Annotated in this window: 99 protein-coding genes and 2 pseudogenes (2 of these 101 only partly in view); 43 read left to right on the forward strand and 58 right to left on the reverse strand. The window is 65.1% G+C overall.

All coding sequences use genetic code 11. The annotated features are described in order from the left end of the window. From AC5QPF_RS16025 to AC5QPF_RS16035, 3 genes are all read right to left on the reverse strand, one after another. A protein-coding gene (locus AC5QPF_RS16025; RefSeq protein WP_494958825.1) for a hypothetical protein crosses the window boundary here: on the reverse strand, positions 1-90 show its 5' portion. It extends 1,251 nt beyond the left edge of the window; only the first 90 of its 1,341 coding nucleotides appear in the window; its start codon is at positions 88-90; its stop codon lies off the left edge, out of view. A gap of 71 nt (positions 91-161) precedes the next feature. Further along, positions 162-6,350 (reverse strand): hypothetical protein, encoded by a 6,189-nt coding sequence (locus tag AC5QPF_RS16030; protein ID WP_494958826.1) that lies wholly within the window; start codon positions 6,348-6,350, stop codon positions 162-164. Positions 6,351-6,355: 5 nt separating this feature from the next. Beyond that, positions 6,356-13,591, reverse strand: coding sequence for a hypothetical protein (locus AC5QPF_RS16035; RefSeq protein ID WP_494958827.1), 7,236 nt, complete (start codon positions 13,589-13,591; stop codon positions 6,356-6,358). 184 nt (positions 13,592-13,775) lie between these two features. Here AC5QPF_RS16035 and AC5QPF_RS16040 point away from each other — a divergent pair, with 184 nt between their 5' ends. The 11 genes from AC5QPF_RS16040 to AC5QPF_RS16090 all read left to right on the forward strand — a co-directional run bounded on the left by AC5QPF_RS16040 (position 13,776) and on the right by AC5QPF_RS16090 (position 25,468). Next, positions 13,776-14,366: a DUF3238 domain-containing protein gene (locus tag AC5QPF_RS16040; RefSeq protein ID WP_494958828.1), complete on the forward strand. Its 591-nt coding sequence runs from the start codon at positions 13,776-13,778 to the stop codon at positions 14,364-14,366. A gap of 326 nt (positions 14,367-14,692) precedes the next feature. Continuing rightward, entirely contained in the window at positions 14,693-15,943 is a 1,251-nt protein-coding gene (locus tag AC5QPF_RS16045; RefSeq protein ID WP_494958829.1) for a glycosyltransferase family protein, read from the forward strand. Positions 15,944-15,984: 41 nt separating this feature from the next. Next, positions 15,985-16,746: a glycosyltransferase gene (locus AC5QPF_RS16050; RefSeq protein WP_494958830.1), complete on the forward strand. Its 762-nt coding sequence runs from the start codon at positions 15,985-15,987 to the stop codon at positions 16,744-16,746. After that, positions 16,743-17,714, forward strand: coding sequence for a hypothetical protein (locus AC5QPF_RS16055; RefSeq protein WP_494958831.1), 972 nt, complete (start codon positions 16,743-16,745; stop codon positions 17,712-17,714). The genes AC5QPF_RS16050 and AC5QPF_RS16055 overlap by 4 nt, the downstream gene beginning before the upstream one ends. 179 nt (positions 17,715-17,893) lie before the next feature. Then, the gene (locus AC5QPF_RS16060; RefSeq protein ID WP_494958832.1) at positions 17,894-19,510 is read left to right on the forward strand and encodes a glycosyltransferase family 39 protein; all 1,617 of its coding nucleotides are present in this window, start codon (positions 17,894-17,896) and stop codon (positions 19,508-19,510) included. Positions 19,511-19,648: 138 nt separating this feature from the next. Further along, positions 19,649-20,986, forward strand: a complete 1,338-nt coding sequence (locus tag AC5QPF_RS16065) for a nucleotide sugar dehydrogenase (RefSeq protein WP_494958833.1) — start codon at positions 19,649-19,651, stop codon at positions 20,984-20,986. Continuing rightward, positions 20,974-21,948: an NAD-dependent epimerase/dehydratase family protein gene (locus tag AC5QPF_RS16070; protein ID WP_494958834.1), complete on the forward strand. Its 975-nt coding sequence runs from the start codon at positions 20,974-20,976 to the stop codon at positions 21,946-21,948. Before AC5QPF_RS16065 ends, AC5QPF_RS16070 begins: the two co-directional genes overlap by 13 nt. Positions 21,949-21,981: 33 nt before the next feature. Further along, the gene (locus tag AC5QPF_RS16075) at positions 21,982-22,713 is read left to right on the forward strand and encodes a glycosyltransferase (protein WP_494958835.1); all 732 of its coding nucleotides are present in this window, start codon (positions 21,982-21,984) and stop codon (positions 22,711-22,713) included. After that, entirely contained in the window at positions 22,710-22,985 is a 276-nt protein-coding gene (locus AC5QPF_RS16080) for a lipid-A-disaccharide synthase N-terminal domain-containing protein (protein WP_494958836.1), read from the forward strand. Before AC5QPF_RS16075 ends, AC5QPF_RS16080 begins: the two co-directional genes overlap by 4 nt. Positions 22,986-22,988: 3 nt before the next feature. After that, positions 22,989-24,509 carry a glycosyltransferase family 39 protein gene (locus AC5QPF_RS16085; RefSeq protein ID WP_494958837.1) on the forward strand — a complete coding sequence of 507 codons (1,521 nt, stop codon included), beginning with the start codon at positions 22,989-22,991 and terminating at the stop codon, positions 24,507-24,509. Next, complete coding sequence (locus AC5QPF_RS16090) at positions 24,506-25,468, forward strand: SdiA-regulated domain-containing protein (RefSeq protein WP_494958838.1); 963 nt, start codon at positions 24,506-24,508, stop codon at positions 25,466-25,468. The genes AC5QPF_RS16085 and AC5QPF_RS16090 overlap by 4 nt, the downstream gene beginning before the upstream one ends. A 6-nt stretch (positions 25,469-25,474) precedes the next feature. Here the strand turns inward: AC5QPF_RS16090 and AC5QPF_RS16095 are convergent, their stop codons facing one another. The 6 genes from AC5QPF_RS16095 to AC5QPF_RS16120 all read right to left on the reverse strand — a co-directional run bounded on the left by AC5QPF_RS16095 (position 25,475) and on the right by AC5QPF_RS16120 (position 31,072). Continuing rightward, on the reverse strand, positions 25,475-27,172 hold the full coding sequence (locus AC5QPF_RS16095) for a phosphoethanolamine--lipid A transferase (protein ID WP_494958839.1): 1,698 nt from the start codon (positions 27,170-27,172) through the stop codon (positions 25,475-25,477). Between the two features lie 33 nt (positions 27,173-27,205). Then, a complete protein-coding gene (locus tag AC5QPF_RS16100; protein WP_494958840.1) occupies positions 27,206-27,514 on the reverse strand; it encodes a hypothetical protein in 309 nt (102 codons plus the stop codon). Between the two features lie 308 nt (positions 27,515-27,822). Further along, positions 27,823-29,175 (reverse strand): ATP-binding protein, encoded by a 1,353-nt coding sequence (locus AC5QPF_RS16105; RefSeq protein WP_494958841.1) that lies wholly within the window; start codon positions 29,173-29,175, stop codon positions 27,823-27,825. Beyond that, on the reverse strand, positions 29,151-29,816 hold the full coding sequence (locus AC5QPF_RS16110; RefSeq protein ID WP_494958842.1) for a response regulator: 666 nt from the start codon (positions 29,814-29,816) through the stop codon (positions 29,151-29,153). The genes AC5QPF_RS16105 and AC5QPF_RS16110 overlap by 25 nt, the downstream gene beginning before the upstream one ends. Positions 29,817-29,879: 63 nt before the next feature. Further along, the gene (locus tag AC5QPF_RS16115; protein WP_494958843.1) at positions 29,880-30,290 is read right to left on the reverse strand and encodes a hypothetical protein; all 411 of its coding nucleotides are present in this window, start codon (positions 30,288-30,290) and stop codon (positions 29,880-29,882) included. A gap of 5 nt (positions 30,291-30,295) precedes the next feature. Beyond that, positions 30,296-31,072 (reverse strand): COG4705 family protein, encoded by a 777-nt coding sequence (locus AC5QPF_RS16120; RefSeq protein WP_494958844.1) that lies wholly within the window; start codon positions 31,070-31,072, stop codon positions 30,296-30,298. Positions 31,073-31,267: 195 nt separating this feature from the next. On the opposite strand from AC5QPF_RS16120, the gene AC5QPF_RS16125 reads away from it, so the two are divergent. The 24 genes and pseudogenes from AC5QPF_RS16125 (at position 31,268) to hypE (ending at position 52,236) form a co-directional block, all read left to right on the forward strand. Further along, a complete protein-coding gene (locus tag AC5QPF_RS16125) occupies positions 31,268-31,936 on the forward strand; it encodes an ATP-binding cassette domain-containing protein (RefSeq protein WP_494958845.1) in 669 nt (222 codons plus the stop codon). Then, complete coding sequence (locus AC5QPF_RS16130) at positions 31,933-32,715, forward strand: ABC transporter permease (RefSeq protein ID WP_494958846.1); 783 nt, start codon at positions 31,933-31,935, stop codon at positions 32,713-32,715. Before AC5QPF_RS16125 ends, AC5QPF_RS16130 begins: the two co-directional genes overlap by 4 nt. A 96-nt stretch (positions 32,716-32,811) precedes the next feature. Then, complete coding sequence (locus AC5QPF_RS16135) at positions 32,812-33,036, forward strand: DUF4880 domain-containing protein (RefSeq protein ID WP_494958847.1); 225 nt, start codon at positions 32,812-32,814, stop codon at positions 33,034-33,036. A gap of 99 nt (positions 33,037-33,135) precedes the next feature. Continuing rightward, entirely contained in the window at positions 33,136-34,602 is a 1,467-nt protein-coding gene (locus tag AC5QPF_RS16140; protein WP_494958848.1) for a sigma 54-interacting transcriptional regulator, read from the forward strand. Continuing rightward, positions 34,599-35,603: an NADH-quinone oxidoreductase subunit B family protein gene (locus AC5QPF_RS16145; RefSeq protein ID WP_494958849.1), complete on the forward strand. Its 1,005-nt coding sequence runs from the start codon at positions 34,599-34,601 to the stop codon at positions 35,601-35,603. The genes AC5QPF_RS16140 and AC5QPF_RS16145 overlap by 4 nt, the downstream gene beginning before the upstream one ends. 10 nt (positions 35,604-35,613) lie before the next feature. After that, on the forward strand, positions 35,614-37,071 hold the full coding sequence (locus AC5QPF_RS16150; RefSeq protein WP_494958850.1) for a nickel-dependent hydrogenase large subunit: 1,458 nt from the start codon (positions 35,614-35,616) through the stop codon (positions 37,069-37,071). A gap of 12 nt (positions 37,072-37,083) precedes the next feature. Continuing rightward, positions 37,084-38,391 carry an ATP-binding protein gene (locus tag AC5QPF_RS16155; protein ID WP_494958851.1) on the forward strand — a complete coding sequence of 436 codons (1,308 nt, stop codon included), beginning with the start codon at positions 37,084-37,086 and terminating at the stop codon, positions 38,389-38,391. Positions 38,392-38,536: 145 nt separating this feature from the next. Then, positions 38,537-39,556, forward strand: coding sequence for a HoxN/HupN/NixA family nickel/cobalt transporter (locus tag AC5QPF_RS16160; RefSeq protein WP_494958852.1), 1,020 nt, complete (start codon positions 38,537-38,539; stop codon positions 39,554-39,556). A gap of 169 nt (positions 39,557-39,725) precedes the next feature. Next, entirely contained in the window at positions 39,726-40,859 is a 1,134-nt protein-coding gene (locus tag AC5QPF_RS16165) for a hydrogenase small subunit (protein WP_494958853.1), read from the forward strand. A gap of 23 nt (positions 40,860-40,882) precedes the next feature. Beyond that, positions 40,883-42,739, forward strand: coding sequence for a nickel-dependent hydrogenase large subunit (locus AC5QPF_RS16170; RefSeq protein WP_494958854.1), 1,857 nt, complete (start codon positions 40,883-40,885; stop codon positions 42,737-42,739). A 59-nt stretch (positions 42,740-42,798) separates the two neighbouring features. Next, positions 42,799-43,482 (forward strand): Ni/Fe-hydrogenase, b-type cytochrome subunit, encoded by a 684-nt coding sequence (cybH, locus tag AC5QPF_RS16175; protein ID WP_494958855.1) that lies wholly within the window; start codon positions 42,799-42,801, stop codon positions 43,480-43,482. After that, a complete protein-coding gene (locus AC5QPF_RS16180; protein WP_494958856.1) occupies positions 43,479-44,102 on the forward strand; it encodes a HyaD/HybD family hydrogenase maturation endopeptidase in 624 nt (207 codons plus the stop codon). Before cybH ends, AC5QPF_RS16180 begins: the two co-directional genes overlap by 4 nt. Before the next feature lie 13 nt (positions 44,103-44,115). After that, positions 44,116-44,430: a HypC/HybG/HupF family hydrogenase formation chaperone gene (locus AC5QPF_RS16185; RefSeq protein ID WP_494958857.1), complete on the forward strand. Its 315-nt coding sequence runs from the start codon at positions 44,116-44,118 to the stop codon at positions 44,428-44,430. Further along, complete coding sequence (locus tag AC5QPF_RS16190) at positions 44,427-44,879, forward strand: hydrogenase (RefSeq protein WP_494958858.1); 453 nt, start codon at positions 44,427-44,429, stop codon at positions 44,877-44,879. The genes AC5QPF_RS16185 and AC5QPF_RS16190 overlap by 4 nt, the downstream gene beginning before the upstream one ends. After that, entirely contained in the window at positions 44,876-45,745 is an 870-nt protein-coding gene (locus tag AC5QPF_RS16195; protein WP_494958859.1) for a hydrogenase expression/formation C-terminal domain-containing protein, read from the forward strand. Before AC5QPF_RS16190 ends, AC5QPF_RS16195 begins: the two co-directional genes overlap by 4 nt. Next, positions 45,742-45,954, forward strand: a complete 213-nt coding sequence (locus AC5QPF_RS16200) for a rubredoxin (protein WP_494958860.1) — start codon at positions 45,742-45,744, stop codon at positions 45,952-45,954. The genes AC5QPF_RS16195 and AC5QPF_RS16200 overlap by 4 nt, the downstream gene beginning before the upstream one ends. Beyond that, positions 45,947-46,426: a [NiFe]-hydrogenase assembly chaperone HybE gene (hybE, locus tag AC5QPF_RS16205; protein WP_494958861.1), complete on the forward strand. Its 480-nt coding sequence runs from the start codon at positions 45,947-45,949 to the stop codon at positions 46,424-46,426. The genes AC5QPF_RS16200 and hybE overlap by 8 nt, the downstream gene beginning before the upstream one ends. Then, positions 46,423-47,445, forward strand: a complete 1,023-nt coding sequence (locus AC5QPF_RS16210) for a nickel-dependent hydrogenase large subunit (protein ID WP_494958862.1) — start codon at positions 46,423-46,425, stop codon at positions 47,443-47,445. Before hybE ends, AC5QPF_RS16210 begins: the two co-directional genes overlap by 4 nt. Continuing rightward, a complete protein-coding gene (locus AC5QPF_RS16215) occupies positions 47,438-47,785 on the forward strand; it encodes a hydrogenase/urease maturation nickel metallochaperone HypA (protein WP_494958863.1) in 348 nt (115 codons plus the stop codon). The genes AC5QPF_RS16210 and AC5QPF_RS16215 overlap by 8 nt, the downstream gene beginning before the upstream one ends. A gap of 15 nt (positions 47,786-47,800) precedes the next feature. After that, a pseudogene (gene hypB / locus AC5QPF_RS16220) lies at positions 47,801-48,658 on the forward strand (hydrogenase nickel incorporation protein HypB); the annotation flags it as partial. A gap of 14 nt (positions 48,659-48,672) precedes the next feature. After that, a complete protein-coding gene (locus AC5QPF_RS16225; RefSeq protein WP_494958864.1) occupies positions 48,673-49,845 on the forward strand; it encodes a Kae1-like domain-containing protein in 1,173 nt (390 codons plus the stop codon). Continuing rightward, positions 49,836-50,063, forward strand: a complete 228-nt coding sequence (locus AC5QPF_RS16230) for a HypC/HybG/HupF family hydrogenase formation chaperone (RefSeq protein ID WP_494958865.1) — start codon at positions 49,836-49,838, stop codon at positions 50,061-50,063. Before AC5QPF_RS16225 ends, AC5QPF_RS16230 begins: the two co-directional genes overlap by 10 nt. Then, entirely contained in the window at positions 50,060-51,187 is a 1,128-nt protein-coding gene (gene hypD / locus AC5QPF_RS16235; protein ID WP_494958866.1) for a hydrogenase formation protein HypD, read from the forward strand. The genes AC5QPF_RS16230 and hypD overlap by 4 nt, the downstream gene beginning before the upstream one ends. Before the next feature lie 14 nt (positions 51,188-51,201). Beyond that, entirely contained in the window at positions 51,202-52,236 is a 1,035-nt protein-coding gene (gene hypE / locus AC5QPF_RS16240) for a hydrogenase expression/formation protein HypE (RefSeq protein WP_494964185.1), read from the forward strand. Positions 52,237-52,305: 69 nt separating this feature from the next. Here hypE and AC5QPF_RS16245 read toward each other — a convergent pair whose 3' ends face one another. From AC5QPF_RS16245 to AC5QPF_RS16255, 3 genes are all read right to left on the reverse strand, one after another. Next, on the reverse strand, positions 52,306-52,530 hold the full coding sequence (locus tag AC5QPF_RS16245) for a hypothetical protein (protein WP_494958867.1): 225 nt from the start codon (positions 52,528-52,530) through the stop codon (positions 52,306-52,308). A 127-nt stretch (positions 52,531-52,657) separates the two neighbouring features. Then, entirely contained in the window at positions 52,658-53,065 is a 408-nt protein-coding gene (gene dksA, locus AC5QPF_RS16250) for an RNA polymerase-binding protein DksA (protein WP_494958868.1), read from the reverse strand. A gap of 2 nt (positions 53,066-53,067) precedes the next feature. Next, positions 53,068-54,405, reverse strand: a complete 1,338-nt coding sequence (locus tag AC5QPF_RS16255) for a dihydroorotase (protein WP_494958869.1) — start codon at positions 54,403-54,405, stop codon at positions 53,068-53,070. A gap of 164 nt (positions 54,406-54,569) precedes the next feature. Here AC5QPF_RS16255 and AC5QPF_RS16260 point away from each other — a divergent pair, with 164 nt between their 5' ends. Continuing rightward, positions 54,570-56,357: an SbmA/BacA-like family transporter gene (locus AC5QPF_RS16260; protein ID WP_494964186.1), complete on the forward strand. Its 1,788-nt coding sequence runs from the start codon at positions 54,570-54,572 to the stop codon at positions 56,355-56,357. A gap of 30 nt (positions 56,358-56,387) precedes the next feature. Here AC5QPF_RS16260 and AC5QPF_RS16265 read toward each other — a convergent pair whose 3' ends face one another. From AC5QPF_RS16265 to AC5QPF_RS16355, 19 genes are all read right to left on the reverse strand, one after another. Continuing rightward, positions 56,388-57,005, reverse strand: coding sequence for a LysE family transporter (locus tag AC5QPF_RS16265; protein ID WP_494958870.1), 618 nt, complete (start codon positions 57,003-57,005; stop codon positions 56,388-56,390). Next, positions 57,002-57,643 (reverse strand): alanyl-tRNA editing protein, encoded by a 642-nt coding sequence (locus tag AC5QPF_RS16270; protein ID WP_494958871.1) that lies wholly within the window; start codon positions 57,641-57,643, stop codon positions 57,002-57,004. The genes AC5QPF_RS16265 and AC5QPF_RS16270 overlap by 4 nt, the downstream gene beginning before the upstream one ends. A 93-nt stretch (positions 57,644-57,736) precedes the next feature. Next, on the reverse strand, positions 57,737-58,543 hold the full coding sequence (locus AC5QPF_RS16275; RefSeq protein ID WP_494958872.1) for an AraC family ligand binding domain-containing protein: 807 nt from the start codon (positions 58,541-58,543) through the stop codon (positions 57,737-57,739). A 27-nt stretch (positions 58,544-58,570) separates the two neighbouring features. Continuing rightward, entirely contained in the window at positions 58,571-59,671 is a 1,101-nt protein-coding gene (locus AC5QPF_RS16280; RefSeq protein ID WP_494958873.1) for a P1 family peptidase, read from the reverse strand. A gap of 146 nt (positions 59,672-59,817) precedes the next feature. Next, a complete protein-coding gene (locus tag AC5QPF_RS16285; RefSeq protein WP_494958874.1) occupies positions 59,818-60,651 on the reverse strand; it encodes a LuxR C-terminal-related transcriptional regulator in 834 nt (277 codons plus the stop codon). A 53-nt stretch (positions 60,652-60,704) separates the two neighbouring features. After that, the gene (locus AC5QPF_RS16290) at positions 60,705-62,123 is read right to left on the reverse strand and encodes an aminotransferase (protein WP_494958875.1); all 1,419 of its coding nucleotides are present in this window, start codon (positions 62,121-62,123) and stop codon (positions 60,705-60,707) included. Positions 62,124-62,159: 36 nt separating this feature from the next. Further along, on the reverse strand, positions 62,160-63,263 hold the full coding sequence (locus AC5QPF_RS16295; RefSeq protein ID WP_494958876.1) for an extracellular solute-binding protein: 1,104 nt from the start codon (positions 63,261-63,263) through the stop codon (positions 62,160-62,162). 180 nt (positions 63,264-63,443) lie between these two features. Further along, positions 63,444-64,145 carry an NAD(P)H-dependent oxidoreductase gene (locus tag AC5QPF_RS16300; protein ID WP_494958877.1) on the reverse strand — a complete coding sequence of 234 codons (702 nt, stop codon included), beginning with the start codon at positions 64,143-64,145 and terminating at the stop codon, positions 63,444-63,446. Positions 64,146-64,160: 15 nt separating this feature from the next. Further along, complete coding sequence (locus tag AC5QPF_RS16305; protein WP_494958878.1) at positions 64,161-65,570, reverse strand: aldehyde dehydrogenase family protein; 1,410 nt, start codon at positions 65,568-65,570, stop codon at positions 64,161-64,163. Continuing rightward, positions 65,563-66,753 (reverse strand): aminotransferase class I/II-fold pyridoxal phosphate-dependent enzyme, encoded by a 1,191-nt coding sequence (locus AC5QPF_RS16310; RefSeq protein WP_494958879.1) that lies wholly within the window; start codon positions 66,751-66,753, stop codon positions 65,563-65,565. The genes AC5QPF_RS16305 and AC5QPF_RS16310 overlap by 8 nt, the downstream gene beginning before the upstream one ends. 14 nt (positions 66,754-66,767) lie before the next feature. Further along, positions 66,768-68,375, reverse strand: a complete 1,608-nt coding sequence (locus AC5QPF_RS16315) for a 5-guanidino-2-oxopentanoate decarboxylase (protein WP_494958880.1) — start codon at positions 68,373-68,375, stop codon at positions 66,768-66,770. Continuing rightward, on the reverse strand, positions 68,368-70,485 hold the full coding sequence (locus AC5QPF_RS16320) for an acetate--CoA ligase family protein (protein WP_494958881.1): 2,118 nt from the start codon (positions 70,483-70,485) through the stop codon (positions 68,368-68,370). Before AC5QPF_RS16320 ends, AC5QPF_RS16315 begins: the two co-directional genes overlap by 8 nt. 10 nt (positions 70,486-70,495) lie before the next feature. Next, positions 70,496-71,656: an acyl-CoA dehydrogenase family protein gene (locus AC5QPF_RS16325; RefSeq protein ID WP_494958882.1), complete on the reverse strand. Its 1,161-nt coding sequence runs from the start codon at positions 71,654-71,656 to the stop codon at positions 70,496-70,498. Between the two features lie 34 nt (positions 71,657-71,690). Further along, complete coding sequence (locus AC5QPF_RS16330) at positions 71,691-72,482, reverse strand: enoyl-CoA hydratase-related protein (RefSeq protein WP_494958883.1); 792 nt, start codon at positions 72,480-72,482, stop codon at positions 71,691-71,693. Positions 72,483-72,834: 352 nt separating this feature from the next. Continuing rightward, on the reverse strand, positions 72,835-74,247 hold the full coding sequence (locus AC5QPF_RS16335) for an amino acid permease (RefSeq protein WP_494958884.1): 1,413 nt from the start codon (positions 74,245-74,247) through the stop codon (positions 72,835-72,837). A 178-nt stretch (positions 74,248-74,425) separates the two neighbouring features. Continuing rightward, the gene (locus AC5QPF_RS16340) at positions 74,426-76,672 is read right to left on the reverse strand and encodes an ATP-binding protein (protein ID WP_494958885.1); all 2,247 of its coding nucleotides are present in this window, start codon (positions 76,670-76,672) and stop codon (positions 74,426-74,428) included. After that, on the reverse strand, positions 76,669-77,430 hold the full coding sequence (locus AC5QPF_RS16345; protein WP_494958886.1) for a transporter substrate-binding domain-containing protein: 762 nt from the start codon (positions 77,428-77,430) through the stop codon (positions 76,669-76,671). Before AC5QPF_RS16345 ends, AC5QPF_RS16340 begins: the two co-directional genes overlap by 4 nt. 16 nt (positions 77,431-77,446) lie before the next feature. After that, a complete protein-coding gene (locus AC5QPF_RS16350; protein WP_494958887.1) occupies positions 77,447-78,163 on the reverse strand; it encodes a response regulator in 717 nt (238 codons plus the stop codon). Between the two features lie 106 nt (positions 78,164-78,269). Beyond that, a complete protein-coding gene (locus AC5QPF_RS16355) occupies positions 78,270-78,911 on the reverse strand; it encodes a TetR family transcriptional regulator C-terminal domain-containing protein (protein ID WP_494958888.1) in 642 nt (213 codons plus the stop codon). Between the two features lie 106 nt (positions 78,912-79,017). Here AC5QPF_RS16355 and AC5QPF_RS16360 point away from each other — a divergent pair, with 106 nt between their 5' ends. Then, positions 79,018-79,764: an enoyl-CoA hydratase-related protein gene (locus AC5QPF_RS16360; protein ID WP_494958889.1), complete on the forward strand. Its 747-nt coding sequence runs from the start codon at positions 79,018-79,020 to the stop codon at positions 79,762-79,764. Here AC5QPF_RS16360 and AC5QPF_RS16365 read toward each other — a convergent pair whose 3' ends face one another. From AC5QPF_RS16365 to AC5QPF_RS16445, 17 genes and pseudogenes are all read right to left on the reverse strand, one after another. Next, positions 79,765-80,919, reverse strand: a complete 1,155-nt coding sequence (locus AC5QPF_RS16365) for a glutathionylspermidine synthase family protein (RefSeq protein ID WP_494958890.1) — start codon at positions 80,917-80,919, stop codon at positions 79,765-79,767. It abuts the gene before it with no gap. Positions 80,920-80,931: 12 nt separating this feature from the next. Next, positions 80,932-81,723: a DUF1190 domain-containing protein gene (locus tag AC5QPF_RS16370; protein WP_494958891.1), complete on the reverse strand. Its 792-nt coding sequence runs from the start codon at positions 81,721-81,723 to the stop codon at positions 80,932-80,934. A gap of 14 nt (positions 81,724-81,737) precedes the next feature. Then, on the reverse strand, positions 81,738-82,163 hold the full coding sequence (locus AC5QPF_RS16375) for a DUF350 domain-containing protein (protein ID WP_494958892.1): 426 nt from the start codon (positions 82,161-82,163) through the stop codon (positions 81,738-81,740). Positions 82,164-82,175: 12 nt separating this feature from the next. Beyond that, positions 82,176-82,835: a DUF2491 family protein gene (locus tag AC5QPF_RS16380; RefSeq protein ID WP_494958893.1), complete on the reverse strand. Its 660-nt coding sequence runs from the start codon at positions 82,833-82,835 to the stop codon at positions 82,176-82,178. A gap of 115 nt (positions 82,836-82,950) precedes the next feature. After that, a complete protein-coding gene (locus AC5QPF_RS16385) occupies positions 82,951-83,658 on the reverse strand; it encodes a PspA/IM30 family protein (RefSeq protein WP_494958894.1) in 708 nt (235 codons plus the stop codon). A gap of 148 nt (positions 83,659-83,806) precedes the next feature. Continuing rightward, positions 83,807-84,550 carry a DUF1190 domain-containing protein gene (locus AC5QPF_RS16390; protein ID WP_494958895.1) on the reverse strand — a complete coding sequence of 248 codons (744 nt, stop codon included), beginning with the start codon at positions 84,548-84,550 and terminating at the stop codon, positions 83,807-83,809. 15 nt (positions 84,551-84,565) lie between these two features. Further along, a pseudogene (locus AC5QPF_RS16395) lies at positions 84,566-84,691 on the reverse strand (DUF350 domain-containing protein); the annotation flags it as partial. A gap of 306 nt (positions 84,692-84,997) precedes the next feature. Next, a complete protein-coding gene (locus AC5QPF_RS16400; protein ID WP_494958896.1) occupies positions 84,998-86,368 on the reverse strand; it encodes a DUF1329 domain-containing protein in 1,371 nt (456 codons plus the stop codon). 201 nt (positions 86,369-86,569) lie between these two features. Further along, the gene (locus AC5QPF_RS16405) at positions 86,570-88,246 is read right to left on the reverse strand and encodes an AMP-binding protein (protein WP_494958897.1); all 1,677 of its coding nucleotides are present in this window, start codon (positions 88,244-88,246) and stop codon (positions 86,570-86,572) included. A 58-nt stretch (positions 88,247-88,304) separates the two neighbouring features. After that, positions 88,305-89,450 carry an acyl-CoA dehydrogenase family protein gene (locus AC5QPF_RS16410; RefSeq protein WP_494958898.1) on the reverse strand — a complete coding sequence of 382 codons (1,146 nt, stop codon included), beginning with the start codon at positions 89,448-89,450 and terminating at the stop codon, positions 88,305-88,307. After that, positions 89,447-90,652 carry an acyl-CoA dehydrogenase family protein gene (locus tag AC5QPF_RS16415; protein ID WP_494958899.1) on the reverse strand — a complete coding sequence of 402 codons (1,206 nt, stop codon included), beginning with the start codon at positions 90,650-90,652 and terminating at the stop codon, positions 89,447-89,449. Before AC5QPF_RS16415 ends, AC5QPF_RS16410 begins: the two co-directional genes overlap by 4 nt. Before the next feature lie 134 nt (positions 90,653-90,786). Continuing rightward, the gene (locus tag AC5QPF_RS16420) at positions 90,787-91,956 is read right to left on the reverse strand and encodes an acyl-CoA dehydrogenase family protein (protein ID WP_494958900.1); all 1,170 of its coding nucleotides are present in this window, start codon (positions 91,954-91,956) and stop codon (positions 90,787-90,789) included. A 10-nt stretch (positions 91,957-91,966) separates the two neighbouring features. Further along, on the reverse strand, positions 91,967-93,145 hold the full coding sequence (locus AC5QPF_RS16425; protein ID WP_494958901.1) for a thiolase C-terminal domain-containing protein: 1,179 nt from the start codon (positions 93,143-93,145) through the stop codon (positions 91,967-91,969). A 49-nt stretch (positions 93,146-93,194) separates the two neighbouring features. Continuing rightward, positions 93,195-93,614 carry a MaoC family dehydratase gene (locus AC5QPF_RS16430; protein WP_494958902.1) on the reverse strand — a complete coding sequence of 140 codons (420 nt, stop codon included), beginning with the start codon at positions 93,612-93,614 and terminating at the stop codon, positions 93,195-93,197. Beyond that, the gene (locus AC5QPF_RS16435; RefSeq protein WP_494958903.1) at positions 93,586-94,713 is read right to left on the reverse strand and encodes an acyl-CoA dehydrogenase family protein; all 1,128 of its coding nucleotides are present in this window, start codon (positions 94,711-94,713) and stop codon (positions 93,586-93,588) included. The genes AC5QPF_RS16430 and AC5QPF_RS16435 overlap by 29 nt, the downstream gene beginning before the upstream one ends. A gap of 6 nt (positions 94,714-94,719) precedes the next feature. Beyond that, entirely contained in the window at positions 94,720-95,694 is a 975-nt protein-coding gene (locus AC5QPF_RS16440; protein ID WP_494958904.1) for an OB-fold domain-containing protein, read from the reverse strand. 54 nt (positions 95,695-95,748) lie between these two features. Beyond that, entirely contained in the window at positions 95,749-96,525 is a 777-nt protein-coding gene (locus tag AC5QPF_RS16445) for an SDR family oxidoreductase (RefSeq protein ID WP_494964187.1), read from the reverse strand. A 130-nt stretch (positions 96,526-96,655) separates the two neighbouring features. On the opposite strand from AC5QPF_RS16445, the gene AC5QPF_RS16450 reads away from it, so the two are divergent. After that, a complete protein-coding gene (locus AC5QPF_RS16450) occupies positions 96,656-97,441 on the forward strand; it encodes an enoyl-CoA hydratase-related protein (RefSeq protein WP_494958905.1) in 786 nt (261 codons plus the stop codon). A gap of 407 nt (positions 97,442-97,848) precedes the next feature. Continuing rightward, positions 97,849-98,169 (forward strand): hypothetical protein, encoded by a 321-nt coding sequence (locus tag AC5QPF_RS16455; RefSeq protein WP_494958906.1) that lies wholly within the window; start codon positions 97,849-97,851, stop codon positions 98,167-98,169. A gap of 97 nt (positions 98,170-98,266) precedes the next feature. Here the strand turns inward: AC5QPF_RS16455 and AC5QPF_RS16460 are convergent, their stop codons facing one another. From AC5QPF_RS16460 to AC5QPF_RS16475, 4 genes are all read right to left on the reverse strand, one after another. Then, entirely contained in the window at positions 98,267-98,683 is a 417-nt protein-coding gene (locus tag AC5QPF_RS16460; protein WP_494958907.1) for a thioesterase, FlK family, read from the reverse strand. After that, entirely contained in the window at positions 98,680-99,420 is a 741-nt protein-coding gene (locus tag AC5QPF_RS16465; protein ID WP_494958908.1) for a methyltransferase domain-containing protein, read from the reverse strand. The genes AC5QPF_RS16460 and AC5QPF_RS16465 overlap by 4 nt, the downstream gene beginning before the upstream one ends. After that, on the reverse strand, positions 99,420-99,890 hold the full coding sequence (locus AC5QPF_RS16470) for a MarR family transcriptional regulator (RefSeq protein ID WP_494958909.1): 471 nt from the start codon (positions 99,888-99,890) through the stop codon (positions 99,420-99,422). Before AC5QPF_RS16470 ends, AC5QPF_RS16465 begins: the two co-directional genes overlap by 1 nt. Before the next feature lie 83 nt (positions 99,891-99,973). Further along, positions 99,974-101,200 (reverse strand): OprD family outer membrane porin, encoded by a 1,227-nt coding sequence (locus tag AC5QPF_RS16475; protein WP_494958910.1) that lies wholly within the window; start codon positions 101,198-101,200, stop codon positions 99,974-99,976. A 167-nt stretch (positions 101,201-101,367) separates the two neighbouring features. Between AC5QPF_RS16475 and AC5QPF_RS16480 the strand changes: the two genes are divergently transcribed. From AC5QPF_RS16480 to AC5QPF_RS16490, 3 genes are all read left to right on the forward strand, one after another. Beyond that, positions 101,368-102,279, forward strand: coding sequence for a LysR substrate-binding domain-containing protein (locus AC5QPF_RS16480; protein ID WP_494958911.1), 912 nt, complete (start codon positions 101,368-101,370; stop codon positions 102,277-102,279). Positions 102,280-102,379: 100 nt separating this feature from the next. Further along, positions 102,380-103,822: a Na+/H+ antiporter NhaC family protein gene (locus tag AC5QPF_RS16485; protein WP_494958912.1), complete on the forward strand. Its 1,443-nt coding sequence runs from the start codon at positions 102,380-102,382 to the stop codon at positions 103,820-103,822. 46 nt (positions 103,823-103,868) lie between these two features. Next, complete coding sequence (locus tag AC5QPF_RS16490; protein ID WP_494958913.1) at positions 103,869-105,632, forward strand: CocE/NonD family hydrolase; 1,764 nt, start codon at positions 103,869-103,871, stop codon at positions 105,630-105,632. A gap of 210 nt (positions 105,633-105,842) precedes the next feature. Here the strand turns inward: AC5QPF_RS16490 and AC5QPF_RS16495 are convergent, their stop codons facing one another. The 4 genes from AC5QPF_RS16495 to AC5QPF_RS16510 all read right to left on the reverse strand — a co-directional run bounded on the left by AC5QPF_RS16495 (position 105,843) and on the right by AC5QPF_RS16510 (position 110,938). Next, positions 105,843-106,619, reverse strand: a complete 777-nt coding sequence (locus AC5QPF_RS16495; protein ID WP_494958914.1) for an SDR family oxidoreductase — start codon at positions 106,617-106,619, stop codon at positions 105,843-105,845. Continuing rightward, positions 106,616-108,310 (reverse strand): FAD-binding protein, encoded by a 1,695-nt coding sequence (locus AC5QPF_RS16500; protein ID WP_494958915.1) that lies wholly within the window; start codon positions 108,308-108,310, stop codon positions 106,616-106,618. Before AC5QPF_RS16500 ends, AC5QPF_RS16495 begins: the two co-directional genes overlap by 4 nt. Continuing rightward, on the reverse strand, positions 108,307-110,019 hold the full coding sequence (locus AC5QPF_RS16505) for an FAD-binding protein (protein WP_494958916.1): 1,713 nt from the start codon (positions 110,017-110,019) through the stop codon (positions 108,307-108,309). Before AC5QPF_RS16505 ends, AC5QPF_RS16500 begins: the two co-directional genes overlap by 4 nt. Before the next feature lie 241 nt (positions 110,020-110,260). Beyond that, positions 110,261-110,938 (reverse strand): DUF3313 family protein, encoded by a 678-nt coding sequence (locus tag AC5QPF_RS16510; RefSeq protein WP_494958917.1) that lies wholly within the window; start codon positions 110,936-110,938, stop codon positions 110,261-110,263. Between the two features lie 204 nt (positions 110,939-111,142). Between AC5QPF_RS16510 and AC5QPF_RS16515 the strand changes: the two genes are divergently transcribed. Then, a complete protein-coding gene (locus tag AC5QPF_RS16515) occupies positions 111,143-113,833 on the forward strand; it encodes a hypothetical protein (RefSeq protein ID WP_494958918.1) in 2,691 nt (896 codons plus the stop codon). A 59-nt stretch (positions 113,834-113,892) separates the two neighbouring features. On the opposite strand, the gene AC5QPF_RS16520 is transcribed toward AC5QPF_RS16515, so the two are convergent. Together AC5QPF_RS16520 and AC5QPF_RS16525 are read right to left on the reverse strand one after the other, a co-directional pair. Further along, complete coding sequence (locus AC5QPF_RS16520) at positions 113,893-115,188, reverse strand: serine/threonine transporter (protein WP_494958919.1); 1,296 nt, start codon at positions 115,186-115,188, stop codon at positions 113,893-113,895. A 66-nt stretch (positions 115,189-115,254) separates the two neighbouring features. Next, on the reverse strand, positions 115,255-115,343 hold the final stretch of the coding sequence (locus tag AC5QPF_RS16525) for an L-serine ammonia-lyase (protein ID WP_494958920.1). 1,285 nt of this gene lie beyond the right edge of the window; only the last 89 of its 1,374 coding nucleotides appear in the window; its start codon lies off the right edge, out of view; the stop codon is at positions 115,255-115,257.

Consider the following 115,343-nt stretch of genomic DNA (forward strand, 5'->3'; position numbering starts at 1 on the left):
TTGCAAACTGTCCTCGCCCTTCGCGACTCCGGCGGCAAGCAGGTTCAGCGCCAGCAATGCTCCCAGCAGTCGCCACAACGTCTTGTTCATCGCATTCATCCTCCTTTCTCGATGGTCCAGGTGCCAGGTTGCCCGCAGTTGGCCTGTTCCTTTGCCTTGCCTCAACCCGTCACGGAAATCCCTGGCGACACCGAGATGATTCTTGCCTGGACTTCCTTCAGTTCCCTCAGCTCGTCCGCGTTTGCGGCGGTGTCGGACGATAACGGGTCGGTGCCGAAGAACCAGTCGAGGTCCAGCGTACTGTTGAAACCGTGGTGAACATGGTTTTTATCGTCGTACGAACTGGCGAGCATCGATACCTCCAGCCAGAGCTCCCGAGGATTGCCGTCCTTGAACGTCGCCGACTCCACCGTTATGGCCAGTCCCTTGATACCGGTGGTCGCGTCGGTGCCCCATGGAGCTCCCAGCCATTCGGCGGCAATTTCATCGCGCTGACCAAGGGCGTACACCTGTGACGGTTTCAACACCTCAGCCGCCCCCTGAGCATCGAGCTTCAGCCCCACGTCGAGCGTGGCGAGCTCTTTACCAACTGTAGGGTGCAGCACCAGTACGTTGCCCGAGCTTGCAGTTGTCGACTCGGGCCGCAGGTGCAAGCGCAACTCTGTCAGTTCGGTACGCGTCGTCGAGCTGGCGATCACGCGCAGGTTCAGTGACAGCAGTACCTTGTTTTCGGGCTTCGCGGGCACGACACCCGTTGCCACAAGGTCCAGGTAACCGTACTTGTAGTGGTCCGGTATCGCATCGGAGCCATGGCCAAGGATGATCGCCGGGGTTTCGAACTCGATCACCCGAACCCTGGTACTACCGATGTCAGGCACGGTGCCCTTCGCCACCGTGAGGCTCTTGGCACCGAGCATATGTAACGCAGTGGGGCGCTCCAGCGAGCGGCCCAGACCGGAACGCATCTCGCTGAACAACAGGGCGAGATGGCGTTGGGTGTGGGTCGGATATGGCTGCGCCGCTTGCGTGGGCCTGAGCCAGAGGGAATCGGCAGGTGCCGTGAGGGTAGCGAACTCCAGCGTTTCTTCGGTTTTTTTGGCATTTCCGGTTTTTTTCAGGCGAGCCTGCAAGGCTGCCACCGGCCAGGACTTCCCCGTTTCCAGCAGCTTTTCACCAGCGGCCATGACCGTGGCGAAGTTGCGGTTGGTGCGCGCCCAGTGCATCGCGGTGGTCTGGCTGACGCCGACGGCGCACGACCACAGGTCTTTCGCCTCCTTCGCCTCCAACGCCAGGTGATCCCAGCCAAAACCAGCAGGCAGGTTCCATTCGATGCTCGCCAGCAGCTTCGGTGCATTACCGGCGCCACGTTCCTCGTCCAGCTCCTCTGGCGGTACCAGGAAGACCGCGAGCACGGCACGCCTGTCGTTCACGGGGGTATGCAGCAAGGCGCACTGCCAGCCGGCAAGGTCCTTGACCAATGGCAGGCTCACCAGCTTCATCCTTTTACCCACGCTGACCGTCGGATCCAGTACGCGCCAATCCAGGGTCACCTCGCGGTGCTCCGAGGCGTCGAACTCCACCACCTTGATCAAACCGGCGTCCTGGCCAATGGTGAGCGTGGCCTGCGTTGCCGGAAACTGGATCCAGCAGTTGCCACTGAAGTCCGGGGAGCTTTGCTTCTTGATGGTGCTGACCAGCCAGTGCGGATGCAGGTAACGACGCAACCCGACGCTGAGGAAGTGCTCCTCAAGATCCAGTGTTTCCGGGGGAGAAGCGTCCTCCTTGCCGATCTTGAGGCTCACCGGGTCAAGCACCAGTGCGCTGTTGGGAAACGCCGGTGCCGCCACCGCGTCAGACTCGAAGGTCAGGCCGATCGGCCCCTCCACGGAGAGCAGCACGCCCTGCCCCGTGGCTTGGTCGAAGGGCTCGTAGGCAAGTCGCGGATCGCGGCCGATCTCTTTGCGTATATCCGCCGGGACCACCGATGCCTGGGCGTTTTCCTGGGTCGCGGGCAGTTCGTAACCGATACCGGAACGAATCTCGGCAATCACCCGATCGGCCAGGCCGCCGTAGTCGAACGGCCTCTCCTGCAGGATGGCCATCAGCGGCGGCGTGAGGCCCGCGCCCTCCTCCGGCGACTGGGTCAGGGGAATCAGCGCGCGCAGTTGCGGGCGGGTCAGTTCGATACGCGAGGCTTCGGCGAGCATGGCTACCCGCAGCCAGGACTTTTCCAGGGCGTCGGACCATGCCTGGCATTGCCCATCCGCGTCCCGCTCAAAGGCCGGGGTGTAGCGCGAATGCAGGGTGAAGCGATGACGGAAGACAGTGGCCGAGGGCTTTTCCCAGTGCGCGGTATGCAGCGTCGTGACAGCGGGGCCGGGAAGCAGGTTGACCGTCGAGGATTGGCCGTCCCGGTCACGTCCGGCAAAGGTCTGTTGCTCGAAGCGGGCCAGTTGGTCGTCAGCCTTGAGCTTGCGCGACGCGCAGCCGGGCGCTGTGAGGCTGGTGTCATCCGCCTTGGGATTGATCCAGGCGTAGATCGGCTTGCCGTCGAAGCGCCAGCGCTGGGTCAGCACGGTGACCGCGCCCAGTTGCCGCCAGCGCCATGCCTTGAGATCGGTGGCGTCGGTGTCGTCGGCCTTGAAGGTACCGCCGGCCTTGAGCGTATAGCTGCGTGCGCTGCCGACAGGCTCGTAGCTGATAAGGCCGAGGGCCAGGCTCGTCCATTCTTCGCGGCTGGCCAGCATTCCTTTTGCGTTGCCGGCTGGCACCGACAAGGGGCCTGGCATGCTTTCGACCAGCACCCGCGCCCCCTCGAACACCACAAGATCGCCATCCCTGCCAATGGACAGCGCCTCCAGGCGGCTGTCGATCACTGGCAATCCGACACTGAACAAAGTGGATCGCACTTGCGGCCTGGCCAACAATTGCACACAGGCACCGGCGGGCACCTGCAACAAGCTGTCGTTGAACAACAAGGCCAGGCCGGCATTCAGGTCGAAGCTGCTGACGCTTACGAGGTGTCGGCATTTCGGCTCCAGCAGCTTCAGGATTTCCTTGATGCGACCTTTGGCGAGCAGCTCGACCAGATTGCCGATGCTCTGGAGCATCTGGCCCAGCGATGGAATCGGAAGCTGGCGGACCTCCACGGGCTTGAGTTCGGCCTCCTGGCCTAGCAGCCTGGGATCCGCCAGCAACCCGTCCAGGACCACCACCTCCAGACGCAGGCTGCTCACGGCAGGATCAAGCAGCGCATCCAGCAACTTGCCAAGTTCCAGGTCGTGCGAGCGGTCGATGTTGGCGGCTTCGAGCAGGCATAGGAACGATTTGACCTGATCCTTGGTATTGTCCAAGCCATTGAACACTTCACCACGACGCGTCGGGTTGGCGATCCAGCGCACGAAATCGCTATAGGGCACCCGAGGGAAATTCACGCTCAGGCTCGTACCTTTGTCGAAGGGCGATCGCCAGCCGCCCTGGGCAACACCTGGAATGGACGCGCCTAGCAGCAGCAGGTTGTCGGCCTTCGGCCCCTGCCCTGCCGTCCGCTGCGCCGACGCGGCGGGATCGACTAAGCTGAGGCTAGCCGAAGCCGCAGCGTGCAGTTTCAGGCGCAGCCACAGCGAGTCGAGCCCTTTCGTTTTCGTGAAAGTGCCCTCATCTCTCGCGAATCCGACCTTGATTGCGTCGGCCTCCTGGCTAATCGAAACGCGTGTGCTGATCGATGTGCCGACGGCCAGTTCCTGTTTAAAGACGCACAACTGGGTTCCATACCACACCTCAATCTCCAGCTTGCCATCAACGGGCCCTGAATATCGAAGGTCCTCCAGGACGATGTCCCTGGAGACAGCGTCGTTACCCAGGTGCCATGCACCATTGCCATCCACCTGGCGGAACAGATCCAGCGGGAGCTTCGCGGCGCTGTGCAGGCCCAGCCGAGGATAGTCCGCCGACAATGGCTGCAGGCCAGGTGGCAGCAAGCCCAGGCGTTGGGTAGCGCCGCCGTCGCTGATGGTGGTACGCCCGATTGCCGTGCGGCGTGAATAAACCAGTTTCAGTGTGGGAGCACCATCGACCGAGATCGCCGCCTTCGGTACCCAGGGCTGGCTGCCTTGCAGGGCCGCCGGCAGACTGCCGCTACGCCCCACGACATGCGCGCAGATCTCATACCGCGCACCGTAGGCGAGTGTCGGCAAAGGCTGATAGCCGTCCTTCAGCGTACCCGGGTAGTCCGTGCCGAAGAACGCCTTGCCCAGGGGATCGGCGCCCGCGCCCGGCAGGCTTTGATCAAAAGCACTGCTGGCGAACGGCAACCCGTCATAGTGCAGGAACAAGGAGCGGCGGCCATCGTTGATGGTCGTGGGCAACGGTTGCACGGTGATTGCGTCTTCAAGCGCAGTAGGTGGTGGATTGGAAAGTGGGTGGAAGTCCGCAAGGTTGGCGTAGGCCCAGGGGCTGTAGGCCTTGTCATCGAAGGTTCGACGCAGAACCAGGGCCACCCCGGAGAACGCGGCGCTGAAAAGGTCCAGCTCCTCGTCGTCGGTCACTGGGTCGACGGTCAGCTGGATCGTCAACGGGCTGGGAGCGAGGTCTGGCAGGAAGCGGGAGGTCACTGGAACAAAGAGTTCACGCAGGACGTCTTCCTGCATGCGCTCGGCAGCCTTGGAAATTGCTATCTGAGCATCAGAGTCTTCGGCCATTTCGGCGGGGGCTTCGAGGTCGGCTGCGAAGAAATCCCGGATGGTCGGCAAGACAGGTACGCATCCAATCAGAGATCGAGCAGCTTCAGGCATCGCGTCGAGCGACTCAACGCCCAACCGGTATTTCCAGAAACCGAGCGTCTCGGTCGCCTCCTTCAACGACCGAGCATCCACTTTCAACTGGCGCAGTACCGTGTCACAAATCAGTTTGCCGACGGACTGACGGGCGGCATCGGCACCATTGAATCCTGTTCGCAGCAGGGCCTCAAAATCATCGAGGGCCAGGGCAAATGCCTGTCTGACATCGATCCGGCTGGCTTCATCCCTTCCCGCATTGACCGCGACATGAACTGTGTCGAGCGCCGCTTCTGGCAGCCGACGCAACAGTCGTAGCGCCGTCGCTTCGAAACCGTCTTCACTGAGTGACGCCTGCTGAAGTGAAACAAGCTCCGAACGGAACGTTTCGAGCGAAAGCTCCCCCAGGGTTTTCCAGCTTGCAAGAACCGGGTTGGCACTTGCCCGGAGCAATTTGTACAGCGGCGAATCCTGCCCGCCTGCGGGCCGGCAGATATCCAGCAGTATCTCGATGTAAGCCTTTTTGTCCGAATGGGCCAATGCGGACTGAATGCCATTGCGGATGGCATCACGCAGCAGGGAGCGAGGCAGCTCGGCAGACAGTCCGGCGTTATTCAAGCGTTCAATGAACAGATTCAGCACCGGGCCAAGCAAGGCGCCCTCTCGGGGGCTGCGCGCCGAATCACCAGCGTTGGGCATCATCAGCGACAGGACCAGGGTGTCCAGGCTGGTGGCCAGGGTCGATACGGCACGCCAGCCCTGGCGACGCAGCCGTTGCAAGAGCGAAGGTTCGTCCTTCCATTCGACCTCACTGACGGCGAACACCCCGGTGAACAGCGAACCGGCGCGTTGCTCGATCCTGGCCAGTGCCCGATACGATTCCTGCTCGCCATCGTTTTCCCCGAACTGGACGAAGCCTGATTGAGGATCGATCAGCATGTCGCCCCTCTCCGGGCGTCGGGCCCGGTTTGAGCGGCAGAGCTGCACCTTGTCTGATGTATAGGAAAACAGCACATCATCGGCATCGCTGACGTTATCGGTGTAGTCGACAGGAACAAGCTGGCCATCGATGAAGGGGAGGAACACGATGTCTTCCGGACCTTCGTAGTCCAGACGCAAGACATAGGCGAGTCCCAGGCTTTGCGGCACCGGGGCGACCCAACTGGCAGCGCCAACCAGCACGCCGCGAGCATCGAGAATCGCCGTGTTGTCGATGACCGTGCGCTCAACGCCAGACAAGGCCCAAAGACCGGCCGAGCGGCCATTCCTACTCGCCAGAGCGTGAGTCCCCAGCCAATCACCGAACTCATCGAGGAGCGAGGTGCTCACGACGGTGGGCTTGGGCGGAACAACATCCTGGACGAACAGCGGCGGCTGGCCGTCCTTTACGCTAAAGGCACGGAACTGCAACGCTCCGGTTTTCAGCAAGTCGAAGAAGTTCTTGTAGGCTTGCCTGGCTTCTACTTCTGTCGCCTCCTCGACCTGGAAAGCCAACCGCACCGAAAACCCCCGCTGCCCTTTGCCCTGGAACCCCTGGAGTTCTTCCTCGTTCATGCAGATGATGGTCCGCTTCATGCTCCCTACCTCCCCTGTCCTTCGATCAGCTTCCTGGCCTTTTCAAGGCTCTCGGACCGCACCTGGCTTTCGCTTTCGCTCGTAACTTCCTTGCGTCCCCCCGTCATCCGATAGCGCACCTGCCCCCCGGCGCTCACCGTGAAGAACCGCGAAATCCGAATGCTGACCCGGAAGCTTCCGGTGGCATCGATATCGCCGTTGTCCTGGTAACTCAGGCGCAAGGTCACCGACAGGTAGGCGCTGGCGATCCGCAGCACATCGACCACGCCGGTGATGACCACCACCATCGACACCGTCAGCCCGCCTCCCGGCCGGCCGATCAGCTTGCGGTAGGTCAGCGCGACGTTGAGCGAGATCGCCACCGTCCCCGACACCCCGCAGAACGAGAACCCCAGCGAACCCGAACCGCCCGCCGCCGCGTCCACCACCACCGCCAGTTCGTTGTTGAACGGCCGGTAGTTGAGGTCGACGGTGAGCCAGCCGCTGCCGCCGACGATAAACACCGAGAACAGGAACGGCAGGTTGGCACGGGCCAGGGCGAAGCTGTTGCTGATGAGGAAGTCGGGATAGGCCAGCAGACGGAAGGCGTTGCTGATCTGGATGTTCTGCACGCCGCTGGTGCCGAACATCATGCCCATGGGCGGCAGCGCGAACAGATGCTCGACCCCGATGGGGATGCCGTTGTCCTTGATGATCTTCAACCCGCCGATCTCGTCGCCGAAGATCGACTGGAAGGTGTTCTGGATGAACTGGAAGCTGGGGTTGAGACGGATCTTGCGCGGATCGAAGTCGACCTTGAGGCCGCTGTTGCGATCGAACCGCACGGCCACCTGGCTCAGGGTGACCATGGATGTTCCCGCAACCACCGCATCGAAGTCGGTCAGCAGCGTCGCCGTGCCGGTCTGCGCCACCTCGGCGCTGTCCTTCGACGCGTCCAGGCGCACCACCGCCGTGATCCTCGCGTTCATCAAGTCCAGGGTCACCGGCCCGACACTGAACAGCGAGCGACGCTCGGGCAATGGCAGGTCGACATCGACCTGGACCCAGGCCCGCAGGTTCTTCTTGTCGAACTCGTGGGTGACGCGGATCGCGTCCTTGGCGGCGGCTGGCAGCTTGTAGCCGGGCAGCAGCTTGCGCAGGTCGAGGCCGGCGAGGTTCTGCAGGATCTTGCCGATGTCCTGCTGCGACAGGTCGCCGGGAATCAGCCGGTCGGCGAGCCCGTTGATGTCCATGTCCAGGCCCAGCGCCTTGAGGTCGTCCCCCAGGCGACCGAACCAGGCCTGGATCGGCGCCATGTCCACCCGATCCTCGGCCCAGCCGAAGAAGTACGGCGAGGTCAGGCGCGAGAAGTCCAGGTTCGGCAGGTCCGGCGTGGAGCCGAAGGCGGCCATGGCCCGCAGGATATTGTTGGGGGCTGCCAGCAGGCCGCCTTCGCCGATGCGGCCGACGGCGTCGACCACGCGTTCGCCATAGCCTTCGACCAGGTTGCGGGTGGTGGCGAGGTCGTTGCAGAAATTGCGCACGTCCTGCTCGAAGGACTTCAGCTTCGGCAACAGTTCCTTGTAGCGCTGTGCGTCACCCAGCCAGGTGTCGAGTTCGGCGAGCACCTCCGTCTGGTACTTGTCCAGGCGGTCATTGAGCGGCTTCAGCATGGCCTCGGCGTTCCGCATCAATTCATTGCGCAATCCTCCGAGCCCGCCGGAAACGGCTCGGCAGGTTTTCCCGATCTCGTCGTTGAGTCCGCTCAGCAGCGTCGCGCCAGCGTCCAGCCCACTGATCAGCTCATCGGTGCACGCATTGATCAGGTCGATGACCGCTTGACGGCGTCTTTCCACGGCCTGCCCGGTGTCGAACACCACCGTTCCCACCCGCTCTACCGCCAGGCGCAGTGCCGGCAGGTTGCACAGGCTTTCCACCAACTGCTGGACCACCTTATCACCGGCCAGCATGCCCTCCACAGTCTTGACCTTGCCAAGGGTGTCATCGATCACTTCATCGAGCGCTTCATGCAGCGGTGTGCTCTGCTGCTCAAGCCATTTTTCGGCGGCATCCAGGGCCGCTCTGGCTTGTTCGAACAGGTAGCCAGCCCACAGCTCTGGCTGAGGGAGCACCTTGAGCAGCTTCTCGATCTCGTCTGTAACGGGCACCGACAGGGAAGCAAGCGACGCGTTGAATGCCTGGAGCAGTTCTTCCTCCAGGTCGGCGACTTCTGCCTTCAGATAAGCGCCCAACGCCTCGGTGTTTTCTTCCAGAGTGTCATGGGTGGTTTTCAGAAGAGCGGCCAGTTGGCCCAACTGTTCCAGCAGACGTTGGCCCGAAGCTGCGCCCTTGTCGAATTGCACCCTTGCCTTGATCAGGGCATCACCCATCGACTCCAGCGTGCTGCGTATCTTCTTGATTACTTCGCTGCGCTCAGGTTTGTCGATCTTCTTCAGAACGGCCTCGACCTTGCTCAGGTAATCCTGCACCGCAGCCTCGCAAGGCAACGCTTTGTCCATGCTTGCCAGAACCCGGTCCAGGAGTTGCAACTGCGTTGCCCCCTTCAACGCCTGTTCGATGGCCCAGGCAGCGACTGTACCGATACCCTGGGTCAGATCGTCGATCTCCACGGACAGACGCTGACGGGCACTGCGCACTTGCCCCGCTACGGCCTGACTAAGGCGTGCCAGGGCGTGTTCAATCTGTTGCTGCAGGTCTTGCACCCGACTGGCAGACCACGGTTTGGTGTGATCGACCAGCTTCTCCATGGCGTCCAGTTCGGCACGCGCCCGGGCAATCACGTCATGGGCCGCCGCGACCGCCCCGTCGGCCGTCAGGCGGGTGATTTCGATGCCCCGCCGCAACTTGCCCAGTTCTGCCGAAGTCGACTCGAACAGGGGCAACAGCAATTTGTGCAATTGGCTCGACAGGTAGGTCTTGAAATCGTCGGCCTGGCCGAATTGGGCTGGGAGCGGTGTCGACAGCGTACGGATCGTGTCCTGCCGCCAGGCATCCAGTTCTTGCACCATGGCCATGCGCCTGGCGACGATGGCACTACCAAGGTTCTTCTGCAGCGCCTCGCATGACGCAGGCAACGTCGCGATTCGCTTGTCGAAGTCGTCGAGCTGAGTCTCCAGCGGTTTTAGAAAGCTATTGCAGCTCTCTGCCAGCGCCTCGGCATGTCCCTGGATACCCGCGTCGGCGATGAGCTTCGACCTTTGCGCCTTACCCAATGCACCAAGGCGTGCCTTCACATCCGCAAGTTCATCTGCATTGACAGGCAGCGTGGTCGGCAGCGTGATGACACTCGCCAGACCGCTCGTCAACGCCTCCAGTGGCCCCGAAACCACGGTGCCCGTGCTGAGGAAACCATCGAACAATGGGGTCGGCCGCTCGGTCTTTACCAGGGCGGCAGGTAGCATATCCACCAGATTCAGTGCCGAATCGGCATCCAGCTTCTTCGGCGGATCCTGCCGCCCCGCACGCATGAAGGTCAGCGTTTCCAATCCCACGTACACCGGCTTGTCGGCCCTCCCGGCATTGACCCGTGTGCGTTGCGCCGCCGGCGCCAGACGCCAGGTGAACCGGGCGAAGCCTGGAGGCACCGTGGCAGTCGTCGCCGAGTCTTTCGTATGTTTGGGCGGTGGCAGGTCGGTGTAGTCGATGTCCCGTCGTACGCTCCAGGCATTGGTGTCGTCGGTCTGCTCCAGGCTGGTGTCGGCGAAGAAGTACAGGTTGTCGGGATCGAGGCATCCCTGGGCCACCAATGGGTCGTCGCCGTCGCCCTCGGCGGATGTGACGAAGGCAACGTCCGGCATCCCGTAGACCTGCGGCCGCTGCCGGGCGGCATGGCGGTTCCACAGGGGGATGCTCCAGCCCACGGTGCCGATGTCCTCCGCCCAGAAGCTGTCTACCGGGATGATCCGCTTGTTGAAGCGCAAGGCGCGCAGGAAGCAACTGGTATGCACCGGCGCCGTGGGCATGTCCGGGTAGTGCCGTTCCGGTTCGAGGATCTCGATGTATTCGCTGACCTTGCGCAGCACCGGGCGGCGGGTCCGGGTGCCCAGGCCGCCTTCCGGGGTGAACTGCGCCGACGGATTGACCGTGCGCTCGTACACCACCACATGCTTGGCGCGGTGCCAGAACGCTCCGATGCGGCCCAGTACCTCGACTTTCTGGCGCTGGACGAAGCCGCCGCGGGTCTCGCTGATGATCGATACCCGGTTGTTGTTGAACTTCACCGTCTGGTCGGCATCGCCGCCCAGCGGCGACAAGGCGATGTTCTCGATCGAACCGCCGCTGGCCCGCGGCTGGGCCAGGACCATGCGCAGCACGTTGGCCGACTCGATCGGCCACAAGGCGCCCCCGGACAGGCCCGCCGGGTGCAGGCGCGGGGACAGGCCGGGCACCTCCTGGGTTGGCAGTCCTGGTTCCTTGCCCTTCTCGACAGGCGCTTCCAGCGCCGCCACCGCCGGCCGGTGCAGCGCCGTGGAGCGCAAGGCGAAACGTGCACCATCACTGAAACGCACCGGGGCGAACTGCATCCGCTGCGAGGGATCGTCCGCCCACAATTCGAGGCGCTGCGGACGGGTCAGCATGGCCTGGTGCAGCTTGTTCCAGCGCTCTTCCTTGCGGTCCTCGTCCGGCGGCACGGGACGCCCGGTCAGCGCCTCGATTTCGGCGACGCGGGTGCGTCGGGCGGTACCTTGCTCCAGCTTCGGGGTCACGCCAAAGGACAGGCCATAGACGAACTCGCCACTGAGCGAGTCCAGCGCGCACCCCAGGCCCAGCTCGCCACGCTGGCGGAACAGATCGCCAGCGGCCCATTCCGGAAGCACGTAGTTGCGCTCGACATCGGAGGGCTGGACCCACAGGTGGGCGGCGGGCGTCAGGCGAAACTCGACGGCGCGGCGGTAGGACGGGTTGGTCTCCTGGTCCCAGTGCGTATCGATCGGGCGGACGAACCCCTCGGCCCGGTACTCTTTCTCGACGTCGGCGTCCTGCAATTCGAGCCGCCGCGGCTTGTCCATGCTTTCGCCAATCACCTGCGCTGGCAGCACATAGTGATACAGCCCGCTGGTTTGCTTGAACTTCCAGCCACGCTCGTCGCTGTCGTAGCTGGCGATGATTGCATCGGACTCGCTGCCGAGCATGTCCAGCGGGGTGGAGTAGAAACGCTGGAAGGTGAAGGGTTGCTCGCCGATCAGCAGGCTCTTCTGGGTATCCGCGCTGCTCTGGACGTCTTCCTCCAGCGTGGCCAGCAAGCGCCATTGACGATCGTCACGGACCTCCTCGGTGCACTTGAGCCAGTACTGGCCGGTGCCCCCTGTCGTCTCCGGCTCCTGGTACAGCAAGGGTTGCGCGCGACCAGTGCGGTCGCCGCGCAGGACGTCCACCGCCACGGGGGCTACACTGGTCACAGACAGATCCAGCCCCACCGTGATACCAAGCATCGCCGAGGTGCCGAGGACGCCTGGGTCACCCCGCAGGCGCAGATGAATCCATGCCGAATTGACGAAAACGGGGTTGCCGTGCGTCAGCTCCAGGCCGCCCAGTTGGGCGCTGACGGGTAACTTGCCGGCAGGTTTGTCGGTCTGGACCAGGCTCAGGCGTATGCCCTGGAGTACCTTTTGCTTATCTTCTGCCTGGTGGACCAGATAGCATCCCGCAGGCGTCGGCTGCCGATGCAGCGAGGGCCAGCTGACCTGCAAGGGGATGCGCGCCTGCTTCGCGGCCTGTACACGGTCATTGAAGATGCTCGTATCGTCAGGATTCGCCAGCATCGCCGACCAGGTCCACGCCTTGCCGTCGAGCTCCAGCCTGCCGGCGCAAAGCGATCCATTGCGCCGGCCCGCGAACAGCCCGAAATGTATTGCCGCACTGCCTGCCTCGGTTGCGACAGAGAAGCTGGGCAGACTCGACTGGGGCTGGTCCGGCGCCAGTTGGTGCAACGCCAAGCGTGCACTGTCCATGGAGGCACCGGCTGCCCGGACCAGTGTCAGCAGATCGGCACCCTTCCCGTTCGGGTCGAAGCTGGCGCCGGACTGCGCGAGTTTGTTGCCGGTGTAGGTGGTGATGCCGCCAATGGTGACCTGCAGCGAGGTAGCGTGCTGATCGCTCCAGACGTCGCTGACCACTCCGCTCAGCACCGCAGTGATATGCAACTGTTCGGCAAACGTGAGCCAGATGCCGTCCATGCCGGCCGCGCGCAATTGGATACTTTTGTTCGCTACCACGCGAATGTCCGACGAGTCGGCAGAGCCCGATGAGACGGTGGTAGCATTCAGGGCAAAGCGCTGTTCGATACGAAAGCCGGGGCCATCCTTCTCGCTGGAGGCAGCGAAGGTGACACTGGGCGCCGGCAACAGGATGTTCACCCGGTCGAGCAGAACCTCGAATGAATCCGGCTTGGCGGTTTGTGTGCGAAAACCCAGCGTCGGCAGCAGATCACCCAGAATCGACTCGCGCGTGGCCCAGAAACCTGCCGTGTCGAGCTTCACGCACCTGCCAGCGTTATCGCTCCAGGGGTACCGGGCGAAGCCGAAGCGGCCAACGGCCTTCATCGAAGGTGCCTGCAGCTTGCTGAAATCGATGTTGCCGGTCGAGCGGTCCTGTCGACCGAACACCATATTGTCCAGGGACAGGGGTTGTGCAGTTGCGGTGAACTGAGAGGTGGCGCGCCGCGCGGGATACAACGCCGAGAACGCGACAAACGCCCGCTTTGCCTTGAACTGCTCTGCATCCAGCGACGCCAGTAGCGGCAGCGCCAAATCGAAGCGAAGCAGTGTGTCCTGGTCCTGCCCCACCAGGACCCGGCTGGCGTATTGCCCTGCCCCGGCTTTCGGAAAATGCTCGCGAACCACAGGGACTCTCAAGTCCAGTTCCTGGTGGAAGCCTCCATTACTGTCCTTGCTCACCGCATACTGCTCGAACACCTGCACGCCTTCGAACGCCAGCACCACGCCTCGCTTGTCGAAGCGCCAGGTGAGGATCCTGTTGGCGGCGCCCGAAAGCTTCTTCCCGGCATCTTCCTGCTGGTCTGGCACGGTCGGGATCCCGGCCAGCGGATCGCTGAGCTCCAGCTGCGGACTCCATTCTTTCCTGGGCACCCAGCGCGCGCACCCCACCATTTCCTTCTTCGCTGCATCAAGCAGGTAATGGATCTCGACCACACCTTCGACGGTCCGCTCGGGCGTGGCCGACTTCAGCGGCGGCCATGCAAATTTACCGAAACAACGAAATGCCAGAAATCGGTCAGCCATCGTCCACCTCCCTGTGAGATCGGAAGTTGCAATTCATCGCCTTATCTGGATGCGCCAACCGACTGCCAAGAGCAGACGCTGCATTAATAGCAATATGCTAGTCGTCGTTTTCCCTTGTGCTACTCGAGCAAACTGTTTTTTTCTGGCTACCGTTGCTGAAGTACAACTTGAAAGGAACATCGCCATGGCCAACAACGTCTCTGTCAAACTAACCATCGGTATTCCCAGCGAAGCAGTCTATTACCTTACTTACACCTACAACGGCGGCACCAAGTGCAGCCCGAGTGCGACACTGGACCTCGACCAGACGGGCGCGGCGTCGTTGAAACTGCCCGCGCTGGCATGGGGCACCACCCGTGAATACGCCAACGCCGATGCCTCGGCCATCCCCGGCAAGCCGGACTGGTTCCGCGCCCTGCGCCCAGGCGCGCAACCCACCGGCACGGCCACCCTGGCGCGCACGACGGACAATCTCAACGTGGTGTGGACAGCCATGGAAGGTGCCAGCCATGCCATGAAATTCACCGTGGACGGCGGCAACCCGATGATGACCTTCGCCCCGCACATCGATGCCACGATCACCGTGGGCCTGCGCAAGGTCGCCGGTGGCATACAGTTCCGTGTCGATGGCATGCATGACGGTTTTCCCAACTACACCCTGCAGATCAATAACAAGACGGTCTACGAGTGGGATGCGGTAAAACAAGGCGAAGATCCATCCGCCCTGGCAGGGACCGGCGATCAGGATATAAAGATTTCCTGGACATCGCTGTAGACACCAACGTGTACGTGTTGACTTGTTTGTACAGGTTTGTACCTCGCAATAGTCGGGGTGCAAACTAATTTCGATTGGAACTTCAATTGCGGTTTTATTTCACTGCCGTGCAATTTCAACTCGCTACCTGTCCTTGAGTGCGCCCTCGCGACCATCAATCCGAAAAGGCCAGACAATCGCGGCCTGTTCAAGGCTTTGCCCACTCCCCTCCTGTTCTTTACTCACCCCTTACCAAAGGCTGACAGAGCGCTCTGTCCTGGACTGCTAACCTTGGCAAATTAATTACCTAGCTAAGTATCTAATTGCCATCACTGCTCCCTTACCTCATGACTACTGATAGATGCCATCCTTGGAAAACCCGGGCCCGCCAACTTGATGCCTACCGCTGGGCATTGCTGCGGGAAAAACATGGGCTGATCGGTTCGACCGTCCGGGTCGTGCGCGACACCTCCTTCGATCTCATGCTTGGCGTTGGCGCCCGTCTGCGGGCCCGCCGGGCCACTAGCAGTCCCGCCGAACGCATCCTGGTCCTGCATGGTTCACCAAGACTGCTCGCCCAGCGGCGCAAGACCGGGCTGGTCGATTCGCTTCGCCGTCTGGGGCATCAGGTCGTCGAAGCCGCTATCGAACCACTGGGTGTCGCGGTCCGCCGCAATTACCTCTACCGTCCTGCCGCCAGGGTACCCCTGCGCTACTACGCCCACGCCGCCTACGCCGAGTGGCTGGCCCGCCAGCACAATCCGGGACTGATCCTGAACGAACGGCATGGCAGCCTGGTCATCCCCTTCCTGCGCCTGGCGCTCAATGCCCAGGGCAAATCCCTGGCGCAGTTGTCCCATGCCACCTCGGTTGACCCTTCACGGCGCCTGAGCATGACCGACTACGACTACTACTTTCTCTTCGGCCAGAGTTCGTTGGAGGCCTTGCGTCGCCGGGCGCTACGCTTCGGCTCGACCCAGACGGTCCTCACCGGCTCCTATCTGGTCGACCAGCAGTACGCACTGCCCGCAGCGAAAAACGAACTGCGCATCCTGGTCCTGGGCGTCGGCCCGGACAAAGAAGCCCGCGCCGGCTATCAACGCACCTACGCCCTGATTCGCGAGTGGGCTGCCCGGCACCCGCAGGTGCCGGTCACCTTCAAGGCCCACCCGCGTAGCCATATGGCTTTTTGGCAAGAAGCCGCAGCCAGCCATCCGAACATTCATCTGGAGATGCCGGATGCCTCGTTGGCCAGTGCGCTGCAGCAGAGCTCGGTGGTGCTCAACATCATGTCGAATGCCGCTCTGGAGGCGACTCTGGCGAATCGTCCAGTGGTGTATGTCAATGCCAGCGACGATCCCGACATTCTCGAACAGGCACGCTTCTTCGGTGCCTGCGTCACCGATCCGGACATGCTGCAAGCGCGTCTCGACTGGCTGTCGCGCAACTACCAGGTGGCCGTGAACAACGCCCGGGCCTTCGCCGATTACCACCTGGCCCATGGTATTCAGGGCCAGAGCAAGACCGCTGAAGCCATCGACCGCCTCGTTCGTCACCAACCCCTGGCGGCCGTCGAGCTGGCGGGAACGATCGGCTGATTCGCACCTGCCTGGCAGCTTCGCCCCCATCGGAAATACTCATGATCGCGAAAAAAATCCACTATTGCTGGTTCGGCGGCAAGCCGATGCCATTGCTGGCCCGCCGCTGCCTGGCGTCCTGGGCCTGGCACCTGCCGGACTACGAACTGGTGCGCTGGGACGAGTCCAATGTCGATGTCTATGCGCACACGTTCACCGCCGCTGCACACAACGCCGGTCGCTACGCCTTCGTCGCCGACTACGTGCGCATGCAGGTGCTTGCTCGGGAGGGCGGGATCTACCTGGACACCGATGTCGAGGTGCTCGCCCCGTTCGACCACCTGCTCGACAACGATTTCTTCATTGGTCTGGAGTGGGACGACCGCGTCGGCACCTCGGTGATCGGTGCAACACCCGGTCACTGGCTGCCCAAGGCCATGCTCGCCTGGTACAACCGTGTGCGCTTCGATACCGCGCGCCTGCCTGAGCTGGTGAACGTCAATGAAGTCAGCCGTCTGCTCAGCGTCAAGGGTTTCGGCGCATCCCCCCAGGAGCAACTGATCGGCTGGGACCGTGTCTTTCCCGTCGGTGTGTTCGCCGACCCGCACCGCCAGGCGGCTGCCGGCGTGCATCCGGTCGCACGGCACCTCTATGCGGGAAGCTGGCGCAACCGCAACCACAAGGGCGTGCTCAGCCGAACCTGGCGCGCGCTGCGCAAGGCGCCTGGCAACGCCGGACACTGCGTACAACTGTGCCGCTACAGCGTCGCGCAGCAGTGGCGCCAGGCATGGGCCACCACCACAGACAAAGAGACAGGACAATGAAAGCAGTGTTTGCAGCGGGTAGCGCAAACGTCGGCGACGAGCTCAACGAATGGATCTGGCCGGCCCTGCTGGGGGATATCCAGCGGGACAAGGTCGCGATGCTCGGCATTGGCACCTTGCTCAACACGCATTTCTGCCGCCGCCTCGAGGACGCCGAGCAGATCATGGTCCTGGGCACCGGAGCCGGCTATGGCACGCCTCCCGTGCTCGACCGGCGCTGGCGCGTCCATGCCGTACGCGGCTTGCGTACGGCACGGGCGCTGGGGCTGGATGCGGACCGTGCGGTAGCGGATGCCGCCTATCTCTTGGCCAGCCTTGACTGGCGTGGCGCGGCCCAGACACATGGCGAAGTGGTGGTGGTACCGCACCATCGTTCCCTGCGGTACCTGGATTGGCAAGGCGTGTGCGAGCGGGCCGGTGTGCGTTTGCTGTCGCCGTTGCTGCCGGCGGCTGAGTTCATGCAGGCCCTGGCCGGCGCGCGGTTGGTGCTGAGCGAAGCCATGCATGGGGCGATCCTGGCGGATATCGTCCGGGTGCCTTGGCAAGGCTTTGGTTTCGGCGGCCAGTTCAACACCGAAAAATGGCTGGACTGGGCAGAAATGTTCGGCCTCGAGCTGGATCTCCGCCAGTTGCCGGGTTTCTACGACCCGGCCCGCTTCAGCGAAGGTCGGCCCCTGCGTTACCACCTGGGCAAGGTGATCAAGGTGCAGGCCTGCCGGCTCGGACTGGGTCGTCGCAAATGGCAGCGCATGACCCTGCCGTCGTTCCGGGTGGACAAAGCGCAGGCCAGGTTGACCCGGCAATTACAGGAAATGGCCACATTGCCAGGCATGCTCAGTGCAAACGTCATCCTGCAGCAGCGGGTCGCGCAGCTCTACGAGCGGGTCGATCAGTTGCGCGCTGAGCTGCAAGCAGGTGTAGGGCCTCGGTTGCTGGGTGATGGTGTGGCCTTCCTGCGGGCCCGTTAAGCCAGATCCGAGAAAACTTTTGTTAAACAGTTCCTTGGCATTTCATCGGAGATCGCGACAACACACTGGCGAGCACACCAACGCTGTCTACTCTCTGGCGCGCTGAAGCTATCCGGTCCTCATGGAGTCGAGGACCGCCCCCATTGCCCTGACCGAGTATTCACGCCAAGGAGGCATGTGTGCGCTTGCACCCATCTTCGGTTCTTCTGCTGCTCTGCTGGGCAGTCCTCAGTGCCGTCTCGATCTGGTCCCGCCCGCTGTTGCCGATCGATGAAACCCGCTATGCCAATGTCGCCTGGGAGATGTATTCCAGCGGCGACTGGCTGGTGCCTCGGGTGCATGGCGAACCCTACAGCCACAAGCCGCCCCTTCTGTTCTGGCTGATCAGCCTCGGTTGGACCCTGCTGGGTGAATACCCCTGGGTCGCCAGGCTGGTCGGTGCGCTCATCGTTCTTGCCGACCTGTTTCTCCTCGCGGCTGTCGCCCGCCGGCTCTGGCCCGACGATGCACGCACCGCAACCCTGGCGCCATGGGTGTTCTATTCGAGCCTGGCAGTGGCCCTGTTCAGCACCACGCTGATGTTCGACCTGCTGATGACAAGTGCGGTGCTGCTCGCCGTGCTGGGCCTGCTTGAAAGCCGCGAGCGCCGGCGCGGCTGGCTGCTTTTCGCCCTTGGCATGGGTCTTGGTCTGCTGGCCAAGGGGCCGGCGGTGTTTCTCTACCTGCTCCCGGTCGCCCTCGCCGCCCCTTGGTGGCGAGCCTCCAGGGCGGGCAACGGGTACGGATACCTGTTCGTGAGCCTGCTGCTGGGCGTCGCCCTGGCCCTGTGCTGGGCGATCCCCGCAGTGCTGCGTGGCGGCGAGACGTACCGCGACATGCTGCTTTGGGGCCAGACCGCCGGACGCATGACCAGCGCCTTCGCCCACGACAGGCCGTGGTGGTGGTACCTGCCGTTGCTGCCGCTGTTGCTGTTGCCCTGGACGCTGTGGCCGGCGCTCTGGCGGGCCCTATACGGCCTGTTGCGCCAGGCCGCAGGCGCGGAACGCTTCTGTCTGGTCTGGCTGGGGGCTGGTCTGCTGGGCTTTTCCCTGGTCAGCGGCAAGCAGGTGCATTACCTGCTGCCGCTGTTGCCCGCCTGGGCCCTGCTTGCGTCCCGGGCGATCGGCCAGTTGCCCGTGGCCCGTCCGGGGCGTGCCACGTGTGCATTGCTGGCACTGCCGTGGCTGCTGACAGGCCTGGTACTGGCCATCTGGCCGTTGCTTGGCGACAGGCCCCAGATCCCGGGATGGCTGCAACAACTTTCGCCATGGGCGGGCGGCGCGCTGGTGCTGCTGGTACTGATCTGGATCGTGCCGGTGCGCCGCTCATCCACGGCACTGGGGCTCGCGACCTTGCCACTGGCGTTCCTCATGCTGTTGCACATCGTCGTGCTCAGACCCATCGCGCCGGGCTTCGCCTTGCGCCCGCTGCATCACACACTCACCGAAGCCCAGCTCGATGGCCGGCCCGTCGCCCTGGCCGCGCATTTCCGCGACCAGTACCCCTTCTCCCTGCCCTTGGCACGACCTGTAACGTTGCTTGGTGAGGGCGAGGAAATCACTTGGGCACAACGCCATCCCGAAGGACTGGTGGTCATCAACCACAAACGCCTGGACAGCGCCCAGAAACAGGCCGCCCAGGGCTATCAGGCCATGCGCTCCGGCTACAGCGTGATCTGGTTGGCCAGTGCGTTGCAGGACCGCCCCGGACTGCTGCTGGGCGAGCTGCCCGTGGAGGCTTCGAGTGCCCCTGAATGAAAGCTCGGGCGTGCCGCAGACATGTAACAAACCTTAAACAAAACCGTGACATTTTCTCTGCTTGCTCACCACGGATCGGTGAACAAGCACGCCGTTCGCGGCTTCGACTATTTTCCGGTTCTGAGATGGAGCAAAGGGATGAAGGTGACGGTTTTCGGTACCGGCTACGTGGGACTGACCCAGGCGGCCTGCCTGGCCCAGATGGGACACTCGGTGTTGTGCATGGACGTCGACGCCGAACGGGTCGCCGCCTTGAACCAGGGGCATTGCCCCCTTTTCGAACCAGGACTGACCACATTACTGGAGCAGAATCTGGCGGCTGGGCGGCTGCAATTCACCACCGATGCGGCCCTGGCCAGCCACTACGCCAGGCTGCTGTTCATCGCCGTGGGTACGCCGCCACAGCCTGATGGCAGTGCCGACCTGAGTCAGGTCTTCGCCGTGGTCGACAGCATTCTCGAACACAGCGACGCGCCCAAGGTGATCGTCAACAAGTCCACCTCGCCGGTGGGTACGGTCGACCGGATCCGCGCACGGATCGCCCAGGCGGTGGCGAACGCCGACGACTATGGGGTGATCAGCAACCCGGAGTTCCTCAAGGAAGGCTCGGCGGTCGACGACTGCATGCGCCCTGAGCGCATCATCATCGGTGGCGCCAGCCCGGCCGAAGCGGATCTGCTGCGCGAGCTCTACCTGCCGTTCAGCCGCAACCGGGAAAAACTCATGGTCATGGACGCACGCAGTGCAGAACTGACCAAGTACGCCGCCAACTGCATGCTGGCGACGAAGATTTCCTTCATCAACGAGATCGCCAACCTCGCCGAACACCTTGGGGCCGATATCGAGATGGTTCGCCGCGGTATCGGCTCGGACCCGCGCATTGGCTACGACTTCATCTATGCCGGCTGCGGCTTTGGTGGCTCCTGCTTCCCCAAGGACCTGCAGGCACTGCGCAAGTCCGCCGAAGCCGAAGGCTTCGATGCACGCCTGCTGAGTGCGGTGGAGTCGGTGAACGACCAGCAGAAGCATCGCCTTTTCGGCAAGATCCAGCGGCACTACCCCACGGGGCTGCGTGGCAAGGTCTTCGCACTTTGGGGATTGTCATTCAAACCCAACACCAACGATATCCGCGAAGCCTCCAGCCGCGTGCTTCTCGAAGCGCTGTGGACGGCCGGAGCGCGGGTGCAGGCCCATGACCCCAAGGCCATGGAGGATATCCAGCGTCACTACGGCCAACGTGCCGACCTGCACCTGGTGCCGAGCAAGGAAGAAGCGTTGCAAGGCGCCGACGCGCTGATCATCGTCACCGAATGGCAGGACTACCGCGTGCTCAACCTTGACCAGGTACCGCGCTTGCTGGCGGACCGGGTGGTGTTCGATGGGCGCAACCTGTTCGAGCCCGAGCACATGGCCGCCGCCGGCCTGACGTACTACGGGATCGGCCGTGGCCAGGTGCAGCCGCCATGCCCGTGCTGATCACCGGCGCCGCCGGCTTCATCGGCTTCCACCTGGCTCGCCGCCTGTGTCAAGAAGGGATCGAGGTGGTCGGTATCGACAACCTCAATCCCTACTACAGCGTCGAACTCAAGCAGGCCCGCCTGCACCAGTTGCAGCAGTGGCCGAACTTTCGTTTCCAGCATCTGGATATCGCTGATGCCGACGCACTCCTGAGCCTGTTCGCCGCACACGATTTCAGCGAAGTGATCCACCTGGCGGCCCAGGCCGGGGTGCGTTATTCCCTGGAGAATCCTGGCGTCTACGGCCAGGCCAATCTGGTCGGTTTCCTCAACATCCTCGAGGCCTGCCGCCAGTGCCGCCCCGCCCACCTGATCTATGCTTCGAGCAGTTCGGTCTACGGCGCCAACGCCAAGCTGCCGTTCAGCATCGAGGATCCGGTCGAGCAGCCCGTTTCCTTATATGCCGCGAGCAAGCGCGCCAACGAGCTGATGGCCCACAGCTACGCGCACCTGTACCAGCTTCCGGTCACGGGGCTGCGCTTCTTCACCGTCTATGGCCCCTGGGGGCGTCCGGACATGGCGCTGTTCAAATTCACCCGGGCAATGCTCGAAGGCCAGCCTATCGAGGTTTACAACCACGGTCTGATGGGCCGCGACTTCACCTATATCGACGACATCGTCGAGAGCATCCACCGCCTGCGCGGCAAACCACCCCGGCTCGCCGAGGGGCAACCGCCCTGCCAACTGTTCAACATCGGCCGTGGCCAACCGGTGCGCCTGCTGCATTTCGTCGAGTGCCTTGAAGACGCCCTGGGCATTCAGGCGCAACGCCAGTACCTGCCTCTGCAGGCGGGCGATGTGCTGGAAACCTGGGCCGACATTTCTGCGTTGCAGCACTGGATCGACTACACGCCAAGTGTCTCGATCGAACAGGGTGTACGCCATTTCGTTGACTGGTACCGGGATTTCTACCGGGTCTGAACCAGCCACCACAACAAGAATCCAGGTAGGACCATGAACCACCCGATCGATGTTTCCGTACTGATCCCGGCCAAGAACGAGGCCGACAACCTGCCGTCGCTGCTCAGCGAAATCCGCGTCGCGCTGGCTGCAGAAAACTATGAAGTGCTGGTGGTCGACGACGGCAGCACCGACCAGACCCTGGCTGTGTTGCAACGCCTGCGCGCCGAAGGCTTCAGCCAGTTGCGCATCCTTCACCACGAACGCTCCCTGGGCCAGAGCACCTCGGTGTGGCATGCCGCTCAGGCTGCGCGCGGGCGCTGGCTGGCGACCCTGGACGGCGACGGGCAGAACGATCCGGCCGACATTCCCGGCATGCTCGAGCTGGTGCGCAATGCGCAAGGTATCCAACTGGTGGCCGGCCATCGCATCAATCGCCGCGACACCGCCAGCAAGCGCTGGGCCTCGCGCTTCGCCAACGGCCTGCGCAGCCGCCTGCTCAAGGACGCCACCCCGGACACCGGCTGCGGCCTGAAGCTGGTGGAACGCGCAGCCTTCCTGCACTTGCCCTACTTCGACCACATGCACCGCTTTATCCCGGCGCTGATCCTGCGCCACAACGGTCGCATGCTGGTCCACCCGGTCAACCATCGTCCACGCCATGCCGGTACCTCCAAGTACGGCAACCTCGACCGCGCCCTGGTTGGCATCCTCGACCTGTTCGGCGTCTGGTGGCTGATCCGCCGCACCCGTCTCGACACCCGCCCGCAGGAGCTCGAAGGATGACCCGGGAAACCTTCTGGTTGATCATCGGCTTTGCCGGACAAACCGTATTCACCGGGCGCTTCGTCCTGCAATGGCTGTACAGCGAATTCAAGCGCCGCAGCATCATTCCCGTCGGTTTCTGGTACCTGAGCATGCTCGGCAGCGCCTTGTTGCTGGCTTACGCCATCTACCGCGAGGATCCAGTGTTCATCATCGGCCAGTCCTTCGGCTTTCTCGTCTACCTGCGCAACCTGCAACTGATCTCCCGCAACAGCAAAGAACAGAAGGAATAGCCCGTGCCCCGTCTCGCAACCGCCGGGCGCGAATGCCTGGTCCTGGTCATCCTGGCCGTGTTGTTGATCGCTGCCGGACTCGGCTGGCGTCAGCCGATGAACGTCGATGAAGAGCGTTTTCTCGGGGTCGCCCTGGAGATGCTGCAGCGCGGCGACTGGTTCATCCCCCACCGCGCTGGCGAGATCTACGGCGACAAGCCGCCGCTGTTCATGTGGACCGTGGCGCTGTTCACGGTGATCACCGGGCTGCCCAAGGTCGCCCTGTACCTCCCCGGCCTGCTCTCGGCAGCCACCATCACCGCCGTGCTCTATGACTTGGGACGGCGCCTGTGGAACCGCCGTGTCGGGCGTATCGCCGCCCTGCTGTTCCTCGCCACTTACCAGACCTACAGCATCCTGCGCACCGGGCAGATCGACAGTTTTCTCTGCCTGTGGGTAGCGCTCGGCTTCTATGGGCTGATTCGCCACCTGCTACTGGGCCCCGCCTGGGGCTGGTTCTACTTCGGCTGCGTGAGCATGGGCCTGGGCATCATCAGCAAGGGCGTTGGCTTCGTCCCGGCGCTGATGCTACTGCCCTATGCCTGGGCCGTGCGGCACAAGTGGCGTGGTGTAGTGGCCATGCCGGGCCAGGGTTGGCGCTGGAGCCTCGGCCTGCTGGCGCTGCTGGCGGGCTGCGCGGTGTGGTTGTTGCCGCTGCTGGTGTCGGTGGCCCATGGTGGTGGCACGGCGGAACTGGCCTATCTCAAGGAAATCCTCCTGCGCCAGACCGCCGGCCGCTACGCCAATGCCTGGGACCACCGCGAACCGTTCTGGTACTTCTTTGTCGAGGTCATTCCCAAGTACTGGCTGCCGCTGATCCTGGCCCTGCCATGGTGGGTTCCGGCCTGGCGCCGGCAGTTACGCAAGCGTGACGGGCGAGTTCTGGTCCTGCTGGGCTGGGTCGCGCTGGTGCTGCTGTTCTTCTGCCTGAGCAGCGGCAAGCGCAAGCTCTACATCTATCCCGCCCTGCCCGGCCTGGTCCTGGCCATGGCGCCGCTGGTGCCATGGCTGCTCAAGCGCTGGTTCGGGCGTCGTCCGGCCTGGCGCAAGGTGTTCACCGGGGTCGCCGTGGTGTGGTTCGCCCTGTGGTTCGCCCGTGGTTTCATCGAAGCGCACAAAGACGGTCGCAACCCCCACGAAACCCTGATGGCCGAGGCCGCCCGGATGACCGGCGGCGCCGAACTGGTGCTGGTGGAATGGCGTGAAGGCCACTGGCTGTATGCGCGCCAGCCGATCGTGCATTTCGGCTTCCTCGATCGTTCGGTCGCCGATGAGGCGGCCGTCTGGCTGCGTCAGCACCCTCAGAGCTTCGCCCTGATCCCCGCCAGCGAAACCGGACGCTGCTTCGACGCCAGCAAGGCGCGCAAGCTGGGCGATACCTCGCGGGCCGAATGGTATGTGGTCGGTGCCGATGCCGACAACGGCCAGTGCCAGGCGACTGCACCGGAGCATGTCTATCGCTTTGCCTGGGAATCGCCGCTATGACCAGCCAGGCCCTTCACGCGCAGCGCGTACGGCCCTGGCAACGACCCCGACCCGGTTACCTGATCGTGACCCTGGCGCTGTTCGCCGGCCTGACCCTCCTGACCGTCCGCGCCCTGGGTGCGTTCTGGCCGCAGCAGGTCCAGGCCCATCTGGGCAACTACTGGAGCGGCGACACGGCCCCGGGCAAGAACATCTGGCTGCCCGCCTACCACGTGGTGATCGATGCCAAGGTGGTCGAGCCGACGCTGAAGAACCTCTCGGGCATCACCTACGATCACGACCGCGGCCGGCTGCTGGCGGTCACCAATGGCGAGCCCATGCAGGTGCTGGAACTGGACAGGAACGGTGATATCCAGGCTCGCTATCCGCTGGAGGGCTTCGAGGATGCCGAAGGTCTGGCCTATCTGGGCAACGGCCGCCTGGCGATCGCCGACGAGCAGAAGCAGCGCCTGGATATCATCACCCTACCCGCGCAACCTCGACCGATTCATGCCAGCGAGGCGCAGTGGATCACCCTTGAGATCAACCCTACCAAGCGCAACAAGGGCTTCGAAGGGGTGACCTACGACGCTGGCCATGACCGCCTGTTCGCCATCAAGGAGCGCGATCCCCGGCAGCTGTTCGAGGTATCCGGCATGCTCGCAGCGCTCGATGGCGGGCCCTTGCGTCTCACCGTCAGCGACCGTCGCGACTGGGTCAAACGCAGCGTGTTCGCCACCGACCTCTCCGACGGCCACTACGACCCGCGCACCGGACACTTGCTGGTGCTCAGCGACCAGTCGCGCAACATCACCGAGCTGGACAACGAAGGCCGCTTCGTCAGCATCCTGTCGCTGCGCGGCGGCTTCTCCGGCCTGGCCCGCACGGCGCCGCAGCCGGAGGGCATGACCATGGACGACGCAGGGAATCTCTACGTCGTCAGCGAGCCGAACCTGTTCTACCGCCTGCAGAAGCGCTGACGCCGGTCATTTCTCGGCGACCGGGCCGGTTGCCGGGTGCCCCTCTACCAGTTGCCCCGGCTGACAAGGCTGGAACATATCCAGTTGCTGGCGATACACCGCGGTCTGCACGTTCATGAGACCGAGCACCGAGTGGAACAGGTTATCGTGGGACAGCGTCGTACTGCTGCGCTGAGCCATGCAGTTCAACGAGATGCCGCGGCGCGCGGCCAGTTGCGGCGACATCCACAGCACCATCGGCACATGGGTCTGCTCCACCGGGGCCATCGCATACGGCAGGCCGTGCAGGTAAACACCCTTTTCCCCCAGCGACTCGCCGTGATCCGAGACATACAGCATGGCGCCGTCGAAGCGTGTGGCGTTGGTCTTGAGCAGGTCGATCACCTGCCCCAGGACGTGATCGGAATACAGCAGGGTGTTGTCGTAGGCATTGCGGATGGTCTGGTCTTCGCACTGATCGAGCTGGTTGTCGGCGCAGACCGGCTTGAAGCGCTCGAACTCAGCGGGATAGCGCTTGTAGTAGGACGGGCCGTGACTGCCTTTCATATGCAGAACCACCACAGTGTTGTCGCTGCGCTGGTCCAGGTAGTTCTGCAGGCCCGACAACAGGACTTCGTCGAAGCACTCGCCGGTGCTGCACAGCCGGGTATCGGCCAGGTGCGACACATCCTCGGTCGGAACCCGGTCGCAGGCGCCCTTGCAGCCCGAGTTGTTGTCGCGCCAGAGTACGCCGACACCGGCCCGCTGCAGTACATCGAGCAGGCCTTCGCGATGGTCGCCGTAGCTGCTTTTCCAGTTTTCCCGGCCGATGTCCTGGAACATGCAAGGCACGGAAACAGCCGTGGCGGTGCCGCAGGAACTGACCTGGCTGAAGTTCAGGACATTGCGCCGGGCCAGCTCGGGGTTGGTTTCCCGCTCGTAGCCGTTGAGGGAGAAGTTCATTGCCCGTGCCGTTTCCCCCACCACCAGAACCAGCAGCTTGTGCCGACCACCCTCGCCGGCGTCGACCCGCTGATGCGCGTCGGTGCCGACCTGGACGAAAGCTTCGGGTTTGTCGAAGGACTTCTTCGCATAGCTGTGGATCGCTCCCAGCACGTTCGACGGCGTGAGGATCAGGCGCACTTCGCGGTTGTTGCGCAGCAGTGAGGCATAGGACTGGTACTGCGTGGCAAGGATGATACCGACCATGGCGAACACCGCCACCAGACTCCCCACCCGCGACAAGGCCTGGCGGCGCCAGCGCGGCCGGGCCAGGCGCAGGCGGTAGAGCACCAGCACCGGCAGCACCGCGGTGCCCGCCACCCACAGCAGCATGCCGGGGCTGAGCAGATCCCGTGCTTCGGCAGGGTCGGTCTGGAGCGCGTTCATCAGCATCTCGGCATCGATGACGATGCCGTAGCGCGAGATGAAGTAGCTGGCGAACGACGCGACGACGATCAGCAGCGCCAGCACCGGCTTGAGCAGGCGCCCCCAGCACAGGGCCCAGAGAATGATGAAATGCCAGGCCAGGACGAACACCGGCAGGCTCAGCAGGAACAACGGATTGCCATTGTCGAAGCCATCGACAGCCCGCCAGACGGTGGACCAGAACACCGAGTTGACCACCAGAGTCATCCACAAGGCGACCAGAAGTATGACGCCAATCGGGTTGATCCCCTTTTTCTTCGCGGTTTCAGGTCGTACGGCGACCGCTTCCTTGTTCATCGATCCATTACTCCACAGCAGGTTGGCAATTTTCTAGTTATGTGAATGCAGCTTTCGGTCGCGCATGAAGGCGTTGAAACGCACGACCAGCAAGGTTCCCCAAGGGATGACCAGGCCGACGCCGAGCAGCGCGTACAACGGCACGCTGCCCTCGACCAGGCGAAACAGTTCCAGGACCGTGAAGATCAGCACCAGCGTCAGCCCGGCAGCGGCAAAGCCGCCCGACCTGGCAGCATGCCCACGGATCAGTTGCAGCGGCAGGTAACCCACCAGCCACAGCAAGACCCAGGTCACGATCGAGGCCATGAAGACAATGAGAAAGAACAAGCGATAGGCGAGCATGCCGGTGTCCTCCCGAGGCCAAACGCATATGGCCGCCGTTTTACGGGGGACGAGATGAAAAACCCGTTAAAAAAACATGCTGGAAGTATCGAGGTGACGCGGGGAAGGAAAATCGGGGGCACAGGCATGAGCAGACACTCCTTTGTCCGGGGCTCAGGCAGAAACTGGGTTGACTCTAGTTCAGGTCGGAGATCTCTGCTGAAGCAACTGGCCTCATCGCGGGCAACGCCCGCTCCCAGAAAGATCTGCGGCGAATGCGGACCTTGTGGGAGCGGGCGTTGCCCGCGATGAGGCCCTCGGCGACAACATCACACGACAGCCCAGCGCAGGCAGACCTGCCAGCCGCGCTTCGCCGTTTCATCGGTATACCCCGCCACAATCGTGCCCCCCGAACGCTGCACGATGGTCTGCACGATCGACAGCCCCAGCCCCGAGCCCTCCTCCTGATTGCCCGGGCTGCGATAGAACGGATCGAACACCCGCTCCCACTCCTGCGGATCGATCCCCGGACCATCGTCGCGCACGCACAGTTCGACGAACCTCTCCTGGCGCTGCAGTTGTACATCGACCTGTCCGCCGGCGGGTGCGTGACGAATAGCGTTCTCCAGCAGGTTCTTGAGAATCGCCCGCAACTCGATCTCGCGCAGCGCCAGTTGCATATCCTCGCCTTCGACGCCGATATCCAGCTGCTTGTGCTCGGCCAGCGGCATCAGGTCGGCCAGTACCTGACGGCACACCGCATGGGCCGATACCGTGCCTGCTTCCTGTTCGGCCAATTGCGCGCTGGCCAGAGCCAGCAACTGCTCGATCAGCTTGCGACTGCGACTGATGCCGCGGCGCACCTGGGCCACCTGGATCCGTGCTCGCTCGGGCAACGCCTCGGCCTCCAGCGCCTCGACCTGCAGGGACAATGCCGTCAACGGTGTGCGCAGTTCATGGGCGGCATCGGCGACGAAGCGCTTCTGACTGTCCAGGCTGCGCGCCACCCTTTGCAGCAGGCGGTTGATGGCGTGCACGAAGGGACGGATCTCCGAGGCCAGGGACTGAGCGTCCACCGGGCGCAGGTCCTGGTCGTCGCGGCTGTCCAGGCTGGCCGCGACACTGGCGACCGGACGCAGCAGCTTGCGGATCAGGTCCGCCACCACCAGCAGCAGGATCGGGAACAGGATGGCGAACGGCAACAAGGCACGCCAGGCGCTGTTGCGTGCGTCGCGGTTGCGCCGATGGATTTCCTGGGCGACGACGAAACGGTGTCCCGTCGCATCGCTCGCCACCAGCACGCGAAACGGCTCGTCGCCAACCTGCACGGTGGACAGCCCGGTACCGATATCGCCCGGGATCGGCAGCGGCAACTGGCTGTCATCGCCCTTCACTGCCTTGGCCCCGTCGGCGAGCCACTGGATGACGATACGGGTTTCCTCATCGTCCTCGCAGACACCATCGAGTTCGTCCGCGGCGGGATAGGTGAAGGTCATGTGTTGGCGGGCGATCAGCTCGGCAACCTGGCGCAGACCATTGTCCTGGAAATCCAGCGCTTCATCGTAGGCCGAACGGTAGGTGAACAGGCCGGTCATGACCGCCACCAGCAAAATAGCCAGGGACAGGGCCAGGGACAGGCGAAGTTGCAGCGAACCGTTCAATCGCCTTTTGAAACCATCCATCCCAGCCCCCTGACATTGCGGATCACATCCTTGCCCAGCTTGCGCCGCAGCGCGTGGATCAGAAACTCCACAGCATTGCTCTCGACTTCATTACCCCAGCCGTACAGACGGTCTTCCAGTTCACCCCGGGATAGAATCGCGCCCGGACGCAGGAGCAAGGCCTGCAACAGGGCGAACTCGCGGTTGGACAGTTGCACCGGTTCCTGGTCCAGGATTCGCGCGCATTTGCTCGCCGGGTCCAGGCTCAGGGTGCCGTTGCCCAGTTCCGGCGCCGCTCGGCCGCCCTTGCGTCGCATCACGGCGCGCATCCGCGCCAGCAGTTCGGCCATTTCGAAGGGCTTTTGCAGGAAATCGTCGGCGCCGCCATCGAGGCCGCGCAGACGATCGTCCAGGCCCGGGCGAGCGGTGATGATCAACAGGGGCACGGGGTTGTCCGCCGCCCGCAGGCGCTGGAGCAGTTGCAGGCCATCCTGTCCGGGCAGGCCGAGATCGAGCAAGACCTGGTCATAGTGCTGGCTGCGCAAGGCGTTTTCCGCGGTCAGGCCATTGTCCACCCGGTCCACGGCGTAGCCGGCGGCTTGCAGTGCCGACTGCACCGCTTCGGCGATCATCCCGTCGTCCTCGACCAGCAATATGCGCATGACACCTCCCCGGCGCGAAAGATGGGATGAACGATAGCCTGCCCGCTGTGGCGCCGGAAGCACTCAACCCTGCAAGGAATCGAAGATCTTCAGCAGATCGTCCATCGCTGCCTTGCATTCCGCCTGTTGCGGCTGCTTGGCCCGCAGGGCGTCGAGGGCGCGGTCGATACCCTTGTCCAGGCGGTGCCAGTCAGCTGCAGCGCGCGGTTTGATGCCGGCTTCGGCGTCGTCCCAGGTCTTCTCCAGGTCGCGGATGCGGGTCTTGGCTGCAGCCAGGTCCTGGGCGTCGACCTTGGCGGCGACGTCCTCGGTGATGGTGCGGAACGGCGCCAGGTTGCCCAGCTTGCTCGGCGCGTGCACGCCAGGTGCCGTTTGCGCGGAGTCGTTGCCCGGCGAGCAGCCTTGGGTGGCACCCAGGATCACAGCCAGGCCGGCCATGGCCAGGACCGCGGAAAGCGTACGTTTGCTCGACATGGGGATTACCTCGATTTCAGGGGGTGAATGGTTTTGCTCTGGGCGGTGCCGAACTGGGCGACCGCGACCAGGATGAAGATCACGCAGAGGAAGATCGCGCTGGTCCAGGTGGCGCCCATGCCCAGGCCACCGTATTCCGGAGATTGGGTCAGCAGGTCGCCGAGGGACGCGCCCAGTGGCCGGGTCAGGATGTAGGCCAGCCAGAACACCAGCACGGTATTGGCCCCGACCACCCAGGCCAGCAGGCAGATGGCGATCAAGGCGGCGAAGATCAGCGAACCGAGGCCAAAGCCGAGGCCCAAGGCTTCGGTGGCCAGGTCACCGCCGGCCGTGCCGAGGGCGAAGGTGCACAGCACCGTAGTCCAGTAGAACAACTCGCGGCGCGGGGTGACGATCTGGCGGATCGACAGGTTGTGTTCGACCGCGTACCAGACCGCGAAGTTGGCCGCCAGCAGTAATGAGAACGCCGCCGTACTGGCGTACAGGCTGATATCCAGCACATCGGTGAGGATGTCGGTGATCTGGGTGCCGAGAATGCTCACCAGCACCACGCTCAGCCAGTAGATCCAGGGCTGGCAGGAGCGATTGCGCAGTTGCAGGCTCAGCGCGCTGCCGAGCAGGACAGCCATCACCACGCTGGTGATGCCCAGGCCCCAGCCGACGTCGACGGCGAGAAAATCGGCGACGGTTTCGCCGACGGTGGTGGACAGGATCTTGATGATCCAGAAGGACAGGGTCACTTCCGGGACTTTGTTGAGCCAGACTCTACTGGGTGTGTTCATCGAATGCGTCTCCTCGGGGCCTGTTGCGCTTTCAGGAGGAGACGTTACTTAGCAAAACTTAGGTGAGCCTGAGGCCACGAGCGCGCTGCGCTACCGCAGCAGGCCTGCGCCAGACGAATGTTGGCGGTCGGAACTGGCCGCCGCCGCTACGCTCTGACAGACTGCCGGGCCTCGCAAACATGCCAAGGAGACGCCATGACGCCACTGCTGGAAGCCAGGGCCCTGACGCGGATAGACCCGGAGCGCCACACCTCTCTGATCGCCCCCACCGATTTCACCCTGATGGCCGGCGAACGCGTGGCAATCATCGGTGCCTCCGGTTCCGGCAAAAGCGTATTTCTCCGGGCCCTGGCCTTGCTCGACGCTCCCGGCAGCGGCAGCGTGATCTGGCAGCAGCAAAGCGTTTCCGCGCAGCGCGTCACCGAGTACCGCGCCAACGTCTGCTATCTCGCGCAACGCCCGGCGCTGATCGAAGGCACGGTGCTGGACAACCTGCGCCTGCCCTTCACCCTGGCCAGCCACCGCGCGCGCAAGTTCGACCGCGAGGCAGTGATGGCGCTGTTGCTCCAGGCCGGCAAGCCATTGGCCTTCCTCGACCGCTCGTCAGCCGACCTCTCCGGTGGCGAAGCGCAGATCGTCGCCCTGGTGCGGGTCCTGCAACTGGCGCCACAGGTGATCCTCTTCGACGAACCCACCGCCGCGCTGGACCCGCAGTCGGCGGCGGCGGTCGAGCAACTGGTGGCCGACTGGTTCGAGGCGGCGCCACACAGCCGGGCCTTCGCCTGGGTCACCCACGACCACGAGCAGGCCCGACGCCTGTGCACACGACAACTGACCATGCATCAGGGCCTCCTCCAGCCATGACCTACCAGAGCCTTTCCTATGCCGACCTGGCCATCGCCTCCGCGCTGATCCTGATCAACGGCGTGCTCTCGGTACTGCTCAAGCTGCAACTGGAGCGCCAACTGCTGCTGGCGGGCGTCCGCACCGTGGTGCAGTTGCTGGCCATCGGTTACGTGCTGGGCTGGGTCTTCCAGTTCGCCCACTGGTACGTGGTGCTGCCACTGATGTGCGGCATGACCCTGGTCGCCGGTATCTGCGCCAGTGGCCGACGCAAGGAGCGGCACCGTGGCCTGCTCACCGACAGCGTGGTCTCGGTCTGGCTGAGCTCCTGGCTGGTCACCGCCATCGGCCTGTTCGTGGTCCTGCGGGTGCGGCCCTGGCACGAACCGCAGTACGCGATTCCCATCCTCGGCATGATCCTGGGCAACACCCTGACCGCAGTGTCCCTTGGCATCGAGCGTATGGCCCGGGAGCTGAAGTCCCATCGCGGCGTGGTGGACATGATCCTCGGGCTCGGCGGCACGCGCTGGGAAGCCGCCCGCGGCGCCGCCGCGCAAGCGGTACGGGCCGGCATGATGCCGACCCTTAACCAGATGTCGGTGGTGGGCATCGTCAGTCTGCCGGGCATGATGACCGGACAGATCCTTGCCGGGCAAAGCCCGACGGAAGCGGTGCGCTATCAGATCGTGATCATGTTCCTGATCGCCGCGTCGTCGGCGCTGGGGACGGTGTGTGCGGTGTTGTTGACGTTCAATCGATTGTTTTCCAAGGGGCATCAGTTCCTGGCACACAGGCTCTGAGGAGGCGCAAGACTGCCAAATCCCTGATGAAATTTTGACGATTTTTTGCCATTCGCTTTCCTACCGTGGCGATTCCGACCCTGCAGGATGCCGCCGATGAAACCCTATTTCCCCTACCCCCTCAGCGATGAAATCCTCAAGCAGGCGGCCGAGTGGTGCCTGCGCCTGCAGGAAAGCGCCTGCACTGTGGCCGAGCGCGAGGCGTTCGTGCAGTGGGTACAGGCCGACCCACAGCATGCCTTCGAATATGCGCGGGTCCTGGAAACCTGGGAGCTGAGCAACGCGTTGCCCAAGGCACCAGTACCGGCAAAACCCGACTGAAACGCTTAATCTCGCGCCGTCCCTTCCGGTGTCACGCGGCGGATGTCATCATTCCGCCATCTCTGGCCTCGTGCCGCCTGACACCTGAAAACGACTGGCATGTCCTCTCACGAAAACCTTGATTCCAGCGTCCACGTCGTCCTGGTCGTCGACGATGAACTGCGCTCCCGCGAGGCCCTGTCGCGGGTCCTCGCCGACGAGTTCCAGGTGCTGCTGGCCGACTCCGCCGAGCAGGCCCGCGAACTGCTCGAACGCCATCCGGTCACGGTGATCCTCTGCGACCAGCGCATGCCCGGCATGCAGGGCATCGAATTCCTCAAGGAAGCCCGCGAACGCTGGCCGGACGTGGTACGCATCGTGCTTTCGGGCTACACCGACTCCGAAGACATCATCGCCGGCGTCAACCAAGCGGGCATCTACCAGTACCTGCTCAAGCCATGGCTGCCCGATCACCTGCTCAATACCGTGCGCAACGCCGCCGAGAGCCGGGCCCTGCACAGCCATATGCAACGCCTGGACGTCGAACTGCGCACCGCGACCCCGGTGCTGCGCCGACGCAGCCAGCAGACTCTGGACAAGGTCCGCGATGCCTTCGACTTCGCCCGTATCGTACGTGCCCCGGGCAGTCCGCTGGACGCCTTGTGCGAACTGGCCGCGCGGGTCGCGCGCTTCGATCTGTCAGTGTTGCTGCTGGGTGAGTCCGGCACCGGCAAGGAACTGCTCGCCAGAGCCATCCACTACGCCAGCCCGCGCGCCGGCAATGCGTTCGTCATGGAGAACTGCGCAGCGCTGCCGGACACCCTGCTGGAGTCAGAGCTGTTCGGGCACAAGCGCGGCGCTTTCACTGGCGCGCATCAGGACCATATCGGCCTGATCCAGCGCGCCCATGGCGGCACACTGTTTCTCGATGAGATCGGCGACACCTCGCCGGCCTTCCAGGTCAAGTTGCTGCGCGTCCTGCAGGAAGGTGAATTGAGGCCGGTTGGCGCGACCACACCGGTGCGGGTGGATGTGCGCATCGTCGCCGCTACCCATCGCGACCTGGAGGCCGAGGTCCAGGCCGGGCGCTTCCGCAGTGATCTGTACTACCGCCTGGCCGGAGTGTCCCTGGCCCTGCCGCCATTGCGCGAACGCAGCGGCGACCTGCTCGCCATCGCCGACAAGCTGCTCGCCGATGCCCGCCAGGAGCTCGACCTGCCCCACCTGAGTTTCGCCAGCGATGCCCTCGGCAGCCTGCTCGGCTACACCTGGCCGGGCAATATCCGTGAGCTGCGCAACGAGATCTACCGCGCCGCCGCGCTCTGCGACGGGCCACAAGTCAGTGCCCGCAGCTTTTCCCGCAAGGTCGTGCAAGGCCAGGCCCAAAGCGCCCTGGCCAGCTTGCCGGTGAGCGCCGGCCTGGCCGGCACCCTGCAGGAACAGCTCGATGCCATCGAAGCAAGCTTGCTCAAGGAAGCCTTGCTGCGCCACCGCTGGAACAAGACCCATGCCGCCCGCGAACTGGGCCTGTCGCGGGTCGGGCTGCGTCAGAAACTGCGACGCTTCGGCCTGGAGGAAACGCCATGAAGACCCCGTTCCGTGTGCTCTGGCTACAATCCGGCGGCTGTGGTGGGTGCAACATGTCGCTGCTGTGCGCTGACACCCAGGACTTTGCCGGACTCTGGCGCGGTGCCGGGATCGAATTGCTCTGGCATCCGTCGCTGTCCTTGGAAAGCGGCAGCGAGGTACTGGCGATTCTCGATGACTGCCTGAGCGGACGAACCCATCTGGATGCCCTGTGCATCGAAGGTTCGCTGCTGCGCGGGCCCAATGGCACCGGGCGTTTCCACATGCTGGCCGGCACCGGCGTGGCGATGATCGACTGGGTGCGGCGCCTCGCGGCGGTGGCCGACTACACCCTGGGTATCGGCACCTGTGCGGCCTATGGCGGTATCACCGCGGCCGGCAACAACCCCACCGACGCCTGCGGCCTGCAGTACGACGGCGAGCGCCGTGGCGGCCTGCTGGGCGGCGATTACCGCTCCGCCAAGGGCTTGCCGGTGATCAATGTCGCCGGTTGCCCGACCCACCCCGGCTGGGTCACCGACACCCTGATGGCCCTGGCCGCCGGACTGTTCGCCGAACAGGACCTGGATGCCCTGGGACGGCCGCGCTTCTACGCCGACCAACTGGTTCACCATGGCTGCACGCGCAACGAGTTCTACGAGTACAAGGCCAGTGCGGTGAAACCCTCGGACCTGGGCTGCATGATGGAAAACCTCGGCTGCAAGGGCACCCAGGCCCATGGCGACTGCAACAACCGGCTATGGAACGGCGAAGGGTCCTGCACTCGCGGCGGCTATGCCTGCATCAATTGCACCGCGCCAGGCTTCGAGGAGCCTGGCCATGGCTTCCACCTGACCCCCAAGCGTGCCGGGATCCCCATCGGCCTGCCCACGGACATGCCCAAGGCCTGGTTCGTCGCCCTCGCCGCGCTGTCGAAATCGGCGACGCCGGAGCGCGTCCGGCAGAACGCCACGGCGGACCACGCGCTGATCGCTCCTGCCATTCGCCCGACCCGTCGCTGAGGATTGCACCATGACCCGTCTGTTGGTCGGCCCGTTCAACCGGGTCGAAGGCGATCTTGAAGTTCAGCTGGACATCGCTGACGGCCAGGTGCGCAGCGCCCAGGTCAATGCCACCATGTACCGCGGTTTCGAACAGATCCTGCGTGACCACCCGCCACTCGACGCGCTGGTCTACGCACCACGGGTCTGCGGCATCTGCTCGGTGTCGCAGTCGGTGGCGGCAGCCCGCGCCCTGGCCGGACTGGCTGGCGTGCAAGCACCGCACAACGGGCTGGTGGCGACCAACCTGATGGCAGCGACGGAGAACCTCGCCGACCACCTCAGCCACTTCTATTTGTTCTTCATGCCCGACTTCGTTCGCCCGCTGTATGCCGGACGACCATGGTACGCGACCGCGGTGGCGCGCTTTACCCCGCACACCGGCAGCCAGCAGCGCCTGGCACTGGCTGCGCGCAAGCGCTGGCTGGACCTGATCGGCACCCTCGGCGGCAAGTGGCCACATACCGGCTCGGTCCACCCAGGCGGCTCGACCCGGGCTATCGATCCGGCCGAGCGCCTGCGCCTGCTGGCCCGGGTTCGCGAGTTCCGCCAGTTCCTCGAAGGCGAGCTGTTCGCCGCGCCGTTGGAGCGCATCGCCACCCTGGCCAGCGAGGACCAACTGTGGGCCTGGTACGCCGAAGCGCCAGAACAGGGCGACCTGCGCCATTTCCTGCGCATCGTGCAGGATACCGGCCTGGAACAGCTCGGCCAGGGGCCGGGCCTGTACCTGTCCTATGGCGCCTATGCGCAGGAAGACGGCACGCTGACGTTCGAACGAGGCCTTTGGGATGCCGGTGTGGGCCGCCTGCTGCCGCTGGAACTGGACAGCATCCGCGAAGATGCCAGCCACGCCTGGCTCGACGATCGGGACGGCCCGCTGCATCCGGACCAGGGCATCACCGAACCGGCCCCGGACAAGCCGGCCGCCTATACCTGGAACAAGGCACCTCGCCTGGGCGGCCGCGTGCTGGAAACCGGCGCCCTCGCCCGTCAACTGATCAATGGCCAGCCACTGCTGCGCGAGGCGGCTGCCCGCTGCGGTGGCAGTGTCTACACCCGCCTGCTGGCGCGCCTGGTGGAACTGACCCGGGTCGTGCCGCTGATGGAGGGCTGGCTGCTGTCCTTGCGTCCCGGCGAACCCTACTACACGGTTTGCGAGCTGCCTGACAGCGGCAGCGCAGTCGGCCTCACCGAAGCCGCCCGCGGCGCACTCGGTCACTGGCTGCGAGTCGAACAGGGCAGGATCGCCAGCTACCAGATCATCGCGCCAACCACCTGGAACTTCTCGCCACGGGATGCGCAAGGCGTTCCCGGTGCTCTGGAGCGAGCACTCGAAGGCGCGCCGGTGCAGCCCGGCGAACAGACTCCGGTGGCCGTGCAGCATATCGTCCGCTCGTTCGACCCCTGCATGGTCTGCACCGTGCACTGACGGAGACCCACCATGGCCCGCAAGCCCCCACCGCCCCACGTCGACGAGGACGCCTGGCTCGAAGTCATCGGCAAGATGGACGAAGTCTATTCCCAGCTGGTACAGGACGAGATCGAGCTGGAACAGAAGAACGCTGAACTGGAGCAATCACAGCAGTTCATCGCCAGTCTGCTCGGTTCGATGTCCGATATCCTCCTGGCCTGCGATCCCGAGGGCGTGATCGAGGAGTCCAACCACTCGCTGCGGGACATGGTCGGATGTGACGAGCAGCGCCTGCTGGGTAGCCCGGTGTATGCACTGCTGGCAGACGAGGCCAGTGCCGACACCCTGCGCAAGGTCCTGGGGGGACTGCGTCAGGCGACTGCGAGCGCCAACCTGGAGGTGAATTTCCTCGGGGCCGATGGCGCACCACTGCCGGTGGACCTGAGCTGTACGGTACGCAGCGGCGTGCACGGGCGCTGCCTCGGCCACGTGCTGGTCGGGCGGCCACTGGGGGAACTGAAGCACGCCTACCGCCAATTGCACGAGGCCCACGAAGCACTCAAGCGCACCCAGCAGCAACTGCTGCATGCCGAAAAGATGGCCGCACTGGGCCGGCTGGTGGCGGGCGTGGCCCACGAGTTGAACAACCCGATCAGCTTCGTCCTGGCCAATGCCCATGTGCTGGGAGGCTATGGTCAGCGCCTGCAGGGCTACCTGGAAGCAGTGCACGACGGGGTCCCGGTCGAGGAACGCGAGCTCCTGCGCAAGCAGTTGCGCATCGACCCGCTGATGGCCGACCTGCCCTCGCTGATCGACGGCACGCTGGAAGGCGCGCAACGCACCACCGACATCGTCAGCGCGCTGAAGCGCTTCTCGGCGGTCGATCGCGGGCAGCCGGGCGAGGTGTCGCTGAACGAACTGGTCGAACGCGCCATCCACTGGATTACCCGGGGTACCGCGCCCGACTTGCAGGTGCACTGGCAGCCGGGGGCGGATGCGCGGGTGCATGGCAACAGCGGGCAACTGCTGCAGGTGCTGATGAACCTGATGCAGAACGCCTACGACGCCGCTGCCGCCCCGCCACGGATCTGGATCGGGCTAGACATCGAGTCGGGCTGGGCCAGCCTGTCGCTGCGCGACAACGGACCGGGGATCGCCGAAGAGCACCTGGGGCAGATCTTCGAGCCATTCTTCAGCACCAAGCCGGTGGGCAAGGGTACCGGTCTGGGCCTGTCGATCAGCTACGGGATCGTCGAACGGGCCGGCGGCACACTGCAGGCCGGCAATCATGCCGAGGGTGGGGCGCTGTTCACATTGAGGTTGCCGGCACTGGATTGAGGGTTTCCAGTTTGCGGGAGCGGCTGTAAACCCGGTTTCCAGGCAGCCACGGTCGAACGCCTCCAGCCGGCTTTGTCTGTCTGGCACAGGCCTTGTATGACGAGGAGCCGAATACCTCATCTACCCCGCCTGCCCCGGAGCCCCCATGCCCCGCACGTCCCCCGTTACCACTCTGTTCATCGGCCTGATCACGGTCAACTGCCTGGCCTGGTTCTGGGCCCTGGTCGCCTTCCGCGATTACCCGTTGCTGCTCGGCACCGCCGTCCTGGCCTATAGCTTCGGCCTGCGCCATGCGGTGGATGCCGACCACATCGCAGCCATCGACAACGCCACCCGCAAGCTCATCCAGGAAGGCCAGCCCACTGCCAGCGTGGGCCTGTTCTTCTCCCTGGGCCATAGCAGCGTGGTGATCATCGCCTCGGCCCTGATCGCGCTCAGCGCCGCCAGCCTGCAAGACGAACTGGAAGCCTTCCACGGCATCGGTGCGGTGATCGGCACTTCGGTCTCGGCCGGTTTCCTCCTGCTGGTGGCGGTCATCAACCTGGTCATTCTGCGCTCGGTCTATCGCGCCTTCCGCCGCGTGCGCCAGGGCGAGCGCATCGGCCAGGCCGAGCTGCACGGCATGCTCGCCGGCAGCGGTCCCCTCGCCCGTCTGGCGCGCCCGCTGTTTCGCCTGGTGCGGCGCAGCTGGCACCTGTATCCGCTGGGCCTGCTGTTCGGCCTGGGCTTCGACACCGCCACCGAGATCGGCCTGCTCGGCATCGCCGCCAGCCAGGCGGTGCAGCACCTGCCCATGCTCTCGATCATGGTCTTCCCGGCCCTGTTCACCGCCGGCATGGCCCTGGTCGACAGCGCCGACAGCGTGCTGATGACCGGCGCCTACCGCTGGGCCGAAATACGTCCGGCACGCAAGCTCTACTACAACATGACCATCACCTCGGCCTCGATCCTCGTCGCCCTGCTGGTCGGTGGCATGGAAGCACTCAACCTGATCGCCGAGCATTTCGGCCTGGAAGGCGCCGTCTGGGCGATCGTCGCCGAGGTCAACGATAACTTCGGCCTGCTCGGTTACCTGATCGTCGGCCTGTTCGCCGCCACCTGGGCGCTGTCCTGGGCGGTCTATCGCTACAAGGGGTACGACCGGCTGGACCTGAACGCGTCCTGATCAGACGCTTTCCATCTGCGCCATGCAGATGGCAAACCCGCTTCCACCTGTGCCTCGCTCCGCGTGTCGACCACACCGGTCACTCGGGACAAAGTCCCGCAAACGCGGGGCCCGCGAGTCTAGACCAAGGGCGAACACCTGCCTGCGACCGAATGGCACAGGTCTTGTAATGAGCCTGCGGCCATTCAAAAGCAAGAAAGACCGCCTGGCCGAGGAAAACCAATTGATCGAAACCTTTTATGACGTGATGCGCCGCCAAGGCATCTCGCGGCGCAGCTTCGTCAAGTTCTGTTCGCTGACCGCCACCTCGCTGGGCCTGGGCCCGGCCTTCATGCCGCAAATCGCCTGGGCCATGGAGAACAAGCCACGCACCCCGGTGCTCTGGCTGCATGGCCTGGAATGCACCTGCTGCTCGGAGTCGTTCATCCGCTCGGCGCACCCGTTGGCCAAGGACGTGGTGCTGTCGATGATCTCGCTGGATTACGACGACACCCTGATGGCCTCCGCCGGTCACCAGGCCGAGGCCATCCTCGAAGAGGTGATGAGCAAGTACAAGGGCAACTACATCCTCGCCGTAGAGGGCAACCCGCCGCTGAACCAGGACGGCATGAGCTGCATCATCGGCGGCAAACCGTTCATCGAGCAGCTCAAGCGTGTGTCCCGCGATGCCAAGGCCATCATCTCCTGGGGCTCCTGCGCCAGCTGGGGATGCGTGCAGGCGGCCAAGCCCAACCCGACCCAGGCCGTGCCGATCCACAAGGTGATCACCGACAAGCCGATCATCAAGGTGCCCGGCTGTCCGCCGATCGCCGAGGTAATGACCGGGGTCATCACCTACATGCTGACCTTCGACCGCATCCCCGAACTGGATCGCCAGGGCCGGCCGAAAATGTTCTACAGCCAGCGCATCCACGACAAATGCTATCGCCGCCCACACTTCGACGCCGGCCAGTTCGTCGAGGCCTGGGACGACGATTCCGCGCGCAAGGGCTACTGCCTGTACAAGGTCGGCTGCAAAGGCCCGACCACCTACAACGCCTGCTCCACCGTGCGTTGGAACGGCGGCACCAGCTTCCCGATCCAGTCCGGTCACGGCTGCATCGGCTGTTCCGAGGAAGGTTTCTGGGACAAGGGCTCGTTCTACCAGCACCAGAGCGACATCAATGCCTTCGGCGTCGAGTCCACTGCCGACCGCATCGGCCTGGCCGCCGCCGGCACCGTGGGCGCGGCCATCGCCGCCCATGCCGCAGTGACCGCGCTCAAGCGCGCCGGCACCAAGCACACCTCCGCGCACGACGCCTGAACGCAGTACAGGGAACCTGATCCATGAGCAACTACTCCACCCAGGGCTTCGACCTGGACAACAGCGGCCGGCGCATCGTCGTCGACCCGGTGACCCGTATCGAAGGCCACATGCGCGTCGAGGTCAACCTCGACGCCAACAACGTGATCCGCAACGCGGTGTCCACCGGCACCATGTGGCGCGGCCTCGAAGTCATCCTCAAGGGGCGCGATCCGCGCGATGCCTGGGCCTTCGTCGAGCGCATCTGCGGCGTCTGCACCGGCTGCCACGCCCTGGCCTCGGTGCGCGCCGTGGAAGACGCGCTGGACATCCGTATCCCGCCCAACGCCCACCTGATCCGCGAGATGATGGCCAAGACCCTGCAGGTGCACGACCACGCCGTGCATTTCTACCACCTGCACGCGCTGGACTGGGTCGACGTGGTGTCGGCGCTCAAAGCCGACCCCAAGGCCACTTCGGCGCTGCAGCAGATGGTCTCGCCGGCTCACCCGAAATCCTCGCCGGGTTACTTCCGCGACGTGCAGAACCGCCTGAAGAAGTTCGTCGAGAGCGGCCAGCTTGGCCCGTTCATGAATGGCTACTGGGGCAACCCGGCCTACCAGTTGCCGCCGGAAGCCAACCTGATGGCGGTGACCCATTACCTGGAGGCCCTCGACCTGCAGAAAGAATGGGTGAAGATCCACACCATCTTCGGCGGCAAAAACCCGCACCCCAACTACCTGGTCGGCGGCGTACCCTGCGCGATCAACATCGACGGCGACCTGGCCGCCGGCGCGCCATTGAACATGGAGCGGCTGAATTTCGTCCGCGCGCGGATCGACGAGGCCCTGGAGTTCTGCCGCAACGTCTATGTACCCGACGTGCTGGCCATCGGCACCCTCTACAAGGACAAAGGCTGGCTGCACGGCGGCGGCCTGGCAGCGACCAACGTCATGGACTACGGCACCTACGCCAAGGTCAACTACGACGACAGCACCAACCAGCTCCCGGGCGGTGCCATCCTCGACGGCAACTGGAACGAGATCCACCCGGTGGACGTGCGCGATCCGCAACAGGTGCAGGAATTCGTCACCCACTCCTGGTACCAGTACCCGGACAACGACAAGGGCCTGCACCCTTGGGACGGCATCACCGACCCACACTACGAGCTGGGAGCCAGAACCAAGGGAACCCGCACCGCCATCGAGGAAGTCGACGAAAGCGCCAAGTACTCCTGGGTCAAGTCGCCGCGCTGGCGCGGCCACGCCATGGAGGTCGGCCCGCTGGCCCGCTACATCCTCGGCTATGCCCACGCCCTGCAAGGCAATCCGCATTGCCAGCGGGTCAAGCAACAGCTGGAGAGCTCGCTGCAGGCGGTCAACCATGACCTGCCCAAGGCCCTGGGCCTCAAGGTCACCGACTACAACGCCAGACAACTGTTGCCGAGCACCATCGGCCGCACCCTGACCCGCGCCCTCGAGGCCGAGTATTGCGCCGAGATGATGCTCGACGACTGGCACGAACTGATGGGCAACATCCGCAACGGCGACCGCGCCACCGCCAACGTCGACAAGTGGGACCCCAAGACCTGGCCCGCCGAGGCCAAGGGCGTGGGCAGCGTCGCCGCCCCACGGGGAGCCCTGGGCCACTGGATCCGCATCAAGGACGGGCGCATCGAGAACTACCAGTGCGTGGTGCCCAGCACCTGGAACGGCAGCCCCCGTGACAGCAAGGGCCAGATCGGCGCCTTCGAGGCGGCCCTGATGAACACCCCGGTGGCGGTCGCCGACCAGCCGGTGGAAATCCTCCGCACCCTGCACTCCTTCGACCCCTGCATGGCCTGCGCTACCCACGTGATGAGCGAGGATGGCGCCGAGCTGAGCACGGTCACCGTGCGTTGAACCGGCCCGTGGCCAATCGCCGGGCGCCCGCGCGCACCCGGCGCCTTCGAGGTGACGACATGTCCGAGCATCACGCCCCTGCCAGCGGGCACAGCGAATACGTCTACGAGGCACCCGTGCGCCTCTGGCACTGGATCAATGCCGCCTGCATCCTGGTGCTGGCGGTCACCGGCTACTTCATCGGCGAGCCGCCAGCGACCCAGCCGGGCGAGGCCAGCGCCAGCTTCCTGATGGGCTACATCCGCTTCGCCCATTTCGCCGCCGCCTACCTGTTCGCCATAGGTCTGGTCGGCCGCGCCTATTGGGCGCTGGTGGGCAACCACCACGCCCGCGAGCTGTTCTGGATTCCCTTGGCCAACAAGGCCTACTGGCGCGACTTCGGCGCCTGGCTGCGTTACTACCTGTTCATCGGCCCGGTGCCGGCGCCGGTGTTCGGGCACAACCCGCTGTCGCGTTTCGCCATGGTCTTCGTGTTCATGCTGACCTCGCTATTCATGCTGGTCAGCGGCTTCGCCCTGTACGGCGAGGGCGCGCAGATGGGCTCGTGGCAGGAGCGCCTGTTCGGCTGGGCCCTGCCCCTGCTGGGCCAGTCGAACAACGTTCACGTCCTCCACCGCTTGGGCATGTGGCTGATGATCGTGTTCATCATGCTTCACGTGTACGCCGCCCTGCGCGAGGAAATCTGCGGCCGCCTGAACCTGGTCGGCGGCATTCTCTCCGGCTACAAGAGCTTCAAGAAATGAACGAATCCCCACGTATCACCGTGCTCGGCATCGGCAACCTGCTGTGGGCCGACGAGGGTTTCGGCGTACGCTGCGTCGAAGCCCTGCAGCAGCGCTACGAGTTTGCCGACAACGTCACCCTGATCGACGGCGGCACCCAGGGCCTGTACCTGATCCAGCATGTGCAGCAGGCCGACTACCTGCTGATCTTCGACGCGGTCGACTACAACATGGCCCCCGGCACCCTCAAGTTCGTCGCTGACGACGAGGTGCCGCGCTTCCTCGGCGTGAAGAAGCTCAGCCTGCACCAGACCGGTTTCCAGGAAGTGCTGATGCTCGCCCAGCTCACCGGGCACTATCCGCGCAAGGTGCTGCTGATGGGCTGCCAGCCCGAGCGCATGGACGACTACGGCGGCAGCCTGCGGCCCTGCGTCAAGGATGCGCTGGAGCTGACCCTGGAGGCCGCTGTCGAGGTACTCGAGGACTGGGGTGCCGTACCGCGACCACGGACCACCGCACTGCACGAAGAGGAGGCGGTCACTCTGCTGCACCTCGACCTGCAGCGCTACGAAAGCGAACGCCCCAGCGAGGAAGACGCCTGCCGGCTCGGCGACGAGCGCATCCTCGCGCGGCGTCACTGAGATGTGCATCGGCTTGCCAGTCCAGGTACTGGCCCTCCGTCCTGGTGCAGCCCTGGGTATCGACCGCCATGGCCGCCAGCGCTGGATCGACACCGCGCTGGTCGGCGATTGCGCGGTCGGCGACTGGCTGCTGGCGTTCCTCGACGCCGCGCGGGAACACCTGAGCCCTGAACGCGCCGCAGAAATCGACGCCACCCTGTCCCTGCTCGATGCCGCCCTGATCGGCGACACGACCCTTGAGGCCGCCGCCTTCACATTGCCCTCGGCCATGAGCGCCGAGGACCTGGCCAGTCTGCTCGGCCAGTCCACTGCCAAGGAATCCCCATGAGCGAATCTTTTGCTTCACCGCCCCTCGTGCAGCGCCTGGTCGACCAATTCGCCGCCAGTTGGGTCGGTCTGGACAACATCGATGCCTGGCTCAGCCGGCCCGGCGAGGCCCTGCTGCTGCTTTGCGGCGACCCGGTACGTTATCCGGAGTCGCTCGACGTGGCGGTGGTCCTGCCCGAGCTGTGCCAGGTACTCGCCTTGCGCCACGGCTGTCGCCTGCGTATCGGCGTCGGCCGCCGCGCCGATGAAGAAGCCCTCGCCGAACGCTTCGCCCTGCGCCGCTGGCCAAGCATCATCTGGCTGCGCGACGGCGGATTTGTCACCCAGATCGACGGCATGCGTGACTGGGATGTCTACCTGCGCCTGGCAGAAGACGCTCTGCAGCAGAGCAATGCGCTGATCCCGCTACGCGACGAAACCCGTCATCCCGCCCCTGGAGGTTGCCAGTGAACGGTGCCCAGGGTTTCGACCCGCTGAACTACATCCCGGTGCTGGACATCGGTCCCGGCTCACAGCCCGAGGGCGATGCCAGCCTGGAATACATCGCCATGCCCCAAGGCATGGCCACCCACGTCCCCCCGCAGTTGCCAGAGCCGGAGGTGCTTGACGCCGCACCGGGGGCGCGCCAGGCACTGGAAGAAATCCTTGAGCGTCTGCGCGCTCGCCAGTCCGGCGATATACCGCCAATTCTCGACCTGCGCGCCTACAGCGACAGCGACCGGCAATTGCTCGACCAGATGCTCGGCGAAGGCGAGGTCAGCGCACGCATCGGCGGGCCGGCCGGGGTGCGGATCCAGGAGTCGATCTTTGCCGGTGTGTGGCGGGTGCTCGGTGCCGGTCGTGACCATGTCGAGGTGGCCGCCGCCCCCGCCCTGCTGAGTCACGCAGCACGCGTCGACACCTCGGAGCAGGCCTTCGCCAGCGACTTGCCCGTGCCGGACGGGGTGATGAACGCCCCGGCGATCCTCACCGAGCTGCAGGACCGCACGCGGAACTGGCGCCCGGGTACACCCGCCCATGTCATCAACCTGACCCTGTTGCCACTGTCCGAGCAGGACGTGCCCTTCCTCGACAGCCGACTGGGCGAAGGCGAAGTGTTGGTTCTGGCCCGTGGCTACGGCAATTGCCGGATCAGCAACACGCGGGTTGCCCACTGCTGGCGGGTACGCTATTTCAACTCTCAGGACGCGCTGATCCTCGACACCCTTGAAGTCACCGACCTGCCGGAAGTGGTCCTCGCCGCGCCGGAAGACCTCGCCGACTCCCTGGAGCGCTTCGCCGACATCATCCAGTGGTTCACGGAGGCCGGCCAATGAGCTTCGAAGGCAGCTACCTGGGTGACCGCAGCCGTCTGGCCGACGATGCCCGCCTGGAATGCAAGATCTGCTGGTGGATCTACGACCCGGCGCAGGGCGACAGCGTCTGGCAGATTCCGCCAGGCACGCCGTTCTCGCACCTGCCCGAGCACTGGTGCTGCCCGATCTGCGACGGTGCCGCCGAACAGTTCATGGTGATCGATGAGTGAGCCCAACCTGAAGGCTGTGGCCCTGGCCCGGCGCTTCCAGCAGATCGCCGAGACGCGCATGCGCGGCCTGCCCTTGCTGCATCCGGGACTGGCGGTGGAAACCGTGGGCTTTGCCTGGCAGAAGATCGAACCACACGCGCAGACAGGCGTGCTCGGCATCCTGGTGACGCCGTGGTGCATGAACCTGGTCTGGTTGCCGGACGAAGCCCAGCCGCGACCAGGCGATGGCAGTGTGCGCGAGTATCGGATCGGCGACGAACGCCTGGACTTCTGTAGTTTCGAGGATGAAGTGTTCGGCCATTACCAGAGCTGTTCACTGTTCTCCCCGATGTTCGATTTCGTCGACGCACAGGCGGCTCGGGAGACTGCGGTGCAGGTGCTGGCCTTGCTGCGCCGTCCGCCTGTCGAGGTACCGGCCAATCCGGGGCGGCGCAGTCTGCTTTTCGGGCGTCTGCTGGAGAACCGCTCATGAACGTGTCGGACCTGGCCGGGACCCTTCGCGTGCGGCCCGGCCAGCGGCCAGCGTTGCTGGGCGGACGCCCGCCGCTGGCCGCCAGACTGCTGCGCGGGCACCCGGCGCACGCCGCAGCGCAGCGCCTGCCCCTGCTCTACAGCCTGTGCGCGCGGGCGCACCGGGTCGCTGCGACGCTGGCCGTGCAAGCCGCCGTCCACGGCGCTGCCGAAGCGGATGCCCAGGCACGCCAGGCCCTGTTGGAGGAAAACCGGCGTGAACACCTGCGTGTGTTCCTGCTCGACTGGCCGCGCCTGCTCAGTGACAAACCGGCATCGCCGCCAGGACTGGACATGCCCCTGGACGCCTGGTTCGAGGGCTCGGCGCGGGACTGGCTCGGCCACTGGCACGCCGACCCGCACCAGGCGCTGGCGGACTGGAGCGGACGTGGCCGACATGCCCTCGCCCGCCTGCTGCATGAATGTCGCGAGCCGGCTGAAGCACTGGCGATGCCGGTCCAGGCACTGCCCTGCGATGCCATGACGGTACTCGACATCGCTCGCCAGCTCGGCCGCCAGGTGCAATTCGGCCTGGCGCCAGAGGTGCATGGACAACCCTGTGAGACCGGAGCCTGGACCCGCGCGCGCGACAGACTGCCGGCGCGCCACGCCACGGCGTGGCTGCGCCTGGGCGCGCGCCTGGCGGACTACGTCGTCCTGAGCCACTGCGGTGCCCTCGACCTGGCCGCGGGCGCTCTGTCCCTTGGCGAAGGTCAGGCGATCGCCTGGTGCGAGACCGCTCGTGGCCTGTTGCTGCACCGCGTTCACCTGCAAGGTGAAACGATCCACGACTATCAGGTACTGGCGCCCACCGAATGGAATCTGCATCCTCGCGGCACCCTGGCCCGTGCGCTGGAAAACCTGCCCCACGATGGCAGCATCAAGCGCCGCGCCGAGCTGCTGCTGGCCGTGTTCGACCCCTGCCTGGGCTACGAACTGGACCTGGCGGCCATCACCCCTGGAGTGCCGTGTCATGCATGAAGTCAGCCTGGCTGGCGGCATCCTCGCCGCCGTCGAAGCCGCCGCACGCCGAGATCCCTTCATACGGGTCAGCCGCCTGCGCCTGGAGGCCGGTCAGTTGGCCGGGGTCGAGGTCGAGGCCTTGCGCTTCGCTCTGGAAGCCCTGGCACCGGGCAGCCTGCTGGCCGGTGCCATGATCGATATCGAGCAACCCGACGGCCAGGCCTGGTGCCTGGACTGTGCCGTCAACGTACCGCTGCCCCAGCGTGGCGCGCCCTGCCCCCATTGCGGCGGCTTCTGGCTGCAACCCAATGGCGGCACCGAACTTCGCATCCTCGACCTGCAGGTCGAGGATCACTGACAGGAGAACACGCCCATGTGCGTCGTCTGCGGCTGCTCCAGCGGCCATTCCCACCCGCCAGCGCCCAGCGCCGGTGATGACCTGCATTACGGCCTGGGTGCCGCCGGGGTTTCCCTGCCCGGCATCAGCCAGTCACGCACCATCCGCATCGAACAGGACGTGCTCGGCGAGAATGACCGGCATGCCGCGCGCAACCGTCTCGACTTTGACAGTCACGGCGTGCTGGCTCTGAATCTGGTGTCCAGTCCCGGCTCGGGCAAGACCACCCTGCTCTGCGCCACCCTCGACGCCCTGCGCCAACGCCGCGCGCACCTGCCGCTGGCCGTGATCGAAGGTGACCAGCAGACCAGCCACGACGCCGACCGCATCCGCGCCACCGGCGTCGCGGCGATCCAGGTCAACACTGGCAAAGGCTGTCATCTGGATGCCCAGATGGTCGCCGAAGCCTACGCACGGCTGCCGCTGCACGCGGCAGTGCACGCCCGCGGGCATGGCCATGCTGCCTCGCCGCTGGCCCCGGCGAAGACCGCCGCCGTCGTTGGCACCCTGCGCGCCCTCGATCCGCCCGGCCCGGCCGGCATACTGTTCATCGAGAACGTCGGCAACCTGGTCTGCCCGGCCCTGTGGGACCTGGGCGAAGCCGCCAAGGTGGCGATCCTCTCGGTGACCGAGGGTGAGGACAAACCGCTGAAGTATCCGGACATGTTCGCCGCCGCCAGCCTGATGATCCTGACCAAGACAGATCTGCTGCCGCATCTGGATTTCGATGTCGAGCGTTGCCTTGAATACGCCCATCGGGTCAATCCACGGCTGCGTGTGATCCAGCTCAGCGCCCGTGACGGCAGCGGCATGCAGGCCTGGCTTGACTGGTTGCTGGGGGATCGCTCATGAGCGCCTTGCGCACGCAGGCCCTGCCTGGGGCTGGCATATGGCCGCCGGTGCTGGCCTGCGGTGCCTGGCTGAAGAACAGCGCCTGCCTGCTACAGCGCGATGAGGTGATCTGGTCGCCGGTGCATGGCGATCTCGGCGAGGCAGACAACTGCCTGGCGCTGGAAGCCTCGGTACAACAACTGCTGGAGCGCGCAGAAACCACGCCAGCGGCCGTTGCTCATGACCTGCACCCGGACTTCCACAGCACCCGCCTGGCACTGGAAACGGCCACGCGCCTGGGCGTGCCGGCATTGGGCGTGCAGCATCACCACGCCCATATCGCAGCCTTGCAGGCCGAACATGGGTTGTCGGGCCCGGTCCTGGGCCTGGCGCTGGACGGCGTCGGCCTGGGCAGCGATGGCCAGGCCTGGGGCGGCGAACTGCTGTGGGTCGATGACAGCGCCTGGCAGCGCCTGGGTTCGCTGCGGCCCCTGCCGCTGCCCGGCGGCGACAGCGCTGCGCGGGAACCGTGGCGACTGGTGGCGGCCGCCCTGCACCTGCTCGGGCGTGACGACGAGATCGTTCCACGGCTGGCACCGCTGGTGGGAACCCCGGCGGCGAACACCGTGGCACGGATGCTCGAGCGCCGGCTCAATTGCCCGCCGAGCAGCGGCGCCGGACGCTGGTTCGACGTGGCAGCCGGCATTCTTGGCCTCAGCGTGCGCCAGGCTTTCGAGGCCGAAGCCGCAATTGCCTTGGAACAACAGGCCACCGCGTATCTGGCCCAGGCCCCTGCCCCCGAGGTCGAGGGGCTTTGGCACTTGCGTGGCGACGGCCGCCTCGACCTGTCGCCATTACTGCCCCGTCTGTTCGAACGGGCTGATCAGGGACGCGCAGCGGAAGGCGCCGCGCTGTTCCACCTGACCTTGGCCGCAGCGCTGGCCGACTGGGTCGCGGGGCACTTTCGCAATGTACCGGTGCTGCTCGGGGGTGGCTGCTTCGCCAACCGGCTGCTGAGTCTGCACCTCGAACGGCACCTGCTGGCCCAGGGGCAGCGTGTGTATCACGCCCGCAGCGTGTCCTGCGGCGATGCCGGGCTCGCGCTGGGCCAGGCCTGGGTCGCCGCGCACTGGCGCGACCCAGGGCAGCCGGCTGCCCTGCCACAGGAGGACTTCGCCGCATGTGCCTAGCCATTCCGGCCCGCGTGGTGGAACTGCGCGACGACGACCAGGCGGTGGTCGACCTCGGTGGCATCCGCAAGGAAATCTCCCTGGCCCTGGTCAACGGCGTGCAGCCGGGCGACTACGTGATCGTGCATGTCGGCTACGCCCTCGGCCTGATCGACCCCGACGAAGCGCAGCGCACCCTGGACATCTTCAACGAACTCGAGCAGGCGCCCCGAGCATGAAGTACATCGACGAATACCGCGACGGCGAGCTGGCCCGGCAGATCGCCGCGCGCATCCACCAGGCCTCCCGTCCCGGGCACGACTACCGCTTCATGGAGTTCTGCGGCGGCCACACCCATGCCATCTCCCGCTATGGCGTCAGCGATCTGCTGCCAGCCAACGTGCGGATGATCCACGGCCCTGGCTGCCCGGTCTGCGTGCTGCCGATCGGCCGCATCGACCAGGCTATACAGCTGGCGCTGGAACACGGCGTGATCCTCTGCACCTACGGCGACACGATGCGCGTTCCCGCGTCCGAAGGCCTGTCGCTGCTGCGGGCCAAGGCCCGGGGCGCGGATATCCGCATGATCTACTCGCCCCAGGATGCCCTGAAGATCGCCGAGGCCAATCCTGGCCGCGAGGTGGTGTTCTTCGCGGTCGGCTTTGAAACCACCACCCCGCCCACCGCCCTGGTTATCCGTGACGCGGCCCGGCGCGGGCTGGACAACTTCAGCGTGCTCTGTTGCCACGTCCTCACCCCGCCGGCCATCGCCCATATCCTCGACACGCCGGTCGAGCAAGCGGTACCGCTGGACGGCTTCATCGGCCCGGCCCATGTCAGCGTGGTCATCGGTGCCGCGCCTTATGGCGACTTCGCCCGCCGCTATCAAAAACCGGTGGTCATTGCCGGCTTCGAGCCACTCGATGTGCTGCAAGCCATTCTCATGCTGGTGCAGCAAGTCAACAGCGGACGCGCCGACGTGGAGAACCAGTTCATCCGCGCCGTCACCGACCAGGGCAGCCGTCCGATGCAAGCGTTGATGGAAGATGTCTTCGAACTGCGCGAGCACTTCGAATGGCGCGGACTTGGCGAAATGCCGGCCAGCGCCCGCCGCATCCGCCCGGCGTTCGCCCGACACGACGCCGAAACGCGCTTCGCCCTGGACTATCGCTCGGTGCCCGACCACAAGGCCTGCGAATGCGGACCGATCCTGCGGGGACAGAAGCGCCCGGTCGACTGCCGTCTGTTCGGCACCGTGTGCACCCCGGAAAACCCCATGGGCTCGTGCATGGTCTCCAACGAAGGCGCCTGTGCCGCCCACTACGCCTACGGGCGTTACAAGGATCTGGAGGAAGCGATATGAACAAGCGTGGTTATGTGCGACCGCTGGACCTGCGCCAGGGCCGTGTGGAAATGGCTCATGGCGCGGGAGGCCGGGCCTCGGCGCAACTGATCGAGGAGATCTTCCTGCGGGCCTTCGACAATCCCTGGCTGCGCGAAGGCAATGATGGCGCCGTATTGAGCCCGGTGCTGATGCCGGGCGAGCGGCTGGTCATGGCCACCGACGCCCACGTCATCTCGCCGCTGTTCTTCCCGGGTGGTGACATCGGCAGCCTGGCGGTGCATGGCACGCTCAACGACGTCGCCATGAACGGCGCACGGCCGTTGTACCTGTCGGCCAGCTTCATCCTCGAGGAAGGCTTCCCCCTTGCCGACCTCAAGCGCATCGCCGAGTCCATGGGCCACGCCGCGCGTGAGGCCGGGGTCGCGATCGTCACCGGCGATACCAAGGTGGTGGAGCGCGGCAAAGGGGATGGCGTGTTCATCAGCACCACCGGGATCGGCGTGGTTGCCGCTGGCATCGACACCGGTGGCGCGCGGGCCAGGCCCGGGGACGTGATCCTGCTGTCCGGAAGCATTGGCGAGCATGGCGTGGCGATCCTGTCGCAGCGCGAATCACTGGAATTCGAGACGCAGATACGCTCCGACAGCGCCGCCTTGCATGGGCTGGTGGCCGGGATGCTGGTAGTGGCGCCGGGCATCCGCGTACTGCGGGACCCGACCCGCGGCGGGTTAGCCACGACCCTGAACGAAATCGCCGGACAATCCGGGGTCGGAATGATCCTGGAAGAAGCCGCGATCCCGGTGCAGGCGCAAGTCGAGGCCGCGTGCGAGCTGCTGGGGCTGGATCCGTTGTACGTAGCCAACGAAGGGAAGCTGGTGGCGATCTGTGCCGCTGACGATGCCGAAGCCGTGCTGGCCGCGATGCGAGCGCACCCACTGGGGCGCGAGGCGGCGCTGATCGGCCGGGTAGTCGAGGATGGGCACGGGTTCGTGCAGATGGTGACGCGGTTTGGAGGGCGGCGGGTGGTGGACTGGTTGGTGGGGGAGCAGTTGCCGAGGATTTGTTAGGCGTTCACGTGAATGTCAGAAAGGCCCGCGGAGCACATCTGTACTCCAGGGTATTCAGTGGCCCTTGACTCAACGCCTGCCCCTTTCTTCCGCCTCGGCAAGCCGCTGCTCTATTTCCGATGCCTCCCGCTCCTTCTCCTTTATAGAGGTCGGCGTAATCACCTTGTCCACAGCCTCCGTTTCAGGGTCCGGCTGCTGCAGTACCGGATCGGTAGACGGCCTGCCTTGTTGTGCCTGCTCCGAGGAAAGTGGCTGCGGGGTCTTGTCTGCGGGTTGATCGTGGTCGGGCTTCATCGCGGTGCTCCTTTCTGATCGCGCTCTGTTCAGAAGAACCCTGCGCCTTCGGAAAGTTTGATTGCTTTGGATCAAGAGCACATTTGTGCTCCTTGACTGAAATCGGCAGCGCACGGCATGACCCAGATCAGCGAATCTTCAACGTATGCCGCTCCTTCAACTCCTGCCGCTCCTTGGCCTCCACCGACAGCGACGCTGTCGGCCGCAGCAACAGGCGCTTGAGGCCGATCGCCTCGCCCGTCTCGGCGCACCAGCCATATTCACCACGGGCCAGTCGCTCCAGCGCCTCGTCGATCTTGTCCAGCAGCTTCTTCTCCCGCGCCAGCACCCGCAACTGCCACTGCCGGGCCTCCTCGGTACTGCCGATATCCGCGGGATCGGAGTTGACCTCATGGTTTTTCAACAACTCGAACTCGTCGGAAATCCTGTCCTGCAAGGCCTGCCGCTGTTGCAGCAGCAGGTCCTGGAAATACGCCAGTTGCCCGGCATTCATGTAGGCCTCGGCAGGTTGTTGCAGCAGTTCTTCTTCGGTCATGTTCATCTCCTGAAACTCAGTGGCAATCCCTGACAGCCGTGCACCAGTCGGCCCCGGTGCCAGGCCAGTTGCCCGGAAACCAGGGTGGTAGCGATGCGATGCCGGAACGCGTGGTGCTGGAACGGCGTCCACTGACAGTGCGAAAGCAGCGGGTCCTGCCAGACCGGGTGCGGCTCGGGCAGTCGCTCCACCAGCACCAGGTCAGCCCAGTAACCCTCGCGTATGTAGCCGCGCGCATGGATACCGAACAGGTCCGCCACCGCATGACTGGTCTTGCGCACCAGTTGAGCCAGCGGCAGCACGCCGTCGGCCACCAGCTCCAGCAAGGCCGGCAAGGCATGCTGCACCAGCGGCAAGCCCGAGGGCGCCTGGGCGTAGGGCCGGGATTTCTCTTCCAGGGTATGAGGCGCATGGTCGGTACCGATCACATCGAGACGGTCGCACAGCAGCGCCTGGCGCAGGGCGTCGCGGTCGGCGCGGGTCTTGATCGCGGGATTGCATTTGATCAGGTTGCCCAGCCCGGCATAGTCGCGGTCATCGAATAGCAGGTGATGGGCGCAGACCTCCGCCGTGATGCGTTTGCCCGCCAGCGGCCCTGGCTCGAACAGCGCCAGCTCACGGGCCGTGGTCAGGTGCAGGACGTGCAGGCGGGTGTCGAAGCGCCTGGCCAGTTCCACCGCCAGGGACGACGAGCGATAGCAGGCTTCGGCATCGCGAATGAGCGGGTGCAGCTCCGGACCGATGGCTTCGCCATAGCGCTCGCGCAACCGCGCTTCGTTGGCAACGATTGACGGCGTGTGCTCGCAATGGGCCAGGAGGATGGTAGGTACGCTGGCGAAAAGGCGCTCCAGCACCCGCGGATCGTCCACCAGCATGTCGCCGGTGGAGGCGCCCATGAACACCTTGACCCCGGCCACCAGCCGCGGGTCGAGGGCAGCGATCACGTCCAGGTTGTCCTTGCTGACCCCGAAGTGAAAGGCGAAGTTGGCCACCGAGCGCCGCGCCGCCCGCTGTTTCTTGTCCTCCAGGGCCTCCATGGACAGGGTTGCCGGGTTGGTATTGGGCATGTCCATGAAGCTGGTGATGCCGCCGGCCACCGCCGCCCGCGACTCCGACGCGATGCTCGCCTTGTGCGGCGCGCCAGGTTCGCGGAAATGTACCTGGTCGTCGATCATGCCGGGCAGCAACCACTGGCCTGCAGCGTCGATCTCCAGATCGGCGTTACACCCGGTGATACTGCTGGCGATCTTTTCGATGCGGCCGCGGGCAACCAGCACGTCGGCGTCCAGGCCGGTGCCTTCGTTCACCACGTGGGCGTTTCTGATGAGGATTCGGGTCATGGCAACGGTGTGTCTCACGAATTATTTGTTATGTTATAACACTCAATTCGAAAAACCGTCGAGGCCAGCACAACCGTTCGGCAACAAGCCATTAAAGATTCCTTCACCCAGACCCCGGCATTCCTCATCTACGCTCAGCACAAATCATGTCTGGAACCCCGCCCATGGAAATGGACTGGCATAAAGCCCTGCAGGAGAGCCTGGTCTGGCTCGCTGCTGCCTGCGTCATCACCTTCATCGTCCTGGCCATCTGCGCCAGGCTCGCCATCCGCTTCACCCGCTGGGGCCAGCAGTTCTGGCAGATCGCCGGGCCCTACCTGAGCCCCAGGCACAGCTGGCGACCGCTGCTGGCCTATGCCTTGCTGATCGTCCTGGCGCTGTTCGCGGTACGCCTGAACGTGCTGTTTTCCTTCTGGTACAACGGTTTCTACAGTGCCCTGCAGGGCCTGGACCAGACGGCATTCTGGTACTTGCTCGGGGTGTTCGCCGTGCTGGCGACCATCCATGTGCTACGCGCCCTGTTCACCTACTACGTGACCCAGGCCTTCAATATCCGCTGGCGTACCTGGCTCACCGAGCGCCTGACCCGCAACTGGGTCGAGGGCGACGCCTATTACCGCGGCCAGTTCCTCGAAACCCCGGTGGACAACCCGGACCAGCGTATCGAACTGGACGTGACCGCCTTCGTCAGCGGCTCGGTGAGCCTGTCGCTGGGGGCGATCAGCGCGCTGGTATCGCTGGTGGCCTTCACCGGGATCCTCTGGGGGCTGTCGGCGCCGCTGACGGTGGCCGGCGTGGAAGTGCCCCGGGCCATGGTCTTCGCGGTGTACGTCTATGTGCTGATCGCCACCTGGATCGCCTTCCGCCTGGGTAAACCGCTGATCCGCCTGAACTTCCTCAACGAGAAACTGACGGCGAACTTCCGTTATGCCTTGATGCGCCTGCGCGAGTACGCGGAAAACGTCGCCTTCTACCAGGGCTCGGCCATCGAGCGCGACACCCTTCTGGGTCGCTTCTCGGCCCTGATCCGCAACGTCTGGGCCCTGGTGTTCCGGAGCCTGAAGTTCGACGGTTTCAACCTTGCAGTAAGCCAGGTAGCGGTGGTGTTCCCCTTCATTCTCCAGGCGCCGCGCTTCTTCAGCGGGGCGATCAAGCTGGGCGACGTGATGCAGACCTCCCAGGCGTTCGGTCAGGTGCAGGACTCGCTGTCGTTCTTCCGTGAGTCCTATGACACCTTCGCCCAGTACCGCGCCACCCTCGACCGTCTCACCGGTTTCCTCGACGCCAACGACCAGGCACGCGCGCTGCCCCATGTGCAGCGCGTGAATCAGGCCGACGCTCTGGATATCCGCAGGATGCAGGTGATGCGTCCGGACGGGCACGCGCTGCTGAGCGACTTCGAGCTGAGCCTGAAACCGGGAGATTCGCTGCTGATCAAAGGACCGTCGGGTTGCGGCAAGACCACCCTGCTGCGTGCGGTAGCCGGGCTATGGCCCTATGCCGAGGGCGAAGTGCGTTGCCCGGGCGGCACCGAAGCGCTGTTCCTGTCGCAGCGGCCGTACCTGCCCTTGGGCATGCTGCGCACTGCGGTGGCCTACCCTGCCATCGGCCTGCCGGACGACGACGAGCGCCTGAGCCAGGCCCTGCGCGAGGTCAACCTTGGTCACCTGGCGGACAAACTGGAAGACAGCAACGACTGGGCGCGGATTCTTTCGGTGGGCGAACAGCAGCGCCTGGCCTTCGCCCGGGTGCTGTTCAACCAGCCGCGCATCGTGTTTCTCGATGAATCCACCTCGGCCATGGACGAAGGCCTGGAGCACGCGCTGTACGGGCTGCTGCGCGAACGGATGAAGGACAGCATGCTGGTCAGTGTCGGCCACCGGGCGACGTTGGCCGGGTTCCATAGTCATCATCTGGAACTGGATGGACGCGGCGGCTGGACAGTCGCCTGATACGACGCTCCCACAATGTTTCTGCAGTGATCATTCGACCAGTGCCAGCCTCAGCCCCAATACCACCAGGATTCCGCCCATCGCCGCATCGATTGGCCGACGCATCCGCCCATAGAAATCACGAACCCGCCGCGTGGAAAACATCAGCGCCAGAGTCGAGAACCAGGCCAGCGCCACGGCGGTGACCACGACGACCGCCGCGACCAGCACCCAACCCGGTGCATGGGCCGGCAGGACCGTGATGAAGAAGCTGCCGAAGAAGGCCGCAGCCTTCGGGTTGGTCATGGACACCATGAAACCGACCCTCGGTGCCGGCGTGATGACGTTGTCCGTGGTGGCAACCGCCATTTCCCGATAAGGCCGTCGGGCAGCCAGCAGCAGCCTGGCGCCGAGGTACAGCAGGTAGCAGACACCGGCGATGCGGATCGCATCGTACAGCCAGGCGATCCGGGTCAGCAGCACACCCAGCCCGATCACCGCCATCGACGCCCAAACGGCAATTCCCATCGCGGTACCCAGCGCGACGCCCAGGCCACGGCGGCGGCTGGCGAGTGCATTGGAGGTCACGGCGATGAAATCCGGCCCCGGACTCACACAAGCCAGCAGCATGACGGCGGCAACGGTCAGCAGTTGAGGCACGTAGCTCATGCCTCGACCTCCACCACGTCGTAATGCACCGACAACTGGCCCTTCTTCTCCTTGGCCTTGAGGATGCGCACACCCGCTATCCCGCCGGTCGACACGACATGGGTACCGCCACAGCCATGCATGGGCAACGAACCGAAGCCGACCGTGCGCATGCCGTGTTCATCCCGCAGGTGCCGTGGCTCGTCGGCGGCGATCAACTGGTTCACCGCCTGTTCCAGCGACCCGCCGGTGATGTCCTGCGCCTGGGGCTGCCAATCGAAGACCACGCGGCACTCACCCGGCCAGTGATGCCCCTTCACCGCTCGCCACCCTGCCCGTTCACCGACGCAGGCAATCAGGTGCCCGGCCGAGTGCAACCGGGCATGCAGCAGCCGGGCCTCGGGCGCCACCTCGATCCTGACCGGGCCGAGCGGGATCGCTTGCGCCAAGGTATGCAGCACCTCGTTTTCCGTCTGCCCGACGGCCTCCACCGCGACACCGCCGATAAACCCTTGGTCGGCAAGCTGCCCGCCGCCTTGCGGGTGGAACAGGGTTTCGGCCAGGACCACCTGGTATCGGCCATCCTCCAGAGGCCGGCAATCGACGACCCGGGTTTCCAGGGTCAGTTCGTCGGAAAAGAAATAAGCACGCTGTGTCATCTATCACATCCTCAACCAGCAGGAAGGCACCCTGCTCCGAGGACAAGCGTAGGGACCCGCACAGGTGCCAGGCTTGTAAAAAATTGAGCGGGCTCAGTAGCCGGAAGGTGCAACCCCGAAGGCTTGCTTGAAGGCGCGGTTGAAATGACTCTGGTCGTAGAAACCGACCTCCTGGGCCACCCGGGCCAGGTCCCAGCGTTTCTGGCCGAGCAAGACACAGGCGTGTTCCAGACGCAGGCGCACCAGCCAGGCATGGGGCGTCATGCCGATGGTCTGCTTGAACAGCTTGAGGAACTGGAAACGCTCCAGGCCGCACAGCGCTGCCAGGTCGCAGAGGCTGATCTTTTCCGCCAGATGGCTCATGCAGTAGTCCCTGACCCACTGCCATTGGATCGCAGACAAGGTGCCCTTGACGAACTGCGGCCTGATCATCCGTGCCTGGGTGAACAGCCGGCCCAGCAACACCAGCCACTGCGACTCGGCGAACAGCGGATCGCTGCGACCCTCGCCAAGGGCCTGGTGCAACTGGATCAGTTGCGCGGCGAGTCGCTGGTCCTGCAGGACCGCGCCACCCAGCATGGGGAATTCGTCGCGTCCGGCAACCTCCTCGGTAAGCCCGGCCAGCAGTTCGGCGGGGACCCGAAACGTCTTCAACGTGTAGGATTCGGCATCGGCAAGGATGCCGTCATGCATCTCGCCGGGCGGCATCAACTGGATGCTGCCCGGCGTCAGCAGCACCGACTCGCCATGCAGGACCTGGCGTTGCACACCCTCGCTGATCAGGCCCACATGGTAGTCAAGGTGATAGTGACGGTCGAAGCGGAAACTGGAAAACCGGCCCTCGCTCAGGACAAGGCCAGGGAATTCCTGGTTGCGCCGGTATTCCACGCGATCTGCCATAGGGACCTCAGGTTTCAGGGGGTGCCACTATACCGGGTCAGCCGGTTTCCAGCCTGTCTGGTGCAACGCCGCCAGCAAGCGCTCGCCATCAAGCGCGGGCACAGGAACGCCGTCCGCCGTCTGCATGTCGACACCGGCCAGCAGGGCATTGACGATCGCCTCTTCCACCGCTTCCGCCGCCGCACTGAACAGCGGACTGATATGGTCATTGTTGACCATCGCCACGCCTTGGGAGAACGGCACGCCCTTGCGGCCGTAGCCGACTGGCGGCAGTTGCTGGTCGGCGGTGGAGAACGCCAGGAACAGGTCGCCGCTGGAGTCCTCGGTGCCGCCGCCGGTGCGGGCGATGCCGATGGACGCCCGCTGCGCCAGGCGCTGGCACTGGTGCGGCAGCAAGGGCGCGTCGGTGGCGAGCACCACCACGATCGAGCCCATCCCCGGCTCGCCACGGTGGGCGAACGGCGAAGGCAGGTCACCCAGCACCCGCCCGACCGGATAGCCATCCACTCGCAGCTCGCGGCGTTGCCCGTGGTTGGCCTGAAGCAGCGCGCCAACGGTCCATCCGCCCTGCTCCGCTGGCAACTTGCGCGACGCGCTGCCGATGCCGCCCTTGAACTCGTGGCAGATCATCCCGGTGCCGCCGCCGACTGCACCCTCGCCCACGGGACCGGACTTGGCGTCGGCGAGCGCCGCGCGGACATGCTCGGGGCGCACATGCTGGCCCCAGATATCGTTGAGTATGCCGTCGTAGGTCTCCATCACCACCGGCATGCACCAGTAGGTGGAAGGATCGGCCAGGGAATCGCGCTCGGCGGCGATCAGGGCATCGCGTGCCGTGCCGACGCTGTGGGTGTTGGTGAAGGCGATGGGCGTGGTCAGGAGCCCGGCTTCGCGGATCCATTCCAGGCCGGTGGCGTCGCCGTTGCCGTTGAGGACATGGACGCCGGCGAAGCAGGGTTGCAGGCGGGCTTCGCCTGCCCGGGGCTGGATCACAGTGACGCCAGTGCGGACCTGCTGGCCTTCGACCAGGGTGCAGTGGCCGACGCGGACGCCGGGGACGTCGGTAATGGCGTTGAGTTCGCCGGGGGTGCCGAGGCCGGTGGTGATGCCGAGTTGACGGGCGCGCATGGGGGCTCCTCTCAGAAGAACAACACATCACTTATTGAAGTGGCGCGGACCTGTGGGAGCGGGTTCACCCGCGATTGCAGTAGTGAATTCACCATCGCAATCGCGGGTGAACCCGCTCCCACAGGTCCGCGTAAGGCCCCCTTACCCTATGCCCCTGCCTTGCCCCGTCGCAACCACTCGATAAAACAGGCGAACAACTCCGACTGCGAATTGATCGCCAGCTTCAGATACAGGTTCTTGCGGTGCATGCGCACGGTCTCCGGCGAGATCCCCAGCTCGATCGCCGTGGATTTCACCGAGTGCCCTCGCAAGATCATCTGCGCCACTTCCCGCTCGCGATCCGTCAGCACCTGGCAGCCAAAGCTGTCGAACGCCGCCTGCAACCCGCCCCGCTCCACCCCGCCGCCGGCCTCGGCCAGGCAATGCAGCCCATGCCGGCGCAGCAACTCACGCACCATCGGCTCCACCGCCCGCAGCAGGTCCAGCTGCGCCGCGCTCAGCCGTGTGTTGCTGCAGCCCTGGAACAGGCTCAGGGACAGCTTGCGGTCCTCGCCCAGGTCGGCGATGAAATAGCTGTCCTCGCTGCAGCCGGTGGCCAGGTAGTAGGTCTTGTAGTAGTCGCTGTCGAAGAAATGGTCCGGCGCGATCTCCGCCAGGTGATAGAAGCCCTCGGCCAGGCCATTCTCCACCGCCAGGCAGAACGGATCGAGCAGGTAGCCAGCGGCGAAATAACGATTGAGCACTGCGTCGCGGTACTGCTCGGGAATACCGTGCTGATACAGCAACTGCGGCGCGCGGCCACGGCATTCGAGGCTGATCATCATCGATTCCACCGAGACCAGCTCGCCGATGGCCGCAGCCAGGTGAGCCAGGGCATCGGTGCGCTCGCTGTGGACGAACGCCTCCTGCAGCGCGGCATGCCAGCGCTGCAGGGTGCCAAAGGACAGGGTGACGGGTGTCTCGGGAGTGGCCTGGGTCATGCCCGGCAGTCTAGCCTGCCGGGCATGCTGGCGAACAGGTCGGCGCAGGCTGTTCATTGGTCGTGATACAGGCCTTCGGCACGCAGCTCGGCAGCGGTGTCGAGGATGCACTGGCGAAGGACCGCGACGATCTCGTCGACCTGGGCATGGGTGATCACCAGCGGCGGCGACATCACGTTCAGGTGCATGATCGGCCGCACCAGCAACCCCTTGGCCTGGGCCTTGCGGTGAATGCGTTCACCGATGTTCACCGCATCGGCGAACAGCGCCTTGCTGGCCTTGTCGGCAACGAACTCGACGCAGGCCATCAGCTTCAGGCAGCGCACGTCGCCCACCAGCGGCAGCTCGCCCAGGGTCGCCAGGCGCTGTTCCAGATAGCCACCGACGTCCTGCACATGGGCCAGCAGGTTTTCCCGCTCGATGATCTCGATGTTCTTCAACGCTGCGGTGCAGCACACCGGATGCCCGCTGTAGGTGAAGCCATGGGTGAAGCAGCGGCCCTTGCCCGGCTCGGCGATGACCTTCCAGATGCGCTCGGAGAAGATGCACGCGCCCAGCGGCAGGTAGGCCGAAGTCAGGCCTTTGGCGGTGGTGATGATGTCCGGGGTGACGCCGAACAGCTCCTCGCTGGCAAAGAAGGTGCCGAGGCGGCCGAACGAGGTCACCACTTCGTCTGCGACGAAGAGGATGTCGTAGGTCTGGCACAGCTCCCACATGCGCTTGAAGTAGCCCTGGGGCGGGATGATCACCCCGCCGGAGCCCATGATTGGCTCGGCGAAGAAGGCCGCGACCTTGTCCGGGCCGAGGGAGTGGATCTTGTCCTCGAACTCGGCCACGAGGAAGTCGAGGAACTCTGCCTCGTCCATGTCGTCCGGGGCGCGGTACGGATTGGGATTGGAGACGTGGTGGATCAGCTCGTTGGCGTAGTCGAACTCCGGCACCCGATCGGCCGCCTTGTTGCCGATCGACATGGTCAGAGTGGTGGAGCCGTGGTAGGCGTTGTAGCGGGCGATGATGTGCTTCTTCTCCGGCTTGCCGCGGCAGTTCTGGTAGTACTGGATCATGCGGTAGGCGGTATCGACCGCGGTGGAGCCCCCGGTGGTGAGAAACACGTGATTCAGGTCGCCCGGCGCCAGTTGCGCCAGTTTCTGGCACAGCTGGATGGCGACGTCGTTGGCCATGTCCGAGAACGGATTGGAATAGGCCAGGCGGCGCACCTGGTCGGCGATGGCCAGGGCCATTTCCTCGCGGCCCAAACCGATATTGGTGCACCACATGCCGCCGACGGCATCGAGGAAACGGTTGCCCTCGGTATCGCGGATATAGGCGCCCTCCCCGGCGACGATGTTCAGCGCGCCTTGTTCGCGATGCTCGTCGAACATGTGGTAGCCATGCATGTAGTGGGCCTTGTCGGCTTCCACCAGGGGATCGACGACGAAGCTTGGGTCCAGTGCTTTGTTGGGCATGCTCATGGGCAGCTCCTTGCGGTACGAAATTGAAGAGGCAGGTCAGTAGCCGGTCTTGACCGTGTTCCACACCCGGGTGATGGCGCGCATTTCCTTGGCCGACTGGCTTTTCTGGGCGAACAGACGCTGACGGGTGGCGTCGTCGGGGTAGATGGTCGGGTCGTCGCGGATCTCTTCCTTGACCAGCGCAGTGGCGGCGCCGTTGCTGTTGGCGTAGTGGATCAGGTTGGTCACCCCGGCCATGTTCTGCGGCTGCAGCAGGAACTCGATGAACTTGTGCGCATTGGCCACGTGGGGCGCGTCCTTGGGCAGGTACAGGTTGTCGAACCAGATCAGCGAGCCCTCGCTGGGGATGAAGAACTTCAGGTGGATATCCTTCTTCGCTTCCTCGGCGCGGGCCTGGGCGGTGGCATAGTCGCCGGACCAGGTCAGAGCCAGGCAGACATCGCCGTTGGGCAGGCTGGTGAGGTAGTTCACCGAGTCGAACTTGCGGATGTACGGACGGATATCCAGCAGCAGCTTCTGCGCTGCATCGAGATCGGCCGATGTGGCGCTGTGCGGGTCCTTGCCCAGGTACTGCAGGGCCAGCGGGATGACTTCGCTGGGCGCGTCCATCAGGGTCACGCCACAATCGGCGAAGCGCGCGACGACCTTCGGATCGAACAGCATGGCCAGCGAGCCGATGGGGGCATCGGGCATGCGAGCCTTGATCTTGTCGACGTTGTAGGTGACGCCGGAGCTGCCCCAGGTGTAGGGCGCGGAGAACTTCAGGCCGGGATCGTAGCCCTGCAGGTCGGCGACCACCTTGGGATCGAGGTTGTTCCAGCTTGGCAACTGCTGCTTGTCCAGCGGCTGGAACACCCCGGCCTTGATCAGCGGCGGCACCAGGGAAGCGTTGAGCATCACCAGGTCGTAGCCGGAGCGACCGGTGAGCAGCTTGGTCTGCACGGTCTCGTAGCCGTCGAAGGTGTCGTAGATCACCTTGATGCCGGTGGCCTTCTCGAAATCGGCCAGGGTGGTTTCACCGATATAGTCGGTCCAGTTGTACAACCTGAGCGTATTGCCGGTGTCCGCTTCGCCGGCCAGCGCGACCGTTGCCGCGCCTGCCAGGAGAAAACTGCCGATCACCTTTGGTGCCTTGCCCATAGCAACTCCATCGTGTGACTGCTCGGAATGAGCCGGTGGAATCACTATCGGGGGTTTGGCTTGAGGGGGACATAACCCGGATGGGGGGGTGGTCGTTTTTGGGTATGTCCACTTGATCTTACGAACGACGCAGGACAAATGTGGGAGGGTTCATCCGCTCCCACAGGGTCCGCGTTGCTTTTACTTCAGGGGGTACAGCGCCTCATCGAACTGCGCCAGCTTGGGAAACTCCAGCGGCAGATCATCCGATAGATGCTCCAACCGCACCCGGTAATCCTCCAGGAAGCCCTTGCGCGCCTCGTCGCTGATATAGGGCACATGCCAGGCCACGAACGGCGGCAGCACGTCATAGCCGACATACGCCAAAGTCCCGCGCAGGATTGGCCGCAGCATGTCCTCCAGCGGCCCATGGATCGCGCCCTCGCCGAACATATGCTCGCGCCCGCCAAGGGTTACCGTCACCAGCGCCCGCTTGCCCGCCAGGCCTCCCTGGTCATAGAAGCGCTTGCCGCCATAGCACACCCCCGACACCAGCACCCGGTCGATCCAGCCCTTGAGCATGGCCGGCGCGGAGAACCAGAAGATCGGGAAATTCAGCACCAGCAGGTCGGCCCACAGCAGCTTGTCCAGCTCCTGCTGGATATCCGCGGCGATAGAACCACTCTTCACTCCCAGCCGCTGCTCCAAGGCATACACCAGATACTCGGGATTCTCCCGATGGCCGAAATCGGCCGCACTGGCCACCGGGTTCCAGCCCATGGCATAGAGGTCGCTGACCTTGACCTCATGGCCCTGCGCGCGAAAGGTCTCGGCCGCCTGGTCACGCAGCGCGGCGGTAAAGGATTGCGGCTCGGGATGAGCATGGACGATCAGTACATTCATGAATAAATCCTTGGTTCAGACCTGCACGGCCTTGATCTCGACAAACTCGCCCAGCCCTTCCTCGCCCCACTCGCGACCGTTGCCGGACTGCTTGTAGCCGCCGAACGGGGCGCGATAGTTGAAGGCGGCGCCATTGACGAAGCACTGCCCGGCACGCAGTTGCCGCGCCAGCTCCACACCATGCTCGCGACTGCCGGCCCAGACCGCGCTGGACAAGCCGAACGGCGAATCATTGGCCAGCGCGATGGCCTGGGCTTCGTCGCGATAAGGCATCAGGCACAGCACCGGCCCGAAGATTTCCTCCTGGGCGATGCGCATGCGGTTGTCGACATCGGCAAAGATCGTCGGTGCCACATAGAAACCGCGTTCCGGCACCAGCTCAGCGCCGCACACCAGACGTGCACCTTCCGCCTTGCCGACCTCGATGTACTCGCGCACCGTGCGCCGCTGCCCCGCCGAACACATCGGCCCGAGGAAGCTGGCCGGATCGCGGGGATCGCCCATCACCAGCGCCCTTGCCTCGGCCGCAGCGATCTCCACCGCCTCGGCATAGCGCTCGGCGGGCAGGAGCATACGGGTCAGCGCCGTGCAGGTCTGCCCGGAGTTGATCATCACGTCCTGCACGCCATGGCGTACGGCAGCGGCGAGATCGGCGTCCGGCGTAATCAGGAACGGCGACTTGCCGCCCAGTTCCAGGCACACCCGCTTGACCGTCGGCGCAGCGGCCTGGGCCACGCGCACGCCGGCACCGGTGGAGCCGGTGAAGGACACCATGTCCACCAACGGATGCCGTGCCAGCGCCTCGCCGACCTTCGATCCCGGCCCGCTGACCAGGTTGAACACCCCTGGCGGCAGGCCGATGGCGTCGATCATCTCCGCCAGCAGGAAGGCATGCAGCGGGGTTTCCTGGCTCGGCTTGACCACCACGGTGCAGCCGGCAGCCAACGCCGGGGCCAACTTGCCGATCAACTGGTGCAGCGGGTAGTTCCACGGATTGATGAAGGCACAGACGCCCACCGCCTCGCGGTACACCCGCGAATTGCCGACTTCATGCACGCGATCCATCAGCCCGGCCAGCTCGACGTACTGCTCCAGCCCTTCGATCGGCCCGTCCACCTGCACGCTCTGGCACCACTGCACCGGCATGCCCAGCTCGGCGGTGATCACATCGGCCATCTCGCCGGCCCGGGCCCTCAACTGCTCGGCCAGGGCCCGGATAAAGCCGGCACGCACGCTGGACGGCGTCCGCGACCAGTCGCTGAAGGCCCGGCGCGCCGCCTGCACGGCGCGCTCGACGTCCTGCTCGTCACCCAACGGCACCCGGCCGATGACGCTTTCGCTGGCCGGGTCGATGACCTCGGCCATGCCCTGCCCGCTCGGCGCACGCCAGGCGCCGTCGAGATACAACAACGAATACTCACGCATGGGTCCGGGACTCCATCAATGCCGCGGCACAGCGCGCGATACGGCCGCAGGCGTCGCCCAGCTTGTCGCTGTCCAGCACCAGGCCCAGGCGGATATGCCCGGCCGCGCTTGGCCCGAAGGCTTCGCCGGCCAGCGCGGACACACCCTCGGTCTCCAGCAATTGCAAGGAAAATGCCTGGGCACTGAGGCCGGTGGCGCGAATATCGACCATCACGAACATGCCACCGTCGGGCTTGATCACCTTGAGGCCAGGGCTGTTGCCCAGGCGCTCGCAGACCAGATCGCGGCGCTGGCGGTAGGTCTCGCGCATGCTCTCCAGCTCCGGCAACTCCTGCTCCAGGGCCACCACGGCGGCGTCCTGGATGAAGTCCGGCAGGCCGTAGAGCATGCACAACGCGAGGTTTTCCAGGTGCGCGGCCAGCTCGCGGGAGCCGACCACCCAGCCAACCCGCCAGCCGGTCATGGCGTGGGACTTGGACAAGCTGTTGATGGTCGCGGTGCGTTCGGCCATGCCCGGCAGGCTGGACGGGCTGACGTGCTCGCCGGTGTACAGCAGCTCGCTGTAGACCTCGTCGGACAGCAGCCACAGGTCATGGGCGATGCACAGCTCGGCCAGAGCTTCCCAGGTGGCACGCGGCAGGCTGGCACCGGTGGGGTTGTGCGGGCTGTTCAGGGCCAGAGCGCGAGTGCGTGGAGTAATACGAGTGGCGACATCCGCCGGATCGACGCGGAAACCGTTCTCCGGACGCACCGGCACGGTCACCACCTTCGCCCCGCAGGCGCCGAACACCGCCTCGTAGGTAACGTACATCGGCTCGGGCACGATCACCTCGTCCCCCGCCTCCAGCACGCACTGGGCCACGCAGAACAGCGCGCACTGGGCACCGGCCAGCACCGTGACCTGCTCGGCATCGACCTGTTGCCCGCTGCGTTGCTGGTGGCGACGGGCGATGGCCTGGCGCAGGGCCTGCTTGCCGCGGATATCGGAATAGTGGGTATGCCCGCTGCGCAGGCTGGCGACGGCTGCTTCGACTATCGGCTTGGGCGTGTCGAAATCCGGATCACCCACGGACAGCAACAGCACGTCCTTGCCCTCGGCCTGCATGGCCAGGGCGCGGTAGTGAATCTCCCAGGCGGCGGCACCGTCACCGGCGATACGCTGGGTCAGACTGGAAAAACGCATGGCGAAGCTCCTATTCAGCGGGCACAGGCGTGCTTGAGTTCGATCAGGGTGACGCCGTTGCGAGCGAAGCCCGTGCGCAGTTCCCGTTGCAGCTCGTCGAGGCTGGCCGGTTGCGCCACATGGCAGCCGAACGCCCGGCCAAGGCCGGCGAAGTCCGGGTTGCGCGGCAGCACGCCGATCGGCTCGATATCCAGGCCGAGCATGTCATCGCGGATCTGCCCGAGGGCATCGTTGTTCCACAACAGCACTACCAGCGGACGCTCCAGCTCCTCCACGGCGGTGGCCAGTTCCTGGGCGGTGTAGAGAAAACCGCCATCGCCGACCAGCACCAGCCCCGGACGTCCGTTGCCGCCAAACATTGCGCCGATCCCCGCCGGTAGCCCGTAGCCCAAGGTTCCATAACCAGTCGGATGCAGCCAGCTGCGCGGCGCGCGGCTGGCGAAAGCATAGTTGCCGGTGTAGGCCAGTTGGGTCATGTCAGTGCTGATAAAGGCGTTTTCCGGCAGTTCCGCCGCCACCCGGTCGAGGATCGCCTGGTGGATGCCTTGCAGCGACCCGTGGCCGGCGCGAATGGCCTGGCGCAGGCCGGCCACCACCTCCATGGCCGCACCGGCCTCGCGGCGGATGTCCGGCAGCTGTTCGAGAATCCCCGCCAGGGTCTGCCGGGCATCACCGTGCAGGGCCAGGGCGCAGGGATAGAAATCGTTGAACTTGCGCGGGTCGATATCCACCCGCAGCAGTTCGCCGTTCAGCGGCAGGCGCTCGCGCCAGAAATCGGTGTCGGCCATCTCGGTGCCCACCGCCAGGACCACATCGGCCTCGGCGATCAGGTTCCAACCCGGCTCGACGCACAAGCTGGAACCGGCATTCAGCGGCGCCTCCGGCGGCAGCAGGCCCTTGCCGGCGACGCTGGTGAACACTGGTGCGGCCAGGCGGGTGCTCAGTTGCTCCAGTTCGGCCGAAGCCTCGATGGCACCGCCACCGGCGATAATCATCGGTCGCTTCGCCGCCGCCAGGCGCGCGGCCGCCTGGTCCAGCAGTTCCCGGGTTGGCACGCCACGGCCCGGACGACGCACCACCTCGTTGCTCCAGTCACGGGCCACCGGCGCGGCCAGCACGTCCAGCGGCACGGAAATATGCACCGGCCTTGGCCGCTCGCTGTCGAACACCGCCCAGGCGCGGGCGATCAGTTGCGGCAGGTCTTCGGCGCTGAGGGCCACGGCGGAAAACGCGGTGATCGGCGCGGTCATGGCGCGCTGGTCCTGGGTTTCGTGCAGGCAGCCCCAGCCCTTGCCCAGGCTGGCGGTGTGGTTGACGCTGGAAATCACCAGCATCGGCACCGAGTCGGCATAGGCCTGGCCGATGGCGGTAGCGGCATTGGTCACGCCCGGACCGGTGATGACGAAGCACACTCCCGGCTTGCCGCTGACCCGGGCGTAGCCGTCGGCCATGAAACCGGCGCCCTGCTCATGACGGGTGAGGACATGGCGGATGCCGCTGCCGGGCAGGCCGCGGTACAGCTCCAGGGTATGCACGCCGGGGATGCCGAACACCGTATCGACACCGTAGTTGGCCAGCAGCCGGACCAGGGCCTGGCCGCCGGTCAGGATGGATTCATGCATGTTCGTCTCCTTGTACCTGGCCGAGGCGGATCAGCGCGTCGACCGCGGTGGTGCCCTGGGCACCGACCATCAATGGGTTCACATCCAGCTCCAGCAGGCGTCCGGCGTTCTCGCAGGCGTAGTCGGCCACGGCGCGGATCGCCTTCACGACTGCATCGAGATCGGCTTCGGGACGGCCGCGGAAGCCCTGCAACAACGCGGCGCTGCGCAAGCCGAGCACGGCTTGGCGAATCGCCCCGTCGGTGGTCGGCAGCAGCAGGCTGGTGCTGTCCTTGAGCAGTTCCACCAGCACGCCACCGGCGCCGATCACCAGGGCCAGGGCGAAATCGTTCTCGCGCTTGATGCCGACGATCAGTTCGGCCAGCGGCGCTTCGGCCATGGGCTCCAGCAGGACGTGCGCGAACGGCACGTCCGGGGCGTAGGCGGCGATACGTTCACGCATACCTGCCACGGCGCTGGTCACGGCCTGGGCGTCCTTGAGGTTGAGCGCCACGGCACCAGCCTCGGTCTTGTGCGGCAGTTGCGCGCTGACGGCCTTCAACACCAGCGGATAGCCGACACGGGCAGCGTCTTCGGCCGCCTGTGCCGGGGTGCTCAGCACGCCCGCCGGCACGTTCAGACCAAAGGCACGCAGCGCCTGTTTCGATTGCCATTCATCCAGCAGCTCGGCCTCGCCCGCCAAGGCTTGCGGGCATAGCGGCACCCGTGCCGATTCACCGAGGGCCAGCAAGCGCTGGCGGTCCTTTTGCCAGGCGACGATGCGTCCCCAGGCCGCCAGGCCATCCTCTACACCTTGCAAGGCCGCGATGCCGTGCGCATGCAAGCGTTCGCGGGCATGGGACGGCAGCAGCTCCGGCAGCGCCGAGGTGACGAAACCGGTCTTGCCGTGGCGTTGCAGCGCCGCGCAGAACAGTTCCAGGATCAGGTCGCACTCCTTGCGCTCGCCGGTGAACTCGGCGGGATAGTCCAGCACCAGCATGGCAGCGTCGGCTTCGCTGGTGAGGACGGCGTCGAGCATCTGCCGCAGCGCGACCTCGTCGCCCCAGATGGCCGTGGTGAAGTCCAGCGGGTTGACCAGGTTGGCATAGCTCGGTAGCACGCCAGCCAGCTGTTCCACCTGCCCGGCATTCAGCTTCGGCAGTTGCAGGCGATTGCGTTCGGCATAATCGGCGATCAGCCCGGCATCGCCGCCGGAACAGGCCAGCGCCACCAGCCTGTCCCCTGTCGGCAGACGGCCGCAGGCAGCAGACTTGAGGGTCTCGATAAAGCTCACCGGACCGCTGACACGGATCACCCCGAGGCGACGGAACAGGCTGTCGTAAAGGGCATCGGAGCCGGACAGCGAGCTGGTGTGACTCAGGGCCAGCTCGGCACCGATCTGCGACACGCCGGTCTTCAAGGCAATGATCGGAATGCCCTTCTCCAGCGCCTTGTGCGCGGCGCGAGCAAAGCCCGGCACATTCTTCAGGCCTTCCAGGTGCAGGCCGATGGCGGTAACCCGTGGGTCATCGAGCAGCACGTCCATCAGTTCCGCGACGCCCAGTTGCGCCTGGTTGCCCACCGAGGCCATGTAGGCCACCGGCAGCGAGCGGTCGCTCATGGACAGGTTGTAGGCGAAGTTTCCGCTCTGGGTCAGCACCGCCACGCCCTGCTCCACCTTGCGCCCGCCATGGGCTACCGGCCACAGGGCAGCGCACTGCAGGTAGTCGAGCAGCCCGTAGCAGTTGGGACCGAGCAAGGCCATATGGCCGGCGGCGTCCAGCAGTTGCCGTTGCAACTGCTGGCCTTGCTCGCCGGTCTCGGCGAAGCCCGAGGCGTAGCAGATGGCGCCACCGGCGCCCTTGGCGGCCAGTTCGCCGACGCATTGCAGGGTCAGTTCACGATTGGTGGCGATGAAGACCGCGTCCGGCCCGCAGGGCAAGTCGGAAACGCTGGCGACGCAGGGCACGCCGTCGATACTGGCGTGCTGCGGATTGACCAGCCACATCTGCCCGGCGAAACCGCCCTCGGCGCAGCGCCGCAGGGCCCGGGCCATGCTGCGCCCGCCGATAAAGGCCAGGTGCCGAGGAGCCAGCAGGCGCTTGAGGTTGTCACGAATCAATGGCGACATGACGGTCTCCTCAGCGCAGCAATGGCCGCAGCAGCTCGCGGGAAATGATATGGCGCTGGATTTCCGAGGTGCCTTCCCAGATCCGCTCGATCCGCGCGTTGCGCCAGATGCGCTCCACCGGCCCTTCGTCCATCAGGCCCATGCCGCCGAAGATCTGCACCGCCTCGTCGGCCACCTTGCCCAGCACCTCGCTGGCGAACAGCTTGGCCATGCCGGCCTCGCCGTCGGTCATGCTGCCCTGGTCCATCTTCCAGGCAGTGTGCAGGGTCAGCAGCTCGGCGGCGCGGATCTGCGTGGCCATGTCGGCGAGCTTGAACGACACACCCTGGTAGCTGCCGATGGCCTGGCCGAACTGCTTGCGGTCCGCCGACCATTGCAGCGACAGGTCCATGGCGCGCTGGGCCTGGCCGACGCAGTTGGCAGCGACCATCACCCGCCCGGCGGTAAGCCAGGCGTTGGCCACTTCCCAGCCCTTGTCGACTTCGCCGAGGACCTTGCTCGCCGGCACCCGGCAATCGTCGAAGAACAGCTCGTAGGTGTGGTAGCCGCGGTTGCTCACGCATTTCGGCCCTCGGCGCACCGTCATGCCCGGGGTGCCGCGGTCGACCAGGAAGGCGGTCACGGCATTGCGCTTGCGACCGTTCTGCTCGTAGGTGTCGGTGACGGCGAAGACGATGGCGAAGTCGGCGTGGCCGGCGTGGCTGATGAAGTGCTTGCTGCCATTGATGACGAAGTCGTCGCCTTCGCGCACGGCGCGGGTCTTGATGGCATTGGCGTCGGAGCCGGCGCCCGGCTCGGTCAAGGCGAAGCAGTCGGTCTTCTCACCCTGCACGCAAGGGATCAGGTAGTCGTCGACCTGCTGACCCTTGCAGGCCATGAGTATCTTCGAAGGACGGGCGACGAACACATGCAAGGCCCAGGAGACCTTGGACAGCTCACGCTCGACCAGGGCCTGGGACAGGTAGTCGAGGCCGCCGCCACCGACTTCCTCGGGCATATTGAAGGCGTAGAAACCGGCGGCGATGGCCTTGCCGCGGATCTGTGCGGCCAGCTCCGGCGACACGGCGTCGGCGCGGTCGACTTCTTCCTCATGGGGCAGCAGCTCACGGGTCACGAAGCTGCGGACCGCTTCCACCAACATTTCTTGTTCTTGGGTCAGTTGGAAATTCATTGCTAAACGTCCTGAAGAAGTTTCTGTAAGTGCTTCATTTACCGTTGAATACAGGTGCACGACGCTCCACCGAAGCGCGCAGCGCCTCGGCGCCGTCCTGGCTGCGCCCGCAGAGCAGGCCAGCAGCCAGTTCCTCACGCAGTTGCTCGGCCAGAGTGCGTTGGGCGCCGTCGCGGATCAGGCGCTTGGTCTGCACGTAGGCGAAAGTCGGGCCCTGGGCCAGGCGCGCGGCCAGTTCGGCGACGTGGCCGGTCAGTTGCTCGTCAGCCACCACTTCACCGACCAGGCCAGTGGCCAGAGCGCGTTCGGCGCCCCACAGCTCGTCGAGGAACAGCAGGCGCTTGGCCTGTTCCGCGCCGATCAGCCGCGGCAGGTGCCAGCTGGCGCCAGCATCGGGGCTGTAGGCCATGCTGGTGTAGCCGGCCTTGAACCGGGCCGAAGCGCTGGCCACGCGCAGGTCGCAGCACAGCGCCAGGTCCATGCCGCCGCCCACTGCGGTGCCGTTGACGGCGGCGATGGTCGGTTTGTCGAGGCTGTGCAGGCGCTGCATCAGGGCGTGGGCGGTCTCGGTCCAGCCGTAGCTTTCGAGGATGCCGCGAGCTTCGGCGTCGGCCCATTCGGCAAGGTCGGCGCCGGCACAGAAGCTGCGGCCGCTGCCGGTCAGCACCACCACGCGAACGGCGGGATCGCCATTGAAGTCATCGAGCAGCGCGTGCAGGTGCTTGAGGGTGGGAATATCCAGCGCGTTGCGCTGCTCAGGGCGGTTGAGGGTGATCCAGGCTACGCCAGCTTCGACTTTGCTCAACAGGGGCGACAGGTTCGTCATCGCAAGCCTCGGTGTTGTTGTGGTTTGGGTGAGGTATGGGAGGAGATACTAAACGAGTGTTCAGCAAGGCGGCAATTGGCTGCATTTCTCATGTAACAGAGGAGATTAATTAGATATCTATTTGTTTTTATTGAATTTAATTCTAGCTAAAGAGCTTTCTCAGGTCGGGCTGTTACAACTTTGCACAACTCATGTCAGGGGGAATTTGCAGCGTTCTCAAGGGCCAATCGCTGGCAAGCCAGCTCCCACAGGTTCACCGCTGCTCTCAAGCGCGACGGGGTACCTGTGGGAGCTGGCTTGCCAGCGATTGAGGTTTAGGTGATGGAACAGGAAAGTCACATAACTAATTGATTTATATGCCAGAGGTCTCTGGAATGAATTGCCCTTGCCGCTTCCTGTTCACCAGGAAGTACGCCGCATAGCACACCGCAATGAACCCGAACCCCCAATACAACGAAGGCCGCTGCGTCTCATCCATCGCCAGGAACACGAACAGCGAGCTGCACAAGGTGATGCACAGCAGCGGCACCAGCGGGTATAGCGGCGCGCGGTACTTGAGGTCTTCCAGCTTGCCGCCCTCGCGCAGGAAGGTCTTGCGGAAGCGGTACTGAGCCAGGGCGATGACGATCCAGGTCACGGTGCCAGACATGCCGCTCACCGCCATCAGCACCATGAACAGCGTGTCCGCCGCCACGAAGCTGGTCATCAGCGACACCAAGGCAAAGCACAGCGTGATGCACAGCGCCCGCAGCGGCACGCCACGGCTGCTCAGCGGCGACAGGCTGCGCGGCGCCATGCCGGTCTTGGACATGGCCCAGAGGATGCGCGTCGAGGCATACAGCCCGGAATTACCCACCGACAGGATGGCGGTGAGGATCACGAAGTTCATCACATCGGCGGCGAACGGGATGCCGACCATGTCGAACACCTGCACAAACGGGCTTTCCATCAGCCCGGCCTGCTGCCACGGCACGATCGCCGACAGCACCAGGATCGCCAGCACATAGAAGATCAGCACGCGGAACACCACGTTGCGCACAGCACGAGGAATGCTCTTCTCCGGCTGGTCGGTCTCGCCGGCCGCCACGCCCATGATCTCGCAGCCCTGGAAGGCGTAGACCACGGTCATCATCACCGCGAACACCGCCGAGATGCCGTTGGGGAACAGTGAGTCGCCGATCAGATTGTCGAATTTCGGTGCCGGCGCGCCGCTGGACAGCGGGATGCCACCGAACATCACCAGGATGCCGATGACGATGAAGGCCAGGATGGTCAGCACCTTGATCCCGGAGAACCAGTACTCCGCCTCACCGAAGGCACGGGTGGCCAGGGCGTTGAGGCCGAACAGCACCACCACGAACAGCGCCGACCAGTACCAGATCGGCACTTCGGGGAACCAGCGGGTCATCAGCATGCCAGCGGCGGTGAATTCCAGGCCCACGGTGGTGGCCCAGCTCATCCAGTACACCCAGCCGATCATGAAGCCGGTGGCCGGCCCGATATAGCGCGTGGCGTGGGCCTGGAACGAGCCTGACACCGGCATCTGCACCGACAGCTCACCCAGGCACACCATGACCAGGTACATCAGCAGCCCGGCCACCAGGTAGGCCAGCACGGCCCCCATCGGTCCGCCCTGGTTGATGGTCACCCCGGAGCCCATGAACAGCCCGGTGCCGATCACCCCGCCCAGGGACAGCATGAAGATATGCCGACTCTTCAGGGCACGGGTCAGGTGGATGCCCTGACGTTGGTTGGACTCACTCATCACGGCCACCTCCCGGCAAGGTGGCAGGGAAATCAGCTTTACGGCATTTCATTATTGTTATCTCCAATAAGCCTGACGGACCGCGGTGTCCACGGTTGCCGTCGATTATTGGAAAGGGATGTAAGGCGCCGTTGTCCGCCAGGATCGAAGATGTAAAAAGTCGTAACGTTTCTGTACGTCAGCTCTGGATCAGGCGTTTCAGCATGGCATCGGCCTGTTCGACTTGGCCTTGCAGGCGATCGGTCAAGGCGTTCAGCGCGTCATGGTCATGTTCGCGGGCGGCAATTTCCAGTTCGCCCAGCACCGCAGCCAGCCCGCGGAAACCGAGGGAATCGCTGCTGCCCGCCAGGCGATGAGCCTGATGGGCGATTTCCGTGTGATCGCCGGCCTGCAATGCCTCGATCAGGATCGGGTAATGCTGCTCCAGGGACTGGCGCAACACCGCCAGCAAGCCCTGCACCTTCTGTTCGCCGAGCAAGGTGCGGTGAGTCTGCAACAGCGACCAGTCCATCTCCGTGGCTGCGGACAGCTCATTGACCGTCGTTTGGGCCAGGGCCTGACGCAAGGCTTCGAGGCGCAAGGGCTTGGCCAGCACACCCTGCATCCCCGCCTCCAGGTACACCGGCACCTGCGCCGGCTGCACCCCGGCGGTCAGGGCCAGGATACGCACGTCGCGGTTCGGCCCTGGCGTGGCGCGGATCCACCGGCACAGCTCGACCCCGCTCATGCCCGGCAGGTGCACGTCCAGCAGGATCAGGTCGAACCGTTTTTGCGAGCAGCGCTCCATCCCTTGCGTGCCGTCTTCGGCAAAGCCGACCCGGTGGCCGTCGCGCTCCAGCAGGCCGGCAGCAACCTCGCGATTCAGAACCATGTCCTCGACCACCAGAATATCCAGGCTCGCCAGGGGCGCCGGCGCAACCGGCGCTGCGCACTCCCCGCCGTCGAGCAGGTCCAGCTCGAACCAGAAGCAACTGCCCTGCCCTTCGACGCTGTCCACGCCGATGCGGCCGCCGAGCCTTTCCACCAGATGCTTGCAGATCGCCAGGCCCAGGCCGGTACCGCCGTAGCGCCGCGCCACCGCCTCGCTGGCCTGGGTGAAACGCTCGAAGATCCGCGCCTGCACCTCGGGCGCGATACCGATGCCGTCATCCCTGACCGTCACCCGCAGGCGCTGGCCGTCCGGCAGCTCGCTCAGCACCCGCACCTCCAGGGTCACCTCGCCGTCCTCGGTGAACTTGATCGCATTGGCCAGCAGGTTGCTCAGCACCTGGCGCAGGTACTGTTCGGCACCGTATTGGTGCTCGGCCAAACAAGGGTCGAGATGACAAGTCAGCAGATCGTGGTTTGCCGTGGCCCGCGGCTCCAGCAAGGTGATGACCTCGGCACACAGACGGCGCAGGGAGAAATCCACCTGCTCGGGATGGCTTTCGCCTTCTTCGAGGCGGGCGAAGTACAGCACCTCATCGAGAATCGCCAGCAAGCCCTCGCCCGCCTTGTGCAACGCTTCCAGGCGCTGCAGCTCGCGGCCATGCAAGGCCGCGCCGCGCAGCAGCTCGGCCATGCCGAGGATGCCGTTGAGCGGCGTGCGCAGTTCGTGGCTCATGGTGGCGAGGAAACGCGACTTGGCCAGGTTGGCCGCTTCCGCCTCGTCCTTGGCCCGGGCCAGGCTGGCGGTGCGCCGCTCGACCATGGCCTGCAATTCGTCGCGCTTGTCCTGCAGGGCCAGGCGGTCCAGCTCGCGGCGCTCGATATCGCTGAGGATGGCCCGGCGCATATCGTCCAGGGCATGGGCCACGGTGTCGATTTCATCGCCATTGGCCGCCGGCCGGCGGTCCAGGCGCAGCGGTTCCTGCCACTGCCCGGCACCGACCCGCTGGGCGAATTCGGCCATGACCTGCAGGTGCCGGGTGACCAGGCGGTAGAACAGCCCCGACAGCACCACTGCCAAGCCGCAGAGGAACACCCCCATCCACAGCAGGCTGGTCAGGCCGGTGGCGAACAGGCGGCGGTGCACGGCGCCGAGGTCGATGCTCACTTCCAGCTCGCCGAGATGGCGCGGCGGTCCGGACGGTGGCTGGTAATCGAGGGGAAAGCGTTCGATCCGCAACGGCCCCAAGGGCTCAGCCTCGCCACGCAGCAGATTGAAGTCGTCACTGCTCAAGCGCACCCGGGCAACATCGGAAAAGTCCACCAGCCCGCGCAACTGGGTGTTCAGTTGCGCCTCGTCGAGATCCCACAGGCTGCGCTCCAGGCTGGCCAGGTAACCGACGCGGATCAGTGCCATGCGCGACTCGATATCGCGCATCTCGCGGCGGTATTCGAAATACAGTTGCACCGAGCTGGCCAGCACGGTGAAGCACAGGCTGAACAGCAGGATATACAGCAGCAGTCGGCGCAGCAGGCCGTCGGCGCGCCAGCGGATCATGGCGCGTTCGCCGGCAGGCGGATCATGTCGCGGTAGGTCACTTCGCTTTGCTCCAGCCAGCGCTCGATTTCGCCTTTTTCGGCCATGCGGCGCAGTTGCTGGTCGATCTCCGCCATGCGCGCGCTCAGCGGCGAACGCTTCGATACCGCGACCCGCAGGTAGTCGACGCTCAGCACCCGGGGCAGCGCGACGATATCCCCGGCATCGGGCAGGCTCTCGACGAACAGTTGGCCGGTGCGCCGCTCCTGAACCACGAAGTCGATGCGTCCGCGAATCAGCTTGCCGAAATTCTGCCGGCTGGACGACACCCACTCGATGTTCTGGTGACGGGCGACAAAACGGTCGAAGGCCTGGCCGTAGCTTTCGCCGAACAGCAGGCCGCCACGGTAATTGGCAAGATCGTCGAGGCGTTCGAAGTGCACCGGGCGCTGGCGGTTGACGAAGACGGCGACCTCCTCGCGCACCACCGCCTCCTTGGAAAAACGCATGCCCAGGTCGCGCTGGTCGCTGTCGTAGGCCAGCACCACGTCCACCCGACCCTGTGCCGCGTCCAGAAGGCAACGCTTCCAGTTGCCGAGAACGACGATCTCCACCTCGTAGCCCAGACGCGCGAACAGCTCGCGCACCACCGTCGGCGCCAGGCCGCGGACCTGGCGGCCATCGCTCCAGGACACCGGCGGGTACACCGGGTAATCGCAGTAGCGCACCTTCTCCGCGGCCATCACCGGCAGGCCGCAGAGCATCAGGAGGACCGCCATTAGCCGACGCATGGGCTCAAGCCGCCACGCTGGCGGTGAACAGGTAGCCGGTGCCGTGGATGGTGATGATCAGTTGCGGTTCCGCCGGGTCGTCGTGCAGCTTGCGCCGCAGGCGGCCGACCAGCACGTCGATGGAGCGGTCGTTGGGCACCCATTCGCGGTTGCGGATCTGGTCCATCAACTGGTCGCGAGTCAGCGTGTGGCCGCTGTTGCGCAGGAACACGCTGAGCAGCTGGAATTCGCCATGGGTCAGCAGGGTCTCGCCGCCCTGCGGGTCGATCAGGCGCCGACGGTCGCTGTCCAGGGCCCACTCGGCGAACTGCTTGAGGGTGTGGTGGCTGGACGACGCCTGCGGCGCGATCTGGGCGGCGCGGACCCGGCGCACCAGGTTCTTGGCACGGGATACCAGTTCGCGAGGATTGAGGGGCTTGATCACATAGTCGTCGGCACCGCATTCGAGGCCAACGATGCGGTCGATATCGTCGTTACGCCCGGTGATCAGGATGATGCCTATTTCCGAACGCACGCGCAGTTCGCGGGTCAGGGTCAGGCCGTCCTTGCCTGGCAAGCGGATATCCAGCAGCACCAGGTCGACCGTGTGGCTGGCGAGGAATGCCTCGGCCCCCTCGGCGGTATCGGCACAGTGGACTTCGTAGCCTTCCTGGGACAGGTAGGCGTGCAGCAGCTCGCGAATCAGCGGATCGTCGTCGACGATCAGAACCCGAGGCGTCATTGCGGTTGTCTCTTGTTATTGGCGTTGGACGATGACACGCGCAGGCAGCGTAACCGTTGCTGAACGAACGATCAACAGCCCGCAGGATCCGCATCGCGCTTTCGGTCTAGGCGACGATCTGGACGAAACGCCGCCGCCCGCCGGCCTGCAGGCCATCGACCCAGGCCTCGCAGATCTGCACCCCCTGATCCCGGGTAAAGGTTCCCGGGTTCAACCCGGACTCCAGCCACAACCCGTCGAGCAAGGCACTCAGGCTGATGGCCGCCAGGTCGGCATCGAAGTTTTCCCAGCCCTCTTCCCTGGCCAGCTCGGTCAGCGCCCGGCTCAGGGTACTGCGGTACTCACCATAGGAGTGATCATGCACCTGATTGATCGCCTCGGCCGTCTTCACCGCGCCCCAGAACGCCAGCCAGGCGTCCAGCAACTGCGGATCGAGCAATTCCTCGCAGAACGAGGCACGGAAGAACGCCGACAAACGCTCGCGGGCATTGGGTGCGGCCTGGTCCATCGCCTCGCGAAGCAGCCCCATGACCCGCCCGGTCACCGCCAGGTAGGCCTCGGCCACCAGTTCGTCCTTGCCCGAATAGTGATGACTGATCAGCCCCACCGAGACCCCGGCCTCGGCGCAGATCTTGCGGATCGAGGCGCCCTGGAAGCCATGCTGCTTGAGACAGGTCAGGGTCGCCTCGACCAGCCTGGCCTTGCGCTCCTGCGGCAGCATGCGTTGATAACGGGCTTCCTGGTTCATCGGCGGTTCTCGTTGTTGTAATGGACTGAACGACTGTACAGCAAGGCGACCCCCGTGATAAACCGTCGCCGCAGTGCCACTCCGACAACGACAAGAAGCGCCTGCCATGAACGACCTGATTCTCGACACCCTCGACCAGGGCTTGCTGACCCTGACCCTCAACCGACCCGACAAGCTTAACGCCCTCAACAGCACCATGTACCAGCGCTTGGGTGAGTTGCTGGACGCCGCTGACCGTAACCCGCAGGTCGAGGTCATCCTGATCACCGGCGGCGCCACCTGCTTCAGCGCCGGCAACGACCTCCACGATTTCCTCGAACACCCGCCCGAAGACCGCGACCACCCGGTGTTCCGTATGATGCGCGTGGTTCTCGGGCTGCGAAAACCGCTGGTCGCGGCGGTCAACGGTCCGGCGATCGGCATCGGCACCACCCTGCTGCTGCACTGCGACCAGGTGCTGGTGTCCCGCGGGGCCAAGCTGCGCATGCCGTTCGCGCCGCTGGGCCTGTGCCCGGAATTCGGCTCCAGCCTGCTGCTGCCGCGCCTGCTCGGGCATGCCCGGGCAGCGCGCCTGTTGCTGGCCAACGAAGCCCTGAATGGCGAACAGGCCGTGCACTGGGGCCTGGCCAATGAACTGCACGAGGATGGTGATGCGTGCCTGAACGCGGCACGGGAACTGGCCAGGCGCCTGCAACGCATGCCCCAGGAGGCACTGCGGATCAGCAAGCAACTGCTCAAGGACAGCGTTCGCGACGAACTGGCGGCGGTGGTCGAGCGCGAGAGCCAGTTCTTCATCGACCGCCTGTGCACGCCAGAGGCCAAGGCGGCCTTGCGTGCGCTGGTGGAGAAATGATCAGTCGATCACGACATGGGGCAGGAAGCGGCTGGTGTCCTTGGTGATCAGGCTGTCGTCCTCGCGGATACCGATGCCCGAGGCCACGTCGCCGATCACCCAGGAGCCGACCAGGGTGTAGCTGTCACCGAAACGCGGCAGCGGCACGAACTCCTGGAGGATGTACGGCGCATCGGTGTAGGGCCCGTCCTCGGCGAGGAACTGGCCCTCCGGAGTGCGCAACTCGATGTTCGCGCCCTCGCGTGAGAAATACGGCTTGCGCACCCAGCCTGCCGGTACCGGGCGTTGCGGCTCGCGGTCGACGAAGGCTGGCAGCAGGTTCGGATGCCCCTCGTTGAACTCCCAGAGCAAGGCGAGAATGCCCTTGTTACTGACGATGGACTTCCACGCTGGCTCCACGAACAGCGTGTCGCAACCCGGCACCGCCTGGCCGAACGGCTCGTGGAAGATGTGTTCCCAGGCATGCAGCTTGAACAGGCGCTGGATCCACTGGCCGTCCAGGTCGACGAACTGACCGTCAAGCAGGCCGATATCCTCGATATCGATATGCCGCGCGTCGATCCCGGTGTGGGCTGCCATGCGCCGCAGGAAGTCCGTGGTGCCACGGTCTTCCCGCGAACCGGACATGGCCGAGAAGTGGAACGGTGCGTCGTTGGGAAAGGCGCCGAACGCCTGGACCAGGTCTTCGGCGATGGTATTGAACTGGGTCGCCCTGGCCGGCAGCACCCCGGCGGTGACCTGGTGCTCCAGCCACAACAGTTGTACCGAGCCGGCTTCCAGCAGGCTGGTGGGTGTGTCGTAGTTGGCTTCGATGCACCTGGCCGGGCCGTTGCCGTCGTAGATGAAGTCGAAACGCCCGTAGAGGTGCGGATGCCCCTCCCGCCACGAATCGCGGACCAGGTCGAAGAACGCCGGCGGAATCGCCAGGCGGGTCAGCAGTTCCTCCGACTCCACCACTCGCTCCACCGCGTCCAGGCACATGGCATGGACATCCTGGGTCGGCGCTTCCAGGTCATCGCTGATCTGCCGCTCGCTGAACTGGTAGTAGCCACGCTCGTCCCAGTAGCGCTCGCCGTCGATGGTATGGAAGTCGAAGCCTTCGCTTTCGACGATGCGCTGCCAGTCAGGCCGTTCCTCGATGCTGATCTTCTTCATCGTGCCCTGCCCTCAACCGCCGAAGCCGGAACTCTTGCCACCCCAGCCGCTGCGCGCCGTGGCCTGCTGGCCGAAGCCGCCGCGGGAGATGCTGGAGCTGACGCTGGAGCCCGAGTTGGAACGGAACGACGACGTCGTGCTGCTGGAGCGCGACGAGCCGGAGCCACCGTAGTAACCGGAGGAACTGCCCTGCCGGTCGTCCTGCTTGTAGCGCTGCGGCTGGGTGGAACGGCTGAAGGTCTTGCCCTGCTCGATCTGCCGCGACAGGGTCGAGGTCTGGTAGCTGCCGCGGGAATCGCGGTTCTGGTAGACCGGTTGCGACTGGTAGCGCGGCGCGCTGCGATTGCTCATGGCATTGCCGATCAGCATCCCGGCCAAGGCGCCGGCACCCGCTGCGGCGACGGTGCTGCCAATGCCACTGGACGAGGCGCCCTGTTGCGCGGCCTGCTGCTGGATCTGTTCGGCCTGGGCCTTGGGCATTTCGCCGGACGCGGCCAGCTCGAACCCGGCCATCTGCGGCATGAACTGGCCGTCCGACGTGGGTTGGCAATAGCCTTCGACGAAGTCGGCGTCGCAAGCGGCGCGATCAGCGTAGACCGGAGCGACCTTACGGTGGTCGACCATGGCCTGGATATAGGCGTCGGAACACACGTCCACGGGGAATTTGGCGTCGACACAGGCCTGGACGTTCTTGAAGTTGTCTTTTACCGACCAGGTGACGGTCTGCTCGGGGTCGCTGCAACCGCTGATGGCCAGGGGCAGCGCGCCGACCAGCAACAGCTTGGTGGAACTAGGGCGTCTCATGGGCTTCTCCTTGCTCAGGCCGACGGAGTCATGCAGGCCGAGTTGAGGAAGCCGACGCTGATGGCGACGGCGGCGGCATAGATGGCCGCGGCCAGTTCACCTTCGACGATGCGTTTCGACAGGCCCTTGAGCACCAGGCTGGTGCCGACGAAGGCCAGCAGTTGTACGACAGCTGCGATCAGTGCCCAGACCACCACGTCGACCACACTGATGCTGTAGGCGATGACGTTGCTCGCCGGCAGGGCGAAACCGATCAGCGAGCCGCCCAGGGCGATGGCCGCCGCCGGGTTGTTCTGGCGGATCTGGTCGAATTCCTTGTGCGGGGTGATCAGGGTATAGAGGAACTGGAACAGGGCGAACAGTGCCAGGGCGACGACGATGTAGAGGACGAATCCGAATACGGCGGTCGCGTCGAGCGACAGTCGGAGTGCTTCGAGCATGGTGCTTCCTTGTCAGATAACGGTGATATCGGTGAGTTGCAGGGTGATGCCGACGGCGGTGGACAACGCGACGTTGCCCTCCTCGTCTTCCTCGACGGAGAACAGCAGGAATTCCCGGCGGTTCACCAGGTCGAGGTCGCGGGCGTAGAGCATGCTGTGGTGGCGCACGCGGTAGCGGGTTTCCGGGTTGCGCACCTGTTCATCCATGGGCACCAGTTCGGTCTGGCCATCTTCCGAGCCCCATTGGCGCTGGTACTCGATGCCTTCCAGCTCGAAGGTCGGCAGGCCGATGAGCGATTGCGGCCCGGTCAGGCGCAGCAGTTCGTCACGGCTGTTGATCGGGGTGACCTGGTGGTAGCCGAAGAGGATGATGTCCTCGATGTCCTCGGCGGCGTTGCCGTGCATCACCACTTGCAGGAAGTAGTCCTCGTCGTCCAGGTAGAAGCGCTCCAGGCGCGTGCCCTGGCCGAGGTCGAGGGTGCCGGTGGCCCAGACTTTCTCGTCGCCCGGGAGAACCAGGGTCGAGGCGTCGGCGAGCAGCAGCGAGAGGTGTTTGTCCAGGCAGAGCATGCGCTCGGGGGCCAGGCCGAAGGGGGCTTGCGGGGCGGTTGTGGTGACAGGCGTGGTCGGCAGGGGGGCCTGCAGGCCAAGCATGCGTTTGATCCAGCTCATCAATGATCCTTGAAATTTGCAGGGTCCCGATCGCTGGCAAGCCAGCTCCCACAAGGACCGCATGCACCACGAACCCTGTGGGAGCCGGCTTGCCGGCGATGAGGCCCGGGAGGCCTCAGAGGGCCGCCTTGCTGTCCTGTTGCTTGGCCTTCAAGCGCGCCAGCACGTCATTGGCGCCGGTCTGCTGCACGCCGATCCCGGCCGCCTGCAGGCGCTTCTCCAGGTCATCGCCGCTGCTCACCTCGGCCATTTCCTGGGCCGCGTCCAGCTTGGCATCACGTTCGTCCTGGCGCTGCTTGATCCGCGCCAGGGAATCCAGCGCGGTCTCCACCTTGCCATTGGCACCACCGGTGGCACTGGCGGTGGCGACCCGGGCCTGCTGCACGGTTTCCCGCGCCTTGGCCATCTCGGTCTGCTGACGCAGGCCCTTCAGGCGGCTCTCGGCCTCGGTGATCTGCGCCTGCAACAGCCCGACCTGCTTGTCGAACTGCGCGGCCATCTCACGTTCCTGAGCGATCCGGGTTTCCAGTTCGGCAACACGGCCGGCACATTCGGTGGCCAGGCCTTCCTGCTCGGCGTTCAGTGCCGCCAGGGCCTTGCCTTCCCAACTGGCGATATCACTCTGCAGGCCATCGACCCGCTGCTGGGCCAGCTTGTGCTTGGCCTTGATCTCGATCAGGCCATTGCGCGCCGTGACCAAGGCAGCATCGGCATCGCGCTGCTCCTGCTCAAGGATGCGGATGGCATTGGCATCGACGATCGCTTCGCCAATCTCGGAGGCGCCGCCGCGCACGGCGGTCACCAGTTTCTTCCATAGGCTCACGGGGAGTTCCTGTTCTCGGGTGACGAAGCCGCGGACGGTACAGTTGAAAGCCACAAGCTGCAAGACTCCAAGAAAAATCAGTCCGACATGGACGCTTTTTCTTACAGCTTGTGGCTTATCGCTGGTTTAGCGGCCGACCGCCCTGCCCTCAACCGCCGAAGCCGGAGCGCTTGCCACACCAGCCGCTGCGCGCGCTGGCATGCTGGCCGAAGCCGCCACGGGACAAGCTGGCACTGACGCTGGTGCCGTGGTTTCCCGAGCGCAAGGTAGTGCCCGATCGAGACGAAGCGGAAGAGCCGGAGCCGCCCGAACCACTCGCCTCGTCGTTGCGCTCCTGATGCCCGATCCGCTGGGCCAGGACCGAGGTCTGGTAGCTGCCACGGGAATCGCGATTCTGGTAGATCGGTTGCGCCTGGAAACGCTGGGCGCTGCGGTTGCTCCTGGCCTTGTCGATCAACGCGAAGGCCAAGCCGGCAGTGGCCGCCGCGGCGACGATGCTGTCGGAGCCGCCGGAACGCGTCGCCTGTTGCTGGGCCAGTTGCTCGGCCTGCTCGAACTGGTACCAGGGCAGCTCACCGGACATGGCCAGCTCGAAACCGGCCATCCTCGGCATGTACTTGCCAGCGGACGTGAGCTGGCAGGAACGCTCGACGAAATCGGCATCGCACGCGGTCTGGTCGTCGTAGACCGGGGCGAGGCGATGATGATCGATCATGGCCTGCATATAGGATTCGGAACACACGTCCACCGGGAACTTCGCCGCGACGCATGCCGGCACGCCCCGGAAGTGCTTCTTCACGGTGTAGGTGACATTCGGCTCGGAATCGCTGCAGCCGCTGATGGCCAAAGGCAAGGCGCCGACCAGCAGGAGTCTGGAACTACGGGGTCTCATGGGCTTCTCCTTGCCTCAGACCGGTGGGGTCATGCAGGCCGAATCGAGCAGGCCGATGCTGATGGCCACGGCTGCGGCGTAGATGGCCGCAGCCAGCTCGCCGGCGACGATGCGGCGGGACAGGCCTTTGAGCACGGCGCTCGCGTCGAGCGACAGGCGGAGGGCTTCGAGCATGGTGCTTCCTTGACCAGGGTGTATGGACTGGACACATGGTGGACAGGTGTACGGAGACATGGTTGACACTTTTCGGCAAGCAAACCTGCCGGGAATTCGACCAGCGCCTTGGCGCGACTCGAAACCGGCGCGCATCCTGCATTGCCGGGCGCGAGTGGTATAGGTGATTTATTTAACAAGCAATGTCTTTGGAACCCGCAGACCAAAGCGGACAAGGAAAAACCCCGGTGCACGCACCGGGGTCCTGGGGTAACGCCGACAGGGCAAGCGCGGTCAGCGCCCTACCGCCCGGGCCGCGTCGGCGGTGTACATGTCCGGGGTGTACTTGCCCTCGTTGAGGATCGGCCCTTTCTTCGCTTCGTTGGTCATGCCGTAGCCGGTGTACTGGCCGGAGTTGAGGTCCATGAAGAACTGCGAGCCGGCCTGCCAGCCGCTCATGTCCGGGTGGTAGTAGTAGTTGATCATGGCGTGCTTCCACAGTTGCCCGCGGGCATCGTAGTTATCGGCCATCACCGCGTTCCAGGTGTCCTCGTCGATAAACAGCACGCGCTTGCCGTAGACGTGGCGGAAGCCTTCCTTGAGGTCCGCCTCGACCACCCAGACCCGGCGCAGCTCATAGCGCATCACGTCAGGATTGGGGTGGTTGGGGGTGAGGATATCGGCGTAGCTGTACTTGGCCGAGTTGGCCCTGAAGGCGTTGGCCGGCACGTAGATCTCTCGCTTGCCCAGCAGTTTCCAGGTGTAGCGCTCGGGGGCGCCGTTGAACAGGCGGTCTTCGTCCACGGTCATGGTGCCGTTGGTGCCGATCATCGGCTGGTCGTAGCCGTAGCCCGGCATCTGCCGCACGCGGCGGGTGGACGGGCTATAGGACCAGGCCTGGCGCGCCGAGGTGACGAAGTTGTACGGCTCATGGGCGATGCTGATCACGCCATTGTCACGCGCCGGTTTCAGGGTGGTGTTGTAGCTCATGGCCTGGACGCCGTCGGAGGTCTTCGGCTCGACCGTCGGCGAGTTGGCCTGGGACAGGTTGCGTGCATGGGCGCGGCCCCAGCCGATGCTGCCGTTAGGCAACACCGAGGCGAGGTCGGAAATCTTCTCCTCGGTCCAGGCACGCGCCGGCAACTGGTGGTTCCATAGCACTTCCATGCCATTCTTCGGGATGGGGAACGGCACCTGGCCCAGGCCTTCGATGCCCAGGCCGTCGTTGACCAGCCTGGCGTGCAGGGCGTTGTCCATGGCGCGCTTGCACACGTAGTCCGGGTAGCGGAAGTCACGGTGGCCGGGGTAGATGTTCATCTTGTAGGTGGTCGGGTATTTCTTCAGCAGGGCCTTCTGGCCGTCGCTCAGGTGCGACTCGTACTGGCTCATGTTGGCCGCGGTGATGACCAGAATCGGTTTCTCGTCGGCGTAGGGATCGACCGGCTGGTCGCCGGAGAACTTCACGTGGTTCCAGCCGGGGACTTCGCCCAGGTACTTGCCGGTGTAGGGCGGGATGGTGCCCTCGGCGTTGCCGGCCATTTCACCGCCGACGCAGTTCAGGTCCTTGCCCAGGCGGGCGGCTTCTTCCGGGGAAACGGCGGCACTGGCCAGGTGACTGGCACTCAGCGCCACCGCGAGCATGACGGCTGTTCTTGTTGTTTTCATGTATTGCCTCCTGCTGGTAAAGGCTTTCGGGTGAGCCTCATTGTTGGTTTTTCGGCGGGGGAAACATCGTCCGGAAAGACTAAGAATCCGGGGTTGCTGCCGAGGGTTTCATCGCTGGCAGGCCAGTTCTGGTGGTCCTCGATATCAAGAACAACCCAAGACCCTGTGGGAGCTGGCTTGCCAGCGATGTGGCCAGTGGGATCAGCCGAGAAGCTGCTGCCTCAACACATCCTTGAGCACCTTGCCACTGGCATTCCTGGGCAACGCCTCGCTGACCCGGAACACATGAGCCGGCACCTTGTACCCGGCCAGCCTGGCCGCGACGAAGGCCCTGGCCTCCTCCGCCGTCGGCGGCGCCTCGCCCTGGATCACCAGGGCCACCGCCTCGCCCAGTTGCGCATCGGGCACGGCGAACACCGCCACTTCCTCCACCCCCGGCATGTCGCCGACGCAGGTCTCGATCTCCGCCGCCGAGATCTTCTCCCCGCCGCGGTTGATCAGTTCCTTGATCCGCCCGCTGATGCAGAGGAAACCCTCGTCGTCGAGGAAGCCGATATCCCCCGTGTTCAGCCAGCCATCGCGCAGGCTCTCGGCACTGGCTTCGGGCAGGTTCCAGTAGGCGTCCATCAGGGTCGGCGAGCGCAGCCAGACGATTCCGGCCTCGCCGGCCGGCAACGGCCGTCCGGGGCTATCACCGATGCGGATATCGACGATGGGCAACGCCCAGCCGGCGCTGGCCGGCTTGTGCAGGAACTGCTCGCCACCGATGGCCGCGCCGATGCCGTTGCTCTCGGTGAGGCCATAGCCGCTACCGCCGATCACGTCCGGCTTGCGCTCGGCCATGGCCGCCAGCAGCCCGGCGGACGACGCACCACCGCCCAGGCCGAGGCCGAACAGGCTGGTCGTATCCGCCCCGCCGAAACGCGGCGAGCCCAGCAGCTGCTGCATCATCACCGGCGCACCGTTGAACTGGGTGCAGCGCTCGTCGCGGATCAGGTCGATGGCCTTGTCCACGTCCCACTTGTACATCAGCACCAGCCGCCGTCCGGCACGCAGGGCCGAGAGGAACTGGGCGTGCAGCCCGCTGACATGGAACAGCGGCACCGCCATCAGCGTGGTCGGGGCGAAGCCGCTGGCGATCACCTTGCCGATGCGCTCCGGCGAGCTCAGGGCGCAGAACATGCCCTGGAACTCCAGGGCAGTCAGGGCCTGGCACACCGCGCGATGGCTGGACAAGGCACCCTTGGCCCGGCTGGTGGTGCCGGAGGTGTAGAGGATCAGCGCCGGTGCCTCCGGCGCTACCGTGACCTGCGGCGCGGCCAGGGGCTCGGCGGCCAACAGGTCTTCGTAGCGGAAACACCAGTCCGGCAAGCCCGGAGATGACGGCAGGCCGACCACAACGGTGGTGCGTTGACGTGCCGCCAGGTCCTCCTGCAGCAGGTTCAGGCGGGCCTCGTCGCACAGCAGCAGGCCAGCGCCGCTGTCTTCCAGGCCATGCAGCAGCTCATCCCGCAGGCCCCAGCTGTTGAGCGGCACGCAGACCGCGCCACAACGCTGCACGGCAGCGAAGGCCACCAGCCAGGCCGGCTGGTTACGCAGGGCAATAGCCACCCGCTCGCCGGGTTGCAGGCCGAAGCGTGCCAGCAGTTGCCCGGCCAGGCGTTCGACCTGGTCGAAGAAATCGCTGAAGGTCAGGCGCTGGTCCTGCCAGACCAGGAATTCGCGGTCACCGTGGATACGGGCCGCTTCGATGATGTCCTGCAGGGTTGCCGGCGCATGGCGGAAGTGTCGCGTGCCCTGCTCCGTCTCCATCACTTCAAACGGCGCGCCCGGGGCGATCAGTTGCTGCCAGGCGTTGCGCCAGTGTTCGATGCTCATATATCCCGTGCCTCCCATGAAACGGATTCGACGCCTCACCCCGTGGGCGCGCAAGTCATCAAGCATTCAGGGCCTGATAACGCTCGCAATGGAAATCCCGATCCCCCAGGCAGGCCTGCGCAACCCGCACCCGCTTCAGGTACAGGCCGACATCCAGTTCATCGGTGACGCCGATCCCGCCATGCAGTTGCACCGCCTCGTTGGCTACCTTGATCGCCGTGTCCCCCGCCTTCCATTTCGCCAGGCTGACCAGGCGGCCGCGCTGCGCCGCATCCAGCGTGACGTCATCCAGCGCCGACAGCCCCGCCATCACCGCACTGCGGGCCAGCGAAAGATCGACGAACAAGCGCGCCACCCGATGCTGCAGAGCCTGGAAGGAACCGATCGGAACATCGAACTGGACCCGCGTCTTGAGGTACTCCAGGGTGGTCTGGAACAGGTGCTCGGCGATCCCCAGCAGCTCCGCCGCCAGGCAGGCGCGGCCACGGTCGAGCACCGCATCCAGCACTGCCCAGCCCTGACCCTCCTCGCCCAGCAAGGCCTGCCGCCCGAGGCGCACCTGGCGCAGTTGCAGCCGCGCGCAATTGCGTGAATCGATCAGCGGCAGCGCACTGACTTCCAGGCCCGGCGTATCGGCCGGCACCAGGAACAGACTGATGCCCTGCGCTTCCCCCGTCGCACCAGAGGTCCGCGCAGCCACCACGAAGGCGTCGGCGCCAATGCCGTCGACCACCCAATACTTGTCACCCTCCAGGCGATAACCGTCGCCGTCGGCCACCGCCCTGAGGCCCGTCGCCAACGGGTTATGCCGGGCGCGCTCGTCAACCGCCAGGGCCACCCGCAGGCCACCGGCGATCAGCCCCGGCAGCCAGCGCGCCTGTTGCCCGCCATCGCCGGCCAGGTGCAGCAGCGAACCGCCGAGCACCACGCTGGAGAGCAGCGGCGTCGCCGAGAGGTTGTGACCGATGGCCTCGAACACCGGCCCCAGGCCCATGCAACCAAAGGCCAGGCCGCCCAGTTCCTCGGGAAAGGCGATCGCGCTCCAGCCGAGGTTGACCGCGTCCTGCCACAGTTGCGGGTCGAAGCCGTTCGCCGAGCCCTCGTCACGCAGCTTGCGCTGTGCCGCCACCGGACCGCGGGCGGCGAGGAAATCCCGCGTACTATCGGCCAGCAGGCGCTGTTCTTCGCTGTAACGCAGGTTCATGCGATCACTCCTTTCTTGCCGTCGGGCAGGCCAAGCACGCGCTTGGCGATCACGTTCAACTGGACTTCCGAGGCACCACCGGAAATGGTCAGGGCGTAGCTGTTGAGCCAGCCACGGGTCACCGCCAGCTCACGTTCACTGAAGGCCTCGCTCTGCCAGCCGAACCCATGGCCACCGAGCAGGTCCAGCAGCACTTCGAACTTGTCCCGCTCCTGCTCGGTGTGCACCAGCTTCATGATCGCCATCAGACCGCTGACGTCGTCGCCCTGGCGGGCTTCCTCTCCCATGCGCTGCACGGTGAGGTTGTAGGCGTGCTCGTTCATCGCGCAGGCCGTGGCCCGGGCGCGCAGGGCCAGTTCGCCCTGGCCCTGGGGCTCGGGCAGGTATTCGCGGACCAGTGCCGGCAGGTCGAAGTGCGACGGCAGGCTGATCTCGCCGAACCTGGACATGGCCTTGCGCTCGTGCTGCAGCAGGTACTTGCCCAGGTTCCAGCCGCCGTTGAGCGGGCCGATCAACTGGTTTTTCGGCACCTTCACGCCATCGAAGAACACCTGGCAGAACGCCGACTTGCCGCTGATCAGGTCGATCGGCTGGGCCTTTACGCCGGGGCTGCGCATGTCCAGCACGATCAGGCTGATGCCTTCATGCTTGGGCGCGGTGAAATCGGTGCGCACCAGGGCGTACATCCAGTCGGACTTGTCGCCGTAGGACGTCCAGATCTTGCTGCCATCCACCACGAAATGGTCGCCGGCATCGCGGGCGGCCATCTTCAGGCTGGCCAGGTCGGAGCCCGCGTTCGGCTCGGAGAAGCCTTGGCACCAGCGGGTTTCGCCGCGGGCCATGGGGGGCAGCAGGCTGCGTTTCTGCTCCTCGCTGCCGTAGGCCAGCAGCACCGGGCCGAGCATCCAGATGCCCAGGTTGATCTGCGGTGGCCGGCATTTCAGGCGGCGCAGCTCGCTTTCCAGGACTGCGACCTGTTCGGCATCCAGTCCGGCGCCGCCGTATTCCTCCGGCCACTCCGGGCAGAACCAGCGCTTGTCGCGCATGCGTTCGAACCACAGCCTGGCGTCCTCGCTGGGGAACTGCGGCTGGCTGGCACCCCAGACCACCTCGCCCTCGCCCATCGCGGTACGCATCGACGGCGGGCAGTTGGCCTCCAGCCAGGCACGGGTGTCGTGCCGGAATTGCTCGATTGTGCTCATGACCTGTTCCTTGTTGTTATCTGATACGCGCCACGGACCCTGTGGGAGCGGGTTCACCCGCGATTGCGTCAGTGGTTTCAACATCGCAATCGCGGGTAAACCCACTCCCACAGGGGGCCGCGTCGCTGCTTTTTTCAGCGTTGGGTCCGCGGCATCCCCAGGCCGAACTGGGCGATCAGCTCGCGCTGGATCTCGTTGGTGCCACCGCCGAAGGTCACCGTGACCGACGCCCGCAGCTCATACTCCAGCTCACCGTGCAACGCAGTCGCTGCCGAGCCTGCGCGCAGCGAACCATTGGCACCGATCACCGCCGCCAGACGGCGCAGGATCTCGATCGCCGATTCCGAGCCGTACACCTTGGTGGTCGAGCTCAGGGCCACGTCCATGCGCTCTTGCTCCAGGTTGGCGGCAATGCGCAGGTTGATCAGGCGCATCGCCTCCAGCCGCGCGTAGCATTCGGCCAGGGAACTGCGCACCCAGGCCTTGTCCATGGCCCGGCGGCCCTGTTCGTCACGGGCCTTGGCCCACAGGTAGACGCGGCGGAACAGCCCGACCACCTTGTCCGACCACGAGCCCAGCCCCAGGCGCTCATGGTTGAGCTGTGCGGTAATCAGCTTCCAGCCTCCGTTCAGCTCGCCCACCAGCATGTCCCGTGGCACCCGCACGTTGTCGTAGTAGGTGGCTGCGGTAGGGTTGCTGGTGGTCGGGATCACCGTGCTGGAGAACCCCGGCAGCGTAGTGTCGAGGATCAGGATCGACACGCCCTTGTGCCGTGCCAGATTAGGGTCGGTACGTGCCGCCAGCCAGATGAAGTCGGCGGACTCGGCACCCGAGGTCCACAGCTTGTTGCCGTTGACCACGAAGTGCTCGCCATCCAGGCGCGCACTGGTCTTCAGCACCGCCAGGTCGCTGCCGGCCTCTGGTTCGGAATAGCCGATGGCGAACATGATCTCGCCGGCGGCGATACCCGGCAGGAAGCGCTCCTTCTGCGCCGCACTGCCGTGCTCCATCAATGCCGGGCCCACCGTGCTGATGGTCACGAAGGGCAACGGCGCCCCGGCGATATTGGCTTCCTCGAAGAAAATCAGTTGCTCGGTGGCGGCATAGCCCTGGCCGCCATGAGCCTTGGGCCAGCCCACCGCCAGCCAGCCGTCGCGGCCCATCTGGCGGATGGTCTGGCGAAACAGCTCGCCGCCCTCCTTGCCGCGCAACTGCTCGCGCAGCTCGGGGGTCATCAGGGCCTGGAAGTAGTCCCGCACCTGGCGGCGCAAGGCATGTTGTTCGGGAGTGAGGTCGACGAACATGGGCTGCTCCTTAGGCTGCGCCGAGAATCAGGCCGCTGGTGGGCACGCCGGTACCGGCGGTGACCAGCACGTTCTCCACATCGGCCACCTGGTTCACCGACGTGCCGCGCACCTGGCGCACCGCCTCGGCGATGCCGTTCATGCCGTGGATATAGGCTTCGCCCAGTTGTCCGCCGTGGGTGTTGATCGGCAGCTTGCCGCCACGGGCGTGATGGCCGGCACGGATGAACTCCTTGGCCTCGCCACGTGGCGCCAGGCCGAATTCCTCCAGTTGCGGCAGCACGAACGGGGTGAAGTGGTCGTAGATCACCGCGGTCTGCAAGGCATCGGGGCCGAGGCCCGACTGGCGATACAGCTCCCTGGCCACCACGCCCATCTCCGGCAGGCCGGTGATGTCGTCGCGGTAGAAGGAGGTCATGACCTGCTGGCCACTGGTGATGCCCTGGGCACCGGCCTTGATGGTCACCGGCTTCTGCTTCAGGTCGCGGGCGCGCTCGGCCGAGGTGATGACCATGGCCACCGCGCCATCGGACTCCTGACAGCAGTCCAGCAGGTGCAGCGGCTCGCAGATCCAGCGCGAGGCCTGGTGTTCTTCGAGGGTGATCGGCTTGCCGTGGAAGAACGCCTTGGGGTTGGTAGCGGCGAAGTCACGCACCGCCACGGCGACTCGGCCGAAGTCCTCGGAGGTGGCGCCATAGGTGTGCATGTAGCGCTGGGCGAACATGCCGACCCAGGCTGCCGGAGTATGAAAGCCGTGGGGCATGTACCAGCCGTAGTTGACGTTCTCGAAGATCGGCGTCGAGGCAAAGCCGTAGGTGCCGGTGCCGAAGCGGTACCAGGAACGCTCGTTCATCGCCCGGTAGACCACCACCACCTTGGCCACGCCGGTGGCCACGGCCATCGCTGCGTGCATCACCGGGCCACAGGCAGCGCCGCCGCCGTGGGGCACCTGGGAGAAAAACTTGACGTCCTTGCAGCCCAGCAGGCGGGCGATCTCGTACTCCGGGACCTTGTCCACCGAATAGGAGCTGAAGCCCTCCACCTCGGACGGATCGATACCGGCGTCCTTCAGGGCTTCGAGGGTGGCTTCCATGGCCAGGCGCAATTCGGTGCGTCCGGAGTTCTTGGAGAATTCGGTGGCGCCCAGGCCGACAATGGCGGCGCGCCCGGAAATCGACGATTGACTCATCTGGTCTTTCCTCTGATCAAAACATGACTGGCTAAGGCGACGCGGTCGCTCAGGGCAGCACCAACGCAACCGTCCCGGTCACGTGGTTGCCCATGGAGTTCTTCCCGGCAAGGCTCACTTCCACCTTGCGGGTCACCGGATCGACGCTGCTGACGCTGCCGCTGAAGGTCATGCAATCGCCCGGGTAATTGGGCACGCCGAGCTTGATCTTCAGCGACTCGAAGCGCGCCAGCGGCCCGGCCCAGGCTTCGACGAAGCGCTGCACCAGGCCATTGGTGGTGAGGATGTTCATGAACACATGGGGCGAACCCAGTTCACGGGCGGCGTCCAGGTCATGGTGGCCGGGAAAGTAGTCGCGGGTGGCGATGGCGCCGCCGGCGATCAGGGCGACGGTGATGGGTACCGCCAGCTCCGGCAGGGTTTCGCCGGGACGCACGTCTTCAAAGCGTTTGGTGTTCTTCAAGGTCATATTTCCATCCCAGCTTGTCGTTGTCGCTCAGCCAGTCGCCGAGCCGTTCCAGGCAGGCCGCCGAACCGCCGAGGGCAAGGCCCAGGGCGCGGCTCCAGTAGAGAAAACGGTGGATCGGATAGGTCAGGTCGACGCCGATACCGCCATGTACGTGCTGCGCGACATGGCCGATGCGGTGCCCGGCCTCGCAGGCCAGCCAGGCCGTGGCCAGGGCTTCCGAGGGCGCCGGCAGGTTGGCGTCGAGGCGGTAGCACAGTTGCCAGAGGGTGCTGCGCAGGGTTTCCAGGGCGATATGGGCGTCGGCCATGCTCATCTGCACGGCCTGGAAACTGCCGATTCGCCGCTGGAACTGCTCGCGCTCGCTGACATAGGCCACGGTGCGGCGGATCTGCTCCTGGCTGACCCCCAGTTGCAGCGCGGCGATGGCAGCGATGGCGCGGTGCTCCAGCCAGTCGAGGGCGTTGACCGGCAACAGGTGGTCCAGGCGATAGCCTTCCACCTGCACGTCGGCCACTGCCTCGCCGTGGGTCATCACGGCCGGGGTCAGGCCCACGCCGGGCGATTTCAGGTCCAGCAGGCCCAGGCGTGGCTGGCCATGCAGCAGCACCGGCACCAGCGCGGCAGCGGACTGCGCGGCCAGCGGCAAGGCGGCGACACGGCCGTTGAGCAGCCAGTCGGCGCCGTTGGGCGTGGCTTCCAGCTCGATACCGCGGGCGGCATGCACGCCGTCGAGGGACAGCGTGAGCAGCGTTTCACCGCTGGCCGCCTGCTCGATCCAGCCCTCGTATTCCTCGGCCGCAAAGGTCGCCAGCGCCGCCGCAACCAACTGATGGCGCCACAACGGCACCTGGCCAAGGCCGCGGCCCTGGGCCTGCAGCACCAGCATCAGTTCGGTCATGCCCAGGCCGCTGCCACCGTGGTCCTCGGGAATCGCCAGGGCATGCAGGCCGGTCTCGCGACACAGGCCCCACAGCGCCGCCATCAGCGGTTCGCCACTCAGGTCCCAGTGACGCAGGGCATCATCGTCGCAGTGGTCGACGAACAGGCTGCCGGCCATCTGCTCGATGGCGCGCTGGTCTTCGCTCAATTCGAAATCCATGGGCGCTTACTCCCCGTCGGCCACGGGACGGAACAGCGGCAGGGTCTGCTGTTCGTCGAAGACCTGGAATTCCACCTGCAGGCGCTGGCCGATCTTCAGTTCGTCGCGCTTGACCCCGGTGAGCCCGGCGATCAGGCGCACACCCTCCTCCAGCTCGATCAGGCCGATGGGGTTGGGGTGATCGAACGGCGGCACTTGCGGGTAATGCATGACCACGAAGGAATACAGGCTGGCGCGGCCACTGGCCTGGACGGTGTCCCAGTCGAAGCTGTGGCACTGGATGCACACCGGCGCCGGTGGATGACGCAGGGTCGAGCAAGCGGTGCAGCGCTGGATCAGCAACTTGTTTTCGGCGCAGCCTTCCCAGAAGAAGCGAGTGTCGTCGCTGATGCCGGGCAATGGCCGCTTCGGCTTGGCAACGGCTTCGACCGGCCTGGCCGCCGGCTGCGCATTGGCCGGGCGGAACTTGAACACGCGGAACAGCAGCTCGCCCACCGGCTCGTCGCCGTCCGGCTTCTCGACGAAATGGCTCATCACCAGGGTGACGAAGAAACCGGTGCCGAGGGCGGTGGTCTTCTCGTCACCCACGGCGTCCAGGCGGGTGGTGTAGTACAGGCGCTCGCCCAGGTGCACCGGGCGCTTGAAGGTCAGTTCGGAGTTCACCGCCACCACCGAGGCGTAGCCGTATGCCTCGATCAGCTTGAGCACTTCATAGGGGTTCTCGTCGGTGGAGCCCGGCGGATAGTTGTTGGCGTGCAGGCCTTCCATGGTCCACACCTGGAGCATCGCCGGCGGTGCGACGATGCCGTCGTGCGGGCCTTGCAGCGCGGCGGCGGGATCGGTGTAGAGCGGGTTGTCGAGGCCCATGATCTCGCACCACTGGCGGATCATCGGCGCGTTGACCTCGTCCCAGGCATACACCCGGCCGTATTCGCGCCCCACCAGGGCGCGCACGTTAGACAGCAATTGTGGATCAGCCACAGTCGTCTCCTGCAAAGTGAGGGCGGCCACCCGACGGCGCCGCCGTGGGGTCGATCAGGCCTGCGCTGCGGCGAGGAAGCTGGGGCGCTCGCCGCCGCCGTGCAGCAGCAGGTTGCAGCCGCTGGCGTAGCTGGCCAGGGGGGAAGCGATGAACAGGCAGGCGTTGGCGATATCCGCCGCATCGGCCATGCGCCCGGCAGGAATGCCGGCGCCGACCGCAGCGATGCCGGCTTCGCTGCCGTAGTGCAGATGGGCCTGCTCGGTGAGGACCAGGCCGGGACTGACGGTGACCACCCGCACCTTGGGCGCCCACTCCACTGCCAGCGAGGTGACCAGCGCCAGCACTCCGGCCTTGGCCGCGCCATAGGCGGCGGTGCCCGGCGACGGGCGCTGGGCGGCGACACTGCCGATGAAGACGATGCAACCGCCCTGCTCCTGGGCCTGCATCAGGCGGTTGGCGTGCTGGGCGACGTTCAGCGGAGCGATCAGGTTGAGGCGGATGATGCTCTCGTGAAAACGCGGCGAGGCCGTGGCCGCGTCCGCTGCGGGGGCGCCGCCGGCGTTGTTGACCAGCACATCGAGGCGACCGAAGTCGCGCTGGATACCGTCGAACAGTGCCTGCAAGGAATCCGGGTCGCGCACGTCGACGGCGAAGAACGCCGCGCTGCGCTCGCCACTGGCCGGCAGGCGTTCCGGGGCGTTGCGGGCGCAGACGATGACCTCGGCCCCGGCGTCCAGCCAGGCCTGGGCGATACCCGCGCCGATGCCCTTGGTGCCACCGGTGACCAGGACCACCTTGCCCGTGTAATCAAGACCGTTGTGCTGCCCCATCATGTGTTCCTCGTTCGACTGACAGGGCTAACTCTAGGGTCAAGCCACCTTGCAAACTTCGTCTGAACGGACGATGAACCAGGACCTTGGCGGATCGACACTGCGGACACTTTCACGCGCGAGAAGGCTTATGTCCGCTACCGATCTTTCCCCCCTGCTGCTGGAATTCCCGGCCCCCGGCGTGGCCTTGCTGCGCCTGCACCGACCCCAGGCCAGCAATGCCCTGAGCCTGGAACTGCAGGCCCTGCTGTCACAGCGTTTCAGCGAGCTGGCCGGCAATCCCGAGGTGCGTTGCATCGTGTTGACCGGCGGCGACAAGGTGTTCGCCGCCGGTGGCGATATCACCAGCATGGCCGGGGTCGGGCCGATCGAGATCGTGCAGCGGCATACCGAACGGGTGTGGGCACCGATCCAGCACTGTCCCAAACCGGTGATCGCTGCGGTGTGCGGCTATGCCTATGGCGGGGGGTGCGAGCTGGCGATGCATGCCGACCTGATCGTCGCCGGGAGATCGGCACGATTCTGCCAGCCGGAGGTGCGTATCGGCATCATGCCGGGGATTGGCGGGACCCAGCGGTTGCTGCGGGCGGTGGGCAAGGTCAAGGCGATGCGCATGGCGCTGACCGGGCAGGCGATCACGGCAGAGGAAGCCTGGGTGGCGGGGTTGGTCAGTGATCTGGTGGAGGATGATCGGGTGCAGGCCCATGCCCTGGAACTGGCGGTGAGCATCGCCGCGCTGCCGGCGCTGGCGGTGGAGCAGATCAAGGAAGTGATCCTGGCGGGGATGGATGCCTCGCTGGAGTCGGCTTTGGCGCTGGAGCGCAAGGCCAATGCGCTGTTGTTTGCGTCGCGGGATCAGAAGGAAGGGATGCAGGCGTTTATCGAAAAGCGTCCGCCTCGGTTTGACGGGTGTTAGGACTGGCCCTATCGCTGGCAAGCCAGCGATAGGGCCAGTTCAGGCAAAACATGTCCACCACAAAACATGCCCACCAAGTGTCATATAAAGCTACGAAAAGCGCGTAATTTCCGTCTTTCTTGTAGGCAATTTCCCAAGCATACTCCGGCGCGGTTTCAGCCGTTGCGCACTTCTGAATCTGCACCTAGTCTCCGGCGGTCGTTGCAAATACAGCGACCAGCTTTGACAGGCTGCGACACATTCAGAAGACGCACGTGGTCCGTTATGGCGGCTGTACGTGTGGGCACCTTCGGGTGCGCCAGGTTTGCGTCTTCAGTGTCCTGGTCTGTCAACCCGCGTACAGCTGTCACCTCACTCGTTTGACAGCGAGGCGGTGGCAGTAACGGATAAACACACTGGAGACAAAAATGAAGAAATTGGTGCCTGATCCACCCACTTCGTTATCCCCACGCCTCACCACCGTCCATACCCACTTCGCCACCTGCCAGAACCACCACCCTCCACTCTTCGCTGTCTGCGATGGAGCCGATATCGGCGATGCCCTCGCGCATCTAGCAGCTGCCTTGAAATCGGCGGCGGAAACCAATGCCCAGATGTGTGACCTGGCGGATCGGAAATATGGGGATCTGTTATGGAGTACGCAGCAGTCGCTGGAGATTTCCCAGGCGTTGACGGCTTCGTTGTTGAAGGCGGTTGAGCGGCAAACCATGGATATGCTGCGCGGCTGATGACCTCATCGCTGGCAAGCCAGCTCCCACAGGTCCGGCGGTGTACGCGGTCACTGTGGGAGCTGGCTTGCCAGCGAGGAGGCCAGTCCAGACACCATCACTTAAAAGCAGCAACTTTCTCCGCAAGTCGCTGCAAAAACCGCTCCTGATCAACGATCGCCCGCCGATGAATCCCGTCCCCCACCAGCCCGCCCTCGTCATGACACTCGACCCGGAACAGCAGCGAACGCCCCTGTACCTCGATCAGTTCCACACTGACCGTCAACGTCATCCCCACGGCCGTAGCCGCCAGATGGCTGATATCGACGTGAGTCCCGACCGTCCGCTGCCCGCTATCGAGAAACGGCCTCAACCCCTCGATGCAGGTCTGCTCGACGAACCCGATCATCATCGCCGTCGCCAGCACCGCCGGCATATCGCGGAACCCGGGCCAGTCCGGTTCGACCTCGGGCACCGTGTGGCGCGAAGCGACCCGCAGGCTCGCCGTGTGTTTCAACCCTGCCGAAATGCTCATACCCGACCCAGCCTCATATTGATTGGCCAACGCACCGTCATTCGTCCTTCCCAAAGCTCCGCGAGATCCCGGGCAAACGCCTGCAGCAGCTCTTCCCTGCCCGCCTCTCGCGCCTTGCGCACCGCCGACCAGGTGCCGACATAGCCTAGAAATTCATCGAGACTCCACTCCAGGCGAATCTCCATGACCGGCGCCTCGATCACCGCGAACGGAAAATCCAGCGTGGCGTAACCGCTGTCCACCAGCTTGCGCTCCGCCGGCCAGTACGGGCCGATCTCCTCCCAATAGAAGCGGCGGAAGCGCTCGCCCAGGGGCTCTTCCAGCTCCAGCACGCCATAGCTGATCAACGCCAGCACCGCCCCCGGCTCGGCTACCCGCCGTACTTCGCGGTAGAACGCCGGCAAGTCGAACCAGTGCGCGGCCTGTGCCGCAGTGATGAGGCTGGTACTGCGACTGAGCAGCGGCAGGTCCTCGGCCGGCGCCGTTTGATAGGAAATATTCTCCGCCGCCTCGACATGCTCCAACTGCTGCGCGCTGGAATCGAAACCGGAAACACTGGTGAAGTGTTCCGCCAGTTGCCGGGTCAGTTGCCCGTTACCGCAGCCGACATCCACCGCCTGGGTGGTGTTGGGCGCAATACCGGCGAGGAATTCGCTCAACTGCGCCGGATAGTGCGGGCGAAAGGTCGAGTAGGCCTGGCCGCCCTGGTCGAACCAATTACGGGTGGCGTCATTCATCAAGCCTGCTCCTGTTTGATCTGCGTCAGCCGCGCACCGAAGTCCTGACGCTCCAGGGCGCTCGCCGCGTCTTCCAGCACCCGCCGCAGCGGATGACCGATTTCGTGTTCGAGGGATTCGATGACTGCAAAGGTCGCGGCCCAGTGCGCGCCGAGCGTCTCGACCAGGGACCGGCCGTGCTCGGTAAGGACGATCAGGCTCTTGCGACCGTCGTCCTGGCGCTGCCTGACGATCAGCCCCTCCGCCTCCATCTGGGCCACGGTCTGGCTGACCGCACCCTGGGTCAGGTGGCTGTGGGCAGTGATCTCGGTAACGGTCTGCAACCCTGATTCCAGGGCCCTGAGTACCGGGGTGAAACGGGCCCGGTAGTTCAGGCCCATTTGCTTGTAGTGGTTTTCAGCCCCGCGCTCGACCAGCTCGCCGACATAGCGCAGCAGCTCACCGAGACCGGGATGATTGTGATGTGGCATGGGTGTCCTCCAGCAGGTGGATGCAAGTTACATTAGCGCTAATGCAACTGGCAAGACCTTCCCCGCTCAAAGGCATGAAACCGTTACCAGAGCAGCAGATCGTAGGTCAGGTAGACCCGCATGTTGTTGCGGTCGCTGGCATAGGTGCTGCGCGAAATCGCATGCCGTAGTTCGGCGCCGAAACCCTTCAGGACGCCATCCTGGACCACGTATTTCAGCTGGGTGTTGGTCTCGTGCTCACGGGCATCCAGGCCCCGGTATTCACCGCCGCTGCCGTTGTAGTAGCGAGTCATGAAGTTCAACCCCGGCACGCCGACACTGGCGAAATCGTACTCATAGCGCGCCATCCAGGTACGCTCGCCAGGCTGGATGAACTTGCCGACGCTGGCGTTGCTGAAGGAATACACCGTACTCACGCTGACATAGGGCAAGGCCGTGCTGCCCTCGACCTTCTGGTAGCCGAAGCCCAAGGCATGCCCGCCCAGGCGCCAGGTGAACAGGCCACTGAACATGTCCGCATCGACCTGGCCGTTGCGCGCCGCACCGGCATCGTCGCTGATGAAGTAGCGCAGGTCGCTGGTCAGCTTGCCCGCCCCCAGCGGCATCGAATGCACCAGGCCAAGGAACTGCTGGCGGTAGAAGTCGCGCAGTTCGCCGTAGTAGCTGGTCAGGCTGAGTTGCTTGCTCAGGTCGTAGCGCAGGCCGGCGAAGTCAAAATCGCTGCCCTCGCTGCCGGCATACCCCTGAGGGGTGATGTCGACGCTGTCAGTGGAGTTGCGCGCCTTGAATTTGTCCAGGTGCCCGGCATGCAGGTAGAGCCGGTCGACACCGCTGTATTCGACCTGGGTGCCGCGGAAGGTCTGCGGCAGCAGTCGGCCGTCGTTGTAAACCAGCACGGGGATCTTCGGTAGCAGTGTGCCGGTACTGACCAGGGCGCCCTGCCAGCGCAGCTTGGCGGTCAGGCCGAGGCTGGAATATTCGCTGGCCGCACGGCCGTCATCATGCACCGGCAGCAGCCCGGTGCCGGCATGGGCACGGCTGGAGTCCAGGCGGATACCCGAAAGCCCCAACGCTTCCATGCCGAGGCCGACCGTACCTTCGGTAAACCCCGACTGTGCCTTGAGCACGAAGCCCTGGGCCCACTCGCGGCGGTCGGCGCCACCATCGCGGTAATCGTCGTTGAAGTAGTAATTGCGCAGGCCAAGCCGGGCCTGGGAATCCTTGAAGAAATCGGCCAGGGCCGGATCAGGGACGAGACTGGTCAAGACACCTGCGCAAGCGAGGGTGCCGGAGCTCAAGAGGGTACGCATCGGAGGTCTCTGCTGAGTGTTGTGGTTGTGGGCAGATGGTCGGTCGGCGGTCCGTTCTCACTGGACGGGGTGCGTCGACGGAGCGGACACTACCGCCCCGCCAACCCCGTCACAACGTTATGAGCGATGCGCATCACCCTATGCGCAGCCTCGCCCCGGAGCCCTCGGTGAACCTCAAGCAGCTCGAAGCATTCCAGGCCATCATGGCCACCGGCTCGACCATCGGCGCCGCTACGCGCATGGACCTGTCGCAGTCGGCGGTGAGCCGTTTGCTCACCCAACTGGAGGAGCACCTGGGCTTCGCCCTGTTCCTGCGACGCAAGGGCCGGCTGATGGCGACCCCGGAAGCCGAGGAGTTGCTCGGCCAGGTCGCTTCGCTGGTGGACAACCTGCAGCGGGTCCAGCGTCTGGCCGACGAACTGCGCGTGGGCCGCTCCCGGCGCAGCCTGCTGCGGGTCGCCGTGCCCACAAGCATGACCCAGCACCTGTTGCCGAGGATCGTCGCCGAATTCCTGCGCGAACGTGAGGACGTGGTAGTCGAGGTGCTGACCGGCGGCTACGACAGCCTGGAGCGGGCAGTGCTGGACCGCAGCGCCGACTTCGCCTTCGTCCGCCTGCCGGCCGAACTGCCGGACTTCGAAGTGCTGCCGGTGCTGGAGACCGAGGGCGTGTGCGTGATGCCGGTCGGGCATCCGCTGGCGGAGCGTACAGAGATCACCCTAGACGACCTGCGCGACGTGCCCCTGGTCCTGCTGGGCAAGCAGCGCAACCTGCGCTCGGAACTGGACCAGCGCTTTCGCGAAGCGCGCCTGACACCGCAAGTGCGCATCGAGGTGCATTCGGTCAGCGCCGCCTGTGCCTTCGTCGCCGAGGGCTTGGGCGTGTCGATCATCAACGGCCTGCTGGCCCGGGATTTCGGCGGCCTGCCGTTGCTCGGCCGACCACTGCGTCCGCTGCTGACCTACCGCTTCGGCCTGATCTTCCGCAAGGACCAGCCTCGCTCGTTGCTGGTGGAGGCCTTTGCCGAACACCTGCGCTCGCGCCTGGCACAAGCAGGCGAAACAGCGTCGGACGCATAGCCCAACCCGATTCACTCATAAGCTTGAGCGCCACCGATTGCCTGGACTAGTGTGCGCCTCGACGCCCGGGCCCCACCAAAACAACAATCGAGAACGCAGCATGAACCAACCCTACTCCCCGCCGGCGGCGGACGCCCCGAGCGCGTCCGCCAGCGCCGCCCTCAAGCCCGCGAAGCAACTCAACCCGGCGCTGATCCTCCTGAGCATCGTGTTCATGGCCCTGGCCCTCACCTACCTGATGGACTCGGGCCAGTTCCAGCGCAAAGACATCGCGGTGATCCCGGGCTCCTATCAAACGCTGGAGAAGGACACCAGCCTCGGCCAGCTGTTCTCCATCGAACCGCGCACGGCGCAAGCCGAGGTCGCCCGCCCGGTGTCACTGGTGGAAGCCTTCATGGCCATTCCCAAGGGCATCGAAACCCGCGCCGGGCTGATCTTCATGGTCCTGTTCATCGGCGGCATGTTCGGCGTGCTGAACAAGGCCGGCGCCATCGACGCCGGGCTGGAGCGTATCCTCGGCCTGACCCGGGGCAATGTCTACGTGCTGGTGCCCTGCCTGATGCTGGTGTTCTCCGCCGGCAGCACCTTCATGGGCCTGGCCAAGGAATTCATCCTGATCGTGCCGTTGATGGTGGCCATGGCCAACCGCCTCGGCCTGCCGAACATCATCGGCCTGGCCATCGTGGCGATCTCGGTGAAGGTCGGTTACCTCGGCTCGATCACCAACCCGGTGGCCCTGGCCGTAGCCCAGCCGCTGGTAGGCGTGCCGATGTTCAGCGGGCTGCCGATGCGTGTGCTGACCTATGGGGTGTTCCTGCTGGTGGGCATCGCCTTCGTGCTACTGAGCATCCGCCGGCATGGTTTCGACCGCACCGCCACCTTCGACTTCAAGCGTGCGCCCCTGCCCGCCCGGCATGCCGCCAACCTGCTCCTGCTGGCGGCCGGCGTGGCCTTCCTGGTCTATGCCTCGAACCGCTGGCACTGGAAATACCCGGAGCTTTCGGCCTACTACCTGGCCCTGAGCATGCTCTTCGCCGTAGTCGCGGGGATCGGTGCCAGCGATGCGGCGACCGCCTTCGTCGACGGCATGAAGAAGGTGCTGATGGCCGGGGTCCTGATCGGCCTGGCAACGGCAGTGGAAATCATCCTCAGCAGCGGCCAGGTGCTGGACACCATCGTCAACAACCTGTCGGAACTGGTGGGCGAACACGGCGCGCTGGTCTCGGCCTTCGGCATGTTCTTCGCCCAACTGGGCCTGGACGTGGTGATTCCTTCCACTTCCGGGCAGGCGGCGGTGACCATGCCGATCTTCGGCCCCCTCGGGCAGCTTTCCGGCGTGACGCCGCACACCACGGTGTACGCCTTCCTGCTCGGCAACGGCCTGACCAATCTGATCACCCCGACCTCCAGCGGCCTGCTGGTACTGCTGGCCACCGCCCAGGTCGGCTGGAGCCAGTGGGCGCGCTATATCTGGCCGCTGTTCCTGATCTTCATGGCCATCGCCCTGGCCCTGCTGAGCATCGCCGTGTTCATCGGCTACTAAATTCACCGGGCCGTCACGGCGGCCCGCCTGCTTCGAGTCGTTCCCCATGCATGTTCTGAAAGACCTGATGGTGCCGATGCGCGATGGCGTGCGGCTGGCCACCGATATCTATTTGCCCGACGCCAGCGGCGCGCCGCTGCCGGTGATCATCGAGCGCACCCCGTACAACAAGTCCTTGCCCTCGCGCTCGGAAAAGCGCCGCGACGGCCATCACCTCGGCCGCGAGGAAATGGCGGCGACCTTTGCCGCGGCCGGCTTTATCACGGTGTTCCAGGACTGCCGCGGTCGCCACGCCTCCGAGGGCGAGTTCGTCAAGTACATCAACGAGGCCGAGGACGGCTACGACACCCTCGCCTGGCTGGTGGAACAGCCCTGGTGCAATGGCCGGGTGGGCAGCATGGGCCTGTCCTATGCCGCCCATACCCAACTGGCCATGGCCTGCCTGAATCCACCGGGACTGTGCACCATGGTCCTGGATTGCGGCGGATTCGCCAACGCCTTCCACTGCGGGATCCGCCAGGGCGGCGCGTTCGAACTGAAGCAGGCGACCTGGGCCTTCAAGCAGGCCAAGGAAAGCCCGGCGGCCAAGGCCGATCCGGCGCTGCGCAAGGCGCTGGAGCAAGAGGATATCCATGCCTGGTTCGCCGCCATGCCCTGGAAGGCCGGGCACTCGCCGTTGCGGCATGTTCCCGAGTACGAGGACTACCTGCTGGATCAGTGGCGGCGCGGCAGCTACGACGCGTACTGGCAGCAACTGGGGATCTGCGCCGACGCGTTTCGCGGACAGATCCCGGATATCCCGGTGCTGCATATGTCCAGTTGGTATGACGCCTATGTCAGCTCGACGCTGGACAACTTCAGCGCCTTCACCCGCCATGGTTCGGCGCCACAACGCCTGATCATGGGGCCGTGGCTGCATGGGGACCGCAATATCAGCCATAGCGGCGATGCCGAGTTCGGTGTCGCGGCGGCGTTCGATGGGCAGGTGGAGCTGGACTGGCTGGCGTGTCGGCTGGAGTGGTTCGACACTCACCTGAAGAGCTCATCTGCAATGAACGCAGCACAACAGGTGCAGGTGTTCCTCATGGGGGGAGGGTCCGGGTGCAGGGATGATCAGGGACGCATCGAGCATGGCGGTGCATGGCTGACGGCGGATCGCTGGCCATTGCCTGGAAGCCGGCAGCGAGTACTGCATCTGCAGGAGGATGGCGGACTCGGGCGTGACGCCGTTGAGTCGCCCGACAGCAGCCTTGGCTATCTGGCGGACCCCTTCCATCCAGTCCCAACCCTCGGCGGTGCGTTGACCTCGGGAGCGCCGGTGTTTGCCGGTGGTGCGTTCGACCAGCGAGCCCTGGGCGAGCGTGCGGATGTGCTGGTCTTCCAGACCGAGCCCCTGGCCGAAGACCTGGTGGTAGCGGGCGATGTGGAGATTGAACTGTGGGTTGAAACCGACGGCCTGGATACCGACTTCACGGCCAAGCTGGTGGATGTGTACCCGGATGGTTATGCGATGAATATCACCGACGGCATCATCCGCTGCCGCTATCGCGACTCATGGAACGAGCCGGAACCGACGCTGCCGGGGGAGTGTTTCAAGGTGACGATCAGGCCGTTCGCAACTTGCAACCGCTTTGTCAAAGGGCACCGGCTGAGGCTGGATATCGCCAGCAGCAACTTCCCGCATTTCGATGTGAATCCGAACAGCGGGGAGCCGGAGGGACAGGCCACCGGGAAGCGGGTGGCGAGGAATAGGGTGCATATGAGTGCATCGCGGCCGTCGCGTATTTCCTTGACCATCCTGCCAGATTAGACGCACCGACAACGCCATACCCTCGTAGGAACGTGGCTTGCCCGCGAAGGACCGCGCCAGCGGTCCCAAAACCTGCCACGCCGGGTATCTGGGTATCGGAGGCCAAACAGGCGCTGAATCCAGAAAAGCGTCAACTACCCAGCTCGTGCTGGGTGGTTGTGGGGCCGCTCTGCGGCCCTTCGCAGGCAAGTCAGCTCCACACCAAACCCTTCAGATACTCATCACCATCTGCCCACTATCAATCCTCAGCTCAACCCCATTCACCGCCCGCGCCTCGTCACTGGCGAGGAACAGCACACTCCCCGCCACATCCTCCGGCCGGCACATGCGGTTCATGGGATCGCTGTCGATGGTCAACCGCTCCGGATCCAGCCCCGCCGGAAAGCCGCCGCTGGTCATATCGGTCAACACCCCATCCGGATGCAGGCTATTGCAGCGAATCCGGTACTTGCGCCGCCGGCAGAACGCCGCCACCGACCGGGTCAGCGCCGCCACCGCACCTTTCGACGCACTGTAGGCCAGGTAATCATCCCGCCCGGCCAGCGCGGCAATGGACGACAGGTTGATGATCGAACCGCCACCCTCCTTCATCAGGCCAATAGCCTCCCGACACCCGAGGAACACGCTGTCGGCATTAATGCGCATCAGCCTGTGCCAGTCCTCCAGCGGCGTTTCCTCGATGGTGCCGCTGATGAGGATGCCGGCATTGTTGACCAGGATATCCAGGCGCCCGAAACGCTCGCGCACCACGCCCATCAACACCTGCCAGCCACTTTCGCTGCTGGCGTCATGACGAACGAACAACGTCGCCTCGCCCAGTTCCACCACCAGCGCTTCCCCTGCCACTTCGTCGATATCGGCGATCACCACCCGCGCACCTTCACGCACCAGCAGGCGCACGCTGGCCCGACCGATGCCCCGCGCGCCACCGGTGACGATGGCAACCTTGCCCGCGACCCGGCCACCCAAAGTAAGTCCTTCCGTCATGACGTGGCCTCGTTGGCAAGTTGTGGTTGATGGCTGTCCTGCCCGTCCCGCGCCGCAGCCAGGCCGGCGCGACGTCCGGAGAACACGCAGTCGGCCAAGGACAGGCCGCTGATATAAAGGTGCGAGGGAATACCCACGGCCGCACGGCCAGCGGCATACAGGCCGGGAACCGCTTGCGCTGCTTCATCCAGCACCGCCCCGCTGCTCTCGTCGACGCGCAGCCCGCCCAGGGTCAAGGCGCCCAACGGGAACGCCGGATTGCCCACTGAGATATCACAGGCATAGAACGGCCCCTGCTCCAGCGCTTGCCGCCCGCCCCGCGACTTGCCGAACGCATCACCCACCTCGCCCCGCGCCGCTGCGTTGTTGGCCTGCACCGCCTCGCGCAACGCCTGGGCATTCATCCCGGTCACCTGCGCCAGTTCGTCGAGGCTGCGGCCCTTGCGCACGTTGAACAGCATCAAGGCCAGCGCCGGCACGGTCTGGAACCACCAGTAGCCCTTGAACAGCGTCTCGCGCAGGGCTTTCCTGCGTAGCGGCTTGTCCAGCACCAGCCAGGCACGGCCGCCCTGCTCTTCCATCAACGGTTGACCAAGGGTCGCGCCATAGACTTCCTCGTTGCAGAACCGCCGACCTTCGGTGTTGACCACGATGCCCTTGTGCCAACTGTAGGGCGGATTGATGAAGCGCCAGGCCGACACCCGCTCCAGCCGGTCGCTGCTGGCACCGACGCTGAGCCCCAGGCGCAGCCCGCTGCCATCGCAACCCGTTGCGCCGACCTTGAAGTTGCGACGGAACTTAGGCGCATGCTGGGCGATCATCTCGCGGTTGAAGATAAAGCCGCCGGTGCTCAGGATCACCGCCTTGCTCGCCCGTACCAGCACCGGCCGGGCGAAGTCCTTCTCCAGTTGCGTCGCGCGCTGACGCAAACCGTCGCAGTAGCCTGGAGCGAAGTTCTGCAGTTTCTCGGCACGGGCGATCAGTTTCGCGTGCAGCGCTGCCTGCTCGCTGCCCGGCGACAAGCGCCAGAACTCAGCTCCGATCACCCGGCCCACTCCATCCACCACCAGGCGCTTGGCCGCAGCCTGCAGCAACGGTCGCACGCCAGCTCGCAGGCAGGCGGCCTGCAGGTGGCTGTACAGCACCGCCCCGCACTGGCCCTTGCCGACGGTGCGATGGCCACGCGGCGCCGGTGGATTATCACCGCCGTAGAGCGGCACCAGTTCGTTGCCGGAGTAATAGAGGTAGCAACCATCCTGCGGATAGGAGGTCTTGCCACCCGGCGGCACTTCGTGGGAATACGGCGCGCCATGGTTTTCCAGCCATTCCAGGTTGGTCACGCTGTCGTTGCAGAAGCGCCGCAGGGTTTCGTCGCTGACCACGCCCTGGGTTTCGTGCTTGAGGTAATCAAACATCGCCTCGGGCGAATCGCTGTAGCCGGCACGGCGCTGCTGGCGAGTACCGCCGCCGGCATAGACCACGCCACCACTCTTGGCACTGGCCCCACCGCCCAGGAAGCGGTCGGCCACCAGCACATCGACTCCGGCGGCACGGGCTTCCAGCGCCGCACAGGCACCCGCGGCGCCCCAGCCGAGCACCAGCACCTCGCAGTATTCGTCCCACTGCCGGCCTTGCAGTTCGTCACTGCGCAGCGGCGGCAGGACCGGCGTCACCGTATCGACCCGGCTCATGAGACCACCCCGGCGAGATGGTTCGCCGCCACGTAGCCGAAGGTCATCGCCGGACCCAGGGTACCGCCGGCACCGGGATAGCTGGTCCCCATCACCGACGCCGAGCAGTTGCCGATGGCGTACAGACCCGGGATCGGCATGCCATCGGCGCGCACCACCTGGGCATTGGCGTTGGTCAGCAGGCCGCCCTTGGTGCCGATGTCGCCGGCGTCGAGGCGCATGGCATAGAACGGGCCTTTGCGCAGCGGCGCCAGGCACGGATTGGGCTTGATGTTGCAGTCGCCGTAGTAGCGGTCGAAGACGTTGCCGCCACGGTCGAAGTCGGCATCGACGCCCGTTCGCGCGTATTCGTTGACCTTGCCCACGGTGTGTTCCAGGCCGGCGGCGTCGACGCCGATCTGCACGGCCAGGCCGGCCAGGGTGTCAGCCTTCCAGTACAGGCTGTTCAGCCATTCCTTGCGCAGGCGGCCGTCGGGCATGACCTGGGCCGGCATCAGCGGCCCCATGGCGTAGTTGAAGCGGAAATGCGCGTCGAAGATCACCCAGGCCGGCACGCTGCGCCCGCCGCTCTGCTGGTTGTCACGGTGCATGGCATCGACGAACTCCAGGTACGGCGCGGCCTCGTTGACGAAGCGCCGGCCCTGGCCGTTGACCACGATGGCGCCGGGGAAGGCACGCTCGGCGAAGATACCGCGGGGCTTGTCCTCCCCTGGCACGGCGATGGTCGGCGCCCACCAGGCCCAGTCCATCAATGCGGTGGCGGCACCTTCCTGCATGCCGGCGAGCAGGGCGGCGCCGGTGTTGTTGCCCGGTGGCGTGGCGCTCCAGCTCATCTGCGTCGGTTTGGGCAGGTACTGCTCGCGCAGGGCCTGGTTCTGTTCGAAGCCACCACTGCCGAAGACCACGCCAAGGCGGGCCTCGATGGCCATTTCCTGACCATCACGAACGACTTTGACCCCCGCGACCTTGCCATCGCGCATCAGCAGTTCGCGGAAATCGGTGTTGAGCCACAGCGGTACGTCGCGGTCCATCAGCGAACGGCGCAGGGCCGAGACCAGTGAGCTGCCGAGGGCTGCGCGGCGATCGTACTTGCTCTTCCTGCGCCATTTGAAGTCCAGCTTGTAGCGCAGCATCAGACCGAGAATCAGCCAGCGCCAACCGAAGCTGCGGGCCATGGCCTTGTGCGCGTGGCGCGCGGTCCAGGCGATGCGGCCCATGAGCAGGGTCGACGGCGACGGCTTGCGCAGGTTGTCCAGTTCCTCGCCGAGCAGGCTGGTGTCGAACAGTTCCGGGTCGAGGGTGCGCCCGCCGGGTAGCGCGCCGGGCAGGTGCGGGTAGTAATCCGGGTACTTGGCGGCGACCGCGTAGCGCACGCGGCTTTTTCGCGTCAGCGCCTCGATCATCTTCGGCGCGTTGGCCAGGTAGGCGTCCAGGCGCGCGGGCTCGACGTGTTCGCCGGCGGCGGCCTGCAGGTAGCGGCGCGCCAGTTCCGGGCTGTCGTTGCCGCCCAGTCGGGTGAAATAGTGGTTGTTGGGAATCCAGATCCCGCCACCGGAGATCGCCGAGGTGCCGCCGTACTTGTCGCTTTTTTCCACAATCAGGACCCGCAGACCGTGATCGGCGAGAAACACCGCCGAAGTCATCGCACCCGCGCCCGAGCCGACGACGATCACGTCGTAGCCGGGTTGAGACTGAACTTGAGCCGTCATTGTTGTTATGCCATTAGCTGAGGTCAGGAAAACCGCCGGTCAAGGGGCGGTGGACCTCATCTTCGGGGGCTGGCGGGGTGGGTTCATCGTCAAAGCGGACTAGGCGAAAGTGCTGATGGCCTCATCGCGGGCACCGCCCGCTCCCACAAGGATCCCTGCCAGCCTCAAGATACCGGCTAGCCGCAAAGCCTGATTGGGAGCGGGCGTTGCCCGCGATGAGGCCAGCGCAGACAGCAGAGAACTATTTCTTCTTCAGGTTCAGATAGGACTGATGCAGATCCGCAGCCCAGCCATCGATCACCGCCTTCACATCCTCCGGCTTCATCACCTGGCTGGTGTTCTCCAGCGGCTTGCCGCTGCCCTTGCGCACCACCTGGGCCACCACCTGGTTGTTGCCGCCGTCGATGAACTGAGCTTCGGTGGCGATATCGGTTTCCTGGTCTCGGATCCCCGAGGCGGTGCTGACCGCCGCGGCCACCAACGCCACCGGTATCACCTCGTACGGTTTGAGGCCCTGGGTCTTGCTGGTGACCGCCGTGATCGCCGGGCGCACCACGATCACCCCCGGCCCGGGTGCCGTGGCCAGTGGCAGAGACTTGCCCAACTCACGCTTGAGCGCCTGGTCGTAGTAACGGGTAATGCCGCGCAGGGTCTGCTCCGGAATCTGCGCTGTCGGCAGGGGCTTCGGATACAGCTGGCTCGGCTCAATGTAGACACTGCTAAAGCTGTCCGGCTTCAGATGCGGATCGATCCAGCGCATCACCGGTGCCCCTGAGGGGGACTTCGCCTCCTTGAGCCTGCTGTAGTCTTTGAGAAAGCCCGAGTACTCGTCCGGTTTGCTCAGCCCGCCGCCACTGGAACAGCCGACAAGCAGCAACGAGGTCAGGCAGAGCGATCCCATCACCTGTGCGACTTTCATACGTCCTCCCCTTCTTGGAAAAACGCTGGCCGATGACCAGCGGGTTAGGTATAGCCCAGCTTTTGTGCGATATCGGGGCGAAATGCCGCGAAAACTTTGCGCGCAGGGAATTTGCGACACCTTTCACAGTGGTGGCAACTGGCTATTTCCCTGCTCTACACTCGCTCGCCATGGACTCACCTCCCTTATGAAGAAAGGCGGAACATGGACAGGGAAGAAAACGCTTCACCCGGGCAGCACACACAATTCGACGCCGAGCACGCCCGTATCGATGAACGTCGGCGCCTGCTGGCATTGCCCGCCAGCGACAAAGGTCGCTGGGCCCTGGCGCTGTCCGGTGGCGGTATCCGCAGCGCCACCTTCTGCCTTGGCGTCCTCCAGTCCCTGGCTCGCGCCCGTTCAGCGGATGCACCCGCGCGGGACGATGGCCAGCCCCCCGCGCTCGACGAGCGCCTGTTGCCGCGCTTCGACTACCTGTCCACGGTCAGCGGCGGCGGTTACCTCGGCTCGTTCTTCGGCAGCCTGTTCCTCCCCGGTCGCCTGCGCGGCCGGGAACAGAGCGGTGTCCTTGAGACAGACGATGCCCGCCCGGCCGAGCAGGCCAGGGTCGACGCGGCGCGGGACGCCTATGACACCCTCGACTACGAACCACCGGGACGCATCCACACCGGCGACGACTACCGCCAGCAGCCGGTCGACGCGGCGCCACTGGCCTGGCTGCGGGAGAACGGCCGCTACCTGACGCCAAGCGGCGCCGGCGACCTCTTCTATGTTCTCGGCCTGTCCCTGCGCAACCTGTTCGCGGTGCACATGGTCATCGGCATGCCACTGCTGTGCACCCTGGCCCTGGCCATCCTGGTCCAGGTGCTGATCGGCGCCACCCCGGCGTGCATGGCGGTCAGCGGCGCACTACCGGCGAGTGTCGCGCAGTTGCTGTGCGGTTCGCTCTGGTGGATGCCCGCGGCCCTGGTCCTGCTGGCCGTGCTGCCGTTGATGCTGGCGTTCTGGATGGTCTATCGCCGGCGCAACGACGATGACTCGCTGCATCCCTTCAATCGGGCGACCGGGCTGTATGTGCTGTCCGGCGTGGTGTTCCTTGGCCTCGGCCTGCTCGCCCCCGGCATCGACAGTGGCCTACGGGCCCTGCTGGTGCTGTCCGCGCTGGTCTGCGGCCTGGGCCTGGCCTACTGCCTGTGGCTGTGCAGCTACCTGGGCAGCGGCCGGATCAACCCGGACAAGGCCCTGACCCGGGAGAACAGCGTAGGCACCTACCGGGTTCTGGTGACCCGGCGCCTGGCCACCGCCATCGTCGCCACCCTGGTCAGCGTGTTCTTCGCCCTGATGCCCTGGCTCAGCGAATGGCTGTTCCAGCGTGTCGCCGAAGGCCAGGGAGCGTTGCTGTCCGGTGGCGCGCTGCTGCCGCTGTTGATGGCGCTGGTGCGCCAGGCCTCCCTGTCCAGCGATGACAAGGCCACGCCGAGTTGGCTGAGCAAATTGCCGATCAGCCTGATCGCCGGCCTCGCCGGGGTGGCGATCTTCATGCTGGTTGCGCTGTTCTGGGGCCTGCTGGCGCAGTACGTGCGGTTCGGCAGCGATGCCGTGGCCGACTCGCAAGGCTGGGCGCGCCTGGCGGTGCTGGTACTACTGGCGGCGGTGTGCAGCCTGGGTTCGGGCAAGTTCATCGGCTTCATCAACCTGTCGTCGTGGCAGGCGTTCTACCGCGCGCGCCTGGCCCGGGCCTACCTGGGTGCCTCCAACGGCCTGCGTTTCTCCGGCAACACCCGCAACCAGCGCAAGCGCCTGCTCAGCGTCGCCGAGACGCTGCCAGGTGACGATATCGGCATCGAGGACTACTACGCCAACAACGGTTGTGCGCCGGTGCACTTGATCAACGTCACCCTCAACCAGACCGTCGACCCGGCCGAACAACTGGTGCAACGCGACCGCAAAGGCAAACCGTTGTGCCTGGCGCCGTCCGGCGCCGAGGGGATGGCCAGCGTCAGCTACCTGCTCGACGGCGAACCGCGGCAACGGGCACCTCAGCCGGACTGCGGCGAGATGTACCAACCGCTGACCCTGGCCCACTGGGTCGCCACCTCTGGCGCCGCAGTGTCCACCGGCCTTGGCCGGCAGACCAGCCTCGGCACCTCGCTGGCCCTGGGCCTGACCAACATGCGCCTGGGCACCTGGTGGCCCGCCGACTTCCTGCAGAACGGCGAACTGCTGACCGGCACCCGCAAAAGCCGCGACACCCTGCGCGAACGCACCCTGCCCGCCCAGCACTACCTGTACCAGGAGCTGACTGCGCGCTTCCATGGCTTGAACCGCGACTTCCAGTACCTGTCCGATGGCGGCCACTTCGAGAACACCGCCACCTACGAGTTGATCCGCGATGGACGCAACATCGAACTCATCGTGACCTGCGACTGCGGCGCCGACCCGACCTACCAGTTCAACGACCTGGCCAACCTCATCCGTCTGGCGCGAATCGACCAGGCGCTGGAGATCCGCGAGGACACCGGAGTCTTTGCCGATCCGGTACTGGCGCCGTATTTCGGGCATGTCGGCAATTTCGCCCTGGAGACGGCCGAGCGTGGGGAGGCGGATTACCGGCGCTGCGCGATGCTGTTCAAGGTGATCGACCAGCACGGCGAACTGACCGCGCGGATCCTGCTGATCAAGCCGAATCTGATCGCCGGGCTGCCGGTGGACCTGGTCAACTACGCGGGCGCGCACCCGACCTTCCCCAACGAGAGCACGGCGGACCAGTTCTTCAATGAAGCACAGTTCGAGAGCTATCGGCAGTTGGGGTTGCAGATCGGGCAGCGGCTGTTCGGGGATGGGAAAAGCGCGTCGCCGGTAGCGGATGCGCTCTGGAAATACTTGCAGCGGTGACCTCAAGGACCTCATCGCTGGCAAGCCAGCGATAGGGCCCTGAAAACCTCAGCCTGAGATCAGGCAATCACCGACCAGGCAATCGCCGACAGGGTGATCAGACCCACCGCCACCACGAACACATTCGACACCTTGCCCGAATACTGGCGCAGCGACGGCACCTTGTTGATCGCGTACATCGGCATCAGGAACAGCAAACAGGCGATCACCGGGCCGCCCAGGGACTCGATGATGCCGAGGATGCTCGGGTTGAGGGTGGCGACGATCCAGCAGGTCAGCACCATGAACAGTGCGGTGACCCGCTCCAGGCCCTTGGCCGACATCGATTTGCCACGCCCGCGCAGGCTCTTGACGATCAGGCCCTGGAAGCCCTCGCTGGCACCGACGTAGTGACCGAGGAACGACTTGGTGATGGCCACCAGCGCGATCAGCGGCGCGACGAAGGCGATGATCGGGGTCTGGAAGTGGTTGGCCAGGTACGACAGGATCGAGATGTTCTGCGCCTTGGCTGCCGCCAGGTCGGCCGGGGACAGGGCCAACACGCAGCTGAAGCAGAAGAACATCACCGTCAGCACCATCATCAGGTGCGAGACCGCCAGGATCTTTCCGCTTTTCTGGTCGGCGCGCTCACCGTATTGCTTCTTCTGCGCCACGGCGAAGGCCGAGATGATCGGCGAATGGTTGAACGCAAAGACCATCACCGGAATCGCCAGCCACAGGGTCTTGAGCAGCAGGCCAGGGTCCATGCCCTCGCCCGCCTGGGCGAAGAACGCACCGTTCCAGTTGGGCACCAGGCCGATGGCGAGCAGCAGCAGCGCCGCGACGAAGGGATAGACCAGCACGCTCATGACCCGGACGATGATGCCTTGGCCGCAGCGCACGACGATCATCAGCCCGCAGATCAGCAGCAGCGAGAGCAAGGCCCTTGGCGGCGGCGTGATGTGCAACTGGTGTTCAAGGAAGTTACCCAGGGTGTTGGTCAAGGCAACGCTGTACACCAGCAGGATCGGGAAGATAGCGAAGAAATACAGGAGGGTGATCAGCTTGCCGGCCCCGGCGCCGAAGTGCTCTTCCACCACCTCGGTGATGTCTTCCTTGCCGCCCTTGCGCCCGGAGAGCACGAAGCGGGTCAAGCCGCGGTGGGCGAAGTAGGTCATGGGGAACGCCAGCAACGCCAGGATCAGCAACGGCCAGAAGCCGCCGACGCCAGCATTGATCGGCAGGAACAGCACACCGGCGCCGATGGCGGTGCCGTACAGGCCGAGGGTCCAGGTGGTGTCGTGACGGTTCCAGCCGGTGGTGACGGGGCCGGCCGATTCGACACGCAGGTTCGTGGTGCTTTGTACATCAGTCATCGATAACGCCTTGTAATTGTTCTTGTTGCTCATGAATAACCACACCGCCTCTGCGGGCGGCGTTTTTCAACACTCGACGAAGGCGACGGCCAGGCCGCCGCGGGAAGTCTCCTTGTAGTTCTCGTGCATGTCGGCGCCGGTGTCGCGCATGGTGC

This window comes from Pseudomonas sp. Con_6, from assembly GCF_059379395.1.

Bases quoted from the DNA above. Each gene is read 5' to 3' on its own strand.
- hypD (WP_494958866.1), top strand. From the start codon at position 50,060: ATGAAGTACATCGACGAATACCGCGACGGCGAGCTGGCCCGGCAGATC.
- AC5QPF_RS16135 (WP_494958847.1), top strand. From the start codon at position 32,812: ATGAAACCCTATTTCCCCTACCCCCTCAGCGATGAAATCCTCAAGCAG.
- AC5QPF_RS16260 (WP_494964186.1), top strand. From the start codon at position 54,570: ATGGAAATGGACTGGCATAAAGCCCTGCAGGAGAGCCTGGTCTGGCTC.
- AC5QPF_RS16315 (WP_494958880.1), bottom strand. From the start codon at position 68,375: ATGCATGAATCCATCCTGACCGGCGGCCAGGCCCTGGTCCGGCTGCTG.
- AC5QPF_RS16455 (WP_494958906.1), top strand. From the start codon at position 97,849: ATGAAGAAATTGGTGCCTGATCCACCCACTTCGTTATCCCCACGCCTC.
- AC5QPF_RS16210 (WP_494958862.1), top strand. From the start codon at position 46,423: ATGAACGTGTCGGACCTGGCCGGGACCCTTCGCGTGCGGCCCGGCCAG.
- AC5QPF_RS16245 (WP_494958867.1), bottom strand. From the start codon at position 52,530: ATGAAGCCCGACCACGATCAACCCGCAGACAAGACCCCGCAGCCACTT.
- AC5QPF_RS16190 (WP_494958858.1), top strand. From the start codon at position 44,427: ATGAGCGAATCTTTTGCTTCACCGCCCCTCGTGCAGCGCCTGGTCGAC.
- AC5QPF_RS16510 (WP_494958917.1), bottom strand. From the start codon at position 110,938: ATGAAAGTCGCACAGGTGATGGGATCGCTCTGCCTGACCTCGTTGCTG.
- AC5QPF_RS16170 (WP_494958854.1), top strand. From the start codon at position 40,883: ATGAGCAACTACTCCACCCAGGGCTTCGACCTGGACAACAGCGGCCGG.
- AC5QPF_RS16515 (WP_494958918.1), top strand. From the start codon at position 111,143: ATGGACAGGGAAGAAAACGCTTCACCCGGGCAGCACACACAATTCGAC.
- AC5QPF_RS16050 (WP_494958830.1), top strand. From the start codon at position 15,985: ATGATCGCGAAAAAAATCCACTATTGCTGGTTCGGCGGCAAGCCGATG.
- AC5QPF_RS16105 (WP_494958841.1), bottom strand. From the start codon at position 29,175: ATGGATGGTTTCAAAAGGCGATTGAACGGTTCGCTGCAACTTCGCCTG.
- AC5QPF_RS16390 (WP_494958895.1), bottom strand. From the start codon at position 84,550: ATGAGACCCCGTAGTTCCAGACTCCTGCTGGTCGGCGCCTTGCCTTTG.
- AC5QPF_RS16270 (WP_494958871.1), bottom strand. From the start codon at position 57,643: ATGACACAGCGTGCTTATTTCTTTTCCGACGAACTGACCCTGGAAACC.
- AC5QPF_RS16340 (WP_494958885.1), bottom strand. From the start codon at position 76,672: ATGATCCGCTGGCGCGCCGACGGCCTGCTGCGCCGACTGCTGCTGTAT.
- AC5QPF_RS16375 (WP_494958892.1), bottom strand. From the start codon at position 82,163: ATGCTCGAAGCACTCCGACTGTCGCTCGACGCGACCGCCGTATTCGGA.
- AC5QPF_RS16335 (WP_494958884.1), bottom strand. From the start codon at position 74,247: ATGAGTGAGTCCAACCAACGTCAGGGCATCCACCTGACCCGTGCCCTG.
- AC5QPF_RS16130 (WP_494958846.1), top strand. From the start codon at position 31,933: ATGACCTACCAGAGCCTTTCCTATGCCGACCTGGCCATCGCCTCCGCG.
- AC5QPF_RS16415 (WP_494958899.1), bottom strand. From the start codon at position 90,652: ATGAGCACAATCGAGCAATTCCGGCACGACACCCGTGCCTGGCTGGAG.
- AC5QPF_RS16275 (WP_494958872.1), bottom strand. From the start codon at position 58,543: ATGGCAGATCGCGTGGAATACCGGCGCAACCAGGAATTCCCTGGCCTT.
- AC5QPF_RS16465 (WP_494958908.1), bottom strand. From the start codon at position 99,420: ATGAATGACGCCACCCGTAATTGGTTCGACCAGGGCGGCCAGGCCTAC.
- AC5QPF_RS16150 (WP_494958850.1), top strand. From the start codon at position 35,614: ATGACCCGTCTGTTGGTCGGCCCGTTCAACCGGGTCGAAGGCGATCTT.
- AC5QPF_RS16435 (WP_494958903.1), bottom strand. From the start codon at position 94,713: ATGGATTTCGAATTGAGCGAAGACCAGCGCGCCATCGAGCAGATGGCC.
- AC5QPF_RS16285 (WP_494958874.1), bottom strand. From the start codon at position 60,651: ATGACCCAGGCCACTCCCGAGACACCCGTCACCCTGTCCTTTGGCACC.
- AC5QPF_RS16400 (WP_494958896.1), bottom strand. From the start codon at position 86,368: ATGAAAACAACAAGAACAGCCGTCATGCTCGCGGTGGCGCTGAGTGCC.
- AC5QPF_RS16255 (WP_494958869.1), bottom strand. From the start codon at position 54,405: ATGACCCGAATCCTCATCAGAAACGCCCACGTGGTGAACGAAGGCACC.
- AC5QPF_RS16460 (WP_494958907.1), bottom strand. From the start codon at position 98,683: ATGAGCATTTCGGCAGGGTTGAAACACACGGCGAGCCTGCGGGTCGCT.
- AC5QPF_RS16160 (WP_494958852.1), top strand. From the start codon at position 38,537: ATGCCCCGCACGTCCCCCGTTACCACTCTGTTCATCGGCCTGATCACG.
- AC5QPF_RS16045 (WP_494958829.1), top strand. From the start codon at position 14,693: ATGACTACTGATAGATGCCATCCTTGGAAAACCCGGGCCCGCCAACTT.
- AC5QPF_RS16080 (WP_494958836.1), top strand. From the start codon at position 22,710: ATGACCCGGGAAACCTTCTGGTTGATCATCGGCTTTGCCGGACAAACC.
- AC5QPF_RS16310 (WP_494958879.1), bottom strand. From the start codon at position 66,753: ATGCGTTTTTCCAGTCTGACCCAGCGTATCGCCGGTGACGGTGCCGCC.
- AC5QPF_RS16225 (WP_494958864.1), top strand. From the start codon at position 48,673: ATGAGCGCCTTGCGCACGCAGGCCCTGCCTGGGGCTGGCATATGGCCG.
- AC5QPF_RS16365 (WP_494958890.1), bottom strand. From the start codon at position 80,919: ATGAAGAAGATCAGCATCGAGGAACGGCCTGACTGGCAGCGCATCGTC.
- AC5QPF_RS16430 (WP_494958902.1), bottom strand. From the start codon at position 93,614: ATGACCTTGAAGAACACCAAACGCTTTGAAGACGTGCGTCCCGGCGAA.
- AC5QPF_RS16505 (WP_494958916.1), bottom strand. From the start codon at position 110,019: ATGACGGCTCAAGTTCAGTCTCAACCCGGCTACGACGTGATCGTCGTC.
- AC5QPF_RS16035 (WP_494958827.1), bottom strand. From the start codon at position 13,591: ATGGCTGACCGATTTCTGGCATTTCGTTGTTTCGGTAAATTTGCATGG.
- AC5QPF_RS16180 (WP_494958856.1), top strand. From the start codon at position 43,479: ATGAACGAATCCCCACGTATCACCGTGCTCGGCATCGGCAACCTGCTG.
- AC5QPF_RS16485 (WP_494958912.1), top strand. From the start codon at position 102,380: ATGAACCAACCCTACTCCCCGCCGGCGGCGGACGCCCCGAGCGCGTCC.
- AC5QPF_RS16345 (WP_494958886.1), bottom strand. From the start codon at position 77,430: ATGGCGGTCCTCCTGATGCTCTGCGGCCTGCCGGTGATGGCCGCGGAG.
- AC5QPF_RS16350 (WP_494958887.1), bottom strand. From the start codon at position 78,163: ATGACGCCTCGGGTTCTGATCGTCGACGACGATCCGCTGATTCGCGAG.
- AC5QPF_RS16520 (WP_494958919.1), bottom strand. From the start codon at position 115,188: ATGACTGATGTACAAAGCACCACGAACCTGCGTGTCGAATCGGCCGGC.
- AC5QPF_RS16300 (WP_494958877.1), bottom strand. From the start codon at position 64,145: ATGAATGTACTGATCGTCCATGCTCATCCCGAGCCGCAATCCTTTACC.
- AC5QPF_RS16305 (WP_494958878.1), bottom strand. From the start codon at position 65,570: ATGCGTGAGTATTCGTTGTTGTATCTCGACGGCGCCTGGCGTGCGCCG.
- AC5QPF_RS16145 (WP_494958849.1), top strand. From the start codon at position 34,599: ATGAAGACCCCGTTCCGTGTGCTCTGGCTACAATCCGGCGGCTGTGGT.
- AC5QPF_RS16155 (WP_494958851.1), top strand. From the start codon at position 37,084: ATGGCCCGCAAGCCCCCACCGCCCCACGTCGACGAGGACGCCTGGCTC.
- AC5QPF_RS16140 (WP_494958848.1), top strand. From the start codon at position 33,136: ATGTCCTCTCACGAAAACCTTGATTCCAGCGTCCACGTCGTCCTGGTC.
- hybE (WP_494958861.1), top strand. From the start codon at position 45,947: ATGAGTGAGCCCAACCTGAAGGCTGTGGCCCTGGCCCGGCGCTTCCAG.
- AC5QPF_RS16320 (WP_494958881.1), bottom strand. From the start codon at position 70,485: ATGTCGCCATTGATTCGTGACAACCTCAAGCGCCTGCTGGCTCCTCGG.
- AC5QPF_RS16475 (WP_494958910.1), bottom strand. From the start codon at position 101,200: ATGCGTACCCTCTTGAGCTCCGGCACCCTCGCTTGCGCAGGTGTCTTG.
- AC5QPF_RS16230 (WP_494958865.1), top strand. From the start codon at position 49,836: ATGTGCCTAGCCATTCCGGCCCGCGTGGTGGAACTGCGCGACGACGAC.
- cybH (WP_494958855.1), top strand. From the start codon at position 42,799: ATGTCCGAGCATCACGCCCCTGCCAGCGGGCACAGCGAATACGTCTAC.
- AC5QPF_RS16445 (WP_494964187.1), bottom strand. From the start codon at position 96,525: ATGGGGCAGCACAACGGTCTTGATTACACGGGCAAGGTGGTCCTGGTC.
- AC5QPF_RS16055 (WP_494958831.1), top strand. From the start codon at position 16,743: ATGAAAGCAGTGTTTGCAGCGGGTAGCGCAAACGTCGGCGACGAGCTC.
- AC5QPF_RS16290 (WP_494958875.1), bottom strand. From the start codon at position 62,123: ATGAGCATGCCCAACAAAGCACTGGACCCAAGCTTCGTCGTCGATCCC.
- AC5QPF_RS16370 (WP_494958891.1), bottom strand. From the start codon at position 81,723: ATGAGACGCCCTAGTTCCACCAAGCTGTTGCTGGTCGGCGCGCTGCCC.
- AC5QPF_RS16090 (WP_494958838.1), top strand. From the start codon at position 24,506: ATGACCAGCCAGGCCCTTCACGCGCAGCGCGTACGGCCCTGGCAACGA.
- AC5QPF_RS16420 (WP_494958900.1), bottom strand. From the start codon at position 91,956: ATGTTCGTCGACCTCACTCCCGAACAACATGCCTTGCGCCGCCAGGTG.
- AC5QPF_RS16295 (WP_494958876.1), bottom strand. From the start codon at position 63,263: ATGGGCAAGGCACCAAAGGTGATCGGCAGTTTTCTCCTGGCAGGCGCG.
- AC5QPF_RS16100 (WP_494958840.1), bottom strand. From the start codon at position 27,514: ATGCTCGCCTATCGCTTGTTCTTTCTCATTGTCTTCATGGCCTCGATC.
- AC5QPF_RS16500 (WP_494958915.1), bottom strand. From the start codon at position 108,310: ATGAGCCGGGTCGATACGGTGACGCCGGTCCTGCCGCCGCTGCGCAGT.
- AC5QPF_RS16115 (WP_494958843.1), bottom strand. From the start codon at position 30,290: ATGTCGAGCAAACGTACGCTTTCCGCGGTCCTGGCCATGGCCGGCCTG.
- AC5QPF_RS16355 (WP_494958888.1), bottom strand. From the start codon at position 78,911: ATGAACCAGGAAGCCCGTTATCAACGCATGCTGCCGCAGGAGCGCAAG.
- AC5QPF_RS16405 (WP_494958897.1), bottom strand. From the start codon at position 88,246: ATGAGCATCGAACACTGGCGCAACGCCTGGCAGCAACTGATCGCCCCG.
- AC5QPF_RS16330 (WP_494958883.1), bottom strand. From the start codon at position 72,482: ATGACGAACCTGTCGCCCCTGTTGAGCAAAGTCGAAGCTGGCGTAGCC.
- AC5QPF_RS16200 (WP_494958860.1), top strand. From the start codon at position 45,742: ATGAGCTTCGAAGGCAGCTACCTGGGTGACCGCAGCCGTCTGGCCGAC.
- AC5QPF_RS16065 (WP_494958833.1), top strand. From the start codon at position 19,649: ATGAAGGTGACGGTTTTCGGTACCGGCTACGTGGGACTGACCCAGGCG.
- AC5QPF_RS16450 (WP_494958905.1), top strand. From the start codon at position 96,656: ATGTCCGCTACCGATCTTTCCCCCCTGCTGCTGGAATTCCCGGCCCCC.
- AC5QPF_RS16075 (WP_494958835.1), top strand. From the start codon at position 21,982: ATGAACCACCCGATCGATGTTTCCGTACTGATCCCGGCCAAGAACGAG.
- AC5QPF_RS16410 (WP_494958898.1), bottom strand. From the start codon at position 89,450: ATGAACCTGCGTTACAGCGAAGAACAGCGCCTGCTGGCCGATAGTACG.
- AC5QPF_RS16040 (WP_494958828.1), top strand. From the start codon at position 13,776: ATGGCCAACAACGTCTCTGTCAAACTAACCATCGGTATTCCCAGCGAA.
- AC5QPF_RS16120 (WP_494958844.1), bottom strand. From the start codon at position 31,072: ATGAACACACCCAGTAGAGTCTGGCTCAACAAAGTCCCGGAAGTGACC.
- AC5QPF_RS16110 (WP_494958842.1), bottom strand. From the start codon at position 29,816: ATGCGCATATTGCTGGTCGAGGACGACGGGATGATCGCCGAAGCGGTG.
- AC5QPF_RS16380 (WP_494958893.1), bottom strand. From the start codon at position 82,835: ATGAGCTGGATCAAACGCATGCTTGGCCTGCAGGCCCCCCTGCCGACC.
- AC5QPF_RS16215 (WP_494958863.1), top strand. From the start codon at position 47,438: ATGCATGAAGTCAGCCTGGCTGGCGGCATCCTCGCCGCCGTCGAAGCC.
- AC5QPF_RS16470 (WP_494958909.1), bottom strand. From the start codon at position 99,890: ATGCCACATCACAATCATCCCGGTCTCGGTGAGCTGCTGCGCTATGTC.
- AC5QPF_RS16070 (WP_494958834.1), top strand. From the start codon at position 20,974: ATGCCCGTGCTGATCACCGGCGCCGCCGGCTTCATCGGCTTCCACCTG.
- AC5QPF_RS16125 (WP_494958845.1), top strand. From the start codon at position 31,268: ATGACGCCACTGCTGGAAGCCAGGGCCCTGACGCGGATAGACCCGGAG.
- AC5QPF_RS16360 (WP_494958889.1), top strand. From the start codon at position 79,018: ATGAACGACCTGATTCTCGACACCCTCGACCAGGGCTTGCTGACCCTG.
- AC5QPF_RS16095 (WP_494958839.1), bottom strand. From the start codon at position 27,172: ATGAACAAGGAAGCGGTCGCCGTACGACCTGAAACCGCGAAGAAAAAG.
- AC5QPF_RS16280 (WP_494958873.1), bottom strand. From the start codon at position 59,671: ATGCGCGCCCGTCAACTCGGCATCACCACCGGCCTCGGCACCCCCGGC.
- AC5QPF_RS16425 (WP_494958901.1), bottom strand. From the start codon at position 93,145: ATGAGTCAATCGTCGATTTCCGGGCGCGCCGCCATTGTCGGCCTGGGC.
- AC5QPF_RS16490 (WP_494958913.1), top strand. From the start codon at position 103,869: ATGCATGTTCTGAAAGACCTGATGGTGCCGATGCGCGATGGCGTGCGG.
- AC5QPF_RS16495 (WP_494958914.1), bottom strand. From the start codon at position 106,619: ATGACGGAAGGACTTACTTTGGGTGGCCGGGTCGCGGGCAAGGTTGCC.
- AC5QPF_RS16030 (WP_494958826.1), bottom strand. From the start codon at position 6,350: ATGAAGCGGACCATCATCTGCATGAACGAGGAAGAACTCCAGGGGTTC.
- dksA (WP_494958868.1), bottom strand. From the start codon at position 53,065: ATGACCGAAGAAGAACTGCTGCAACAACCTGCCGAGGCCTACATGAAT.
- AC5QPF_RS16165 (WP_494958853.1), top strand. From the start codon at position 39,726: ATGAGCCTGCGGCCATTCAAAAGCAAGAAAGACCGCCTGGCCGAGGAA.
- AC5QPF_RS16325 (WP_494958882.1), bottom strand. From the start codon at position 71,656: ATGAATTTCCAACTGACCCAAGAACAAGAAATGTTGGTGGAAGCGGTC.
- AC5QPF_RS16265 (WP_494958870.1), bottom strand. From the start codon at position 57,005: ATGAGCTACGTGCCTCAACTGCTGACCGTTGCCGCCGTCATGCTGCTG.